Here is a 112,552-nt window from a genome sequence, read left to right on the forward strand (position 1 = left end):
CGAGAAGGTCGGCATGCGCCGTTGGATCGCGACCGCGATCGGCCTGACCGGCGTGCTGATCATCCTGCGCCCGGGCTCCAGCGCGTTTCACGCCGCCGCCTTCTTCCCGATCGTCTCGGCGTTCTGCTGGGCCGCGGCGCTGATCCTGACGCGCATGATGAGCGGGCGTGAAGCCGTCCTCACCACGATGGCCTATTCGGCGCTGACGGGCGTTGCGATCCTCTCCCTGATGGTACCGTTCGTCTGGGTCACGCCGACCTGGACGGCGATCGGGCTTGGCATCGTGATCGGCGTCGCCTCCACCGTCGGCCAGTGGATCATCGTGCTGGCCTATCGCTACGGCGATGCCTCGGTACTGGCGCCGTTCTCCTACACGCAGTTGCTGTGGGTGAGCATCCTCGGCTTCTTCCTGTTCGGCGAAGTGCCTGATGTCTGGACCGTCACCGGTGCGGCCTTCATCGTCGCCAGCGGCCTCTACATCGCCCATCGCGAGCGCATCCGCCGCGCCCAGCTCCTGATCCTGGAAGAGCGTTCCCCGAACCCCTGACGCAAGATCGCGCGTCCGCTTCGTGCTATCGACGGCTCCAACAAGACGGGAGGAGCCGGATGCGCGCTGCGATTTTCAGGAACGGTGAGATTGTCGTCGACCGGATGGCCGAGCCAAAGCCCGGCCCCGGCCAGGTGCTGGTCAAGACGCTCGCCTGCGGCATCTGCGGCTCCGATCTGCACGCGCGCCAGCACGCCCACCGCATGGTGGAGATGGCGCGAAAGACCGGCCGCAAGCCGATGGATCTCGCCCGCGACGTCGTGTTCGGCCACGAGTTCTGCTGCGAGATCGTCGACTTCGGCCCGGGGACCGTGCGCAAGCTCAAGTCGTGCACGCGCGTCTGCTCGCTGCCAGCCCTCGTAACGCCGCAGGGCATCGAAGGCATCGGTTACTCCAACGACAATATTGGCGGCTATGCCGAGGCGATGCTGCTGAGCGAAGCGCTGCTGCTCGAGGTGCCCAACGGTCTCGCGCCGGAGCATGCCGCGCTCACCGAACCGCTCGCGGTCGGCGTTCACGCGGTCGCCAAGGCCAACATCCGAGGCGGCGAAGTGCCGCTCGTGATCGGCTGCGGCCCGGTCGGGCTCGCGGTGATTGCGGCGCTGAAGCTCAAGGGCCTGCATCCGATCGTCGCCGCCGACTATTCGCCGGCGCGGCGCGCGCTTGCGGCAAAGCTCGGCGCCGATGTCGTCGTGGATCCACGGGTGTCGCAGCCCTATCTGACCTGGGCCGAGCATGCGCAGATGTCGGAGGCGGAGAAGGCCGCGCGGCCGCCGTTGCTGCCCGCGCTCAAACCCGCGATCATCTTCGAATGCGATGGCGTGCCCGGTCTCTTGCAGCAGGTGTTCGAGGGCGCTCCGCGCGATGCGAGGATCGTCGTGGTCGGTGTGTGCATGGAGACCGACAGGAGCGAGCCCATGCTCGGCATCATGAAAGAGCTCAACGTCCAGTATGTGCTCGGCTACACGCCGGACGAATTCGCGGCGTCACTGCGCCTGATCGCGGAGGGGCAGGTGGATGCGGCGGCAATGGTGACGGCGGAAGTCGGCATCGACGGCGTTGCAAAGGCTTTCGCCGATCTCGCCAATCCTGAGGCTCACACCAAGATCATCGTGCAGCCGTGGCCGTGATGCCTTACACCGGCAGCGCGATCGAATATTTCACCTGGCTGAGCGCAAAGCTGGACTCGATCGAGGCGATGCCGTCGAGCCGGGTCAGCTTGGTCTTCAGGAAAGTCTCGTAGGAGGCCAGGTCGGCGGCGACCACGCGCAAGAGATAGTCGCGATTGCCGGTCATCAGATAGCATTCCAGCACCTCGTCCCATTTCGAGATCGCGCGCGCGAAGCGGTTGAGGTCCTCCTCCTTCTGCCGCGCCAGCTTGATCGAGATGAAGACGCTGACATGCAGCCCCAGCGCCTTCTGGTCCACGGTCGCGATGTAGCGCGAGATGACGCCGCGTTCCTCGAGCAGCTTGACCCGGCGATGGCATGGCGACACCGACAGCCCGACCTTGTCGGCCAGTTCCTGCATGGTCAGGCGGCTGTCGTTCTGGAGCAGAGCGAGGATTTTTCGGTCAATGGCGTCGAGGTCGGGCATTGGGATGAACCTGTCGTTTTTGTCGGCTGATTGGTAAGCTATCCCAATATTGGCTGGTAGCGCGCGAAAAATTGAGAAGTTTGGCGCTTCCTGCAGGGGTATCATCGGGCACCTGTTTTCCGGGAGCATTGCCATGCCCGTTGATACCGCCCGCCTCGACACCTTGACCGCGCTGGCCCGCAAGACGCTGTGGCTGTCGTCATGGACCATCCATCACGCCAACCACATCCGCCCGAATGCGGACGGCCTGAAAGTCGGGGGACATCAGGCCTCGTCGGCCTCGCTCGCCACCATCATGTCGGCGCTGTATTTCCACGTGCTGAAGCCCGAAGATCGCGTCGCGGTGAAGCCGCATGCGAGCCCGGTGTTCCACGCCATCCAGTATCTGTTCGGCCGGCAGAGCCGCGAGAAGCTGGAGAATTTTCGTGGCTTCAAGGGCGCGCAGTCCTATCCCTCGCGCACCAAGGACGTCGACGACGTCGATTTCTCCACCGGCTCGGTCGGCCTTGGCGTGGCGCAAACGCTGTTCGCCTCGCTGGTGCAGGACTACGTCAAGGCACATGGCTGGATGAAGGATCGCCGCGAAGGGCGGATGATCGCTCTGGTCGGCGATGCCGAGATGGACGAGGGCAACATCTTCGAGGCGCTGGCGGAGGGCTGGAAGCACGGCCTGCGCAACACCTGGTGGGTGGTCGACTACAACAGGCAGTCGCTCGACGCCGTCGTCCGCGAAGGCCTCTGGGAGAAGTTCGAGACCGTGTTCCGCAATTTCGGCTGGGACGTGGTGATCGTGAAATATGGCCGCCTGATGCGCGAGGCCTTTGCGGAAGCTGGCGGCGAGGCGCTGAAGCGCTGGATCGACAATTGTCCGAACGCACTCTACGCCGCATTGTGTTTTCAGGGCGGCGCGGCGTTCCGCAAGCATTTGCACGACGAGATCGGCGATCAGGGCCCCATCACCAAGCTGATCGACAGGCGCAGCGACGACGAGCTGCTGGCGCTGATGTCGAACCTCGGCGGCCATGACATGGCGAGCATGCTGGACGCCTTCGAATCCATCGACCACGACCGCCCGGTCTGCTTCATCGCCTACACCATCAAGGGCGTCGGCCTGCCGTTCCAGGGCCACAAGGACAATCATGCCGGCCTAATGACGGTCGCGCAGATGGAGAAATATCGCGACAGCCAGAACATCCGGCCCGGACACGAATGGGACAGATACGAGGGTCTCGCGCAAAGTGCCGCCGAGCTCGACGCCTTCCTCGCGGGCGTGCCGTTCAACCAGGACGGCCGCCGGCTCACCGCGCCTGTTATCGAGGTGCCGTCGCAGCTTGCCTTCAAGCCGGCGCCGCAGATGTCGACCCAGCAGGGTTTTGGGCTGGTGCTGAACGAGATCGCGCGCGGCGACAGCGAGCTCGCCAAGCGCATCGTGACGACATCGCCTGACGTCACCGTCTCGACCAATCTCGGTCCGTGGGTGAACCGGCGCGGCCTGTTTGCGCGCGGCGAGAAGGCGGACTTATTCCGCAGCGAGAAAATTCCATCCACCTTCAACTGGGACTTCTCGCCCAAGGGCCAGCATCTCGAACTCGGCATCGCCGAGATGAACCTGTTCATCATGCTCTCGGCGCTCGGCCTGTCGCACCAGATCAACGGCGAGCGGCTGCTGCCGGTCGGCACGCTCTACGATCCCTTCATCGAGCGCGGTCTCGATGCGCTGAACTATGCCTGTTACCAGGATGCGCGCTTCATGGTGGCGGCGACCCCCTCAGGTATCACGCTCGCGCCCGAAGGCGGCGCGCATCAGTCGATCGCAACCCCTTTGATCGGCATGGCGCAGGATGGCCTTGCCTCGTTCGAGCCGGCCTTTGTCGACGAGCTCGCCGTGATCATGGGGTGGGGCTTCAATCACATGCAGCGCGATCCGGGTGAGGGCGGCTCGGTCTATCTGCGGCTCTCGACGCGCTCGATCGAGCAGGCGCAGCGGATCATGACGCCCGAGCTTGCACAGGGCATCACCGACGGCGCGTATTGGTTGCGCAAGCCGGGGCCCAATGCCGAAGCCGTCATCGCCTATACCGGCGCCGTGGCGCCAGAAGCGATCGAAGCGACCGGCTTCATTGGCGAGAGCCGGCGCGACATCGGCCTGCTCGCGATCACGTCCGCGGATCGTCTGCATGCGGGATGGACGGCCGCACGGAAGTTGCGCCGTGATCGGCGCGGCGTGCAGCATCTCAGCCACATCGAAAAACTGCTCGCACCGCTGCCGCGCGACTGCGGCATCGTGACGGTGATCGACGGCCATCCGGCGGCGCTCGGCTGGCTCGGCAGCATCCGCGGCCATCGCGTCGAGGCGCTCGGCGTCGAGCAGTTCGGCCAGACCGGCACCATCGCAGACCTCTACCGCCACCACGGCATTGACGCCAACGCCATCATCGATGCGGCCGAAAGCCTCACCACCGGCGCGCCGGTGTTGCATCGGAAGATGGCGGTGTAGTTCTCCGTCGTGGTCCTGGCCCCCGTGCGCAATTGCGCACTGGGCCAGGACGACGGCAATCGAGACCTTGCCACCCCTCCGCCATCGGCTCATATAACCTCGGTCCGCCGCAATGCTGGCCCCGCATATGGCGGGTTCAATTGCCGGCGCTTTCGTGCAAGGATGCCTGCCGAAACGCCCCCCAAGCCCCCAAGAAGAGGTTCACTATGGTCAATCGCATGCAGTTCTACATCGACGGCGCCTGGGTCGATCCCGCCGTCAAGAAGTCCACCGCCGTGGTCAATCCGGCGACGGAAGAGGCGATGTACGAGGTTGCGCTGGGCTCCAAGGCCGACGTTGACAAAGCCGTCGCCGCCGCCAAGCGCGCGTTCGTGACGTTCTCCCAGACCAGCCGTGACGAGCGCGTCGCGCTGCTCACCAAGGTCATCGAGATCTACAAGGGCCGTCTCAAGGAGATCGGCGCCGCCGTCTCCGACGAAATGGGTGCGCCGCTGCCGATGGCGGAGAAGCTGCAGGCCGGCGCCGGTCTTGGCCACCTCATGACCACGCTCGACGTGCTCAAGAACTATCATTTCGAGGAACCGGTCGGCACCGCCATGGTGCTGCGCGAGCCGGTCGGCGTGGTCGGCATGATCACGCCCTGGAACTGGCCGCTCAACCAGATCGCCTGCAAGGTCGCGCCCGCACTCGCCGCTGGCTGCACCATGATCCTGAAGCCATCGGAGTTCACCCCGACCTCGGCGCTGATCTTCGCGGAAATCCTCCATGAAGCCGGCGTGCCGAAGGGCGTGTTCAACCTCGTCAACGGTCTCGGTCCCGAGGTCGGCGCCGCCATGAGCGAGCACCCCGATATCGACATGATCTCCTTCACCGGCTCGACCCGCGCCGGCATCGACGTGGCCAAGCGTGCGGCACCGACCGTGAAGCGCGTCAGCCAGGAGCTCGGCGGCAAGTCGCCGAACGTCATCCTCGAAGGCGCCGACCTCACGAAGGCGGTGACCGGCGGCGTGATGCACATGTTCAACAACTCCGGCCAGTCCTGCAACGCGCCCTCGCGCATGATCGTGCCGGCCTCGAAGATGAAGGAAGTCGCCGCGATCGCGAAGGCCGTCGCCGACAAGACCAAGGCGGGCGATCCGCGCGCCGAAGGCACCACCATCGGTCCCGTGGTCAACCGCGGCCAGTGGGACAAGATCCAGGGCCTGATCAAGAAGGGCATCGACGAGGGCGCAACGCTCGTCTCGGGCGGCCCGGGCCTGCCCGAGGGCGTCAACAAAGGCTTCTATGTCCGTCCGACCATCTTCGCCGACGTCACCCCCGACATGACGATTGCGCGTGAAGAGATCTTCGGACCGGTGCTGACGATCATCGGCGCCAAGGACGAAGCCGAGGCCGTGCACATCGCCAACGACACGCCCTATGGGCTTGCCGGCTACGTCACGGGCGCTTCCGTCGAGGACGCCAAGCGCGTCGGCCGGCAGATCCGCGCCGGCAACGTCAACCTGCAGGGCGTACCCAACGACCGCTCCGCGCCGTTCGGCGGCTACAAGCAATCCGGCAACGGCCGCGAGTGGGGCAAATATGGCCTCGAGGACTTCCTCGAAGTGAAGGCCGTCGCCGGCTTCAACGCGGCGTAGGCGTTACTGCCTGGGTGAACATGACGCCGGAGCGGGAAACCGCTCCGGCGTTTTTGTTCTATCTTTCGTCATTGCGAGGAGCGAAGCGACGAAGCAATCCAGGCTGCCTCCGCGGAAAGATTCTGGATTGCTTCGCTCCGCTCGCAATGACGAGAGGCGTGACGGAGGAAAAACTATCCCCCGACCGCGCCCTGCGTGTTCACATACAATGCGTAGATCGACTGGCTCGCGGCCATGAACAGGCGGTTGCGCTTGACGCCGCCGAAGCAGAGATTGGCGCAGCGTTCGGGCAGCGCGATGCGGCCGATCATGACGCCGTCGGGCGCGAACACCACGACGCCGTCGAGCTCGGGATCGCCCATGCCCCAGCCGCACCAGAGATTGCCGTCGATGTCGCAGCGCATGCCGTCCGGCGTGCCCGGGCCGGCGTCGATGTGGACGCGCTTGTTGGAGATGGTGGCGCCGTCAGGCGAGACGTCATAGGCGAGGATTTTCCGGTTCGGCACGCCGCGTGATTCCACGACGTAGAGGATTGTCTCGTCCGGCGAGAAGCACAGCCCGTTGGGCCCGAGCACGCCTTCGGCAACGATGGTCGCCTTGCCGGTCGCGGGATCGAGCCTGTAGACGTTCGGCTCGATCTCGGGCTCGGCCTTGTAGCCCTCGTAATTGCCGAGTAGGCCGAAAGTGGGATCGGTGAACCAAACCGCGCCGTCGGACTTCACCACGACGTCGTTCGGCGAGTTGAGCTTCTTGCCGCCGAACGAGTCCATCAGCACGGTGATGCTGCCGTCATATTCGGTGCGGGTGACGCGTCGCCCGCCATGCTCGCATGTGACGAGCCGGCCCTGGCGATCCCTGGTGTGGCCGTTGGCGAAATTGGAGGGCTTGCGGAACACCGAGACCGCGCCGGTCTCCTCTTCCCATTTGACGATGCGCTGGTTCGGAATGTCGCTGCACAGGAGATAGCGCCCGTCGCCGAACCACACCGGACCCTCGGCCCAGCGCAGGCCGGTCGTCAGCCGCTCCACCGCCGAGAGTTTCAGCCAGTATTTTTCGAAGCGGGGATCGAGTGCCTTTATCGCCGGATCGGGATAGTAGCTCGCCGGCCGCCAGCCTGGCCGCTCCTGGGGATGGGACGATGCCTCATTCATGTCGGTTCTCTCGTTTCGTTCCCTCTGGACAATCCTGCTATCATTAGAGACATGTGACTGCAAATTGGTTGCCAAAGGCGAGGAAAGACATGGCGCGCATCTTGATGACGGGAGCTTCGGGCGGGATAGGAACGCGTCTGCGAAAACTGTTGCCGCCGATCTATCCGGACCTGTTGCTCAGCGACATCCGCCCGCCCGCCGATCTCGGCCCCAACGAACAATTCAAGGCGGCGGACCTCTCTGACCTGGCGCAGTGCGAGGCGATCTGCGAGGGCGTCGACGGCATCATCCATTTCGGCGGCTATTCGGTCGAAGGTCCCTGGAACGACATCCTCCAGGCCAACATCATCGGCGGCTACAATCTGTTCGAGGCCGCGTATCGCAAGGGCGTCAAGCGTGTGGTGTTCGCCTCCTCGAACCATGCCGTCGGATTCTATCCCCGCCACCACAAGATCGGCACCGACGTGACCCCGCGCCCCGACGGCCGCTATGGCGTCAGCAAGGTATTCGGCGAAGCGGTCGGCGCGCTCTATGCCGACAAGCATGGCCTGAAGGTGACTTGCCTTCGCATTGGCAATTTCGGCGACGTGCCGCTGGACCATCGCCGGATCTCGATCTGGCTGAAGCCGGAAGATCTGGTGCAGCTCTGCCGGATCGGGCTCGAGCATCCCGACATTCATTTCGAGATCTTCTACGGCGTGTCCCTGAACGAGCGTGCCTGGTGGGACAACCACCGCGCCTACGAGTTCGGTTACCGTCCGACGGGGCGCTCCGAGGATCATGTGGCACATGCGATGGCCGAGCAGGCCAAGCTGAAGCCCGATCCGGTCGGCGATCACTATCAGGGCGGCGCGTTCTGCAGCAACGAGTTCGACGGCGACACAAGTCGCATCATCGATTGGACCAAGCGGTAGGAGCGCATTCGCAAATCCAGGGCGTCGGAATCGACGCGCTAAACAACGCGTTTGCCGGCCTGGGCCGCGATGGGCCTCTGTACAAAGTACATCAGGATCAGGGAAATCACCGCCGTCGTCACGACGACGTATCCCAGCCGGTCGAAATGCCGGAGCGTACCGTCGGCGTCCTGCGCGATGAGTGCGGCGGCGAGCACGGAGCCGAGCCCGCCGGAGAGCTGTTGCAGCGACGCGCCGACCGCGCTGAAGGAGCCGCGTTGCGCCGGCTCGGGGATTGCCGAAATCAACGCCTGCGAAGGAATCATGCGGGAGAAGATGCCGACGAACATCAGGACGTTGACCAGGATCGCGACCGTCAGGCTCACCTCGCCGAGATGGGTGTAGATCAGCACCATCACGATGGACATGGCGCTGCCGAAGACGAAGGTGGGGTATTTGCCGAAGGCATCGCTCGCGCGTCCCACCAGCGGGCCGATGACAATGCTGAACAGGCCGGAGACGAGATAGATCGTCGGCAGATGCACGATGTCGATGCCGAGATTGTGCACGGTGTAGGCGCTGCCGAACGGCATCAGCATGTAGCCGCCGGTCGCCAGCAGGGTCGTTACCGAAAACGCCATCCAATAACGCGGCTGCGAGACCGTGGCGATCAGATGCCGGAACGGATTTCGATCCTGCTTCAGCCCGAGATGGCCGTTCACCGGCTTCATCAGGAGCATCACTGCGGTCATCCCGATCACCGACAGTCCGACCAGCGCGCCGAACGCGACGTGCCAGTTCCACTGGTTGGCGAGGAAAAGACCGGCCGGGATGCCCAGCACCTGGCTTGCCGCGAAGGCGGTTTGCACGAAACCCATGACGCGGCCGCGCAATTGCAGCGTGAACAAATCGGTGACGATGGCGAGCACGACCGAGCCGATCACGCCGCCGAACAGGCCGGTCACGATCCGCCCCAGCAGCAACAGATGATAGTTGGGCGCGATCGCGCACAGCATCGTGCCAAGGGTGAAGCCGGCGTAGAAGAACAACAGCAGCCGCTTGCGATCAAACCGGTCGGCAAAGCCGGCCGCCAGGATACCGGAAATCCCCGCGCTGAACGCATAGGCCGAGACCGCCACGCCGAACTGAGCGGCCGAAATATCGAGCGCCGGCATCATGATGGCGCCGAGCGGCGACATGATCATGAAATCGATGATGATCGTGAACTGGACCAGCGCCAGCAGCGCAACGAGGATCGCCTGGTAGCGCGAAAAGCCTCGGGATGGCGCTTGCCGCTCGGCGATCGGCTCCGTCAGGGTTTGTTCGGTCATGGCATTTCATTTGGGAGGGAGTGGAGGAGGACGCGCGACGTGGCGCCGGAGCCCGGCCCATATTTATTTCCGGCTCTGCGAAATTTCGATGGCTTGACAAACAGTTTTAGTGTCCGTCCCAGCGCGGTGCCTCGATTCACACGGGGCGAGCGACGCAAAGGCCTGAGCCTCGCTTTGGCCGTTCCGGCCATTGATCCAGATCAACGTTGCTCTGGCCGTCTGGCTCTCGATTTTGCGAGACCGCAATTCGGCAATCGGTGCCTCGATCACGGCTCAACGGCGGCAGCGCGAGTCAGGACAATGAAAATCGAATTGCCAGCCGCCGTACTGCTCACGCTGTTCATGTCGGGACCGGCGCGAGCCGCGATGCTCGGCGACGCCGAGGCGACGTTTCTCGACCAGCTCGTCACCGCATCCGCGGTGCTCGAACAACGATGTGTCGGCTACGAGGTCAATGGTGCCGGCAGTGTACAGCTCGGCGCCCGACTTCTCGGCAGCACGGATGCCGCGATGGCGATGATCGACGCCTATGCTGCAGCCATCAAGGCCCGCGATGGCGAGAGCTCCGATCCCGGTAAATTCCGCCCCGAAGTGTCCGACGCTGCCGGCAAAACGTTCAGGCGCGTCCGGACCGATCTGATCAGAAACCCGAAGAGAGCCTGCGCCGACTATGGCGATGCCAGCGTGGATCGCGGTCTGCTGAGGCGGTACTGAACCGGGACTTGAGGGATTCAGATCTGCGCAAACGAAAGGGCCGTCTCGAAAGACGGCCCTTGGTTGTTATTCGACGATCTCAACGATCCGGTGGGTTCGCGGTTCGACCAGAACCGTGCGACCGTTCACCACCGTGTAACGATACTCACGGGCGCCGTACTCGGGCGGCACCTCGTAATAGGTCACGCCCTCTTCCGGAAGAACCGCCCCGACTCTCACATCTTCGCGGTACTGATATGAGGGCCGCCGCTGTTCGACGACGTAGGAGTGAAAGCGAGGACGTTGATCGACACCAAGGACTCCCGCCACGCCGCCAACGACGCCGCCGACGACGCCACCCACAACTGCACCGACAGGCCCTGCCGCTCGCTCACCATCCCGCGCACCGCGTTCGACGCCTCCGGGAACGCCCTGGGCCTGGGTCGTTACGGGAAGCAGGACGGCGACGGCAACAGCGGCGGCTCCGACTAAACGGCAAATCATGGCAGCTCCTATGGTGGGGGATTGGTGCAAGACCAAGTACCAAGCCGACCATAGGTTCCCCAGAAGTTGTGGACTGCGGGCGTTATTGCCCGAAATGGGCTCGTGCGGCCTGCAATTGCGGGCAATCCAGCGCGCCCGTATCGCGTGAACTGCACCACCGCGCGAAGCGAACGTCTCCCATCTATGAACGCGGGCCCTGCTGTTCGGCTTGCTCACCCCCAATCCGCGCCAGATAGTCCGACTTGCTGAACTGCATATGATCGACGCACAGCTGGGCCAGCGCCCAGCTGTCACGGCCTTTCAATAGCTCGATCATCAGCTCGTGCTGGCGCCTTGATTGCGCGAGGCCGTCTCGGTCGGCGAGGTTCTTGGCGCGCATCGGCAGCGTCAGGTTCATGTAGTCCTGCAGCGAGCGCACCAGATAGGGATTGCCGCAGGCCGAGAACAGCGCGAGGTGGAAGGCGTCGTTGGCCTCGTGGATACCGCGCAGGTCCTGCAAATCCGCTCTCGCGCAATATTGCCGCTGCAATGCAGAGAGCTCGTCGATCAGGCCTTGCTGTGCGGGCAGGGGGATCATCAGCGCCGCCTGCCGGGTCAGCATCTCCCGGACCTCGTAGATCTGCCGGACCTCTTCGGCCGAATAGAACCGCACGGTGGCGCCGACATTCTTCTCGCGGCGGACGATGCCCCGGCGCTCCGCATCCACCAAGGCCTGCCGCACGAAATGGCGCGAAGTGCCGTAAGCCGACATCAGCGCGTCCTCTGTGAGGCGCGCGCCTGGCGCAAGTCGGCCGAAGATGATGTCCTCTTCGAGCCGCGCGACGATGTCGTCCGGATCGTCGCGCCGGACCATCGTGGCGTCTGCGATGTGAATGTCGGACATGCCCTCGGCCTCCCGGCGCTTGGCCGGTTCGTCCTGTGGAGCAGGGAAGGCCCTGATTGTCAATAATCTGGTCTCCCACCAGCGCGCAACTCGGGTAAATGGCAGGTTTGACGTCTGTCTTATTGACAATCAAGGGGCAGTCTGTAGGACAATGACCCGGTAATGGGAGTGGTATGATGACGAGTGGGTTGCGCAAAGGGCTGACGAGCTATGGCGATGCCGGCTTCTCGCTGTTCCTGCGCAAGGCGTTCATCAAGGCCATGGGCTATTCCGACGACGCGCTGGAGCGTCCGATCGTCGGCATCACCAACACCTATAGCGACTACAATCCCTGCCACGGCAACGTCCCGCAGATCATCGAGGCCGCCAAGCGCGGCGTGATGCTGTCGGGCGCGATGCCGTTCGTGTTCCCGACGATCTCGATCGCGGAGAGTTTTGCGCATCCGACCTCGATGTATCTGCGCAATCTGATGGCGATGGACACCGAGGAGATGATCCGCGCGCAGCCGATGGATTCGGTGATCGTCATCGGCGGCTGCGACAAGACTCTTCCTGCGCAGGTGATGGCGGCGATCAGCGCCGACCTGCCGACGGTGGTCATCCCCGTTGGCCCCATGGTGGTTGGTCATCACAAGGGCGAGGTGCTGGGCGCCTGCACCGATTGCCGTCGCCTCTGGGGCAAGTATCGCGCCGGCGAAATGGATGATGTCGAGATCGAGGCGGTGAACGGCCGCCTTGCGCCGTCGGTCGGCACCTGCATGGTGATGGGCACCGCCTCCACCATGGCCTGCATGATCGAGGCCATGGGCCTGTCGCTGCCGATGAGCGCGACGATTCCCGCCCCGCATGCGGAGCGCTTTCGCCTTGCCGAGGCGAGCGGCAGGGTGGCCGCCGAGATGGCCAAGACCAAAGGTCCGAAGCCGAGCGAGGTGCTGACGCCGGCATCTTTTAAGAATGCCCAGGTCGTGCTCCAGGCGATCGGCGGCTCGACCAACGGCCTGATCCATTTGACCGCGATGGCACATCGTTCGCCACACCGGCTCGACCTCGGGGTGTTCGACCAGATCGGCCGCGAGGTGCCGGTGCTGGTCGATCTCAAGCCGTCCGGCGAGCATTACATGGAGCATTTCCATCACGCCGGCGGCGTGCCGAAACTGCTGGCGCAACTCGGCGATCTCGTCGATCTCGATGCCAAGACGATCACCGGCCAGACGCTGCGCGATATCGCGGCGAACGCGGAAGACGTGCCCGGCCAGGACGCGATCCGTCCGCGGGACAATCCGATCAAGAAGGAAGGTGGCCTCGCCGTGCTGCACGGTAATCTCGCGCCGCGCGGCGCGGTTATCAAGCAATCCGCCGCGAGCCCAAAGCTGCTGCAACACACGGGCCGTGCGGTGGTGTTCGAATCGGTCGAGGATATGACGCTGCGGGTGGACGATCCCGATCTCGACGTCACGGCCGATGACGTGCTGGTGCTGCGCAACGCCGGTCCTAAGGGCGCGCCCGGCATGCCGGAGGCGGGCTATCTGCCGATCCCGAAGAAGCTCGCGCGCGCTGGGACCAAGGACATGGTGCGCATTTCGGATGCGCGCATGAGCGGCACCGCATTCGGCACCATCGTGCTGCACATCACTCCGGAATCCGCCGTCGGCGGCCCGCTGGCGCTGGTGAAGAACGGCGACATGATCCGACTCGACGTCGCCAAGCGCAGCATCGAGCTTCTGGTGGATGCTACCGAGCTGGAACGGCGGCGTACGGCATTGAAGCCCGCGGCTGCGCCGGATGAGGCGCGGCGCGGCTATGCGTGGCTGTTCAACGAGACCATCATGCAGGCCGACGAGGGCTGCGATTTCGATTTCATGCAGAGGACTGGGAAGAAGACTGAGCAGAAAACTAAGAGAGGGTGACCAACCACCCGGAAGCGTAGCCCAGACCGCTAAAGCGGCGGGCGTTAAAACAGGGGGAAACGATGATCGCACGATCCATGCCAAGATTCTTACATCGGCTGGCGGCAACGGCCGCAATCCTGTTCGTCACGGGCGCATCTGCGCAGGAGGTGAAGCATTATCGCTTCGCCTACGACCAGCCGCGCAATACCGGCTACTCTATCGCGGGCGACCTCTTTGCCGAAAAGCTCAAGGAATTGAGCAAAGGCACCATGATCATCGATCAATATCCGGGCGCGCAGCTCGGGCAAGAGCCGCAGGTGCTCCAGCTCGTGAAGGCGGGCGACGTCGAGTTCTCGATCATCTCCTCGGCGAACACCGCGACGATCTCGCCGCAAGCGGGCGTGATGTCGTTGCACTTCCTGTTCCGCGACGAGAACCACGTGGTCAAGGGTCTGGCCGATCCAAAAGTGTTCGAGGCGCTCAAGACCATGATCGACGAGACCACGCAGGGCCTGCATGTGATCGCGACGGGGTCGCAGGGCGTGCGCCACATGTACTCCAAGAAGGAGATCCACAATGTCGGCGACATCAAGGGCCTGAAAATCCGGGTGCAGGCGACTGCGACCGAGGACACCATGTTCCCGGCCTACGGCGCCCAGACCGTGCACATGCCGTTCGGCAGCGTCTACACGAGCCTGCAGACCGGCGTCGTCGACGTCGCCGAGAACAGCATCAACGTCTACCTCGTCAACAAGCACTACGAGGTCGCGCCGGTCCTGAACATCACCGAGCACGAAGCCAACAACGCGCTGGTGTTCATCTCGGACAAGCTCTGGCAGAGCCTGTCGGCCGAGCAGAAGAGATGGGTCCAGGCGGCGGGGAACGAGGTCAGCTCCAAGGAGCCGCAGAAGGCCTTCGACCTCGAACGCACCGCGGCAGAGAAGCTGAAGAAGATGGGCGTGAAGATCGTCGACAACGTCGACAAGAAGACCTTCACGGCGATCGCCGATCCCTATCTCGACAAGCTCGCCAAGGAGCTCGGCCCGCACGCCGAGAAGATCAAGGATTTGATCCGCTCGATCAACTAGGCCGCGTACCGTTGCCTCCGCGTCGTCCCGGCGAAAGCCGGGACCCATACGTCGCGGCGGCGCTTGGGGCAGGATAGCCGCCAGCTTGCTTTGGCCACACGCAGCTGGGGGTATGGGTCCCGGCTTTCGCCGGGACGACGGGGATAGTGATGACCATCGCCGACAAACTGCTGGTGGAACGCCAACGTCACCTCAAATGGCGCGGGCTGGACTGGCTCGAGCTCGCCTTGATGATCCTCTGCGGCGTGCTCTGCTTCGGCTTCTCGCTGTCGGTGACCGCCGACATCGTCACCCGTACCATCGGCCATCCCTGGCTCTGGCTCCAGGAAGTGACCTCGACGCTGTTCATCTATGCGATTTTCGTCGGCACCGCGGCCGCGACCCGGCGCAACGACCACCTCTATCTCACCGCGATCTCCGAGGCGATGCACGGCACGCCGCGTCTGATCGTCGAAGTCATCATCCGGATCGTGGTGCTCGGCGTCGCCTTCTGCCTGATCTTGTACGGATATCAGAACTATCTCCGCGGCTTCGGCAGTTTCCGCCTGCCGTCGGGCACGCCGATCGCCTCGCTCTACGCGATCATCCCTCTGTCGGGCGTGCTGATCGGCCTGTTCACCATCGAGCAGCTCGTCAACGGTCTGCGCAACGGCTTTGACCACCCCGAGCCACCCGAAGAGGATGACGGGGCGCCTGTTATCACCGACGCGCAGATGAGGGCGCAGCCGTGAGCGCACCCCTTGTTCTGGCGTTGATGACGGTCTGCTTCCTGTCGTTCGGCTATCTCGGCGTGCCCGTGCCGTTCTCGCTGATGGCCGGCGTCTTCATCGGCGCGCTGCTGTCGGACGTCTCGCTCGCCGCGATCATCCAAAAAGTCTTCGACGGCGTCGATTCCGAGGCGCTGCTGGCGATCCCGTTCTTCCTGCTGGTCGGCGAGCTCATGAGCTCGGCCAATGTGGTGGTTCGAATAGCCAACCTCTCGGTGTCCCTCGTTGGCCACATCAGAGGCGGCCTGTCGCAGGTCGTGGTCGTCTTCAGTATGTTCTTCTCGGAAATGTCGGGCTCGACCACGGCCGACGTCGCTGTGATGAGCCGCGCTCTGGGCGGCCCGATGAAGCGCGAGGGTTACGAGCCCGCCTTCATCGCCGCGATCATCGCATCCGCATCGACCATCGCGGCGCTGGTGCCGCCGAGCATCACCGCGGTGGTCTATGGCGCCGTCGGCAATGTCTCGATCGCCGGCCTGTTCATGGCAGGCGTCGTGCCGGGCCTGATGATCGGCTTCGGGTTGATGATCTATTGCTATTTCTTCGGCCCGTCCGGCCTGCGCAAGCCGCGCGCGCCGCTGCGGCAGGTGGTGTTCGCGGCCGGCGATGCGGCGCTGCCGCTGATGATTCCGGTGATCCTGTTGGGGGGCATCCTGACCGGCTGGTTCACGCCGACGGAAGCCGGTGTCGTCGCCGTGGTCTGGATTGTCGTCGTCGTGATCCCAGCGCTCAACCGCGGGCATATCAGGAAGATTCCGTACGATTTCTGTCTCGCCGGCCTGATCTTCTCGCTGCCGCTGATCACGATCGGCGCCGCCAATGCGTTCGGCTGGATGCTCGCCTATTTGCGCGGTGCAAGCTACATCGCCGAAGTCATCACCTCGCTCGCCGGCAACGACCCGCATCTGATCATGCTGCTGATGGTGCTGCTGTTCACGGTCGTCGGCGATTTCATCGAGCCGGTGCCGACCATCATCATTTTCATGCCGCTGGTCAACACACTGACGGAAGCCGGCGACATCAACGCCGTGCACATGGGCGTGGTGCTGATCGCCACGCTCGCCTTCGGCCTGATCACGCCGCCTTACGGCTTGGTGCTGCTGATGGCCTCGAAATTCGTCGGCGTCAGTTTCGCAAAGGCGCTACGCGCCGCTTTGCCGATCTATCTGGTGTTCCTCGGGACGATCGCGTTTGCGATCTATTTCCCGAGTGTGGTGCTGTGGCTGCCGCAGAAAGTGCTGCCGGAATCGGTCGGATGCTTCAAGTCGCCGGCGGGCACGGGCTATATCTGTCCCAAGTAAGCCTGCTCGAGTGAACGCTACTTGCTCTTGCTGGTGAATTTCTTCACGGCGGTTCGAAACTCCGCAGTGTTCATCGCCATGATGATCTTGTGCTCCTCGGCGTCGAGCTGCTGCTTCACCGGGGTCGTGGCGGCCTGGTAGACCAGCGACTTGGTGCCGGCAATCGCGGCGAGCGGGTTCTGCGCCAGCCGCTCGGCGAGGGTTCGCGTTGCCGCCTTCAACTCGGCGGCGGGAACGAGCTTCGCAACCAGACCCCATTCATGGGCCTGCTGCGCGGTAAAATTATCCTCGGCCAGGAAAATCTGCAGCGCGCGGCGGGAGCCGACCGTGTTGACGATGCCGACCGTAGATCCGCCATCCGGCGAGACGCCGATCTTGGCATAGGCCGGCGTGAATTTGGCATCCTCGGCGGCGATGCAGAGATCGGTGACGAAGGCGAGGCCCATGCCGGCGCCGGCCGCCGAGCCGTGCACGCTGGACAGCGAGACCTTCGGCATGCGCCGGAGGATCTCGATGAAGGCGTGATAGTGCTTCAACAGCTCGCCGACGACCGGCGTCACCGTGCCCGCTTCGGCGGCGGCGCCGATCGTCTGCAGATCGCCGCCAGCCGAGAAGGCGCGGCCTTCGCCTTCGAGGACCACGACCCTGATGTCGTCGGCGCCCTCAATGTAAGCCGCGAGCTGTTCGAGCTGTTGTGCAATCGCCAGATTGATCGAGTTGAACGCGGCGGGCCGGTTGAGCGTGATGGTCGCGATCGGCCCGTCGATCCGCAGCAAGGCGGGATCGTCGGGCTGGGAGACGGGAGCTGGCATCTTGAAATCCCCGGCATGAGGTCGTTCGTGCGACTAAATCGCAGAAGGCGAGGGGTGACAATCCCCGGCAGGCGCCCTTGCGCAAGCCGGAACGATAGGTTCAAATGGACCTGCCTTCGTCAGGGACGGACACGAGCGCCGGCTCCTCCTGGGCAAGCAAGCCAAAATCAGCGCGAGAGGAGACGACATGGGTGACGCTCGTGTCTTGCGGAAATGGGCTGTCCAATGACGGACGGTCCGGTGGTCATTATCGGTGCCGGCCATGGCGGCTACCAGGTGGCGGCATCGCTGCGTCAGGCGGGATTTTCCGCTGCTATCTGCCTGATCAACGACGAGGCGCATCTGCCCTATCAGCGGCCGCCTTTGTCCAAGGCTTACATCAAGGGGACCGCCGGGCCGGAGAGCCTGATGTTCCGGCCGGGGAAATTCTACCAGGACCAGAGCATCGAGCTGGTCGCGGGCCGCGCCGTGTCGATCGACCGCGCGGGGCGCAAGGTGCTGCTCGCCTCGGGCAGGCCGCTGCCCTACGGCCACCTCGTGCTGGCGACCGGCGCCCGCAACCGGCTGCTCGATCTGCCCAATGCGAACCTTCCCGACGTGAAATATCTGCGCATCCTCGACGACAGCGAGGCGCTGCGGCAGATCATGCCGTCAAAGACGCGGGTCGTGGTGATCGGCGCCGGCTTCATCGGCCTCGAATTCGCGGCCACCGCGCGCATCAAGGGGCTAGAGGTCGACGTGCTCGAACTCGCCCCGCGCGTGATGGCGCGCGCGGTGACGGCTGAGGTGTCGGAGTATTTTCAGGCGCGGCATCGCGAGGCCGGCATCCGCATCCACCTCGGCGTGCAAGCAACCGCGATCGAGGCGGAGGACGGCAAGGTCACCGGCGTCTCCTTGAGCGACGGAAGGCATTTGCCGGCGGATCTTGTCGTGGTCGGCGTCGGCGTGCTGCCGAACATCGAGCTTGCGGCGGAGGCGGGGCTGCCGGTCGCGGCCGGGATCATCGTCGACGAATATCTCTCGACGGCCGATCCTGATATCTCGGCGATCGGCGATTGCGCGCTGTTCAACAGCCCGCGCTTCGGCGGATCGCAGCGGCTGGAATCGGTGCAGAATGCCACCGATCACGCGCGCTGCCTCGCGGCGCGGCTGACCGGCGACCGCAAGGCCTATGACAGCCATCCCTGGTTCTGGAGCGACCAGGGCGAGGACAAGCTCCAGATCGCGGGCCTCACCACCGGCTACGACCGCGTCGTCCTGCGCGGCGATCCCACCAGGAAGGCATTCTCGGCGTTCTGCTACAAGGGCGACAATCTGCTCGGCATCGAATCGATCAACCGTGCCGGCGACCACATGTTCGGCCGCCGCCTGTTCGGCCTGGATGGCTCGATCACGCCGGAGCATGCCGCCGACGAAAGTTTCGACCTGAAGGGCGCGCTGGCGTGATCAGTTCGCATTGAGGACGGCGGCGACTTCCGCGGCCGTCGGCATCGACGGCCCCGCGCCCATGCGCTGCACGGAGATCGAGGCGGCGGCATTGGCGAAGGCGAGTGCTGCGCGCAAGTCGACGCCGTCGGCGAGTTGCGCCGCGAGTGCTCCCACAAAACAATCGCCTGCGCCCGTGGTGTCGACCGCCTTCACCACGCGGCCTTGCACCGAAATCTCCTCGCGTCCCGCGAGCGCCAGCACGCCGCGCTTGCCGAGGGTCACGCAGATGGTCTGGTCCTCGCGCGCCTGAAGTTTTCGTGCGACGTCGAGGATGCGCGCGGCCTCGTCACTGTCGGACAACTCCACGCCGGCGAGGAGGCCGAGCTCGGTCTCGTTCAGCACGAGGATGTCGATCAGCGCGAGCAATTCGCTCGACATGGTTTGTGCCGGAGCCGGATTGAGCAGCGTCGTGGCGCCAATGTCGCGAGCCCGCCGGAAGAACGCGGCGATCGTCGGCAGCGGGATCTCGAATTGGCTGACCGCGACGTCGCCCTTGGCTAGCGGGACGGCCGCGACGTCATCGACGCCGACAAGCGCATTGCTGCCGGGAATGACGACGATGGTGTTGTCGGCCTCCGCCACCGTGATGATGGCCGTGCCTGTGTGCGCCTCGGCCGTCTCTCGGATCGCGCCGAGATCGATGCCTTGCGCGCCGAGGAACGTCCTCAGCTCACCGCCGAACGAATCCTTGCCCAGCCGGCCGATCAGCGTGGTCGGCGCGCCAAGCCGCGACGCCGCCACCGCCTGGTTGGCGCCCTTGCCGCCCGGAAAATACAGCACCTGCTTGCCGGCGACGGTCTCGCCGACCCTGGGATGGCGATCGGCTGTCGCCACCACATCCATGTTGATGCTGCCGGCGACGAAGACGCGCCCCATGAGAGACCCCTGCGAGCGCTAGACCCTAACCTCGAACTCGTGCCTGACCTTGGCGATGTCGACAAGAGTCGGCAGGCCAGCTTCGTTGCCAAGACGCTGGATCTTGAAGGTCGAGGCTGCCCGGGCAAAATCGAAATGCTCGCGCCAGCTTTTGCCGGGATGGGCGAGATAGGAATAGACATAGGCGCCATGGAAGACGTCGCCGGCGCCGTTGGTGTCGATCACGCGCTCGCGCGGAATCGGCATCGCCGGCATCACCTGCACCGTTCCGGTCTCGTCGTACCAGAGCAGGCCCTTCTCGCCCATGGTGATGCCGCCGATCTTGCAGCCGCGGCTCTTGAGATAGTCCAGCATCTTTTCCGGCGTGAGATCCATCTGCTCGCACAGGCGCTCGGCGACGATCGCGACGTCGATGAATTCCAATAGCTCATGCGTGTTGGTGCGCAGGCCGCCACCGTCGAGCGAGGTCAAGATGCCGGCCTCGCGGCAGACTTTTGCGTAGTGGATCGCGGCATCGGGCTGATGGCCGTCGACATGCAGCGCGCGGCAGCCGCCGAGATTGAGCATCGGGAAGGGATGGATGTGGTCGTCGTCGCGGCAGCGGACGATGGCGCGCTTGCCGTCCTTGGGCATGATGAAGGACAGCGAGGACTGATTGACCTTCCGCCCATGGAGCGAAATCGCATATTTCGCGCACATGTCCATGAACATGCGGCCGAGCCAGTCATTGGCCGCGGTGGCGATCAGATCGGGCACGATGCCGAGCTTGGCGCAGCAGAACGCCGCGGTCACCGCATTGCCGCCGAAGGAAACCGCGTAGTCGGAGGCCACGTGCTTCTCGTCGCCGGTCGGCATGTGGTCGGTGATGAAGACGACGTCGATATAGGTCTGTCCGATGAAGAGAGCCTGCATTGCTTGTCCGTGATGCGCTTTGTGGTCCCGGCCGGCGTGCTTACTGTAGCACCGGTTCCGTCGCGGGACCGCTGAAATTATTCGCAAAACCGCCGCTGGGAGTGCTTGAGGTCGGCATGCGGCCGGAATACGACCATCACCGGGTAATGCCAAGCCCGGACAAACGCCGTCTCTCGGTCCACGGTTCCGGGCCGCTCAACAGGGGGAAGCATGATCACCGGCCTCGATCACGTCGTCGCACTGGTCAGGGATATCGGTGCGGCCAAGGCGGCCTATCAGACGCTGCTCGGGCGCGCGCCGGCCTGGCAGAACTCGGGCGAGGGCGCCGACCGGGTGTTGTTCACTCTTGCGAACATGACGATCGAATTGATGGCGCCGAACGGCTTCAGCGTGGCCGCCGACCGCATGCGCGCGCTGCTCGATGACCAGGAAGGCGTGCTCGCCAGCCTGTGCTTTCGTGTCGCGGACATGAGAAAAATGCACCGGCGGCTGGAGCGGGTGGCGCTCAAGCCGGATCCGGTCGCCGAGGTCGAAAGCAGCGATGCGGAGAGCGGTGCGGTCCTGCACTGGAAGCGGACGCGCGCCGCCACGGAGCTCACGCGCGGCGTGCGCATGTTCTTCCTCGAACTGGCTGATGAGCGTCCGCTTTCGCCGGCGACCGATATCGCGCCGATCGATGCGCTCGACCACGTCGTGATCACGACCGAAGACTCCGATCGCGCCGCCGCGCTCTATGGCGCGCGGCTCGGGCTCGATCTGGCGCTTGACCGCTCGCACCAGGATTGGGGCCAGCTGATGTTCTTCCGCTGCGCCGATCTCGTCGTCGAGGTGGTGCGCCGCCCCGTTGCGGGCGGCGATTCCCTGCATGACCGCCTCTGGGGCCTGAGCTGGCGGGTGGCCGATATCGACGCCACGCGCGCCCGCCTGATTGCCGCCGGCCTCGACGTCAGCGACGTGCGCAACGGCCGCAAGCCGGGCACGCGGGTGATGACGGTGCGGACCGGCACCTGCGGCACCCAGACGGTCCTGCTGGAGCGCTCGTCGAAGCCGGTGGATTGAGGTTCAGTCCTCCCCTCGTCATTGCGAGGAGCTCTTGCGACGAAGCAACCCAGACTGCCTCCGTGGTGGCAGTCTGGATTGGGTCGCTACGCTCGCAATGACGAAACTATGCGGCGGGCCGAGCGCGTGTTACACGGCATCCTGATAGCACCCAGCGAGCAACCGGTTTGGCGAAAGCAGCGGCAAAGCGAACTCTGAAATGGCAGCGCGATCCCGAGGGGATGCGGCTGCGCATTCTCGAAGCCGCCAAGCAGGAATTCTCGGCGCACGGGCTTGCCGGTGCGCGCGTCGACCGCATCGCGGCCAACGCCGGCGCCAACAAGCGGATGCTGTATTATCACGTCGGCAACAAGGACGAGCTCTATCTCGCGGTGCTCGAAGGCGCCTATGACAAGATCCGCAGCGAGGAGCGCGGGCTCGATCTCGAACATCTCGATCCGCCCGAGGCCATCCGCCGCCTGATTGAGTTCACCTGGAATTATTTCCTGCGCAATCCCGAATTCCTGTCGCTGCTCCAGACCGAGAATCTCGCGCGCGCAAAGCATCTCAAGAAATCGACCAAGGTGAAGTCGATGCACTCGCCCTTCGTCGAGATGATCGGCACCGTGGTGCGGCGCGGTGTGTCCGGCGGCGACTTCAAGGTCGCGGTCGATCCTGTCCAGCTCTACATCTCGATCGCGGGACTCTGCTTCTTCTATCTGTCGAACTCGGCGACGCTTAGCGTGATCTTCGGTCGCGATTTGCTGGCCAAGGACGCCAAGGACGAGCGGCTGGACCACATGGTCGGCCTCGTGCTGGCAGCGCTGACGGGGCAGTCGGCCGCACTGTTAGCTATGACGAAGGCGCCGAAGTCGCGCGCCGCGGTGGCGCAGACGGTTTAGCGGTGTAACTCGCTACAGCTCGATGGATTATCGGCGCTTCTCCGAACTCAGCCGTCATCGTCCGGCTTGACCGGACGATCCAGTACTCCGAGACGGTTTTGGTTGAGCCGACGGGTCGCGGCGTACTGGATTCCCCGCCTTCGCGGGGAATGACACCGAAGACGTGGCGCTGCCGACGCGTCCCTCAAGCCACCCGGAACCCGCCCAAAACGTCGCAGGAAAACCGCTGGACAGTATTTACCCAACGGGTTAATTTCTCGCCCAACGAACAAGACTGCCGGGAGTGAGACGTGGCTGAGCTGAAGCCGCAGAGTGCGGTGTCCAAGATGCTGAATGCGGCCTGGATTCGGCCGTTTTTGTTCCTGGTGTTCATCGTCGTGGCCTGGGATCTCGCCATCCGGCTGTTCAAGATTCCCGCCTACCAGATCCCGTCGCCGGGCGATGTCATTGCGGTGCTGCGCACCGATTGGCCGGAACTGTTGCGCCAGTCCTGGCCGACGACTTATGCCACCGTCTGCGGTTTCGCGCTCTCGGCGTTGTTTGGCATCCCCATCGCGATGCTGATCGCGGGCTCCAAGACCGTGGAGAGCTACGTCTATCCGCTGCTGGTGTTCTCGCAATCCGTGCCGAAGATCGCGATCGCGCCGCTGTTCGTGGTCTGGTTTGGCTTCGGCATCATTCCGAAAGTGATCTCGGCGTTCCTGCTCGGCTTCTTTCCGGTGGTGGTCTCCGCCGTGCAGGGCTTCAAATCGGTCGATCCAGATATGGTCGATCTCGCCCGCGCCATGCAGGGCAGCCGCTTCCAGGTGTTTTGCGCGGTGAACTTGCCGCATGCGCTGCCCGCGATCTTCTCCGGCCTCAAAGTGTCGGTGACGCTCGCCGTGGTCGGCGCCGTCGTCGGCGAGTTCGTCGGCTCCAATTCCGGCATCGGCTATGTGATGCAGCGCTCGATCGGCACCTTCGACCTGCCCACGATGTTCGCAGCGCTCGTGATCCTCGCGCTGCTCGGCGTCATCCTGTTCTGGATCGTGGACCGGATCGAGAAGCTGGTCATTCCCTGGCATGTCAGCCAGCGCGAGGACGTGATTTTCGCCTCTTAACAGCAACCAAAGCAACGAACGGCCGCCAAAGGCCGGCGCAAACAACGATAAGGGAGAGTGACGATGAAGCGGTGGATAGGAGCTGTCTCGGCGGCGCTGATGGTGTTCGCGGCCATGCCGGCGCAAGCGGCCGACAAGGTCGTGCTGATGCTCAACTGGTACGTCTATGGCGAGCACGCGCCGTTTTATTACGGCAAGGCCAAGGGCATCTACGCCGCCGAAGGCATCGACCTCGAGATCCAGGAAGGCCGCGGCTCGGCCGCGACCACGCAGGCGGTGGCCGCCAAGACCGCCGATTTCGGCTATGTCGACGTGCCCACCATGATGCGTGCCGCGATCAAGGGCGCGCCGGTGGTCGCGACCGGCGTGCTGCTCCAGACCAGCCCGATGTCCGCGATGGGTTTCGCCGACAAGAACATCAGGAAGCCGGAGGATATCAAGGGCAAGACAGTCGCGATCACGCCGGCCGATTCCATGACCCAGATCTGGCCGTTGTTCCTGAAGAAGACCGGCCTGAAGGAAAGTGACTTCCAGACGGTTGCCGGCGACGGCCAGACCAAGCTCAACGCGGTCATCAACGGCCAGGCTGATCTCTTGCTCGGCTATGTCATGGACCAGTCCATGAAGATCAAGGACGCCACCGGCAAGGACGTCTATCCGATCAAGTTCGCCGACTACGGCATCAACATGGTCTCCTCGGGCATCATCGCCAACACTGATTATGTGAAGGCCAATGCCGATCTCGTCCGCCGCTTCATGTCGGCGACGACCAAGGCGGTCGAGGCCGCCGAGAAGGAGCCGAAGGCCGCGGCGCAGTCGATCCTCGATGCCAACCCAAAGGGCGGCAAGGTCGACACGCTGACGCAGGGTTTTGAGCTAACCATTCCGCTCTACCGGACTGCTGAGACCAAGAGCAAGCGGCCGTTCCAGGTCACCGACCAGAACATGACCGACAGCGTCAACCTGATGGTCGAATATGGCGGGCTCGATGCCAAGGCCAAGGAGAACCCGAAGGCGTTCTATACCAACGACTATCTGCCGAAGAGCGGTTCGTGAAACCCGCGACAGCCATGAGTGAAACCCTGCAACCGGCCGCGCATCTGAGACTGGTGAGCGACCGGGCTGCGGGCGATGCGTCGGGCATCAAACTGTCCGGCGTGTCGAAGACCTATAGGACGCGCGACGGCGATGTGCCGTCGTTGCGGCCGCTCGACTTTCACATCAATGACGGCGAGTTCTTCGTCGTGGTCGGCCCATCCGGCTGCGGCAAGTCCACGCTGCTCAAGCTGATCTCGGGACTGCTGCCGCCGACGACGGGCGAGATCCTGGTCGAGGGTGAGAAGGTGACGACGCCGCACGGCAATGTCGGCATCGTGTTCCAGAACGCGCTGCTGCTGCCATGGCGCAACATCCTGTCCAACGTGATGCTGCCGATCGACATGAAGCGGCTGCCGCGCCAGACATATCTCGACCGCGCCAAGGCGCTGTTGAAGCTGGTCGGGCTCGAAGGCTTCGAGAAGAAGCTGCCGTGGCAGCTCTCCGGGGGCATGCAGCAGCGCGCCTCGATCTGCCGCGCGCTGGTGCATGATCCCAGGATCATGCTGATGGACGAGCCGTTCGGCGCCCTCGACGCGTTGACGCGCGAGCGCATGAATGTCGAGCTGATGCGGATCCAGCGCGAGACCAGAAAGACGGTGCTGCTGATCACGCATTCGATCCCCGAGGCCGTGTTCCTCGCCGATCGCGTGCTGGTCATGACCGAGCGGCCCGGCGCGGTCGCCGCGATCTACGACGTCCCGCTGCCGCGCCCGCGCTCGCTCGACGTGATGGCCGACCCTGTGTTCACCGAACTCGTCCAGCGCATACGCAAGCATTTCTTCTCGCAAGGTTCGCTGGACTAAAGCCATGGCGCCGCGTCTGAAGCTGCGAGATATCGCGTTCTTCGAACGTCCCGTGCAGTTCGCGCGGCCGTTCCGCTTCGGCGCGATCACGATCAACGCGACGCCGCAGCTGTTCGTGCGGGTCGAGATCGAGGTGGAGGGCCGGGGAAGCGCGGTCGGTGCCAGCGCCGAGCTGCTGGTGCCGAAATGGTTCGACAAGCGGCCGGAACTGTCGCCGGCGCAGACTGTCGATGATTTGCGCCGCGCGCTGGAGATCGCGCGGGGGCTTTATCTCGCGCGAACCGGGTTTTTGACGGCATTCGATCTGCATGCCTCGTGCATCGGTGCCCAGGTCGCGACATGTGCGAAAAAGAACATTCCGGCGCTTGCGGCGGCTTACGGCCCCGCCGAAATCGACAAAGCGATCCTCGATGCGCTGCTCCGCGCTGCCGAGACCAATTTTTTCGACGGCATGGCCGGCAACATCGCCGGCATCGACGCGCGGCTTTCGCCCGACCTGAAGGAGACGGATCTCACGACGTTTCTATCCGGCCGGAAGCCGCTGCCGCGTGTTGCCATCAGGCATACCGTCGGCCTCGACGACACCGTTGAAGGCGAGGGCGGGGTTGCCGATGCCCGCGAGAACTCCGGGGCAAGATACTTCAAGCTGAAGCTGTCGGGGGACCCCGTCGCCGATGCAGCGCGGCTGGCGCGCATCGGCAAGGAGCTCGATGCGCTGGACCGTGACTACAACCTGACGCTCGATGCCAACGAGCAATATGCCGATCTCGCAGCCTTGCATGAACTCATCGGCCGGCTCGACCATGACACTGCGCTGCGATCGATTTCATCCAGGCTGCTCTATATCGAGCAGCCAATGCCGCGCGATGTCACGAGGCTGTCGCCGCTCGGCTCTCTCGCTGCGCGCGGTTTCATCATCGACGAAGCCGACGATTCCTACGATACGTTTCCTGCGGCACGGGCGCTTGGCTATCACGGCATCTCGTCGAAATCGTGCAAAGGGCTTTACAAGTCCATCGTCAACGCGACGCGCGCGGCGAAATGGAGCGTGGCCGGCGAAAGATTCTTCGTGACCGGCGAGGACCTGACCTGCCAGGCGGGCGTCGCCGTGCAGCAGGACCTTGCGCTCGGTGCCTTCATCGGCATCACCCATGCCGAACGTAACGGCCATCATTATGTGGATGGCTTCGGTGATACGCCTGCCGCAGAGACCCAAGCGTTCGCCGCCGCTCACCCCGATCTCTACGCCGATGCCGGGCAGGGTATCCGTCTCTCCATTCACGACGGCGATCTCCTGACGGGATCGCTTCGCACAACGGGTTTTGCGACGTCGGTCCATCCGGACTGGTCGGCGCTACGCCCGCTCGAACAGCCCAAATCACCTAGGGAGCAATCGGCATGACCACCCAACGCCTCGGCCTCATCATGAACGGCGTCACCGGCCGCATGGGGCTCAACCAGCATCTGATCCGCTCGATCGTCGCGATCCGCGAGCAGGGCGGCGTCCGCTTGAAGAACGGCGACCGCGTGATGCCGGACCCGATCCTGGTCGGCCGCAGCGCCGAGAAGGTCGAGGCCCTTGCCAAGCGCTACAACGTCACGCGCTGGACCACCGATCTCGATGCCGCCCTCGCCGACAAGAACGACACCATGTTCTTCGATGCCGCGACCACACAGGCACGGCCGGGCCTTCTGACCCAGGCCATCAATGCCGGCAAGCACGTTTATTGCGAGAAGCCGATCGCGACGAACTTCGAGGCGGCGCTCGAGGTCGTCAAGCTCGCCAATTCCAAGGGCATCAAGCACGGCACGGTGCAGGACAAGCTGTTCCTGCCCGGCCTGAAGAAGATCGCCTTCCTGCGCGACTCCGGCTTCTTCGGCCGTATTCTCTCGGTGCGCGGCGAGTTCGGCTATTGGGTGTTCGAAGGCGGCTGGCAGGAGGCGCAGCGGCCGTCATGGAATTACCGCGACGAGGATGGCGGCGGCATCATCCTCGACATGGTTTGCCACTGGCGCTACGTGCTCGACAATCTCTTTGGCGAGGTCGAGAGCGTGAGCTGCATCGGCAACACCGACATCCCCGAGCGTTTCGACGAGCAGGGCAAGAAGTACAAGGCGACCGCCGACGACTCCGCCTATGCCACGTTCCAGCTCAAGGGCGGCGCCATCGCCCACATCAACATGTCCTGGGTGACGCGCGTCTATCGCGACGATCTCGTCACCTTCCAGGTCGACGGCACGCTGGGCTCGGCCGTCGCCGGCCTTTCCGACTGCATGATCCAGGCGCGGCAGGCGACGCCCCGGCCGGTATGGAATCCCGACGAGAAGCGGCTGCACGATTTCTACGGCGACTGGCAGAAGCTGCCTGACAACGTCACCTACGACAACGGCTTCAAGGAGCAGTGGGAGATGTTCATCCGCCACGTCTACGAGGATGCGCCCTACAAGTTCACGCTGCTCGAAGGCGTCAAGGGCGTGCAGCTCGCCGAATGCGCGCTGAAGAGCTGGAAGGAGCGGCGCTGGATCGACGTCGCGCCGATTAAGGTCTGAGGAGGGAATAATGAACAAGCCCGTCCAGCCCAAGCCCGTTCCGTCAACGTCGTCCCTGTCGCTCAAGCTGCCGAAAGCCGATCGCTCGATCGAGACCTACCGGCTCGCGGCCTCGCGAACGTTTCCGGCAAAGCTCGAGGGGCCGCTGAGCCGCATCGCGTTCTCGGCCGTCCATACCGTGACCGATCCCTTTGCCGACAACGACCCGTGGCTCTCCGCCGCTGTCGACTGGGACAAGACTATCGCCTTCCGCGAGCACGTCTGGGACCTCGGGCTTGGCGTTGCGGAAGCCATGGACACCGCGCAACGCGGCATGGGGCTGGACTGGCCGACCTCGCTGGAGCTGATCACGCGCTCGGTGTCTGCCGCCAAGCGTCGCAACGCGCTGGTGTTTTCCGGAGCGGGCACCGACCATCTCGCGGTGGAGGACGCCAGAAATATGGACGACGTGATCCGCGCCTATGAGGAGCAGACATCGGCGGTCGAGAAGGTCGGCGGCCGCATCATCTTGATGGCGTCGCGCGCGCTGGCGAAGCTTGGCCGTAATGCCGACGATTACGCAAAGGTCTATGATCGCGTGCTGTCGCAGGTTCGCGAGCCCGTGATCATCCACTGGCTCGGCGACATGTTCGATCCGGCGCTGACGGGATATTGGGGCACCAACGATCTCGACAAGGCGATGGATATTGCGGTCGCCATCATCAACGGCAACGCCGCCAAGGTCGACGGTGTCAAGGTATCGCTGCTCGACAAGCAGCGCGAGATCGACATGCGCCGTCGTCTCGACAAGCGCATCAAGATGTATACGGGCGACGATTTCAATTATGCGGAGCTGATCGCCGGCGACGTCGAAGGCTTTTCGCACGCGCTGCTCGGCATTTTTGACGCGATCGCGCCGGCGGCGTCCTACGCCTTGTCGCGCCTGGCAGCGGGTGACGAAGCCGGCTTCCACGACGTGCTGGGGCCGACGGTGCCGCTGTCGCGGCACATCTTCAAGGCGCCGACGCGGTTCTACAAGACCGGCGTGGTTTTCATGGCCTATCTCAACGGCCACCAGGACCACTTCACCATGGTCGGCGGGCAGGAGAGCACGCGCTCGACGCTGCATCTGGCCGAACTGTTCCGGCTGGCCGACAAGGCCGGACTGCTCGCCGATCCGGAGCTGGCGACGCGGCGGATGCAGGCGGTGCTCTCAACGCACGGAATCGAATCCTGATGCGTGATTTCTCGTCCGACCATCGTTGGCTGTCGCTCAACACGGCGACAATCCGGAAACAGGGTGATCTCGTCGAGATCATCGACGCCTGTGCCAGGCACGGTATCCGCGCCATCGACCCCTGGCGCGACCAGGTCGCAACCGTCGGCCTCGATCGTGCCGCGCGTGCGGTGCGCGATGCCGGTCTCGACCTATCGGGCTATTGCCGTGGCGGCATGTTCACCTCCGACGCAGCGCGCCGCGGCGAGGTGCGAGACGACAACCGGCGCTGCGTCGATGAAGCCAAGGCACTGGGCGCCCCCTGCGTCGTGCTCGTCGTCGGCGGCCTGCCGCAATATTCGCGGCCGGGCAGCGAGGCGTCGAAGGACATCGCCGGCGCGCGGACGCAGGTCGAGGAAGCGCTCGCCGAAATGCTCGACTACGCCAAACAGGCCAAGCTGCCGCTGGCGATCGAGCCGCTGCATCCGGCCTATGCGGCCGACCGCGCCTGCGTCAACACGACGAAGCAGGCGCTCGACATCTGCGACCGGCTCGACCCTGATCGCAGCGGCATGCTCGGCGTCGCGCTGGACGTCTATCACATCTGGTGGGATCCGGAGCTGATGGGGCAGATCGCGCGCGCCGGCCGAGATCGCCTGCTCGCCTTCCATGTCTGCGACTGGCTGGTGCCGACCAGGGACATTCTCAACGACCGCGGCATGATGGGCGACGGCGTGATCGACATCAAATCGGTGCGCGCAGCGGTCGAAGCACAGGGCTTTGCCGGCTATTCGGAGATCGAAATCTTCTCCAACGACTGGTGGGGTAAACCGTTGGACGAGGTGCTGCAAACCTGCATCGCGCGGCACAAGACGGTGGTTTAGGCCTTCCGGCAATTGTTGCGCGCGGCGGCGCTGATGGCCTGAGATGTCAAATGGTTGCGCGGAATCGCTGGCCCATCCCGCGCCGGTAACCTTCTACTGTGCATGGGGTTGTTTTCGCGTTTTTTCGTTTGAGGCCTCAGCCGATCGCGCAGGGCACGCTCAAAAAGCCGCGGAACCGCACCCGTCCACCCCTGACCGGCTGTCCGCTCACGGCATAGTTCGGGAAGCGCGCCAAGAAGCGTGAGACCGCGATGGCGCCTTCCAATCGTGCCAGCGCCATGCCGGCGCATTGATGCGCGCCGGTGGCGAAGGCGAGATGCCGGTTCGGCGTGCGCGCGATGTCGAATCTCTCCGGGTCCGGAAACTGTGCGGGGTCACGGTTGGCAGCGCCGATACAGAGCGTGATGGATGTGCCGGCTTCGAGCATGACGCCGCCGAGTTCGACCCGCTCCGTGGTCATGCGGTTGCCGAGCTGGTTCGAGCTCTCGTAGCGCAGCATCTCTTCGACCGCAGTCTTGATCAGCTCAGGATTGTCGATCAGCCGCCGCTTCTGATCCGGGTTCCGGTCGAGCGCCACGAGGCCGTTGCCGATCAGGTTGGTGGTGGTCTCGTGGCCGGCATTGAGCAGGAAGATGCAGTTGTGCAGCAGCTCCTTCTCGGTCAGCCGCTCGCCGTTGTCTTCACCCTGTATCAGGCGCGTCAGCACGTCGCGCTCGGGGGTGCCGGGCCTTTCGCGCCGGCGCGCGACCAGCGTTCGGAGGTAGGCGAGGAAGTCCGTCACCGCCTTGTTGCCGCGGGCAGCCACTTCAGGCGACACCACCGGTTCGAGGGCGCCCAGGATCGCCAGCGACCAGTCGCGCAGCGGCGCGCGCTCGTCATGGGGCACGTCAAGCAGATTGCCGATCACCTCGATCGGGATCGAGGCGGCGAAGTCCTCGATCAGCTCGCAATCACCTTTGGCGGCAATGGCGTCAAGCAAGCCGTCGACCAGCTTGATGATGTCAGGCTCCATCCCCGCGATCGCGCGCGGCGACAGCGCGCCCATGATCAGACGCCGCACGCGGGTATGCGCCGGCGGATCGTTGAAGACGAGGCTCGTGGTGTGGTGCTCGTAGAGCGGGGTGTCGCCGTATTTCGGCGCGAACTCGCGCTTCTTGTCCGAGCTGAACGATTTTGTGTTCTTGTAGGTCGTAACGAGGTCGTCATAGCGGGTCAGGAACACGGTGCCGTTGCGCAGGCGCTTGACCGGCTCGTTCTCCCGCAGTGCACGATAGGTCGGGTAGGGATTGTGGTAGAATTCCGCCGTCAGCTGTTCCAGATCGAAACTGGCCGCCAGTTCATTCGCACTTGCGTTCATGCCGCCATACTCGCCGGTTGAGTCCGATATGCTGTATTCGCTCTTTTGAGCGGCTCGGTTCACCGTCTACAGTCGAGCCGCGATTTGCAAGCCGACCGGACAGGAAAATGCACGCCCGCGCTGACGCTGCCGACACGGCCGCCGAGTCCAGCACTCATTGGCCCGACGATATTTTCGCGACCTTGCAACGCTTCGACGTTCGGCAGGTGCCCTACGTGCCCGACGCCGGCCATTCAAAGCTGATCCAGCGCGTGCTGGCATCGTCCACGATGCGCGGCATTCCGCTCACGACGGAGGAGGAGGGCGTGGCGCTTCTCGCCGGCGCCTGGACGGGGGGCCAGCGCGGCGTGCTGTTGATGCAGTCGAGCGGGGTCGGCAATTGCATTAACATGCTCTCGCTGATCCCGATCCTGCGCTTTCCCTTCCTCACGCTGGTGACGATGCGTGGCGAGTGGGGCGAGTTCAATCCATGGCAGGTGCCGATGGGATCGACCACGCAGGGCGTGTTCGAGCTCTCGGGTGTCAAGGTGCTGCGGGCGTCTAACGCAGCCGAGGTGCCGGCCGTGTTAGAGGCGGCGGCCGCGCAGGCCTATAACGCGCTCACACCCACCGCCGTCCTGCTGTCGCAGCGCCTGATCGGCGCCAAGGTTTTCACCAAATGAGCAAGGCCAATCTCCTCGACCGCCGTCAGGTGGTGTCCACGCTTCTCGCGGACCGCAAGGACGTGGTTGCGATCGGCGGCCTCGGCGCCTCCACCAACGACATGTGCGCGGCCGGCGATCATGCGCGCAATTTCTACCTCTGGGGCGGCATGGGCGGGGCGGCGATGATCGGGTTGGGCCTCGCTCTGGCGCAGCCAAAATTGCCGGTGCTGGTCATCACCGGCGACGGCGAGATGCTGATGGGCATGGGCAGCCTTGCCACTATCGGTCTGCAAAAGCCGTCCAATCTCTCGATCGCGGTGCTCGACAACGAGGCCTATGGTGAGACCGGCGGTCAGACCAGCCACACTTCCGTGGCCGCCGACCTCGTCGGCATCGCCAGAGCCTGCGGCATCGGAGACAGCCGGTCTGTGACGACCATGGCCGAGGTCGAGGCCTTCGCCAAATCCGTCCACGACGTCACGGCCGGGCCGCGCTTTGCCAATGTGAAGATCGACAGCGCCAATCTGGAGCGCATTTTGCCCAGCCGGGATGGGACTTACATTCTCAACCGGATCCGCGGCGACCTCGGCTTCCGCCCGATTTAGAACTTGGGATACCTCTAAGAGACGATTCTTGTAGGTTGCATCGCACCATTCGGCTTGACTTTTGCGTGGGTGAGTGCTTACTCACTAGCATGAGCTCATTGCGTATGACGAGCGACCTGAGGCGTCAATTGATCCTCGGCGCCGCAAAGCGTTGCTTTGCCCGACACGGCTATACCGGCACCACGACCAAGAGCGTGGCGGCCGCCGCTGCCATTTCCGAAGCGCTGCTGTTCAAGCATTTCCCGTCCAAGGCCGCGCTTTACGCCGAAATTCTCAGCGATGAATGCGAGGCGGACCCGGCGCTCATGGAGCTGCTCGAACGTGAGCCGTCGACCGCTACGTTGGTCGAAGTGATCCGCGGCATGGTCGGGCATTTCATGCACATCGCCGATGGCCCCGACCAGGAAGAGGCCCAGCGCCTGCGACTGATGACCACGAGTCATTTGGAGGATGGCGAATTTGCCCGGTTGCTATATGCCAAGATCGAGGCGCTGATCGGGGCGGCCTTCGTCGCCTCGCTCGAGCGTGCGGTTGCCGCGGGGGACGCGCGGCCATACAACGGCGAACCGCTCAACCTGTTCTGGTTTGCGCATCACACCGTGATGACGGCTGCGCTGACCAGGCTGCCGGCCACGCCGTGTCTCGCTTACGGCAAGGCGAACGACCTCGAGCGGCAGCTCTGTGAGTTTCTCCTGAGGGGTATCGGACTTAACGACGCCGCAATTGTTTCGCATTTGGGCCGCGATCAGGCCAGTTGTGCGGGCAAGACGGCGATTGCAGAAAGTGCATGACATGAACATCGTGACCGAACACAAGATTTCGGGCGAACCGATCGACAACAAGGCTCCCAAGCGTCCGGTCCGGCCGGTGCTCTGGTTCATCGTCGTCGGCACGCTTCTGGCCGTGCTCGTCGGTGGCCTCGTCTGGTTCAATTATTTCCGCGGCCAGATGATCAAGCAGTTCTTCGCCAACAACAAGCCGCCGCCGGTCGCGGTCAGCGCCGCCGAGGCGAAGTCCGAGGTGGTGCCGAACCTGTTGACCGCCGTCGGTGGTCTCGCCGCCGTGCACCAGGTCGACGTCAGCGCCGACGTCAACGGCCGTGTCACCGAGATCAAGTTCGAGCCGGGCACGCATGTCGAGGCCGGCACACCGCTCGTGCAGATGTTCGACGCGCCGGAGCAGGGCGACCTCGCCAATTACAAGGCGCAGGCCACCGTCGCACAGCTGTCGCTCGATCGCGCCAAGCAACTGGCGTCGCGCCAGTTCGGGCCGCAGGCAACCGTCGACACCGCGCAGGCCGCGTACGATCAGGCGCAGGCGGGTATCGCCAAGACCGAAGCGTTGATCTCGCAGAAGCTGGTCCGCGCGCCGTTTTCCGGCGATCTCGGCGTCCGCAAGGTCGAGGTCGGCCAGTATCTGACCGCCGGCACGGCCATCGTTTCGCTGACGGATCTGTCGGAGCTGTGGGCCAACTTCACGGTGACGGAAAAGGACTCGGGCAGCCTCAAGGTCGGTCAACCGGTCCGGCTGAAGGTCGACGCCTATCCCGGCCGCACCTTCGACGCCAAAATCACCACGATCGAGCCGCAGATCTCGACCGACACCCGTAACATCCGCGTGCAGGCGACCATCGCTAATCCGGAGAAGATCCTGAAGCCCGGCATGTTCGTGACCACCACGGTGGTGCTGCCGGACAAGCCGGCCGTAGTCACCGTGCCGGAGACGGCGGTCGACTACACGCTGTACGGCGACTCGGTGTTCGTGATCACCGAGAAGAAGGAAGCCGACGGCAAGACCAGCCTGAGCGCGGTGCGCACTTTCGTGCAGACCGGCAACCGGGTCGAAGGCCGCGTCGAAATCGTCAAGGGCGTGAAGCCGGGCGACAAGGTCGTCGCCGTCGGCCAGCTCAAGCTGCAATCGGGCGCGGCGGTGTCGATTTCGACCGACCCGGCTCCGCAGATCCCGGCGCAGCCGCCGCGCTACTGACATCGTACACGTTGCAGCATGATCCGGCACGGCCGGGTCACGCGCTTTGCAAGTCAAAGAAATCGAGATCGCCGCGATGCGCTTTACTGATATTTTCATCAAACGCCCAGTCCTGTCGGTCGTCGTCAGCCTGCTGATCCTGCTGATCGGCCTGCGCGCGGCGACGACGCTGCCGATCCGGCAATATCCGAAGCTGTCGAACACGGTCATCAACATCACGACCGTCTATCCGGGCGCGTCCGCGGACCTGATCCAGGGCTTCATCACCACGCCGATCGAGCAGGCGGTCGCCTCCGCCGAAGGTGTCGATTACATCACCTCGTCCTCGGTGCTCGGCACCTCGACGATCCAGGTCTACATCAAGCTGAACTTCGATCCGAACCAGGCGCTGACCGAGGTTCTGGCCAAGACGAACTCGGTCAAATACCTGATTCCGAAGGAATCCAACGATCCCATCGTCACCAAGACCACGGGCCAGACCACGGCCGTGATGTATCTCGGATTCTCGTCCGAAGAGCTGTCGGGCTCGGCGATCTCCGACTACCTGACGCGCGTTGTGCAACCGGTGCTGTCGACCGTCGACGGCGTCGCCTCCGCCGACATTCTCGGCGGCCAGACCTTTGCGATGCGGCTGTGGCTTGATCCTCTCAAGATGGCCGGCCGCAACGTGTCGCCTGCGGATGTCGCGACCGCGATCACTGCCAACAACTTCCAGTCAGCGGCGGGGCAGACCAAGGGTTATCTCATCGTCTCGAACGTATCGACGAATACGGGCCTGACCGACGTCAACCAGTTCAAGAAGATGATCGTCAAGGCCAAGGACGGCGGCTTCGTGCGGATGGAGGACATCGCCACCGTCGAACTTGCGGCCCAAAGCACGGACGCGAGCGTCGCCTTCAACGGCGAGCACGCCATCTTCATCGGTGTGCAGGCGACGCCGCAGGGCAACCCGCTGACGCTGGTCAAGGGCGTGCGGGCGCTATTCCCCGAGCTGGAGCGCAATCTGCCACCGTCGATGAAGATGAAGGTCGCCTACGATTCGACCAAGTTCATCCAATCCTCGATCGACGAGGTCGAGAAGACACTGGGTGAAGCCGTGATCATCGTGATCGTGGTGATCTTCCTGTTCCTGGCGTCGTTCCGTTCGGTCATCATTCCCGTTGTCACCATCCCGTTGTCGATGATCGGCGTCTGCACGCTGATGCTGGCGCTGGGCTTCAGCTTCAACCTGTTGACCCTGCTCGCGATGGTGCTGGCGATCGGCCTCGTGGTCGACGACGCCATCGTCGTGGTGGAAAACATCCATCGTCATCTGGAGGAAGGGAAAACGCCGGTCCAGGCGTCGCTGGAAGGCGCGCGCGAAATCGTGGGTCCCGTCGTCTCGATGACCATCACGCTCGCAGCCGTGTACGCGCCGATCGGTTTCCTCGGCGGTCTGACCGGCTCGCTGTTCCGCGAATTCGCCTTCACACTTGCGGGCTCGGTGATCGTGTCCGGCGTGATCGCGCTGACGCTCTCGCCGATGATGTGCTCGGTGCTGCTGAAGAACACGGAAGAGGGGCGCTTCGCCAAGTTCGTCAACAAGGTGTTTGGCGCGCTGACGCGGTGGTACGGGCGCAGGCTCGACCGCTCGCTCGACTACAAGGCCATCACCGGCCTGTTTGCGGTGACCATCCTCGGGCTCGTCGGCTTCCTTTACATGCACACGTCGAAGGAGCTGGCGCCTGAGGAAGACCAGGGTATCGTGTTCGCGGTGACCAAGGCGCCGAAATACGCCAATATCGACTACGTCGATTTTTACGGCGAGAAGCTCGACAAGGAATTCCAGAAATTCCCCGAGACCGATCTGCGCTTCGTGCTGAACGGCATCAACGGCCCGCAGGGCGGTATCGCCGGCATGCTGCTCAAGCCCTGGGAGGAGCGCAAGCGCTCGTCGATCCAGCTGAAGTCGCTGGTGCAGGCCGAGCTTTCCAAGATCGAGGGCGTGCAGGCGTTCGCTTTCAACCTGCCGCCGCTGCCGGGCGGTCCGGGCGGCCTCCCGGTGCAGATGGTGATCAACTCCACCGCCAGCTTCCAGACTGTCTACGAACAGATGGAGAAGCTGAAGGCCGCCGCCCGCAAGAGCGGAATGTTCATCGTCTCCGACAGTGATCTTGCCTACAACCAGCCGAACGTGAAGGTGACGATCAACCGCACCAAGGCGCAGGATCTCGGCGTCAACATGCAGAACCTCGGCAGCACGCTCGCGGTGCTGCTCGGCGGCAACTACATCAACCGCTTCAACCTCGAGGGCCGTTCCTATCAAGTTATCCCGCAGGTGCCGCGCGGCCAGCGGCTCTCGCCGGAATCGCTCGCCGGCTACTACGTGACCACCAATACCGGCCAGCAGCTTCCGCTCTCGACGGTTGTTTCGATCGAGACCAAGACCGAGCCGAATTCGCTGACACATTACAATCAGCTCAATTCAGCGACCTTCTCGGCCGTGCCGATGCCCGGCGTGACCGTCGGTGCGGCGGTCGACTTCCTCGAGAGCGAGGCCAAAAACCTGCCGCAAGGCTTCAGCCATGCTTATCTGGCTGACAGCAGACAGTATGTGCAGGAAGGCAACCAGCTCGCGATCACCTTCGGCTTCGCGCTGATCATCATCTTCCTGGTGCTGGCGGCGCAGTTCGAGAGCTTGCGCGATCCGCTGGTCATCATGATCTCGGTGCCAATGGCGATCGTTGGCGCACTGATCCCGCTGTTCTTCGGCGTGGCGACCATGAACATCTACACCCAGGTCGGCCTGCTGACCTTGGTGGGCCTGATCACCAAGCACGGCATCCTGATGGTGGAGTTCGCCAACGAGCTCCAGATCAACGAGCGGCTCGATCGCCGCTCCGCCATCGAAATGTCGGCCCGTATTCGTCTGCGGCCGATCCTCATGACCACGGCCGCGATGGTGACGGGCCTGATCCCGCTCCTGACCGCGACCGGCGCAGGGGCCGCCAGCCGCTTCTCGATCGGTCTGGTGGTCGTGGCCGGCATGTCGATCGGCACGTTGTTCACGCTGTTCGTGTTGCCGGCGGTCTACGTGGTGCTGGCGACCGACCATCGCGCGGCGGCCGATTCCGAGCGGAACAAGCAGGTCAACGACCTCGACCTCAACGCCAAGGCGCTGCGGCCGACCTGAGGCCACCGATAAAGCGAACCCGAGGGCGGCAGCGGCCAATCCGCTGCCGCCCTTTTCTATTTGCCTCGGGGGCCCGGCTGCCATCAGGCTTTCCCGCGCTCGCGAGAGACAAGGTCCGGTCTTCTTGCTAGGTTCAGCGGGATGAGCCTTCCCCTCCATCCCGACACCCCGCAAGCACGGACGCTGCCGAGCGCCGCGGGGGATGGCGTCGCGTCCGGTACGATGCCGGGGCAGGGGATCAGGACGCGGCTGTTCGCCAAATATGTCGCGTTGTTCGTGGCCGTCGTCGCGATCGCGCTGCTGGCCAACGGCCTGTTCGAGGTCGTCTTTTATTATGGCGAGCACAAGGCCGCGCTGATCCGGGTTCAGCATGAACAGGCCGAGGCGGCCGCTGCCAAGATCGGTCAGTTCGTCAAGGAGATCGAGAGCCAGCTCGGCTGGACCACGCAGCTGCCCTGGTCGGTGGGGTCGCTCGAGCAGCGCCGCTTCGATGCGCTGCGGCTGCTGCGCCAGGTCCCTGCGGTCACCGAGCTCGCGCAGGTCGATGCGACCGGCAAGGAGCGGCTGCGGGTCTCGCGGCTTGCCATGGACGCGACCGACAGCGGGATCGACCTGTCGGAGGATCCGAAGTTTACCGAGGCGGTCGCGCACAAGGTCTATTACGGTCCGGTCTATTTCCGCAGGGAGTCCGAGCCGTATATGACCCTGGCGCAGGCTGGGTCGCGCAAGGATGCCGGCGTCACTATCGCGGAGGTCAATCTCAAGCTGATCTGGGACGTCGTGTCCCAGATCAAGGTCGGCGAGCACGGACACGCCTACGTGGTGGGTCCGGAGGGACGCCTGATCGCGCACCCCGATATCAGCCTGGTCCTGCGCAACACCGACATGTCTGGTCTCACCCAGGTGCGCGCCGCGCTTGCCGGAGGCAGCGCCGCGTTCGACCCGCTTTCCGAAGCGCGCAATCTCCAGGGACAGACGGTGCTGACCGCGTCGGCCCCGATCGCGCCGCTGCACTGGACCATGTTCGTCGAGCTCCCGGTCGAGGAGGCCTATGCGACGCTCTATGCCGCGTTGGAACGGCTTGCATTCGTGCTGCTCGCGGCGTCGATCTTCGCGGTGCTTGCCGGGATATTCCTCGCGCGCCGCATGGTCGGGCCGATCCAGGCGCTGCGCAGCGGTGCCGAGCGCATCGGCAGTGGCGATTTCTCCCAGCGCATCTCGATCCGAACCGGAGACGAACTGGAGGGGCTCGCGGACCAGTTCAATGACATGGGCGAGCGCCTGCAGGAATCCTATGCGGACCTGGAGAAGAAGGTCGAGGTGAGAACCGCCGAGTTGACCGAGTCGCTCGAGCAGCAGACGGCGACGTCGGAAGTGTTGCAGGTCATCAGTTCGTCTCCGGGCGAACTCGCACCGGTGTTCCACAAGATGCTCGAGAATGCCACACGAGTCTGTGGCGCGAGTTTCGGCGTCATGAATTTGTGGGATGGAGAGAATTTCACAATTGCTGCGGACTACAATGTGCCGCCTGCGTTCGCGGCTTCGCGGAAAGATATGGCGATCCGTCCCCATCCGGAGAGCGCGCTTGCCGTGGTCGTCAGAACACGTCAAGTCGTCCACGTTCACGATGTGCAACAAACTCCGGCCTATCTTGCCGGAGGTCCGACCATTCGTGGAATCTCAGACGTCGCCGGCGCCCGTACGATCGTAATCGTGCCCATGATGAGGGAAAGCGAGCTGATCGGAACCGTCGCGGTTTATCGCAAGGAGGTCCGGCCGTTCACCGACAAGCAAATCGCGTTGGTTGAGAACTTCACGAAGCAAGCCGTCATCGCCATCGAGAATACGCGACTGCTGAACGAATTGCGCAAGCGCACGACGGAGCTGTCGCAATCCCTCGACGATCTTCGCACCGCGCAGGACCGCCTGGTCCAGACCGAGAAGCTCGCGTCGCTCGGCCAGCTCACGGCGGGAATCGCGCACGAGATCAAGAACCCACTCAATTTCGTCAACAATTTCTCGGCGGTGTCGACCGAGTTGATCGACGAGCTCAACGAGGCGCTGCAGGCGGCCTCGCTCGACGGCAAGACGAAGGCGGAGGTCGACGAGCTGACTGGCATGCTCAGGAGCAACCTCGAAAAGGTGGTGCAGCACGGCAAGCGCGCCGATTCCATCGTCAGGAACATGCTCCTGCATTCGCGCGAGGGCTCCGGCGAGCGCCGTCCGGCGGACATCAATGCCATCGTCGAGGAAAGCCTCAACCTCGCCTATCACGGCGCGCGAGCCGAGAAGCCTGGCTTCAACGTCACGATAGAGCGCGGCTTCGACCCCGCCGCAGGCATGGTCGATATCTATCCGCAGGAAATTACGCGAGTCGTCCTCAATCTGATCTCGAATGGCTTCTACGCCACTGCCCAGCGCAAGGAGAGCGCCGCAGACGCCTTCGAGCCCACCCTGCGCGCAGCAACCAGAACGCTCGGCGACAGGGTCGAAATCCGCATTCGCGACAACGGCACCGGGATCCCGTCCGAGGTGAAGGAGAAGATGTTCAATCCCTTCTTCACCACCAAGCCGGCCGGCGAGGGCACCGGGCTCGGCCTTTCCATGAGCCATGACATCGTGGTGAAACAGCACGGCGGCACGATCGACGTGAACACCGCACCAGGCGTATTCACCGAATTCATCATCACCCTGCCGCGCGTAATGGCGGCGGACGGCACTTCCGGAGGCAAGACTTGAACGTTTACATCCTGGTCGTCGATGACGAGCCCGACGTCGAGGCGCTGTTCCGGCAGCAGTTTCGGCGCGATTTGCGCGCCGGCCGCTTCCAGATGGAATTCGCGTCGTCGGCACCCGATGCGCTGAAGCTCGCCGCCGAGGTGCGCGATCCCTCGTTGATCCTGATTTTGTCCGACATCAACATGCCCGGCATGAGCGGGCTCGACATGCTGCCGAAGGTGCGTCTTGCGCATCCGGACGTTCCCGTCATCATGATCACCGCCTATGGCGACGCCGAGACGCGCCGGAAGGCGATCGAGCGCGGCGCGGTCGCACTCCTCACCAAGCCGATCGATTTCGCGCTGCTGCGGCAGGAAATCGACACAAGGCTCGAGAAAGCCGCATGACCGCGACCATCCTCTTCGTCGACGACGAGCCGGATCTCGAGGCGTTGGTCCTGCAAAAATTCCGCAAGCAGATTCGCGATGGGTCGGTGACCATCATGTTCGCGCGAGACGGCGTCGAGGCGTTGCAATCGCTCGAGCAGAATCCGCATGTCGACATGGTGGTCTCCGACATCAACATGCCAAGGATGGATGGGTTGTCGCTGCTGGCGAAGCTCCAGGAAGCGGACGACAAGAAGTCCACCATCATCTTGTCGGCCTATGGCGATATGAGCAACATTCGCACTGCGATGAACCGCGGCGCGTTCGACTTTCTGACCAAACCGATCGATTTCGCCGACCTGGAGATGACGATCGAGAAGACCATCCGCCATATCGAGATGCTGCGGGAGGTGCGGCGCCGCCAGACGGAAGCCGAGCGCGCTCACGCCGCGCTCTCGCGTCATTTCTCGCCCGAGCTCGCCAAGCGTCTGGCGGCCGGCGGTGAGAGCGAGGGAATCGAAGTGCAGTGGCGCGATATCGCGACCATCTTCACGGATATAACGGGCTTCACCTCGCTGGTCGAGAGTGCGCCGCCGGAGACGCTGGGCGCGCTTCTCAACGAATATGTCGGCGGCATGACCGAAATCGTCTTCACGCATGAGGGGACGGTTGCCAAGATCATCGGCGATGCAATCCAGGTGCTCTTCAATGCGCCCGGAGATCAGCCCGATTATGCGACGCGTGCGGTTGCCTGCGCGCACGAGCTCGACGCCTGGGCGGAGGATTTTTCCGCGCGCTGGAAGCCGAGAGGGGTGAATTTCGGCACCACCCGCATCGGCATTCACGCCGGGCCGGCACTGGTCGGAAATTTCGGCGGCAACCGGTTTTTCGACTACACCGCGTATGGCGACTCCATCAACATCGCGGCGCGACTGGAAGCCGCGAACAAGCATCTGGGCACGCGGATTTGCGTCAGTGCCGGCATCGCCGAGGCGGCTGAGAATTTTCGAGGTCGTCCCGTCGGGGAGCTAATGCTGCGCGGACGCAGCGAAGCGTTGCGCGCGTTCGAGCCGCTGACGCCGGCCCAATTCGCTGCGCCGGAAACGGCGCTGTATTCCGAAGCTTTTGCCAAGATGGAAGCCGGGGATGCCGCCGCCATGCCGGCTTTCGCGGCGCTGGTCGGCATGCATGCCGGCGATTCCCTGGCCGGCTTTCACCTGAAGCGCCTGCTTAACGGCGACAAGGGCATTCGCATGCAACTGGAATAGGAGTCCGACATGATTGGTGAATTCTCCGCCGGCAACTATCGTTTCATTCCGTCCGTATTCCAGTATTCGGCCGGTGCGGCCGCGGACGACGGCTATGAGATCGAGCGCGTCCGCTTCGACCGGCTGGTGCCGCTCGCCGAAGGCTTTGCGCTTGCCGCGAAGCATATCCAGGAGGCGGGGCGGCCGCTGACGGCCTTCTGCGCTTGCGAACTGCGGTCGCCCGCGGCCTTCAGCGAAGAAGGTTTTCGCGCGTTCAACCTGCACTATGTGAAGACGTTGTCCGAATGGGGCATCTTCGACGGCACCACCAATCCGGTGGCGCGCAGCAATGTCTGTCCAGAGATCGATCCACCGGCCGAGCCGTCGTTCTACGCGTTCTCCTTCACGCGGCCGACAAGCTCGAAGACGCCGAGCTTCGTGATTTCCGGCGGCGCCGAGGCGCGCGAGGGCGGCGGGACCTATGTCGAGCGCACCGTGCGCTACCGCGACCTCAGCCCGGAAGGCCTTCGCGAGAAGGTGCGCTTCACGACGACGTCCCAGATGGAGAACAGGATGACGGCCTTCGGCTTCGGCTGGAAGGACACGACCGGCGTGCAGGCCTATTCCGTGCACGACTTCCACCACGCGCTGGTCGACGAACTCGTCCGCCGCGGGGCGTTGCGGTCCGGCCTGACTTGGCACTATGCCCGGCCGCCGGTGGTCGATCTCGAATACGAGATGGATTGCCGCCGCGTGATGCGCGAGGTCGTGATCTAGCGCTGGCGTGGATCGAGCGCGTCGCGCAGGCCGTCGCCGAGCAGGTTCAGCGACAGCACCACGAGGAAAATCGCAAGCCCCGGCCAGATCGCCATCCACGGCGCCTGGGTCAGGAAGCGCTGCGCTGCGTTGAGCATGCTGCCCCAGGATGGCGCCGGCGGCTGCTGGCCGAGGCCAAGGAAGGACAGCGCGGCTTCGGCGATAATGGCGGCCGCAATCGACAGCGTCGCCTGCACCAGCAGCGCCGGCAGGATGTTCGGCAGGATGTGCGAGAACGCGATCCGCCACGGCGGATTGCCGAGCGCGCGCGCCGCCTCGACATAGTCCTCAGCCTTGACAACCAGCACCTGGCCGCGGGTCAGGCGGATGAAAATCGGGGTTGCCGAGATGCCGATCGCGATCATGGCGTTGCCAAGGCTCGGACCGAGGAATGCGGCGAGTGCGATCGCCAGGATCAGGAATGGGCAGGCCAGCATCGCGTCGGTCATCCGGCTGATCAGTGCATCGACGAAGCCGCCGCGATAGCCGGCAAGCAGGCCGAGCGGAACGCCGACGCCCAGAGCGATCGCCACCGAGGTGAGGCCGGCGAGCAGCGAGGCGCGAGCGCCGTAGAGGACGCGGCTCAGGATGTCGCGACCGAGCTCGTCGGTGCCGAACCAGTGCGCCGTCGTGGGCGGCTTGCGAACCAGGCTCCAGCTCGTCGCGATGGGATCGTAGGGAACGACGAGCGGCGCGAGAGCCGCGAAGCCGACGAACAAACTGATCATGACAAGTCCGAACACTGCGGCCTTGCGTTTGAACAGGCGCCGCCGGGCGCGACGCGCCGGGCTGTCCAGCTCGTCAGCTTGCGCGATGGGAGCAGCGGGCAGGGCGGCATCGGTCATGAGTCTAGCCCCGTAGCCGCGGATTGACGAGGATGTAGGCGACATCGGCAACCAGGTTCAGTGTGATGTAGACCGTCGCCGTCACCAGCACGACGCCCTGTACCACCGCGTAGTCGCGGTTGAACACGGCGTCCACGATCAGTTTGCCGAAGCCCGGAATGGAGAAGATCTGCTCAGTCAGAACCGCGCCCGACAAGAGCGTGCCGAGCTCGAGCGCGCCGAGCGTAATGATTGGCGTGAGTGCGTTGCGCATGGCGTGCTTGAGGATGACCGAGCGTTCGGACAATCCCTTGGCGCGCGCGGTGCGGACATAGTCGCTTTCCAGCACCTGCAGCATGGCGCTCCGGGTGTGCCGCATTAGGACCGCGGAAATTGCGTTGCCGAGCACGAAGGCCGGCATGATGGTGGCGGCGAGGCTCGCGCGCCAGTTCTCAGTCAACGGCACGTAGCCGGACGCCGGCAGCCAGCCGAGTTCGATCGAGAACAGGAAGATCAGCATGATGCCGAGCCAGAAATTCGGCGTCGAGATGCCCCACAGCGCGAACAAATTGGCACCATAATCCCAGACGGTGCCCCTTTTCACGGCGGAGACGATGCCGGCGGGAATGCCGATCAAGAGCGCGATCAACATTGCCATCGAGCCGAGCTGGAGCGTCACCGGCAGCTTCTGCGCGATCAGCTCGCGCACCGGCATCTTGTTGCGCAGCGATTCACCGAAATTGCCTGATAGAACGCCCTTGAGCCAATAAACGTACTGCACGGGGATCGGCTGATCGAGCCGGTATTGCTGGCGGATCTGCTCGATCACGGCGGGATCGCGCTCCTCACCGGCCATCACCAGCGCTGGATCACCTGGCAACAATTGCTGGAGCGAGAAGATCAGCACCGACACGAAGAACAGTGTCGGCACGATCTGCGCGATGCGGCGGGCGAGGAAGTTCAGCATGGCGCCGGCCGCGTGTCAGGCGAGGCCACGCTCACTTGAACTTCAGCCCGACCACGCGCACGAGGCCATCTGGCATCTGCTTATAGCCCTGGAGCTTGGTCGTGTGCGCAATCAGAAGCGTGCGGTGGTAGATGTAGATGATCGGCAAATCGTTGAGCACGATCCCGGTCAGCTTTTCGTAGATCGCCTTGCGCTCATCGAATTTGGCGGTCAGCCGGCCGTCTTCCATCAGCTTGTCGGCTTCCGGGTTCGAATAGACGCCATCGTTCTGCGGTGCCTTGCTGCGCATGAAGATGTAGGAGTTGCCGTCGGGATCGATGCGGCCGCTCCAGTTGATCTGGAAGATCTGGAACTCGCCGGCCTGGGCCTGCTTGAAGGTGGTCGCGAATTCGACCGCGCGGATCTTGATGTCGAAGCCCGCTTCCGCCGCCATCGACTGGATCACCTGGGCAACCGCTTCGTTCTCCGCGCCCTTGGGGATCATGTAGTCGACGGTCACCGGCGAGGTGATGCCCGCTTCCTTCAGCAGCGCCTTGGCCTTCGCGACGTCGCGGCCGTGGACCGGGAACGCCTTCTGGTAATAGGGATGTGTCGGGCTGACCCATTGATTGCCTGGGGTGAACTCGCCGTTAAAGACAACTTGGTTGAGAGCTTCGCGATCGATCGACAGATCGAGCGCTTGGCGTACTTTCGCCGACTGGCTGAGCGGCCCCTTTGCTTTGTCGTTGCCGATATTGACGGTCAGGCCGTAATAGCCGAGCTCCGGTGCCGTCGACAGCACGAGCCGCGAATCCGCACGCACGTCCTTGATGTCGGTGGCGAGCACGCGCTCGATCAGATCGAGTCCGCCGGACTTCAGGTTGGCAAGGCGCACCGTGGCGTCAACGATCGGCAGGAAGACCACCCGGTCGATATGGATGTTGTCCTTGTTCCAATAGTCGGCGAATTTTTCGAAGACCATGCGGTCCTGCTGCACGCGCTCGACGAACTTGTAGGGACCGGCGCAGACCGGATGCAGGCCGAACTTGTCGCCGGCCTCCTTGGCAGCCTTCGGCGACACCATCATGCCGGAGCGGTCGGTCAGCTGGGCGATCAGCGGGGAGTAAGGTGTCTTAAGCACCAGCTTGATGGTCAGAGGGTCTACGATTTCGACATGGTCGACGCTGGCGAGCTCAGACTTGCGGAACGAGGTCGGCAGCGTCATGTGACGCTCGATCGAGAACTTTGCGGCTTCCGCGTCGAGCGGCTCGCCGTCGTGGAATTTCACGTTGGGCCGGAGCTTGATAGTCATCTCCTTGCCGTCGGGCGAGGTCTCATGCGACAGCGCGAGCTGCGGCACGATGTTGAGCTTCTCGTCGATGTCGAACAGCTTGTCGCAGAAGGCGGAGAACACGATGCGGCCGACATAGGTGCGGCCGATGCTGGGATCGAGGATGTCAGGATCCTCGGCGATGCCGATGCGAAGTGTGGTCTGGGCTTGGGCCGCGCCTACGAGCGACGTCAGCAATGCCGACGCCAGGAGTGCCAAACGCATAGGACTCATCGCTCTCAACCTCTGTTTTACGGCTATGCCGGGTTCGTCCCCAATGAACTAACCCCGCTGCCGCGGACTGCTTCCGGGCCGCCGCTGAAGGCGGCGACCAATTTTTCGAGAACCGGGGAGAAGCCGCCGTCCGTTGGGACGATCGCCTCGGACGACGGCAGTTCCGACGTTCGGTGGCATGCCGTTGCATGTCCGATGCCATCCTGCACGAGCTGAGGCATTTCGTTGCGGCAACGGTCGACCACGTAGGGGCAGCGGGTGTGGAAGCGGCATCCCGGCGGCGGATTGAGCGCGCTGGGGATTTCGCCCTGCAGCACAATGCGGCTGCGCTTTGCCCGCGGTTTAGGCACGGGAATCGCGGACAATAGAGCCCGGCTGTAGGGATGACGCGGTGCGGCAAACAGCGCGTCCGCCGCCGCCGTCTCGACGATCTGGCCGAGATTCATCACCGCCACGTGGTCGGCGATGTGCTTGACCACCGCGAGGTCGTGCGAGACGAAAATGTAGGCCAGCCCGAGCCGGTCCTGCAGCTTGCGCAGCAGATTGAGGATCTGCGAGCGGATCGAGACGTCGAGCGCCGAGACCGGCTCATCGCAGATGATCAGTTTCGGCTCGACCGCGAGCGCGCGGGCGATGGCGATACGCTGGCGCTGGCCGCCGGAAAACTCGTGCGGGTAACGACGCGCCAGCCGCGGCTCCAGCCCGACCAGCCGCAGGATCTCCTCGACGCGTTCGCGCCGCCGGGCGGGCGGCACCAGATTGTGCAGCGCCAGCGGCTCGGTCAGGATCTGGCCGACGGTCATGCGCGGATTGAGCGAGGCGTAGGGGTCCTGGAAGATGATCTGCGCCTCGCGGCGAAAGGCGCGCAGTGCGCCGGCGTCGAGCGAGAGCAGATCGCGGCCTTCGAAACGGATCGTGCCTGCATCCGGCTCGATCAGCCGCAGCACCAGGCGGCTAACGGTGGATTTGCCGCAGCCGGATTCACCGACCAGCGCTAGCGTCTTGCCGGCATCGAGCGAGAAGGAAACGCCATCGACGGCTTTGACATGCGCCAGCGCCCGGCCGAACAGCGAACGCTCGGCGACGAAATGCTTGAGCAGACCCTGAACCTCGAGCAGAGCCATCACGACACCAGACGTTCGAGCGGGGCGCGCAGGCAGCGCGAGAGGTGGCCGGGGCTGACTTCGAGCAGCGGGGGCGGCGCCTTGGTGCAGGCGTCCAGCACGAAGGGGCAGCGTGCGGCGAAGCGGCATCCCGCGGGCGGCTGCATCATGTTCGGGACCATGCCCTCGATCGTGGCGAGCTGGTCGGCGCGATGGTCAAGCCGCGGGATCGAGCCGAGCAGGCCGACGGTGTAGGGATGCTGCGGCGCTGAGAACAGCTCGTCCACCGGCGCGCGCTCGACGATCTCGCCGGCATACATCACCGCGACCTCGTCGCAGACTTCGGCGACGACGCCGAGATCGTGGGTGATCAGGATGATGGCAGCGCCGCTCGCCGCCTTCAATTCGCGCATCAGCTCCAGGATCTGCGCCTGCAGCGTGACATCGAGCGCGGTGGTCGGCTCGTCCGCGATCAGCAGCCGCGGGTCGCAGGCGAGCGCCATCGCGATCATGACGCGCTGGCGCATGCCGCCGGAGAGCTTGTGCGGATATTCGTCGATCCGCCGCTCGGGCGAGGGGATGTGGACGCGACGCAGCAGATCGATCGCCCGCTCGCGCGCACTCCTGCGCGAACCGCCGCGGTGGCGCAAAATCGTCTCGATGATCTGGTCGCCGATGGTGAAGCTCGGATTGAGCGAGGTCATCGGCTCCTGAAAGATCATCGCGAGCCGGTTGCCGCGGAGGTCCCGCAGCGTCTGGTCCGACGTCTTAAGCAGGTCGAAACCGTCGAAGCGGATCGCGCCGGAGATCTCCGCGCTCTGCTTCGGCAGCAGGCCCATGATCGCCAGCGACGTCACGCTCTTGCCGCAGCCGGATTCGCCGACGAGGCCGAGCGTCGCGCCATTGGCGACGCTGAGATCGACGCTGTCGACCGTATGGGTGACGCGGCCGTCGTCGCCGTGAAAACGAATGCGCAGATCGCTGATCTCGATGAGGGGGCTCGGGTTCATGAGCGTATTGCGCGCGCTGCGGCGATGCTGGCGTCGATGACGCTGCGATCGGTGTTGCCGGCAGGGTTCTGCCGGGTTGGCATGGAAACGCGGAAGTGGACCCAGAGTTCGTGGCTGACGCGCTCGAGCCGCTCGAGCTCGCCGAGCGGATCGGGATGATCGTCGGCGCGCAGGTCCAGCGCCGGCCATTCCTCCTCGCCGTGGATCAGGAGCGCGGCGGACTGCTTGCCGCGCTTGTCGCCGCCAGCGGCCTCGCCCGCGCGCAGCGCGGCAAGCAGGCGGCGCGGGAAGGGCAGGCTGTCATTGGCGATATAGGTTTTTGCGGTCTCGTCGAGCACGTCGGCGCCCGCGAGCATGTTGCCGGCGATCGAGAAGCCGCTGCCCGCAATGTGCCCGCACCAATCCACGCAGTCGCGCCCGGTATGCGCGGCAATCGCGCCGCTGGCGTCCATGATGTGAATCTGGCGGCTCTCGCGGCCGTCGTCGGTCGCGAGCAGGGCGGCCAGCACGTCGTGCGCGTTGAGGCCCTCACGCAGCAGCTTGACGCCGTCGATACCGTAATAAGGATTGACGAAAGCCTGCGTCGCGATGGCGCCAAGGCCCGCCGCGATGTAGGGGACACGCGCGCCGACGGCGAAGAAGCGCGTGGCAACGGCGATGCCAAACTGGCCGGTAGCAGAATCGCGCGCGATGATCGACCAGGTCATGTGCTGCCTTTAGCGTCCTGCGGCGTAGCCCTGCATGCCGCGCGGATTGGCGGCGGCGCGGCGGCGCGGACCGACGCGCGAGGCCGCGGTGAGGCGGCCTTCGGACCAGTCCGGACCGACCTCGACGATATGTCCGCGCTCACGCAGGTTCTCGATCGTCGCCTTCGGCACGCGGTTCTCGATCACGAGCACGCCGGGGCGCGCGGTGCGGGGCCAGAACGAGATCGGGAAATGCTCGGAATGCCAGGCCGGCGCGTCGATCGACTCCTGGAGATTGAGATTGCAGTGGACGTGTCGGAGGAAAAACTGCGTGATCCACTGGTCCTGCTGGTCGCCGCCGGGCGAGCCCCAGGCGAGATAAGGCTCGCCGTCGCGCAGTGCCATGGTCGGCGACAGCGTGGTGCGGGGCCGTTTGCCCGGCGCGAGCGAGCTCGGTTGGTTCTCCTCCAAATCGAACATTTGTGCGCGGCTGCCGAGGCAGAAACCCAGCTCGGGAATGACAGGCGAGGATTGCAGCCAGCCTCCCGACGGCGTCGAGGACACCATGTTGCCGACCTTGTCAATGATGTCGAAATGCACGGTGTCGCCGCGCACCTCGCCGAAGCGCCCCACGGTTGGCTCGCCGGCGCCGAGCGCGCCGACGGCCTCGCGCTGGCCCTCAGCTCGGCGCAGCTTGACCACGCCGCCAAGGCCCTCGACCGTGCCGGGCCGGAGATCGAGCGAAGCTTTCTCGGTAACCAACTTACGACGTTCGTCGTTATAGGCATCTGACAGCAGCGTTGCGATCGGGATTTCGCTGAACTTGGGGTCGCCGTAGAATTTTTCGCGATCGGCAAAGGCGAGTTTTGCGCATTCGATCTGGAGATGGATGAACTCCGGTCCGGTCGGATCGAGCCCATCGAGGGCAAAGCCCTTCAGCAGCGCGAGTTGCTGCAGCGTCACGGGACCCTGGCTCCAGACCCCGGCCTTGCAGACCGTGTAGCGGCCATAATAGTAGGTGAGCGGAGCCTCGACCGTCGGCTGCCAGCGCGCCATGTCGTCGGCCGACAGCACACCGCGATGCGGCGAGCCGCTGACGTCCATCACGTCCTGCGTCCGGCAGAATTTGTCGATGGCTTCCGCGACGAAGCCCTGCGACCAAGCCTTGCGTGCGCGCTCGATCTCGGCATCGCGGCCGCCGCCGCCGCTTTCGGCCTCGCTCAGGATTCGCGCATAGGTCGCCGCAAGTGTCTTGTTGGTGAAGAGCGTGCCGGGCTTTGGCACTTCGCCGTTCGGGAGATAGACGGCGGCCGATGTCGGCCAGTGCGTGCGGAATAATTGCTCGACGGTCTGGATCGTGGCGCAGGCGCGCTCGACCAGCGGATAGCCGTCGCGCGCATAGGAGATCGCGGGCTCCAGCACATCGCGCACGCGCATCGTGCCGTAGTCACGGAGCAGCATCATCCAGGATTCGAAGGTGCCGGGGACGCAGGCCGCGAGCAGGCCGGTGCCGGGCACCATGTCGAGGCCTTCGCTCTTGTAATGCGCGATGGTGGCGCGGGCCGGTGCCGGGCCCTGGCCGCAGATCACCTCGGTGCGGCCGCGCTTCACGTCGTGCACGATGATCGGAACGTCGCCGCCGGGGCCGTTCAGATGCGGCTCGACCACCTGGAGCGTGAAAGCGGTGGCGACGCCGGCGTCAAAGGCATTGCCGCCCTTTTCCAGAATGGCCATCCCGATAGCGGTCGCGATCCAGTGCGTGGTCGCAACGACCCCGAAGGTGCCTTCGATCTCGGGGCGTGTCGTGAAGGGATCGGGATTGACGATGCTGGCCATGGACTACCTCATTTGCGGCGCGCGCAATTGATCACAGGGCCAGGCCGCCGCCAAATGCGCAAGGCTGCATGGCACGCGCGCGTCACGCCGGTACCGGCGCGGTGTTGACCGCGTGGCAGGCGACGCCGTCGATCAATTCAGGTGCTTCCCTACGGCAGAGATCGAACGCCAGCGGGCAGCGCGGATTAAAGGCGCACCCGGACGGCGGGTTGATCGGGTTCGGGATCTCGCCCTTCAGGGGGATGCGCTGGCGGCCGCTCATGGCAAGATCAGGCACGGCGCCAAGCAGCATCTTGGTATAGGGCATGCGCGGATGGGCAAACAGCTCGCGCCCTTCCGCGATCTCGACGATGCGGCCGAGATACATCACACCGACGCGGCTCGCCATGTGGCGGACGACGGCGAGGTTGTGGCTGATGAACATGTAGGTCAAGCCGAACTTGTCCTGGAGGTCGCGCATCAGGTTCAGGATCTGCGCCTGCACGGAGACGTCAAGCGCGGAGGTCGGCTCGTCGCAGACGATAAACTCCGCGTCGGAGGCGAGCGCGCGCGCGATCGCGATGCGCTGACGCTGGCCGCCCGAGAATTCGTGCGGAAATTTCAACCTGTCGTCGGGATGCAGGCCGACGAGGGTGAGAAGCTCTCCGACCCGCGCCTGGATGTCGCGCTCGCCCTCGATCAGGTCGAACGCGCGGATTGGCTCGGAGATGATGGCGTCGACTCGGAAGCGTGGGTTCAGGCTCGCATAGGGATCCTGAAAGATCATCTGGATGCGGCGGCGCAGTTTCCGCCGCGCCTGGGCCTGCCGCGGATCGGTCATTGAGATGCCGTCGATCAAGACGTTGCCGGAGCTTGGCGGCAGCAAGCCGACGACCATCCGCGCCACCGTGGTCTTGCCCGAGCCGGATTCGCCGACCAGTGCAAAGGTCTCGCCCTTCCTGATGTCGAAGGTGACGCCATCGACGGCCTTGAGATATTCGAGCTGCCCGCCTTCGAGCATGCGGTTGAGCCAGGGTTTCGAGACGTCGAAGACGCGGCGCAGATTCGTGGCCTGGATGAAGGGAGCGCTCATGCCGCGCTCTCCGCCGGCACGCCGTCATAGAGATGGCAGGCGACGGCTTGCGTGCCGCGCGGCAGCGGCTCCGGCCTCTCCACGCGGCATCGGTCGAATGCGAATGCGCAGCGCGGATTGAACGAACAGCCGCGCGGGATCGCCGACAGGCGCGGCATGGAGCCGGGGATCTGCACCAGACGCTTGTCGTCGCCGGCAAGCGTCGGGATCGCTCCCATCAGGCCCTTGGCGTAGGGGTGCAGCGGGTTCCTGACCACGTCCTGCACCGGACCGATCTCGGCGACGCGGCCGGCATACATCACCGCGACCCGGTCGGAGGTCTCGGCGATCACGCCCATGTCGTGGGTCACCAGCATCACCGCAGTGCCGTGATCGCGGCCGAGACGCTTGATCAGCGAGATGATCTGCGCCTGCACGGAAACGTCGAGCGCGGTGGTCGGCTCGTCGGCGATGATCAGCTCCGGTTCGGCGCAGATCGCGAGCGCAATCACCACGCGCTGGCGCATGCCACCGGAGAATTCGTGCGGATAGCCGTCGATGCGCTTTTCCGGAGCCGGGATTCCAACTTCGGCGAGCAGGTCGATGGCTCGGCGGCGGGCGGCGGTCTCGGACAGGTTCAGATGCGTTCTGATCGTCTCGATAAGCTGGTCGCCGACGCGGTAGAGCGGATTGAGCGAGGTGAGGGGGTCCTGGAAGATCATGCCGATCCGTTTTCCCCGGATACGGCGCAGCTCCTCTGCCGGCAAATTGTCGATGCGCAGGCCCGCAAGGCGAATCTCGCCGCCGGCGATGCGGCCCGGCGGATCGATCAGGCCGATCACAGCCAAGCCCGTGACGGACTTGCCGGCGCCGGATTCGCCGACCACGCCGAGTACCTCGCCCTTGGCGATGTCGAAGGAGACGCCATCGATGGCGCGTAGCGTGCCGCGGCGGGAGGCGAACTCGACCTGAAGATTACGCACGGAGAGGATGGGGTCGGTCATGAGCGAGACGCTCTCATCCAGGTTTTGCTCATCCGAATCATGCTCATCCAAGTCTCGCTCATCCGAGTCTTGCTCATCGAAATGTCGTTCATCGGAGCTTCGGGTTGAGCGCGTCGCGCAGCCAGTCGCCGAGCAGGTTGATCGACAGGATCAGGGCAGCGAGCGCGATACCAGGGAAGGCCACAATCCACCATTCGCCCGCGAACAGGTAGTTGTTGCCGATGCGGATCAACGTGCCGAGCGAGGGCATTGTGTCGGGCAGGCCGACGCCAAGGAAGGACAGCGTTGCCTCGGTGATGATGGCGAGCGCAAGGTTAATCGTGGCGATGACCAGGATCGGACCCATCGTGTTTGGCAGCACATGGCGGAACATGATCTTTGGTGCGGGAAGGCCGATCAATTGCGCGGCCGCCACGTAATCCTTGTTCTTCTCGACCATCACGGAACCGCGCACCGTGCGGGCATACCCGACCCAGAAACTCAGGCCAATCGAGATCACCAGCACCACCAGCATGCTGGTTGCATCCAGCCGGTTGCCGAGGATCGATTTGGCGATGCCGTTGACCAGCAGCGCGATCAGGATGGCGGGAAAAGTGAGTTGCACGTCGGCGATCCGCATGATCACGCCGTCCACCGCGCCCCCGAAATAGCCGGCGACCAGGCCAAGCGCGATGCCGAGCGCGCCGGCGAAGATCACGCCGGCCACGCCGACGGCGAGCGAGATGCGCAGCCCGTAGAGAATGGCGGAGAACACGTCGCGGCCCTGCTCGTCGGTGCCGAGCAGGAACGGGCTCTGCCCCTCGGCGGTCCAGAGCGGTGAGATCCGGGAATTCATCAATTGGAGCTGTGCCGGATCGAACGGGTCCTGCACCGCGAGCGCGGAGGCAAAGATCGCGAGCAGGAAGAACAGCACGGTAATGACTGCCGCCACCATGGTCAGCTTGGATCGGCGAAACGAATAGAAGATGTCGCTGTTGAGTGCGCGACTGAACCAGCTGCGGGCGGCATGCGTCGGCAGCGTGCTCGGCTTGTCAGGATTTGAGGCGACCACTTCGGACATACAGGCTGCCTTATGTGGCGCGGCCGACGGCCGCGCGCAGGCGCGGATCGACGACGGTGTAGAGGATGTCGACCACCAGATTGATGGTGACGAAAATCAATGAGACCATCAGCAAGTAGGCGGCCATAATCGGGATATCGACGTTTTGCACGGCCTGCACGAACAGAAGTCCCATGCCGGGCCATTGGAACACGGTTTCGGTGATGATCGAAAATGCAATAACCGAGCCAAACTGCAGGCCGGCTACCGTGATCACGGGAATCAGCGTGTTCTTCAGCGCGTGGCCGAAATGAATGGCACGGGTTGTCAGCCCGCGGGCGCGGGCAAAGCGGATATAATCGGTCCGAAGCACTTCCAGCATCTCCGCGCGCACCAGCCGCATGATCAGGGTCATCTGGAACAGGCCGAGCGTGATCGAGGGCATGATCAGCGCCTTCAGGCCCGACAATGTGAACAGGCCCGTGGTCCACCAACCCAGCTTGACGACTTCGCCCCGGCCGAACGAGGGCAACCAGCCCAACGTCACTGCGAACAGGTAGATCAGAAGGATGCCGATCAGGAAAGTCGGCAGCGAGATGCCAATCAGCGAAACGGCCTGGAATAATTTGGCGAGCAGGGTGTCGCGCCTGAGCGCCGAATAGACGCCCATCAGGATGCCGGAGACCATTGCAAATACGGTCGCGCAGATCGCAAGTTCCAGCGTTGCCGGCATACGCTCCATCAACAGCGTCGAGACCGGCTGGCGGAACTGATAGGAGACGCCGAACTTGAATTGCGCCGCATCGGCGAAATAGCGCACGAACTGCACCGGCACGGGATCATCGAGGCCCAGCGACTTGCGCACGGCGGCGCGTTCGGCCGCCGGCGTATCAAGCGAGACGATCTGGTTGATGGGGTCGCCGGCGAAGCGGAACATCGAGAACGCGATGATGCCGACGGCGAACATGACGCCGATGGCCTGAACGGCCCGGCGAAGAGTGAAAGCGAGCATGCCTTCCACTTTCCTTGAGTGTGCGTCTGGCCGACGTCTTTGTCAGCCGAAAAAGGAAAGGTCCCGATAGCCTGACGCTGCCGGGACCTTGTGTTCAACTGACGCTATTCCTTCTTGGTCGCCCAGTGGAACATGACCAGATTGTCGGCGCGCTGCGGCAGGTTGACCTTTTTCGATACGCCCCAGGCCAGCGCCTGCTGGTGCAGCGGAATATAAGCCCAGTCCTTGATGCTGATCTCATACGCTTGCTTGATCAGCTGGTTGCGCTTTGTGGTCTCGGTTTCGACCAGCACCTTGTCGGTGATGGCGTCGAATTCCTTGTTGCAATAGCCGCCGAGATTGGCCTCGCCGCGCGATGATTTCGCATCGTCGCGACAGCCCATGATGTCGTAGAGCACGTTATGGGAGTCCATCGTGCTCGGCGTCCAGCCCAGCATGTAGAACGAGGTCTGATAGCCGCCCTGCTTCAACACCTTGGCGAAGTATTGCGCCTTGGGCTGCGCCAGCAGATTGATCTTGACGCCGATGCGGGCAAGCATGCCCACGACGGCCTGGCAGATCGCCGCGTCGTTGACGTACCGATCGTTCGGGCAATCCATGGTGACCTCGAAGCCTTCGGGGTACCCGGCCTCGGCCAGGAGCTTCTTGGCACCATCTGGATCGAACTTCGGCCGGGTGAACTCCTTAGACAGCACGAACAATTCCGGAGCGATCATCAGCGCCGAGGGCGTCGACAGCCCGCGCATCACCCGCGTCTTGATCAGCTCGATGTCGATCGCTTTGTAGAAGGCTTCGCGGACCTTGACGTCCTTGAACGGGTTCTTGCCCTTGATGTTGGAGTAGAGCAGCTCGTCACGCGTCTGATCGAATCCGATGAAGATGGTGCGCAACTCAGGGGCCTTCAGCACCTGGGCATTCGGGCTCGCATCGACGCGGGAGATGTCCTGGATCGGCACCGGCTCGATCACGTCCACTTCACCCGAGAGCAGCGCGGCGACGCGGGTGGCATCGGACGAGATCGGGGTGAAGATAATCTCCTTCAGATTACCTTCCATCTTGCCCCAGTAGTTGGGATTGGCCTTGAACACGGTCTTCACACCGGGCTGATGGCTTTCGATGATGAAGGGACCGGTGCCGTTCTCGTGAAGCGAGGCATAGCTCGGAGAGGTCGCGGACACCGGCGTCGGCTCGACCGCTTTGTTCTCCTCAGCCCATTTCTTGTCCATGATGTACCAGACATCCCACGACGAATTTAGGATGGGATTGGGCGAGGGCAGGACGAAATCGACTGTGTAGTCGTCGACCTTGACGACCTTGACGTTGGGCGCCAGCCGGGTCTGCATGTTCGAGTTCTTGTTGCGGACGCGATCGGCGGAGAACAGCACGTCGTCGGCGGTGAAGGGGTCGCCGTTATGAAATTTGACGCCCTTGCGCAAATGGAAGCGCCAGCGGGTCGGCTCCGGTGTCTCCCAGCTCTCAGCCAGCGCCGGGATGATCTTCAGGTCCTTGTCGCGCGCGGTGAGGCCTTGATAGACGTGACCGAGATGAGCGTGCGTGGTGGACTCGTTCAGCGAATACGGATCAAGCGACTTGAGATCGCCCTGGTTGGCGTAGCGCAGCGTCTGGCTCGACGCCGGCGAGACCGCCAACGCAAGCATACTGGCGAGCGTCGCCGCAAACAGACTTCGTCCGACTGACATTCTTGACCTCTCCACTCGCCCGCACCGTCATTTTTGATTGTTCGGCGGGGCTGATCGAACCATGTTGCCCAGAGTTCTCGACCCGTGCAAGCGCCATTCCAGCAAGGAACGCGCCAAGTTGCACCGCTGTGCAGCAATGCTGACCGGCATGACGGGAGGACGGGCGCGGCCGCGGCCGATTTTGATTGACCATATCCGCCGATCGGGGAAGCCGGAGCGCCGCCACCGGCTTCAGGTCGCTTGCGTTGTACACCGCCTCGCGGCGATACTGCAGTAGGCCGCTCGAATCTCATCTGGAGGGGACATGAAAGTTAACATCGAAATCGACTGTACCCCCCTCGAAGCCCGTCAGTTCATCGGATTGCCCGACCTGGCACCAATGCAGACGGCGGTCATGGACAAGCTGCAGCAGCAGGTTCTGAGCAACATCGACAAGGTCTCGCCGGAATCGCTGATCCAGAGCTGGTTCACCTTCGATCCAAAGCTTGCCGAGCGATTTCAGGACATGTTCGTCACCATGGCCGGCCTCGGCGGCACGCGCAGCGGCGATAAGAAGAAATAATGCCGCCCGGTCCGGACGGGCCGCAGACCTCAGGCCGGCTTCGTCCGCCGGGCCTTGCTTTGCTGCTCGCCGAAGCCCGTGGGTTGCTCGAACTCAACGCCAGCCTGCTGCTGTCGCCGGTCCTGATGCGGGCGCCAAAAGGCGACGGCCATCCGGTGCTGGCGCTGCCTGGCTTCCTCGCCAGCGATCTCTCGATGGCGCCGATGCGGCGCTATCTCAGCGAGCTTGGCTATGAGGCACATGCCTGGCGGATGGGCCGAAATTTCGGCGGGTTCGGACGGATGCGGGATTCGTTGCGCGCCCGTCTAGCCGAAATCCATGCTGCGAGCGGCCGCAAGGTCAGCCTGGTCGGATGGAGTCTCGGCGGCGTCTATGCGCGCGATCTCGCGCTCCAGGCGCCCGACATGGTCCGCAATGCCATCACGCTCGGCAGCCCTTTTGCCAATGACATACGGGCGACCAATGCGACGCGGCTCTACGAGATGATGTCCGGCGAGCGTGTCGAGGATTTCGCCGAGCTGCGCGTGGCGATCGCCGGCGATCTTCCGGTGCCGGCGACGTCGATCTATTCGCGCGCCGACGGGATTGTGAACTGGCGGACCTGCTTGCTGCGTCCCTCCGACCGTGCCGAGAACATCGAGGTGCACCTGGCGAGCCATATCGGGCTTGGGGTGAATCCCGCGGCGCTGTGGGCCGTGGCGGACCGCCTTGCGCAACCGGAGGGAGAGTTCTGGCCATTTGACAGGGCAGGGCCGTTTGCCATTGCATATGCCCCGCCGGAACAGGCAGTATCGGCCTGACGAGAAGCGCCGCCTAAGGCGCCCGTCAAATACTCGGGAGGGAACTATGGCTGACGGTAAGAAGCTGTCGTCGCTGGACGCGTCGTTTCTCTATCTGGAAACGCCGGAAATGCCGATGCATGTCGGGAGCATGGCGATCTTTCGTCTGCCGGACGACTACAAGGGCGACTTCTTCGAAGATTTCAAGGCGATGATCGTCTCGCGCCTGCACATCGCTTCGATCCTCAAAGCGCGGCTGGAGAAGGCGCCGCTCGATATCGATCATCCCTCCTGGATCGAGGACGATCAGTTCGACATTGACCGTCACATCTTCCGCGCCAGCCTGCCGCAGCCGCGCGACCGCGCTACGCTCGAACGCATCGTGGGCTGGATGCACGCCAAGCTCTTGAACCGTGCCCGCCCGCTCTGGGAGTTCTACGTGTTCGAGGGCATGAAGGACAACGAGGTCGGGCTCTATTCCAAGATGCATCATGCCGCCATCGACGGCGGCGCCGGTGCGGCGCTGACCAACATGATCTACGACATCTCGCCGATCCCGCGGAAGGTCGATCCGCCGACCGCGGGAGCGAAGCCCGGGCAGGAGCCGCGCGACATCGCAGCGAACCTGGTCGATTCCTACCAGCAGCTTTTCACCCAGCCGCTCGATGCATCGGCGGCCGCGAAGAATCTGCAGCTGCCACGCACCGGCAAGAGCGATATCGGTTCGATCCTGTTCGACAATGCGATGTACCAGATCGAGAGTGCGGTGCGCTTTGCCGGCAACATCCCAACCATGGTCAAGAGCGTCTCGGACGTGCTCGGCAAGATATCCGATCCAAAATCGCGCGAGAGCCTCGCCAGCATGGTCTCGCCGCCGACCATGCTCAACAAATCGATCTCGTCCGAGCGCAGCTTCGCCGGTGTCTCGATTTCGCTGTCGCGATCCAAGGCGCTGGCCAAGCAGGCCGGCGGCAAACTCAACGACGTCGTGCTGGCGCTCGCTTCCGGGGTGGTCCGGCGCTACCTGCAGCAACATGGAACGCTGCCGGCGAAGTCCTTGACCGCTGCCGTACCGATCTCGCTGCGCGAGGAGGGCAACACCGACGCCAACAACCAGGTGTTCGGCATGATCTGCTCGATCGCAACCAACATCGACGATCCCAAGGCACGCCTGGAAGCCATTATCGCGCAATCGACCAAGTCCAAGGAGATGTCGCATCCACTACGGGCTCTGATGCCGCAGATCTCCAATATCTCGATGCTGGGCGCGCCGATTGTCGTGCAGATCATGGCGCTGCTCTACAGCCGCTCCGACTTGTCGAATGTGTTGCCGCCGGCTGCGAACATTACGGTGTCCAACGTGCCGGGGCCGCGGCAGACGCTCTACGCCGCGGGCGCGGAGCTGTTGCACATCTTCCCGGTATCGATCTCGACGCACGGACAGGCGCTCAACATCACCGTGCAGAGCTATCGCGACCAGCTCGATTTCGGCTTCATCGTCGGCGCCAACATCATTCCGCACGTGCAGGTGATGTGCGACATGCTGCCGGAAGAATTCGCCGCGCTCGAGGCTGCCTATGCTTCGCCCGCGGCGGACATCAAGGGCGCCGCTGAGTAGGAATGTTCCGATGATTGAAATGCCACCGCTCAAGTTCGTACAGACGAACGGAATCCGCATGGGCTATTACGAGGCGGGCCCGGTTACAGACAAGCCGCCGATGGTGCTGTGCCATGGCTGGCCCGAACTCGCATTTTCCTGGCGCCACCAGATCAAGGCGCTGAGCGAGGCCGGCATCCGCGTGATCGCGCCGGACCAGCGCGGCTACGGCGCGACCGACCGGCCAGAGCCGGTCGAGGACTACGACATCGAGCACCTGACCGGCGATCTGATCGGCCTGCTCGACCATCTTCAGATCGATAAGGCGATCTTCGTCGGCCATGACTGGGGCGGTTTTATCGTCTGGCAGATGCCACTCCGGCACATCGACCGGGTCGCCGGCGTGGTCGGCATCAATACGCCTCATACCAACCGCGCCTGGGCCGATCCGATCGAGCTCCTGCGCGCGCGCTTCGGCGAAAAGATGTATATCGTGCAGTTCCAGGATCCCGCGCGTGAGCCCGACAAGATCTTTGGCAGTCGCGTCGAGCAGACCTTCGATGCCTTCATGCGCAAGCCCGTAGCGCGCCCGGCAGATGCTCCGGCGGAGGAAGTCGTCGCGGGTGTCGGTGCCTCCCCGCGACTGAACCTGGCATTTCCGCAGATGATCGCGGGCTACGATGCGAAGCACGATCCTCGCACGCCGATCCTGTCGCCGGAAGAGAAAAAGGTGTTCGTGGACAATTTCACCAGGACGGGCTTCACCGGCGGCATCAACTGGTACCGCAATATGTCCCGCAACTGGATGCGCGCCGAAGGGCTCGATCATACGGTGCGCGTGCCGTCGCTGATGATCATGGCCGAGAACGATGCGGTGTTGCCGCCGTCTTCCGCCGATGGCATGGACAAGCTGATCCCCGATCTGGAAAAATATCTGGTCCGCGACAGCGGCCATTGGACGCAGCAGGAGAAGCCGGAGGAAGTCAGCGCCAAGCTGATCGAATGGCGTAGAAGGCGGTTTGGCTAGCTCGCAACGACGGCGTTGAATACCGAGGCAGGGGAAGCACTTTTAATGTCATCGAAGAACCGTCTGGACCCGATCCCGCAGCCGCCGACCAAGCCGGTGGTCGGCAACATGCTGTCGCTGGATTCGGCCGCACCGGTGCAGCATCTGACCCGGCTTGCCAAGGAGCTGGGGCCGATCTTCTGGCTCGACATGATGGGCTCGCCGATCGTGGTCGTCTCCGGCCACGATCTCGTCGACGAGCTCTCCGACGAGAAGCGTTTCGACAAGACGGTGCGCGGTGCCCTGCGGCGGGTGCGCGCGGTCGGCGGCGACGGCTTGTTCACGGCCGACACCAGGGAGCCGAACTGGAGCAAGGCGCACAACATCCTGCTCCAGCCTTTCGGCAACCGCGCCATGCAGTCCTATCACCCGAGCATGGTCGACATCGCGGAGCAGCTCGTCGGCAAATGGGAACGGCTCAACGCCGACGACGAGATCGACGTCGTCCACGACATGACGGCGCTGACGCTGGATACGATCGGCCTGTGCGGCTTCGACTACCGCTTCAATTCGTTCTACCGGCGCGATTACCACCCCTTCGTCGAGTCGCTGGTGCGCTCGCTCGAAACCATCATGATGACGCGCGGCCTGCCGTTCGAGCAGCTCTGGATGCAGAAGCGCCGCAAGACCATGGCTGAAGATGTCGACTTCATGAACAGGATGGTCGACGAGATCATTGCGGAGCGCCGCAAGGGAGGCGAGGCGACCGACGACAAGAAGGATATGCTTGCGGCGATGATGACGGGCGTCGATCGCTCGACCGGCGAGCAGCTCGACGACGTCAACATCCGCTACCAGATCAACACGTTCCTGATCGCAGGCCACGAGACCACCAGCGGCCTGTTGTCCTGCGCGCTCTATGCGTTGCTCAAGCACCCCGACATTCTCAAAAAAGCCTATGACGAGGTCGACCGCGTCCTCGGTCCCAATGTCGACGTGCGTCCGACCTATCAACAGGTCACGCAGCTCACCTACATCACGCAGATCCTCAAGGAGGCGCTGCGGCTATGGCCGCCGGCGCCGGCCTATGGCATCTCCCCACTGAACGACGAGGCTATCGGCGGCGGCAAGTACAAGCTCAGGAAGGGCACGTTCACCACCATCCTGGTGACCGCGCTGCATCGCGATCCCTCTGTCTGGGGTCCCAACCCGGATGCGTTCGATCCGGAGAATTTCAGCCGGGAGGCGGAAGCCAAACGGCCGATCAATGCCTGGAAGCCGTTCGGCAACGGCCAGCGCGCCTGCATCGGCCGCGGCTTCGCCATGCACGAGGCCGCGCTCGCGCTCGGCATGATCCTCCAGCGCTTCAAGCTGGTCGACCACCAGCGCTACCAGATGCATCTGAAGGAAACGCTCACGATGAAGCCGGAAGGCTTCAAGATCAAGGTCCGTCCGCGCGCCGATCGCGAGCGCGGCGCCTATGGTGGACCTGTAGCGGTGTCGTCGGCGCCGAAGGCACCGCGCCAGCCCACCGCGCGCCCCGGCCACAACACGCCGATGCTCGTACTTTACGGCTCCAATCTCGGCACCGCCGAAGAGCTGGCGACGCGGATGGCCGACCTTGCCGAGATCAACGGCTTTGCCGTGCATTTGGGGCCGCTCGACGATTACGTCGGCAAGCTGCCGCGGGAGGGCGGCGTCCTGATCATCTGCGCCTCCTATAACGGCGCGCCGCCGGACAATGCGACACAATTTGTCAAATGGCTCGGCGACGAGCTGCCGAAGGATGCGTTTGCCGATGTGCGCTACGCCGTGTTCGGCTGCGGCAACAGCGACTGGGCCGCGACCTATCAATCGGTACCGCGCTTCATCGATGAACAATTATCGGCGCATGGTGCGCGCGCGGTCTATCCGCGTGGCGAAGGCGATGCGCGCAGCGATCTCGACGGCCAGTTTCAGAAATGGTTCCCGGCGGCCGCCCAGGTCGCGACCAAGGAATTCGGCATCGACTGGAATTTCACCCGTACCGCGGAGGATGATCCGCTCTACGCGATCGAGCCGGTCGCGGTGACCGCCGTCAACACCATCGTCGCCCAGGGCGGCGCGGTGGCCATGAAGGTGCTGGTCAATGACGAGCTTCAGAACAAGGCCGGTTCCAATCCGTCGGAGCGCTCGACGCGCCACATCGAGGTGCAGCTGCCGTCCAACATCACGTACCGCGTCGGCGATCATCTGAGTGTGGTCCCGCGCAACGATCCGACGCTGGTGGATTCGGTTGCCCGTCGCTTCGGCTTCCTGCCGGCCGACCAGATCAGGCTTCAGGTCGCCGAAGGCCGCCGCGCGCAATTGCCGGTCGGCGATGCCGTGTCAGTGGGCCGCCTGCTCAGCGAGTTCGTCGAGCTCCAGCAAGTGGCGACACGAAAGCAGATTCAGATCATGACCGAGCATACGCGTTGTCCGGTCACGAAACCAAAACTGCTGGCCTTCGTTGGCGAGGAGCCTGAAACACTCGAGCGTTATCGCAGCGAGATTCTGGCCAGGCGAAAATCGGTGTTCGATCTGCTGCTCGAATATCCGGCCTGCGAATTGCCGTTCCACGTCTATCTGGAAATGCTCTCGCTGCTGGCGCCGCGCTATTACTCGATCTCGTCTTCGCCGTCGGTCGACCCGGTTCGTTGCAGCGTCACGGTCGGCGTGGTTGAAGGACCGGCCGCCTCCGGCCGCGGCACCTACAAGGGTATCTGCTCGAACTATCTCGCCAATCGACGCGCGGGCGACGTGATCCATGCAACCGTGCGTGAGACCAAGGCCGGCTTCCGGCTCCCGGACGATCCATCCGTGCCGATCGTCATGATCGGCCCGGGCACGGGACTGGCGCCGTTCCGCGGCTTCCTCCAGGAGCGCGCCGCGCGCAAGGTCAAGGGCGCCGCGCTCGGTCCGGCCATGCTGTTTTTCGGCTGCCGTCATCCCGATCAGGATTTTCTCTACGCGGACGAGCTGAAGGCGCTGGCGGCGAGCGGCATCACCGAGCTGTTCACGGCGTTCTCGCGCGCGGAGGGGCCAAAGACCTATGTGCAGCACGTCCTCGCTGCGCAGAAGGACAAGATCTGGCCGCTGATCGAGCAGGGCGCGATCGTCTATGTCTGTGGCGACGGCAGCAAGATGGAGCCCGACGTGAAGGCGGGGCTGGTCGCGATCCATCGCGAGAAGAGCGGCAGCGATGCCGCCACGGCTGCCCGCTGGATCGAGGAGATGGGTGCGAAGAACCGGTATGTGCTGGACGTATGGGCGGGTGGATAACCCGGCAGCCGGACGTGCTAAAGCTCTCGCATGATTCCCTGGGAAAAGATCGACACCGCCAAAATCCCCGGCTCCGATGAAGAGCTTCGCCTGATGCGGCGAGGCAAGGAGTTCTCCATCAAGCTCGGCACCAACGAGCTGATGAACAACCGCCTGTCGGGCTCGGAGGCCGCGCTCGCCACGCTCGCGGCGAAGCAGATCGAGACGGTCGCAAAACCTGTCGTCCTCATCGGGGGCCTGGGCATGGGTTTTACGCTGCGTGCGGCGCTGACCGTGCTCGGAAGCAAGGCGAAGATCGTTGTCTCCGAGCTCGTGCCGGCGGTGGTCGCCTGGGCGCGGGGTCCGATGGCGCAGGTGTTCGGCGACAGTCTCGATGACTCCAGGGTGGGCATCCGGGAAACCGACGTTGGCGAAATCATCCGGGCGCAGCGGTCGGCATTCGATGCCATCCTCCTCGACGTCGATAACGGGCCGGAAGGGCTGACCCGGAAGGGCAATGATGCGCTCTACAATGCGAGCGGGTTGAAGGCGGCGAAGACGGCGCTGCGGACGGGCGGCGTGCTCGCGGTCTGGTCCTCGGGGCCCAACCCGGCCTTCACCAAGCGGCTCGGGAGCGCCGGATTCGACGTCAACGAAGTCAATATCCGCGCCACCGGAAGAGGCGGTGGCGCACGTCACGTGATCTGGATGGCGAGGAAGAGCTAGGCCGCTTGCCCAGCAACCGGTTCGATCGTCAGAACATCGTGTTGTTGTTCGCCGGATTTTCCGGGATCGGTTGCACGACGTCCCAGTGTTCGACAACCTTGCCGTTCTCCAGCTTGAAGATGTCGACGATCGCATTGCCCCTGCTGCCGGGCTCGCGTACCGCGTGAACGTGCAGGATGACGTAGTCGCCATCCACGAAGCTGCGCTTGATCTCGCTGTGCGAGTTCGGGAATTTATCCCGGAGGAAGCCGATGAACTTTCGGAATCCGTCCGGACCATCGGCCGCGTTTGGATTGTGCTGGACGTAGCGGTCGCCGACATAGGCGAGGGCTGCATCGGCGTCCTTTTGGTTGAGCCCCTTCTCGTAGAACGCAAGGACAGTTTTGCGATTGGCTTCTTCTTGCGCGCCACCCGCCATCGCGGCGCCGCTGGCGAGGGACAGCGTGAGGACTGAAGCAGCGACGATTGCGGCCGACCGGACGATGAGATGCATGTGAACTCCGAGAGGCCGCGGCCTCTTTGTTGGCGATTGAGGTTCTCAGCGATTGAAGGAGGCCTGTATAGCTTTCGCACCGGCACGCGTTAAGAGAGTAACCGGCAGCTCACATGGTCACCGTGAGGAGACTGTCTGCGTCGGTCAATCTACGCCGCCTGCACCTCCGCGCCATGGGCGTGCTTGGCGATGGCGTCGATGATGTCCGGCCAGAACCGCATCGGCAGCGCGTGGCCCATGCCGTCGATCATCAGCAGCTTGGCCCCCGGAATTGACTCTGCCGTGTCCCTGCCGCCCTGGGGGCGGACCAGCGGATCGACGGTGCCGTGGATGACGAGTGTCGGCGTCTTGACGCCATGCAGCCGCTCCTTGCGGCTACCCGAGGCGAGCACCGCGCGGAGCTGCCGGCCGACACCGGCCGGATTGAGCCCGCGCGCGAACACGCGCTCGGCACGACCGGGATCGAGCGCCTCTTCCTCCGGGAAGGACCCGGCCCGCAACACGTTCCAGGTCTGGCCGTAGCGGACGATGAACTCCTCCTTGCTGCGCGGCGGCGGCGCCATCAGCATCGCGGCGGCCTCGCGTGTCGGGGGCGGCAGGCGCGGATTGCCGGTCGTCGACATGATCGAGGTGAGCGAGCGCACCCGCTCGGGAAACGACAACGTCACTTCCTGCGCAATCATGCCGCCCATGGACGCCCCGACCAGGTGCGCCGACTTGACGCCGAGCGCATCCATCAGCCCGACAGTGTCTTTTGCCATGTCGATCAGCTTGTAGGTTGCGGCCACGGGAATCCTGAGAAACCGGAGCTTCAACAGCTCGAGCGGCGTCAGACGCTTGCCGCCTGTGAGATGGCTCGACTTGCCGATGTCGCGATTGTCGAACCGGATGACGCGAAAGCCGTGCGCGGCGAGCTGCTCACAGAACGCATCGTCCCAGTGGATCATCTGGGCGCCTAACCCCATGATCAGAAGCAGCGGCTCGGCACTGTCGTTGCCGAAAGTCTCGTAACAGATGTCGATGCCGTTGGCGTGGACGGTTTGCGGCGGATGATAGGCGTTCACGGGTGCGTTCCCTCGGCTTTTGATTAATGCTGTATCGCACGGTTTCCCCTCGCAATGAAGCCGCGTCCGCGACACCGGACCCGCTGCTTGCTGGTTGACCGGCACCGCGCAACGGTGTGGTATGGCGAAAAAGGAAGGGCATCGAAGCTCTCGCTTTCAGGAGGACGCCGATGACCGACAAAAGCAACGACCCCATTGCCATGTGGCAGAAGATGGTTGGCGAGATGGAGAAGGGGTTCAACTCCTTCGCCAATCAGGCCATGTCGTCGCCCGAGTTTTCGCAAGCCGTGAACCGGGCCGGCGGCGTTGCTGCAGGTGCTCAGAAGCAGCTCGGCGACCTCATGGAGAAATATCTGGTCTCCATGAATCTGCCGAGCCGGGACCAGGTCACCGGCCTTGCGGAACGGCTACAGTCCATCGAAGGACAGATCGGTGAGATCAAGTCGATGCTGAGCCAGATGGCGGCAAGTTCCGGAATTTCTCAGGGCTCCGATACTGCATTGCGCCCGCCGCGCACCAAGCGCCCGCCGTCTGAAGGCGGAGAGAAGACATGAATGCACCCGCCGGATCAGACCTCGCAGGGATCCCGGAGCGCATCCAGTCCGAGGTGCAACGCGCCATCCAGAGAAGCATCAAGGGCGTCGAATATTTCTCGACGTCCGGCCCCACGCTCGGGTCGACGCCGAAGGACGTGCTGCATTCACGCGGCACGATGAGCCTCTACCACTATCGACCGATGTCCGACGAGATCTATCGAATTCCGATTTTGATCGTGATGGCGACCACCAATCGCGGTTACATTCTCGACCTCGTGCCCGGCCAGAGTTTCATCGAGTTCCTGTTGAAGCGCGGCTACGACGTCTACATGCTCGACTGGAGCGCGCCACGGCCGGAGGAGAAGAGCCTCCGCATGGAGGATTATGTCCTCGACTTCATCCCGGACTGCATCCGCCGCGTGCAGCAGGATTCCGGCGAACAGGACGTCTCCGTCATCGGCTATTGCTTCGGCGGCGTGCTGTCGCTGCTCTACGGCTCGATCCACAAGGATGGGCCGATGAAGAATTTGATCTGCTTCACCACGCCGATCGACTTTCGCGAGATGAAGCTGTTCTCGAACTTCTCCGACCGTCGCTATTTCGACGTCGATCGCCTCGTCGACAGCGTCGGCAACGTGCCGCCCGAGATGATCCTGTCGTCGTTCGAGATGCTGCGCCCGGCCTCCCGCACCGTCAGCCAGATCCAGCTCTGGGAAAACATCTGGAACGACGAGTTCGTCAAATCCTACCGGATGTTCGACCGCTGGGCGACCGACACGCTGCCGCTGGCCGGCGAATATTTCCGCACCATCACCAAGGACCTGATGTGGGACAACAAGCTGTTCAACGACACCATGTCGGTCGGCGGCCGTGCGGCGAAGCTCGAGGACATCAAGGTGCCGTTCCTGCATGCGGTCGCCGAGCATGACCACATCGTGCCGTATGAGGCGGCAAAGCACCTGATCGCCAAGATCGGATCGGAGGACAAGGAGGAGGTGATGCTGAAGGGCGGTCACGTCTCGCTGGTCGCCGGCGCCAATGCGGTGAAGCGGCTGTGGCCGAAACTGGATTCCTGGCTGGGGAAGAGATCGACATGAGTGAGCAGCGTTCCTATCCGCGCCATGTGAAGACGGACGCGGGCGATATCGAGATCCGCCTGATGTCCCCGGCGGACGAAGCCGCGGTGCTCGCCTTCGGCAAGGGCCTGCCGACCCACGACCTGTTGTTCCTGCCGCGCAACATCAGTGAGCCGAAGGTGCTCTCCGCCTGGGTCAAGGAGATCGCGCGCGGCGCGATCACGAGCCTGCTCGCGGTCAGGGACGGCACGGTCGTCGGCTGCGGCACGCTGGTGCGCGATCCGCACTCCTGGTCGCCTCATGTCGGCGAGATCCGGATGGTGGTTTCGCTCGACGTGCGCGGGAAGGGGGTGGGAAGGACGCTGTCGCAGGAGACCTTCGCCCTCGCGCTCGGGCCCGGCCTCGAGAAGCTCTCGGTCCAAATGACGGTCGATCAGCAGGCGGCGATCACCCTGTTCGAGAGCCTTGGCTTCAAGGCCGAGGCACTGCTGCGCGACCATGTTCGCGACGTCGACGGCAAGACCCACGATATCGTCGTGCTCGGGCACAACATCGCGCAGGTCCAGGCCCAGATGGAGGCCTATGGGCTGCTTGGCGCCGTCCAGCATTGAGAACCGCTGGACGGTGTTCGGGAACCCGGATGGTCAGGGAGGCGCCAGATGCCTCTCAACATGGCTATTCACGGTTTCGTGATATCGCACTGCAATATGGATATTGCGTCGCACAATTAACTATGGCATATAAGCCGTGCCCCGGGCCAAAACCGGACGGGGTGAGCCCATAGCTCAACCAATGAGGATGGAGAGACCCCCAATGACCACCGAAACCAACACCGTTTTCGAAGGCTTCAAGGACGCGTTCAAGAACATCCAGAACCTGGAAGTTCCCGAGGCCGCCCGCGAGTTCGTCAAGAAGTCCGCCAACACTGCCAAGGATCGTGCTGCCGAGGTGTTCGCTGGCTCCGAGCGCGTGACCGCCGCCGTCGAAAACGCGGTGACCGAGACCGTCACCGAAGCCGGCAAGATCAGCCGCAACATCCAGCAGGCGATCTACGAGGACGCCGAGGCATTCTTCGCGGGCATCGACAAGCTCGCGTCCGCCAAGTCGTTCAGCGAAGCTGTCGAGATCCAGTCCGGCCTGCTCCGCGCCCGCGGCGAAGCGTTCGTCTCGCGCGCCAAGGCGACCACCGACTATTTCGGCAAGCTCGCCGCTAACGGTGCGAAGTCCGCTCAGGACAATTTTGCCAAGGTCTACAACAAGACCGCCTGATACGGCCCCCTGAGTAAAAACTGAATTTGAGGCCCGCTTCGGCGGGCCTTTTGTTATTCCGCCGTAGCTGTCATTGCGAGCGAAGCGAAGCAATCCAGTCTGCCTCCTTGGAAAGACTCTGGATTGCTTCGCTTCGTTCGCAATGACGGATAGGGTGATGCTGTGATGACTCCATCAGGCGCCTTCTCTTTCGACACTCCCGGCGATGCCGAACGCGCAGCCGAATTGCGCCGCGTGAAAGCGCTGGCGACGCTGGTGCTGGGCTCGACGCTTGTCCTGTTCGTCGTTGCGAAATGGCTGCTGCCCGTACATCCCGTGTTCGGATTCATCGCGGCCTTCGCCGAAGCCGCGACCATCGGCGGGCTCGCCGACTGGTATGCGGTGGTCGCGCTGTTCAAGCGTCCACTCGGCCTGCCGATCCCACACACCGCGATCATCCAGAGCAACCAGGCCCGTATCGCCGACAAGCTCGGCGAGTTCATCCAGGTGCATTTCCTCGAGGCCGCTCCCGTCGAGGCCAAGCTGAAGGAGATCGATTTCGGCTCCTTCGTCGCCGACTGGCTGCGCGATCGCAAGCGCAGCGATGACCTCGCGCGCTTTGCGCTGCGCCTGCTGCCGGAGGCTGTCTCCGCGACCGAGAGCTCCGGTCTGATGACCTTCATCATCCGCCGCATGTCCTCGCAGCTCCAGGCCGTCGATCTGGCGCCGCTCGCGGCCGGCACGTTGCGCGGCTTCGTCGCGGAAGGGCGGCACCAGATCCTGTTCGACGATCTTCTGCGCGTGATGCACGAGACGCTGAACCAGACCGAGACGATGGCGATCATCCGCGAGAAGGTGCGCGCGGAATTGCCGACCTTGCTCAGGCTCTATCGCGCCGACAAGTTTCTGGTGAACAAGATCGTGGCCTCCGCCACCGCGTTCTTCAATGAAGTGCGCAGCGATCCCAAACATCCTTTTCGCGGCGAGTTCGATCGCATGGTGCTGAGCTTCGTCGACCGGCTCGGCACCGACCAGGCCTATATCGACCGCATCGACGGCTTGAAGCGCGATCTGCTCGCGCGTCCCGAGCTTGCCGATCTCGCCCGCACCGTCTGGGCCAATACGCGGTCCTTCATCGAACGTAGTGCAAGCGGCGAGACGCAGGTGCTGCAGCATCATCTCGCGGGCATGTGTGTCGCGGCGGGCGAAGCGCTTGCGGGCGATGCCGAGCTGCGCGGCGAGATCAACAAGGGGCTGGTCGCGGTGCTGCGCAGTTTCGTCGCGGACCAGAAGAGCGGCGTCTCGACCTTCATCTCCGACCAGGTCAAATCGTGGGATATGGCGCAGCTGATTTCGCTGATCGAAATCAACATTGGCCGCGACCTGCAATACATCCGCTTCAACGGCTCGCTGATCGGCGGGCTGGCGGGTCTTGCGCTTTACTCCGTAGAATTCCTGCTTCGATTGTTGTGACTTTTGCGTCACGGACGTCAGCATTAACGCGCGGGCCTATTGTGGCCCGGAGTGTCTCCCGCTTGAATGTCGGGAACCCGCTGCCTAGCTGATTCATGTTGCGTTGCGGAACGATCAAGAAGCCGGCGTGTTGGAATCCCATACCCATTTGCCGGCAAACAACCGGTGGCCTTTTCAGCAATTTTCCCAAGGGGACCATTGATGACCGCTACTGCCCAGACGCTGAGCCCGCCGTCTCGCACCCTGATGTTCCTGGAAGGGCGAGCGATCCACGAGTTCGGCGCCTTCCTCGGCGCGCTGCCGCTGCTCAGCCTCGCGCCGCGCGGCGATGGGCATCCGGTGCTGGTTCTGCCGGGCCTCGTGGCCTCCGACGGGTCCACGCGTGCACTGCGCACCTTTCTGTCCGGCAAGGGCTATGCGGTGAGCGGCTGGCGCCAAGGCCGCAACTATGGCCTGCGCGAGGGCGTGCAGCACGCGATGGTGGATCTGGTTCAGGAGCTCAGCGACAGGCACGGCCGCAAGATCAGCCTGGTCGGCTGGAGCCTCGGCGGTCTCTATGCGCGCCAGCTCGCCAAGATGATGCCCGACCGCGTACGCCAGGTGATCACGCTCGGCAGCCCCTTTGCCGGCGATCCGCATTCGACCAATGCCTGGCGAGTCTATGAATGGGCGAGCGGCCGGAAGTCCAACGAGGTCGACCCGCAGTTCGGCGGCGATCTCGCCGTTCCGCCGCCGGTGCCGACCACGGCGATCTTCAGCCGCACCGACGGCGTCTGCGCCTGGCAGGGCTGCATGGAGAAGACGGGCGCGCAGACCGAGAGCATCGAGATCGAGAGCAGCCATTGCGGCATGGGCCATCATCCCGCCGCTGTCTTCGCGGTGGCTGATCGCCTTGCGCAGAAGGAAGGCAGCTGGCGGCCCTTCGACCGCAGCGGCTGGCGCAGCGTGGTCTATCCCGATCCGCATCGGTAATTCTTTGCCTCTCTCCGTAAGAACGGGGCAAGGGAGAAGAGCGTCGCACCCGTCCATTGTCGTGCCCGCACCAAACGCGCTATGCCTCGCGCATGGCGCATCCGTTGTCCCGCATCATCGATCAGCTCAAGCGCGAGCCGTCGCGCACCGGCTCTATCGTCATCACGGTATTCGGTGATGCCATCGTGCCGCGTGGCGGTTCGGTATGGCTCGGCACGCTGCTGGAATTCTTCGAGACCCTGGACATCGACAGCGGCGTGGTGCGTACCGCGATGTCGCGGCTTGCTGCCGATGGCTGGCTGACGCGCGAAAAGGTCGGCCGCAATAGTTTTTACCGCTTGGCCGACAAGGGCCGCCAGATCTTCGAGGCCGCGACACGCCATATCTACGATCCGCCGCCATCCGACTGGACCGGGCGCTTCGAGCTGCTTCTGATCGGCAATGGCGAGGATCGCGATGCCTCGCGCGAGGCGCTCCGCAATGCCGGCTTCGGCAGCCCGCTGCCGGGCGTGTGGGTCGCCCCGTCAGGCGTGCCAGTGCCCGGCGAGGCCGCGGGCGCCATCCGTCTGGAGGTCTCGGCCGAGGATGACAGTGGTCGCCGGCTGCTCAGTGCGAGCTGGCCACTGGATCGCACCGCGGACGCCTATCTCAAGTTCATGAAGACGTTCGAGCCGCTGCGCGCCGCGATCGCGCGCGGCAGCGACTTGTCCGAGGCCGACGCCTTCACGGCGCGCATCCTCCTGATCCACCATTATCGCCGAGTCGTGCTGCGCGATCCGCTGCTGCCCGAAAGCCTGCTTCCGGCGAACTGGCCAGGCAAGGCCGCCCGTGCGTTGTGCGGCGACATCTATCGCGCGCTGCTTGTCCCATCGGAACAATGGCTTGATGGTCGTGGGACCAATGAAAAGGGGCCATTGCCGCTGGCGCGGAAACTCCTGGAGAGGAGATTCGAGACTTGATTGTTATGTTACAGAAATATCTTGCGTGATCTGATTCTTGTTATATATTGCTCAATAAAATGGGAGGATGCGCATGTATACCCAGGCGCTGAACACGGCCGAGACCGATGATCGCGGCCTCGAGGATGCGGCCAAGGCTGCGCAGTTCCAGACGCGCATCGATGCCGAGGAGCGCATCGAGCCGAACGACTGGATGCCGGCGGCTTATCGCAAGACGCTGACCCGCCAGATCTCCCAGCACGCTCATTCCGAAATCGTCGGCATGCTGCCCGAAGGCAACTGGATCACCCGCGCGCCGTCCTTGCGCCGCAAGGCCGCGCTGCTCGCCAAGGTGCAGGACGAGTGCGGCCACGGGCTCTATCTCTATGCCGCGGCCGAGACGCTCGGCACTTCGCGCGAAGAGCTGGTCGACGCCATGCTCGCGGGCAAGGCCAAATATTCCTCGATCTTCAACTACCCGACCCTCACCTGGGCCGACATCGGCACCATCGGCTGGCTGGTCGACGGCGCCGCGATCATGAACCAGATTCCGCTGTGTCGCTGCTCCTATGGTCCTTACGCGCGCGCGATGATCCGCGTCTGCAAGGAGGAGTCGTTCCATCAGCGCCAGGGCTATGAGATCATGCTGACGCTGTGCCGTGGCTCGGACGAGCAGAAGGCGATGGCGCAGGATGCCTTGAATAGGTGGTGGTGGCCGGTGCTGATGATGTTTGGCCCGCCCGATGCCACCAGCCAGCACAGCGACACCTCGACGAAGTGGAAGATCAAGCGCTTCTCCAATGACGAGCTGCGGCAGAAGTTCGTCGACGCCACCGTGCCGCAGGCGCAATATCTCGGCCTGACCATTCCCGATCCCGGCATGATTCAGGACGCCGATGGGCACTGGCGCTACAGCGAGATCGACTGGACCGAGTTCAAGCAGGTGCTCGCCGGCAACGGCCCATGCAACCGGGATCGCATCGCGGCACGCCGCAAGGCGCACGATGAGGGCGCCTGGGTGCGCGAGGCGGCAGCTAGCTATGCCGCAAAGCGCACGCAGCGTCGAACTGCACAAGCGGCAGAGTAGGGAGATTGCGATGGCCACGCCGAACACGCCGCTGTGGGAAGTCTTCATTCGCAGCCGCAACGGGCTCGCGCACAAGCATGTCGGCTCGCTGCATGCGAGCGACGCCACGATGGCCTTGCAAGCCGCCCGCGATATCTACACGCGTCGCGGTGAGGGCCTTTCGATCTGGGTGGTGCCGTCGACGGCGATCACCGCAAGCGATCCCGCCGAGAAGGGCATGATGTTCGAGCCGGCGGAATCAAAGATCTACCGCCACCCGACGTTTTACGAGGTGCCTGAGGAAGTAGGACACATGTGATGGCGAACATCGAGGTCTCCGAAACACCGCTGGTGCTCTACGCATTACGCCGCGCCGACGACGCGCTGATCCTCGGCCACCGCCTGTCGGAATGGTGCGGGCATGCGCCGATGATGGAAGAGGACATGGCGCTCTCCAACATCGCGCTCGACCTCATCGGCCAGGCCCGCGAGCTCTACACCTACGCAGCCAAAGCCGAAGGCAAGGACAACGACGAAGACAAGCTCGCCTACCTTCGCGATGTCAGGCAGTATCGCAATCTGCTGCTCCTCGAGCAGCCGAACGGCGACTTTGCCCAGACGATGGTGCGGCAGTTCTTCTATTCCGCCTTCGCCGATCTCTACTGGCGCGCCATGATGACCTCGCGCGATACGACGCTCGCTGCGATTGCCGCGAAGTCGGAGAAGGAGAGTGCCTATCATTTGCGGCATTCCTCGGAGTGGATGATCCGGCTCGGCGACGGCACCGACGAGAGCCATGCCCGCGCGCAAGCTGCGATCGATCATCTCTGGGCGTTCACCGGCGAGATGTTTGCCGTCGACGACGGCGAGCGCGCCTTGATCCATGCCGGTATCGCCGTAGACCCAGGGACCTTGCGGGGTCGCTGGCTGACGACACTTTCGGATGTGATCGGCGAAGCAACGCTCAAGCTGCCGCAGAACGACTGGATGCAGCAGGGCGGTCGCGTGGGCCGGCACAGCGAGCATCTCGGCCATCTCCTCTCAGAGCTGCAATCGATACAGCGTACCTTCCCGGGGCAGACATGGTGACGGTGCTGGAGCCCCATAGCGACCTGCGCCGACGGGCCTGGGATGCCGCGGCGAGCGTGGTCGATCCCGAAATCCCGGTTTTGACCATCGCCGATCTCGGGGTGCTGCGTGATGTCGTCCTCGACGGCGATCAGGTCGAGGTCGCGATCACCCCGACCTATTCGGGCTGTCCGGCCATGAACATGATCGCGCTGGAAATCGAGGTCGCGCTGGAGCGCGCCGGTTTCCGCAGTCCAAAGGTCCGCACCGTGCTGTCGCCGGCCTGGACCACCGACTGGATGAGCGAAGAGGGCCGCCGGAAGCTTCATGCCTACGGCATCGCACCGCCGCAGGCCTCGAATTCACGCCGCGCGCTGTTCGGCGAGCAAGCCGTTGTGTGCCCGCAATGCGGCTCGGCGAATACCGAGCTGCTGTCCGAATTCGGCTCCACCTCCTGCAAGGCACTCTGGCGCTGCAGGGCGTGCCGCGAACCCTTCGACTACTTCAAGTGTCATTGACCATGTCAGCAGTCGCACCACGCTTTCATCGCCTGGCCGTCAACGACCTCCGCCGCGAGGCGTCGGACGCCATATCGCTGACATTCGCCATCCCGACGGAGCTTGCGACCGACTACGCTTTCATGCCCGGCCAATACCTCACACTCCGCACCATGCTGGATGGCGAGGAAGTGCGCCGCTCCTATTCGATCTGCTCCGGCCCCGACGACGGCGAGATACGGATCGCCGTCAAGAAGGTTGATGGAGGCGCGTTTTCGAGCTGGGCAGCGGACGATTTGAAGTGTGGCGACGCGCTGGACGTGATGACGCCCACGGGACGCTTCGGCGTGATCCCGCCGGCCGGCGGCGGCCGCATCCATGTCGGCTTTGCCGCTGGGTCCGGCATCACGCCGATCCTGTCGATCGTCAAGGGCGTCCTCGCGCGCGAAGCCGACAGCCGCTTCTTCCTGTTCTACGGCAATCGCACGACCGACAACATCATGTTCCTCGAGGCGCTCGAAGAGCTCAAGGATCGCTTCATCGACCGCCTCTCGATCTTCCACGTCATCTCGGGCGAGGAACAGGACATTCCGATCCTGCACGGCCGGCTCGACGGCGACAAGGTGAGGGTGCTGCTGCGCTCGCTGGTACCGGCGGAAAGCGTCGATCACGTCTTCATCTGCGGTCCGTCCGGCATGAGCGAGGACATCGAGGCGACCTGTCGCGATCTCGGCATCGCGGAGGAGCGTATCCATGTCGAGCGGTTTGTCTCGGAGTTCGGTGGCAAGCCGCGGCCGAAGAAGATCGTTGCGCCGGACGCGCCGCCGAAAGCGATCGCGTCGCTGATCATCGACGGCAAGCGCCGCGACGTGCCGGTGGCAGAGGACGAGGCGATCCTCGATGCCGCGCTACGCGCCGGTGTCGATCTGCCCTTCGCCTGTAAGGGCGGCATGTGCTCGACCTGCCGTGCCAAACTGGTGGAGGGCGAGGCGCCGATGGACATCAACTACTCGCTGGAACCCTGGGAGCTGAAGGCCGGCTTTGTCCTGACCTGTCAGGCCAAGCCATCGTCGGAGCGGGTCGTGGTCGACTACGACCACGTTTGACAGTTTTAGCCAGGCAGCAGAACATCGTGTCCAAACAATCGGACGGGAGAAGCGCGTGAACGTCAAAGCCGCCTTGTCGCCCGAGGATATTGCCCGCGCCTGCGCCGATGCGATGTGGGCGGAGGACGATGCCTCCAAAGGACTCGGCATGGAGATCGTCGAGATCGGCCCGGGGTTCGCGACGCTGGCGATGAATGTGCGGCCGGATATGGTCAACGGTCAGCGCATCGTCCATGGCGGCTTCATCTTCACGCTGGCCGATTCCGCCTTCGCTTTCGCGTGCAACTCGCACAACGACCGCGTCGTGGCGGCGCAGGGACAGATCACCTTCATCAAGCCGGGCAAGCTCGGCGATCGCCTCGTCGCAAAGGCCCGCGAGGTCACGCGTGGCGGCCGCTCCGGCATCTATGACGTGCGCGTCACCGCCGGCGATACAGTCATCGCCGAATTCCGCGGGCATTCGCGGGTCATTCCCGGAAACTGGCTGCCGGCGCAGGATCAATAAAGGAAAGCAATGATACGGGGAAACGAGGATGGCTCTGACGAGGCTCAAGGAAGGTGGCAACACCTATAAGGCCGAGCTGGATGCGCACGAGCGTGCATCGCGCGACGAGATCATGGCACTCCAGGTGCAGCGGCTGGCCTGGTCGCTGAAGCACGCTTACCACAACGTCGCGCACTATCGCAAGGCCTTCGACGCGGCCGGCGTGCACCCGTCCGACTTTCGCGAGCTCTCGGATCTTGCGAAATTTCCGTTCACCGTAAAAACGGACCTGCGCGACAATTATCCCTTCAACATGTTTGCCGTGCCCCGTGAGAAACTGGTGCGCGTGCATGCGTCCTCCGGCACGACGGGCAAGCCGATCGTGGTGGGCTATACGCAACGCGACATCGACACCTGGTCGGACGTGATGGCACGCTCGATCCGCGCCGCGGGCGGCCGCACCGGCATGATCATCCACAATGCTTATGGCTACGGTCTTTTCACAGGCGGGCTTGGCGTGCACTACGGCGCCGAAAAACTCGGCTGCACTGTGGTGCCGATCTCCGGGGGCATGACCGAGCGGCAGGTGCAGCTCATCAACGATTTTCGGCCCGACATCATTACGGTGACGCCGAGCTATATGCTGGCGATCCTCGACGAGTTCAAGCGTCAGAAGCTCGATCCGCGCCAATGCTCGCTCAAGGTCGGCATCTTCGGCGCGGAGCCGTGGACCAATGCGATGCGCGGCGAGATCGAAGATGCCTTCGACATGGATGCGACCGACATCTACGGTCTCTCCGAGGTGATCGGCCCCGGCGTCGCGCAGGAATGCATCGAGACCAAGGACGGCCTGCATATCTGGGAGGATCATTTCTATCCCGAAGTGATCGATCCCGACACCGGTGCGGTGCTGCCCGACGGGGAGAAGGGCGAACTGGTGTTTACATCGCTCACCAAGGAAGCCTTTCCGGTGATCCGCTATCGCACCCGCGACCTGACGCGGCTTCTGCCGGGCACGGCGCGGCCCGGCATGCGGCGGATGGAGAAGGTCACGGGGCGCTCGGACGACATGATCATCCTGCGCGGCGTCAACCTGTTCCCGACCCAGATCGAGGAGGTTCTGCTCGCCACCGACTGGTGCGGCGGGCATTTCATTCTGGAATTGACTCGGGAAGGACGCATGGACGAGTTGACCATCATCGCCGAGGCGCGGCCGGAGAGTTGGGATGGCCGGGGTCTCCTCGACCATGCCGATCGGATCTCAACCCATATCAAGAACACGATCGGGATCAGCTCCAACGTGCGGGTGGTTGCGCCTGCGACGCTGGAACGCTCGCTCGGCAAGGCGAAGCGGCTCTACGACAAGCGGCCGAAGGATTAAGTTGACGGGATTGACTTGACGGATTGACTTGACTGCCCTCAGAGGCGACAAGGCCCGCGAGAAATCGCGGATCTTTTCCATGTCGTCAGCCAATCCCAAAGCCGTCGAGGCGCGCTGCGTCCGCGTCAATGCCAAGGCCGAGAACGCCGCTGGGATTGCACCTCGCGTCGAGCCTCATACGCTCGCGCGCGGTCCGAACGATCTCCTGATCGAGATCAAGGCCGCCGCCGTCAATCCGTCCGACGTCAAGGCCGCGACTGGGCTAATGGCCTATGCCATCTTCCCGCGCACGCCGGGGCGCGATTACGCCGGCGTGGTGATCGACGGGCCGGCCGGTACGATGGGCCGCGAGGTGTTCGGCTCCTCCGGCGATCTCGGCATCCGCCGCGACGGCACTCACGCCAGCCATCTCGTCGTTGAATCCGACGCGGTGGTGGAGAAGCCGAAGACCGTGTCTTGGGAGGAGGCCGCCGGCATCGGCGTGCCCTTTGTCACCGCCATGGAGGGTTTTCGCCGCGCCGGCATTCCAAAGCCCGGGGAAACGGTGCTGGTGTTCGGCGCCAACGGCAAGGTTGGTCAAGCGGCGGTGCAGATCGCGACGTGGCAGGGTGCGCATGTCATCGGCGTGGTGCGCAAGGCGGAACCTTATGAGGGCCACACCAATGCATCCATCGAGGTGATCGACGCTTCCGCGACCGACGTCGCCACACGCGTGCGCGAGTTGACCGATGGCAAAGGCGCCGACATCGTCTTCAACACGGTCGGCGATCCCTATTTCCAGGCGGCGCACAAGTCGCTCGCGCTTCGCGGCCGCCAGATCCTGATCGCCGCCATCGACCGCATCGTGCAGTTCAACATTCTCGAATTCTACCGCGGGCAACACACCTATGTCGGCGTCGACACGCTCGGCCTGTCGTCGATCGCGACAGGCGCTGTGCTGCGTGACCTCGGCCCGGGCTTCGCGAGCGGGCACCTGAAACCGTTTCCGATCAAGGCGAACGCCGTCTATCCGCTCGAACGCGCGAAGGAGGCCTATGTCGCCGTTGCAGGCTCCTCGCGGGATCGCGTGATCCTGAAACCTTGATCATGGATTCGTCTCCACAACTCATCATCCTCGCCGGCCTCGTCGTCGGCCTGGTCTACGGCGCTGTCGGCCTGCTCAGCGGCTTCTGCCTGATGAGCAGCATGCGCGGCTGGTTGTCGGAGGGGGATGGGCGGTTGGTCCGAACCTATGCGCTGGCGATCGCGGTTGCGACCACAGCGAGCCAGTTCCTCGCCGGCACCGGCATGGTCAATCTCGGCAAGTCGATTTACCTGCAACAGTCCTTCTCGATGCCGGTGCTGTTTCTCGGCGGACTTCTGTTCGGATACGGCATGGTACTGTCCAACGGCTGCGGTTCGCGCGCGCTGGTGCTGCTCGGTCGTGGCAATCTCCGCTCCTTCGTCGTGGTGGTCGTGCTCGCCATCGCCGCGCAGATGACGCTCAAGGGCCTGATCGCGCCGGCGCGCATCGCCGTGGTCCAGGCCTCGCAAACCACGGTCAACGTGAATTCGCTGCCGTCATTGTTCGCCATGTTCGGTCCGGCTGAAGCGCTTTCGCGCGCAATGGCTGCTGCTGTCGTTGTCGTCACGCTGATCCTGTTTGCTTTCGCGCACCCAGCGTTCCGACGTTCGCCCGGCCAGATTGCAGCCGGTGTCGTCGTCGGTCTCCTCGTCGCCGGCGGCTGGTTCGTCACCGGCTATCTCGGCGCGGATGATTTCAACCCCGTCCCCGTGACCTCGCTTACCTTCGTCGCGCCGATCGCGGACAGCCTGCAATATGCCATGCTCTCGACGGGCCTGACGCTGAATTTCGGCATCGCGACGGTTGCAGGTGTCTTCGCCGGCAGTCTGGTCACCGCGCTTGCGACGGGCCGTTTCCATCTCGAAGGCTATTCCTCGCCACGCCATATGCTGCGATCGGCGGCTGGCGCCGCACTGATGGGCATCGGCGGCGTGATGGCGTTCGGCTGTTCGATCGGCCAAGGGCTCACCGGCGTGTCGACGCTCGCGCTCGGCTCATTCGTCGCCGTCGCCGGCATCCTGCTCGGCACGACGGCGGGATTGCGCGGGATGCTGCGCGTTCAGCCCTTCGCGGTAGCCTGACCACGCAGCAGGCGATCGCCGAGCGTTGCGAGACCGATGCCGGTGATGATCAGCGCGGCCGCTGTCACCAGACTCATGTCGATCGGCTCGCCCAGCAGGATCGCGGCGCTGGCGATGCCGACGAGCGGCGTTGCGGTGGTGCCGAGCGAGGTCGTCAGGGCCGAGATGCTCTTATTCACCATCGACATCGCCCAATAGGCGAGCACCGTCCCGATCAGCCCGGAATACAGGAACAGCAACACGAGTCTCCACGACCACTCCACATGCGGCAGGCCATCCGCGATGGTCGCGCTCACCGATAGCACGATGGTTGCCACGAGCACTTGCCAGATCAGAAGCTGGAGCGGCGAGGCAATCCAGCGATGGGCGCGGATATAGATAATGTTCGCGGCCCATGAGATCGCGGCCAGGATCACCATGCCGGCGCCGAGCACGACATTGGTGTTGGTCCAGTCGATCGAGGCCGGGTTCAGGATGACGATCAGGCCGATCAGGCCCAGCAGCGCGCCGGCGAGCTTCGGCGCCGTCAAAGTGTCCTTCCCGAGTAGCGGCGCGGCGATCGCGACCCAGAGTGGCGTGGTGTAGCCGAGCACAACGGCCTTGCTCGCGGGTAGGAAGCGCACACCGGCCGCAACCAGGACCGAGAACACGGTCATGTGCAGCAGTGCAACGCTCAGGACCACCGGGATGTCGCGACGCTCCGGAATCATCAGATTGTTGCTGAGCCCGAGGATCACGAACAATCCAGCCAGCGCGATCCAACTCCGGATCGCTGAAGCCCACAGTGGTGGAAGGAATTGGACGAGTTGCTTCGTCACCGACCAGTTTATGCCCCAAGCCAGCACGACGATGAGAAACAGGCCAACGGCTGCGCGGGGGGATAGGGAGTTCATTTCGGAGGTCCTTGAAGCAGTCCAGTCCAGCGGATAGCATCTCGTCTGGCACCTGAAACAGTGCCAGATCGGAAAGGAATAGGGTGCCAGTTCCGGACAGCATGATCTCCGCCCTGATCGACCTGAACCGGGCCGACGACGAGGGGCTGGTGGCTCAACTGACGAGCCAGCTCCGAAGCTTGATCGCGACCGGGCGTCTCGTCAAAGGCCGCACGCTGCCGTCGAGCCGTGGGCTTGCGAGCGATCTCGGCGTCTCGCGCAACACCGTCAGCTATGCGTTCGAGCAACTCGCCGCCGAGGGATATCTCGAAGCCTCGCACGGCCGCCGTCCGATGGTTGCGGTCGACGGCGGCGAGCGCGTCACAGAGGCTGGCGCCGTCGCATCTCGCATACGCCCTGGCAAGCCGCGGCTTTCGCCCTGGGCGTCGAGCCTCACGCAGACCGACTGGCCGATGTCTTATCAGGCGCGACTGAGACCCTTGCGTCCCGGACATGGCGATTTCAGGGAGTTTCCCAACGAGGTCTGGGCGCGCTGCCTGCGCCGCAGCGCTGTGCGCGCGGCGAGGCGCGAGCTCGGACCGGTCAATCGGCCGCGCCTGCGCGAGGCACTGGCGCATTATCTTGCGACCAGCAGGGGCGTGCGCGCGACGGCGGATCAGATCCTGATTCTGCCGAGCGCGCAGGCTGCGCTGACCCTGATCGCGGCCGCCGTCATCACCCCCGGCGACGATGTCTGGGTCGAGGATCCCGGCTATCCCGGCGCCGCGGCCGCCTTCCGCGCATCCGGTGCGCGCGTGATCGGGATGAGTTTGGACGAGCAGGGCATGCAGCGGATTCGTGGCTTGGCGGCCCCGACCTTGATCTTCATGACGCCGTCGCATCAGCACCCGACCGGCCGCCTGATGTCGCTCTCGCGCCGCACGGAGTTTCTTGGCCTGAGCAGGCCCGGCAAGACCTGGATCGTGGAGGACGATTACGACGGCGAATTCCACTATGATAGCCGGCCGGTGCCGGCCTTGCAGGGACTCGATGCCCACGGCCGCGTGTTCTATGTCGGCACGTTCTCCAAGGTCATGACCTCGGATATCCGGCTTGGCTACCTCGTCGTACCGCCGGCCATGGTCGGTACTCTCGAGATCGTACAGCGGCACATCGGACTGATCGCCGCGAGCCACATCCAGGAGGCGCTGGCCGAGTTCATTGCCGACGGGCATTTCCTGGCGCATCTGCGCCGGGTGCGCCGGATCTATCACGCCCGCCGCGATCACCTCGTGGAGGGATTGGAGCGCCATTTGGGCGATGTGCTCTCTGCCGAAGTGCCCCCCGGTGGCATTCAGCTCGTCGCGCGTCTCAAGCGCGGTCGCGCTGATCAGGTGGCGGTCAAGCGGCTGGTCGAAGCGGGCGTTGAAACGCGTGCCCTGTCCGGCTTGGCACTGGGCAGGCCGCGCGACCACGGCCTGCTGCTCGGCTTCGCGGCCTGGCGCGAGAGCGAGATCACCGCGGCGGTGCGAACAATGGCGTCGTGCTTCTAGCGCAGTCGCGCTAATCCACGGCCTTGGTCACGATGCGGATTTCCGACGTCAGCGTCCGGTGCACCGGGCACTTGTCGGCGATCTCCATCAATTTCTTGCGCTGCTCGGGATCGAGCGCGCCGTCCATCGCGATGTCGCGCTCGATCTGGTCGAGCATGCCATCGCGCGTCTCGCATTCCGCGCAGTCTTTTGCATAGATCTTGGAATGCTTCAGTGAGACGGTGACACGATCGAGCGGCAACGACTTGCGGTTGGCATAGAGGCGCATGGTCATCGAGGTACAGGCCCCGAGGCCAGCGAGCAGGAGATCGTAAGGACCAGGGCCGGCATCCTCGCCGCCGGCGGCGACCGGCTCGTCCGCGACGAGCTGATGCGGACCGACGGAGATGGTCTGGTTGAACTTGCTCTTGCGGGTCTCCTGCACCACGACCCGGCGCGGCGCCTCGGGGAGATCCATCGCCTTCGCAGGTTTGGCCGCGTCGATGTACCGGCTCGCCCAGGCCGCGATCACGTCGGCTGCATAGAGCGCGTCGGCCGGCTTGGTCAGGAGATGATCGGCATGGTCGAGCGAGACGAAGCTCTTGGGATGCCTGGCGGAGACGAAGAGCTTCGTCGCATTGTCGATACCGACGGTATCGTCGACCGGAGAATGCATCACCAACAGCGCCTTGTGCAGGCCGGCGACGTCTTTCATCAGCTCGTGCTCGGCGACGTCGTCGAGGAATTCGCGCTTGATCCGGAACGGGCGTCCCGCAAGCGAGACTTCGACCTCACCTTGCGTGCGAATGTCGCCGAGATGCTCTTTGAAAAGGCCGGTGACGTGGGCGGGATCGGATGGTGCCGCAATGGTCACAACCGCCTTGGCTTCCGGGATTCGTCCTGCTGCCGCAAGGATCGCGGCGCCGCCGAGGCTGTGACCGATCAGAATCGACGGCGCCTTGCGGACGCTACGCAGATGATCGGCGGCGCGCACGAGATCGGCAACGTTGGAGGAAAACGTCGAATTGGCAAAATCCCCCTCGCTGGAGCCGAGCCCGGTGAAGTCGAAGCGCAGCACCGCGATGCCCTTGGCGGCCAGCGCGACCGAGATGCGTTTGGCGGCCAGCGTGTCCTTGCCGCAGGTGAAGCAATGCGCGAACAGCGCGAAGGCCCCGGGCTCGCCGTCGGGTAGCTCCAGCGCGGCCGAAAGCTGATGGCCGCCTTCGCCGGTGAATTGAAAGCGCTCTGTCGGCATGGGTTTCCCCCGTTCCTTGCTGAACCTAGTCGCCGGAATAGCGTTGCTCTGCCCAGGGATCGCCGCGGTTATGGTAGCCACGGACTTCCCAGAAGCCCGGCGCGTCCTCGGTCAGGAATTCGATCGACTGAACCCATTTGGCGCTCTTCCAGAAATACAGATGCGGCACGACCAGCCGTACCGGGCCGCCATGTTCGGCCGACAATGGCTCACCGGACCAGCTATGGGCGAGCAATGCGTCCTCGGCGGCAAAGTCGTCCAGCGCGAGGTTGGTGGTGTAGCCATCATGGGAATGCAACACGACGAAGCGCGCGTCCGGGCGCGGCTGGCAGGCCGCGAGCAGCTCGCGCGTGGCGAGCCCCTCCCACTCATTGTCGTAGCGCGACCAGGTGGTGACGCAGTGGATGTCGGAGATGAACTGCGCCTGCTTCTGGGCGGCGAACTCGGCAAAGGTCCAGAACACGGGGTTCTCGATCGCGCCGTAGACGTCGAGCCGCCAGTGCTCGCGCGAAATCGGCGGTACGACTCCGAGATCGAGCACCGGCCAGTCCTTTGTCAGATGCTGACCGGGCGGCAGGCGCTGATCTTCCGGGCGCGTGATCTTGCCTGTCAAAAAGCGGCCCTCGCGCGCCCATTTTTCCTTGGTGCGCGTCAGCTTGCTGTCGGGCGGCTCGTTGTCTTCGGCCATCGGCTACTCGTGGCGGTGCAAGTCCGGCCTCTCCGTATCACTGTTTGGAGAGGTCTACATCGCCTTTCCAAGCAAAAATGGCAACTGGCGGGGGCCTCTGACGGTTCCTTGGGACCAGGTCACCGTGCCTGCCGGATCGAGGGCGAAGTCCGGAATGCGCTTCAGCCATTCCTCCAGCGCAACCTGCATCTCCATGCGCGCAAGGTTCGAGCCGACGCAGCGGTGGATGCCGAGGCCGAAGGCGGCGTGGCGGTTCTCGCGGCGGTCAATTACGACCTTGTCAGCATCCGGAAACATTTTCGGATCCCGGTTGGCGGCCGGGAAGGACAGCAGCACCATGTTGCCTGCCTTGACCGGGCAGCCCGAAATCGTGGTCTCCTTGACCACTTCGCGCGCCATCGTCACCGGCGAATAGGCGCGCAGCAGCTCCTCCACCGCGGTCGGGATCAGCTCGGGCTCTGCAACCAGGCGCTCGCGGTCGGCGGGCGTCCGGACAAGGTGCCAGAGCGAGGAGCCGATCGCGCTCCAGGTGGTGTCGATGCCGGCAATCAGGAGCAGGCGCAACGAGCCCAGCACATGCGAATCCTCGAGCGGATTGCCGTCCTTGTCCCTGGCATTCATCAGGTAGGAAATCAGATCGTCGGTTGGCTTGTTCTTGCGCGCTTCGATATGGGCGCTGAAATAGGCGCTCATCTCGTGCACCGCCTGGAGCAACGTGTTTTCGTCCTTGATGCCAAGTTCCAGGATCATGTGGATCCATCGGATGAAGAGATCGCTGTCCGTCTCGGGGATGCCGAGCATGTGTGCGATCGCGCGAACCGGAATGTGCTTGGTGTAGCGCTCTGCCGCGTCAAGTCGGCCTTCAGTGATGAAGCCGTCGATCAACTCGTTGCAGATCGCGCGCACCCGCGGCTCCAGCTTCTTCATCGCGTCCGGCGTGAACGGCGGCAGCAGCAATTGCTTGGCTGGCTTGTGCACCGGCGGATCGGACGTGATCGGCGGGGCGGAGTTTCTGCTGGTGATCTCCGGCCGAACGTCCCGGACGATGATGCGGCGCGAGGAGAAATGCTCGCTGTCGTTGGCGATCTCGCGCACTGCCTCATAGGTCGTCGGCATGTAACAGCCGAGGAAGCGTTCGGTATGCACGACCGGGCTTGCGGCGCGCAGCTCGTCCCAAATCGGGAAGGGATCTTCCGTCCATTGCGGATCGGTGTGGTCGAAATCATGGACCCAGTCGGTCACGGGCGGATGGGCGGTGGGCTGGCTGATGTCGGACATCTCGAAATCCCTTGAAATCCCTTGGGGGCTCGTGGTCGCGGAAGGCACGCGGGCAGAAGCGGGCGCGCTACTCCTCGATCACGTCGATCGCGATTTCCGGGCAATTGGACTTGGCGAGCCAGGCCTTGTCTTCGAGGCCGGGCGGGACCGTGCCGTCGCCGGCTTCGTGGGCGTTGCCGTATTCGTCCAGCTCGAACAGCTCCGGCGCCAGCGCCTTGCAGCGCGCGTGCCCCTGGCATTTGTCGGGATCAACGTGAACCCTCAGTCGCTCTGTCATGGCGGCTTCCTCGATCGTGTGCACTCCGGCCCGAAGGCGGCGCGCGCTCCCATTTGAGTTTTTGTTCAAGTTATAGGCTATTACATTCGCCGGCAGGCTTCCCCTGTCAAGCGCAAACTTATAGGCTCTGCGCAACATGCGTTCACAACTTGCCCGCAAGCCCGAGAATACCTACCACCACGGCGATCTCCGCGACGCCTTGATCAAGGCCGCGCTGCGCGAAGCCGAGCAGGGCGGGACGGAGGCGATCAGCATCAAGGCGCTGGCAAAGCAGCTGGGTGTTTCGCAGCCGGCGCCCTACCGGCATTTCGCCGATCGCGAGGCGCTGCTTGCGGCGGTGACGGCGGAGGCGTTCCGGCAGCTCAACGGGATATTGCGGGCGGCGATGGCAAAGCCGTCGAAGCGGTCGAAGCTGTCGCTGCTGGCGCAGGCGACGCTGGATTTCGGCTTACGCCGCAATGGCATCTACCGCTTGATGTTCGCCTCGCGCACGGTGTCGTGTGCGGCGAAAGGCAGCGAGCTGCACGAAGCGACCCGCGAAACCTTTGCGCTCGTGGTCGACGCATTGGAAGCCCCGGCCGTTGATTATCTGCGCGAGCGGCAGGCGCTCAAGATCTGGGCGGCGGTGCACGGCGTGGTGATGCTGGCTGAGCAGGGACTGTTCACCGGCGAGGCGGCCCATGCCACGCGCGAAGACCTGGTCGAGGATTTTGTCAGTGAAACCAAGGCCGCGCTTGCGGCGGCGATCAAAGGCGCGCGGCGCCGGAAACAGGCTGGCGCTTAAGCCCTCGCCGCCAACAGCTTCATCAGCTTCTCGACGGCGCTGTCGGGCGTGGTCACGACAGGGCGGCCGGTGGCTTCTGCCACGAGAGGCGCGGTTGCCGCGATGCTGAACTGCGCGAGCGCGACGACGTCGCAATCGCGCAAATCGCGTGCGGCTTCCACGATCAGCCGGTCATGCGTAGCGCGGTCGCCACGGTCGAGCGCGGCCAGCGCGCCTTCGGCGAGTTTCGGCACGATCTGGACGGAGGCCGGAAATTCCGGCGGCATCGAAGCCAGCGTCGGCGGGAAGGTCGAGAGCAGGCCGATCCGCCGGCCCATCGTCATCGCGCGCTCGATCATGGCTTCGTTCGGCTTGAGCACCGGCATCGGCGCATGTGCGCGCGCAACCGCCTCGATGCAGGAACCGAAGGCCGAGCAGGTGAACAGGATCGCGTCCGCGCCTGTCGCCGCGGCGTAGTGGCCGAGCGCAAGAAAGCGTTCGGTCATGGCATCGTTGAGCTTGCCGTCACGCGCCAGATCCGACGACAGGCTGTCGTCGAGCAGGTTCATCAGCCGCGCTTCCGGCCACACCTTCGCGAACGCAGCTTCGATCGGGGCGATGGAATGCTTGAGGGCGTGGATCAGCGCGATGCGAGGAGACTTCGTCATTGAACGTTACCTGATGGAAGGTCGCGAGCCCCGGACGCAACGCGTCCGGGACACGCAAAACGTTTACTTGAACGGCACCGCGTACATCAAGCCGCCCTTGCTCCAGAGACCGTTGAGGCCGCGCTCGAGCTTGAGCGGGCTCGCCTTGCCGACATTGCGCTCGTAGATCTCGCCGTAATTGCCGGTGGCCTTGATGGCCGTGACCAGCCATTTGTTGTCGAGCCCGAGCCGCGAGCCGAGATCGCCGGAGGCACCGAGCAGGCGTTGGATCGCGGGCGTCTGCGACTTCGCCATCTCATCGACATTGCCTTGTGTGACGCCGAGCTCTTCGGCCTCGATCAAGCCGTAGTGCAGCCAGGTGATGATGTCGCTCCAGACCTCGTCGCCATTGCGGGTGAAGGGGCCGAGCGGCTCCTTGCTGATGGTCTGCGGCAGCACGACGTAGTCGGCCGCGTTCGGCGCCGCGGTCGTCACGGCGCCAGCAAGCGCGGAAGCGTCCTGGGTCATGGCATCGCAGCGGCCGCCGAAGAAGGTCTGGTACATGGTGTCGACGCGGTCGAACACCAACGGCTTCCAATCGATGCCGTTGGCGCGGCCGTAATCGCCGAGCGTGACCTCATGCGTGGTACCCTGCGCGACGCAGACGGTGGCGCCCTTGAGGTCCTTGATCTCCTTCACGCCGAGGTCTTTCTTCACGACAAAGCCCTGACCGTCGTAGAAGTTGATTGGACCTTGCCGCAGGCCCAGCGTGACACCGCGCAGATAGGTCTGCGTCGAGTTGCGGTAGAGCACGTCGATCTCGCCGGACTGGAGCGCGGTGAAGCGGTTCTGCGCGGTCAGCGAGACGTAACGCACCTTGCTGGCATCGCCGAGCACGCCGGCGGCGAGCGCGCGGCAATAATCGACGTCGAGACCCTTGTAGTTGCCTTGCGAATCCGGTGCGGAGAAGCCGGCGAAACCGGCGCTGACGCCGCATATCAGCGTGCCGCGGCTCTTCACCGTGTCGAGCGTTGCCGCCGACGCCACCACCGTCGACGCCGCGAGCACGCCGGCTATGATAACCACTTTCCTCATCATGCTTTTCTCCCCTCAGTGATTGACACGACGCAATACGCTGTCGACGGCCGTGCCGAGCTTGTCGACGATCAGATCGATCTCCTCCGCGGAGGTGATATAGGGCGGCGCCAGCAGCACGTGGTCGCCACGGATGCCGTCTGCGGTGCCGCCGCCGGGATAGCAGCCGAGGCCGTTGGCGAAGGCCTCCGCCTTGATCTTCTGATTCAGCTTCAGCGCGGGATCAAACGAGGTTCGGCTGGCGCGATCGGCGACGAGCTCGATGGCCCAGAACAGGCCGCGGCCCCTGATGTCGCCGATATGGCGGTGATTGCCGAAGCGCTCGGTGAGCCGCTGCTCGAGCTGCTTGCCGCGCTCCTTGACCCGGTCGAGCAGGCCGTCCTCGCGGATCACGTCCTGCACCGCGAGCGCGGCGGCGCAAGCGAGAGGGTGCGCCAGATACGTGTGGCCGTGCAGGAAGGCGCCCGAACCTGAGCGGATTGTGTCGATGATCCTGCCGCTCGCGAGCATTGCACCGATCGGCTGGTAGCCGCCGCCGAGACCCTTGGCGATCGCCTGGATGTCGGGTGCCACGCCTTCCTGCTCCCAGGCGTGCGTGGTGCCGGTGCGGCCCATGCCGCTCATGACCTCGTCGAGAATGAGCAGCGCGCCGTGTCGGTCGCAGATCTCGCGCACCGCCCTGAAGTAGCCGTCCGGCGCCGTGACGGCACCTGCGGTGGCGCCGACGACGGGCTCTGCGAGGAACGCGGCGACGGTGTCGGGGCCAAGCCGCTGAAACTCGGCTTCGAGTTCGGCGGCGAGCCGCGCCACGAACTGCGCGTCCGATTCACCATCGTGCTTCTCGTGATAAGCGAAGGCCGGGGTCACATGGCTGAAGGCGTCGGAGAGCAGCGGCGCATAGGGCGCACGCCGCCAGGCATTGCCGCCGGCGGCCAGTGCGCCAAGCGTGTTGCCGTGATAGCTCTGGCGCCGAGCGATGAAATGCTGCCGCTGCGGCTCGCCGCGTTCGATGAAAAATTGCCGCGCGAGCTTGATGCTGGCCTCGATCGCTTCCGATCCGCCGCTGACGAAATAGGCGTAGGCGAGGCCACCGGGCTCGTGGCCGACCAGCGTCTCGGCAAGCGCCTCCGCCGGCTCCGACGAGAAGAAGGCTGTGTGGGCATAAGCGAGGGTCGAAGCCTGCTTCGTGATCGCTGCGATCACGCGTGGATGCTGGTGGCCGAGGCAAGAGACCGCCGCGCCGCCGGAGGCGTCGATCACGCGGCGTCCGTCCTCGGCAAAGAGATAGACGCCTTCGCCGCCGATTGCCTTGGGCGGCGTTTCGCGCAGCGAGCGATGCAGCACGCGGCTGGTGCGGGCGGCCATGGGTCAACCTTTCTCTGATACGTAAGTTGAAGCCGCGGCCAGCCGGGCCTCGGTATTCTCCAGGCGCTTTTTCGCGGCCGTGCCGCCGAGCGAAAACGTCACGGCGGCGAGCGATTGCGCGATCGCGATGGCGCCGGTGAGGCTCGGGAAAAAGCCGGGAGAGGAGGCCGCCTCGAACAGCAGCACGTGGTCGGCACCTTCAGCCATCGGCGCCGATGGGCTATCGGCGATCGCGATCAGGGCCGCGCCGGCGCGATAGGCGGCCTGCGCGACCCGGACGCTCGCGTGGGTGTAGGGCATGAAGCCGATGACGATGACGGCCTCGCCGGGCCGGAACGCGCCCATATCGAGATCGTCGGGGCCGGACGCGCCGACGAGCTGCACCTGTTCGGGACGAAACAGCCGGAGCTCGTAGTTCAGCAATTCCGCGACGCTGCGGCAGCTTCGGTAGCCGGTGATCCAGATCCGCTTGGCGTGGTGGAGTGCGCGCGCCGCCTCCGCGATCGGCCGGGCCGGGATGCGCGGAAGGCCGGCGGCCTCGGCCTCCAGCTTGTCGGTGATGAGCGCGACATCGGCGTTCGGGCCGTGGCAGCGGCCCTTGGCGCGGCCGGAGAAAGGCGCTAGCTGCGAGGGCCGCCGCGCCTCCGTCAACGCCGCGCGCAATTCATCCCAACCCGAATAGCCGATCGCCTTGGCAAGCCGCGTGAACGCGGCGGGATCGGCGCCGGCAACCGCTGCGAGATCGCGCATCGAACGCGTGGTGGCGTCGTAATCGTTGGCTGCGACGAAACGCCCGACCTCCTGCAACCGCATCGGAAGCGATGGCAATGCAATGCGCAGTTCGCTCAGTGGCGAGGATTTCGCGGGCTCGGCCATGAAACATTTGTTGCACGAAGCTGAGTTTGGTGCAACAGTTGACGTGCGCTGCCGGAAATCGCCGTCTTGAGAAGGATTTTTGTGCTGTGACGTCAGACGGTCCGAGACCGCCGCCGCGCCGTCGCTTCTTCGGCGCCTTCGGGCAGCGCGAGCTGAAAGGCCTGTTCTGGCAGGTTCTGGTGGTGGGGATCGTAGTCGCGGTCATCGTGTTCCTCTGGTCCAACACGGTCACCAATCTCTCCGTGCGCCGCATCACGACCGGTTTTGCCTTCCTCGGCCGTGAGGCCGGCATGCCCATCGCCGACAGCCTGCTCGCCTACAATCCGAGGGACTCATATCTCTGGGCCTTTGTCGTCGGCATCGCCAATACCCTGCGCGTCGCCGTGATCGGAATCGTGCTTGCAACGATCCTGGGCACGGTGATCGGCATCTCGCGGCTGTCGGCCAATTGGCTGCTGTCGCGGCTCGCCGCGGTGTACGTCGAGACGCTCCGCGACATCCCGCTGCTGCTCCAGCTCCTGTTCTGGTACGTGCTGATGCAGGCGCTCCCGGCCGCGCGCGCGGCATGGCGGCCGATTGAGGGCGTGTTCCTGTCCAATCGCGGGTTGATCCTGCCGGCGATTCCCATCGGGACGCCGCAGCTTTGGGTGCTCGGCACGGCAGTGCTCGGACTTGTCGTGTTCTATGTGATCCGGCGGCGGCTCATCGCGCAGCAAATGCGCGACGGCAAGCCGCGGCCGGCCTGGCCTTTTGCACTCGGCTTGCTCGTTGTGCTGCCTGCGGCGGTGTCCGTGCTGCTGGGCGTGGCCTGGACGATCGAATGGCCTGAGTTGCGCGGCTTCAACTTCGTCGGCGGACTGACGCTCGCGCCGGAATATTTCGCGCTGCTGATCGCGCTCGTCACCTACACCTCGGCCTTCATCGCCGAGATTGTGCGCAGCGGCATCCAGTCGGTGCCGCGCGGCCAGTGGGATGCCGCCAACGCGCTGGGACTGCGCCGCAGCTTCATGCTGCGGCAGATCATCCTGCCACAGGCGCTACGCGTCATCGTGCCGCCAATGACGAGCCAGTACCTCAATCTGACCAAGAACTCTTCGCTCGCGGTGGCGATCGGCTATCAGGACGTGGTCTCGATCGCCAACACGACATTGAACCAGACCGGGCAGGCGATCGAGGCCATTGCCTTGATCATGGCGGTGTTTCTCACCATCAGCCTCGGCATCAGCTTTTTCATGAACTGGTACAATTCGCGCATCGCGCTGGTGGAGCGCTGACCATGACGGCGATCGCCGACATTCCGGAAGCACCGCGCGCCGCCCGCCGCCCGCAGATTGGTAACCCGGTGCTGCGCTGGCTGCGCACCAATCTGTTCTCGTCGATCCCGAACGGCATCCTCTCGGTTGTGTTGCTGGCGGTGCTCGCAAAGGGCCTTTTCAGCTTCGTGCAATGGGGTATCGCCAATGCGGTCTGGGTCACCCCGGCGAACGATTCCAGCGCCTGCCGCGCGGTACGCGGACTCGGTGCATGCTGGGCAATCATCCCCGAAAAATACCGCTTCATCCTGTTTGGCACCTATCCGTTCGACGAGCAGTGGCGGCCGGCACTGGCGGTGCTGCTGTTCATCGCCCTGTTCTATCTCTCCAGCCGCCGCGCCTTATGGCGACGCGAACTGGCCTATCTCTGGATCGGAGCGCTCGCGCTGATCAGTATGCTGATGTGGGGTGGCATACTCGGTCTGTCGTTCGTCTCGCAGGACCGTTGGGGTGGTTTGCCGGTGACGCTGATCCTGGCGACCTTTGGTCTGGCCTTCGGCTTCCCGCTCGGCATCCTCGTCGCACTAGGCCGGCGCTCAAAACTGCCGGCGATCCGCTCGCTCAGCGTGCTCTATGTCGAGCTGATCCGCGGCGTGCCGCTGGTCAGTCTGCTGTTCATGGCGAGCGTGATGTTTCCGCTGTTCATGCCGAACGGATTCAACATCGACAAGCTCTTGCGCGCGCAGGTCGCGATCATCCTGTTCGCGGGTGCCTATCTTGCCGAAGTCATCCGCGGCGGCCTCCAGGCCGTGCCCCGCGGGCAATACGAGGCCGCCGAGGCGCTCGGCCTGTCCTACTGGCGCAAGAACCGGCTGATCGTCCTGCCGCAGGCGATCCGTCACGTCATCCCGCCGCTGGTCAACACCTTCATCGCCTTCTTCAAGGACACCAGCCTCGTTCTGATCATCGGTATCTTCGACCTGCTCACCACGGCCAAGACCGCGATCATCGATCCGGCGTGGCAGCAATTCTCCGTCGAAGTCTACATCTTCGTCGCCGTGATCTATTTTGTCTTCTGCTTCGCGATGTCGCGGTATAGCCGGAGCCTGGAGGCGACGAGCGGAAGGTGAAGGCCGCGCGTGTTCCGGACAAGGTGCGGCGCAAAGCGCTGCACCGCAGAGCCGGGACCCAGGGATACACGGGAAGTCCTGGAGACTTGGGCCCCGGCTCTGCAGCGCACCGCCGAAGAGGCGCTGCGCCGCGTGCGGGGCACGAGAGCGGGAACCTAGTTCTTCACCCGCGGATCAATCGGCGTCGTGCCACGCACGCCCAAAATATCCTCCAGCGTCTTCGCGCCGGCGATCACCTGCGCATCCGCGCGCGGAGCCCCGACGACCTGCAGGCCGACCGGAAGTCCCGATGCGGTGAAGCCGCACGGCAACGACAGCGCGGGACAGCAGGCGAGCGTGATGGCATAGACGATGCCGAGCCACTCGACGTAATTGTCGAACTTCTTGCCGGCGCATTCGGCGACATAACGGTGCTCGATCGGGAAGGGCGGCACGATCGTGGTCGGTACCAGCAGCAGATCGTAGCGCTTGAAGAACTCGATCGCACGCGCTGTCATGCCGACGCGCTGCGCCTCGGCGCGTTCGAGCTGCTCGGTCGTGAGCTTGAGGCCTTCCTCGATGTTCCAGATCACCTCGGGCTTGAGCAGGTCGCGCTTGGTGCGCAGCAGCTGCGCCTTGCTGATCGCGAAGTCGAACGCGCGCAGCACGTGGAAGCACTCATGCGCATCGCGCCAATCCGGATGCGCCTCCTCGACGATGGCGCCGGCTTCGGCAAAGCGTTCCGCCGCTTTCCGCGTGATCGCTTTGACTTCGGGATCGACCGGTGTGATGCCGAGATCCGCCGAATAGGCGATGCGCTTCGGTTTGCTGCCTGACTGCGCCGCCGAGAGAAACGACGTCAAGGGCGTCGGCAGCGACAGCGGGTCGGCGGCATAGTCGCCGCTCATGGCGTCGAGCAGCAGCGCGAGATCCTCGACGTTGCGTGCCATCGGACCGACGACGCCGAGGTTACGATCGATGGCCGCTTTCGGCGTGTGCGCGACGCGGCCGATGCTCGGCCGCATGCCCACGACGCCGCAGAAAGCTGCCGGACTGCGCAGACTGCCGCCCATGTCGGAGCCTTGCGCGAGCCAGGCCATGCCGGTGGCGAGCGCAACGGCCGCGCCGCCTGACGAGCCGGCTGCCGATTTGGACGTATCCCAGGGATTGAGGGTTGCACCGAACACCTCGTTGAAGGTGTTGGCGCCCGCACCGAATTCCGGCGTGTTCGACTTGGCATAGACGACCGCGCCGTTGGCCTCGAGATTTTCGACCAGGATGTCGGACGTCGCCGGGATGTTGTCCTTGAAGATCGGCGAGCCCTGTGTGTTCAGCACACCTGCAACATCGGTCAGATCCTTGATCGGCACCGGCAGGCCTGCGAGCAATCCGCGCGCACCGGCCGGCTTCCGCATCAGCGCCTTTGCGCTATCCCGCGCGCGATCGAAGCACAGCGTCGGCAGCGCGTTGACCTTGCCATCGACTTCGGTGATGCGCTTCTCCAGCACATCCAAGAGCTCCAGCGGCGAGACGTCGCCGGAGCGCAGCTTGTCGACGACGGCGCAAGCGGATTCGCGGATCAGGTCCTGAGACAACTATTCTACTCCTGTGCTTATTTTAGGCGTTATTGCGAGGAGCGAAGCGACGAAACAATCCAGACTTTTGCCGCAGATACATTCCTGGATTGCTTCCGCCTTCGCTAAAGCTTCGGCGGACAAGTCGCTGCGCTCGCAATGACGAGGATAAGTTAACCCCATCCTGCGCTGATTCCGCCATCCACCGTATAGATGACCCCCGACGTATAGCCCGCGCGATCCGACGCCAGGAACGCCATGAGATCGCCGATCTCGCGCGCATGCGCAGGCCTGCCGAGCGGCAGGCTCTTCTGGAATTCCTTGTAGCGGCTCTCGTCGCCGAACTGGTGGTTTGCCCGCATCTTCAGCAGGGTGACGTGACGGTCAGTGCCAACCGGGCCGGGATTGATGCCGACCACACGGATGTTGTCGGCGAGGCTCTTGCCCCCGAGCGCGCGGGTGAAGGCCATCAGCGCGGCATTGCCGGCGCTGCCGCAGATGTAGTTGGCGTCGAATTTCTCGCCGGCGGCGCCGATGTCGTTGACGATCACGCCGCCGCCCTTCGCCTTCATCTGCGCATAGATCATACGCGTGAGGTTGATGTAGCCGAACACTTTCAATTCCCAAGCGTGCCGCCAGGTGGCCTCGTCGATCTTGTCAATGGAGCCGGCGGGAATGTCGCCGGCATTGTTGACGAGCACGTCGATGTCGGCGGCTTCCTTGGCGAGCCGCGTCAAATCCTCGCTCCTGCGCAAATCCACAATGCTCGTGGCGGCATCGATCTGGTGCGCCGAGCGCAAGCGCTCGGCCAAAGCCTTGAGCTGATCGCCATTGCGGGCGGCGAGGAGGAGATGACAGCCTTCCTCGGCAAAGGCCTCGGCGGCGGCTGCGCCGATACCCTTGGACGCGCCCGTGATCAGGACGCGCTTGCCACGCAGGTGCAGATCCATGGGAGTTACTCGCAGGAGAGGAACGGGAATAAAATCAGTAGGCGGTCGGCCGCGCCATGGTCAACATTGCAGTGCAGCGTTGCACTGCCGTCGCGTTTGGTCCATTGCAGTGCGGTCAAAAAGACGGCGGCTGCCGGACCAATCAAGGACGTTCTCGATGAGCAAGAAACAATACCGGATCGCGGTCATTCCCGGCGACGGCATCGGCAAGGAAGTGATGCCCGAGGGCCTGCGCGTTCTGGAGACCGCGGCGAAGAAGCACGGCGTGTCCCTTCATTTCGATCATTTCGACTTCTCGTCGTGGGACTATTACGAGAAGCACGGCCAGATGATGCCGGACGATTGGAAGGATCAGATCGGCAAGCACGATGCGATCTATTTCGGCGCGGTCGGCTGGCCGGCCAAGATTCCGGATCACGTCTCGCTCTGGGGTTCACTGATCAAATTCCGCCGCGAGTTCGACCAATATGTGAATTTGCGCCCGGTGCGGCTGATGCCGGGCGTGCCGTCGCCGCTGGCCAACCGCAAGCCCGGCGACATTGATTTCTGGGTCGTGCGCGAGAACACCGAAGGCGAATATTCCTCCGTCGGCGGCCGCATGTTCCCGGACACCGACCGTGAATTCGTGACGCAGCAGACGGTGATGACCCGCATCGGCGTCGATCGCATCCTGAAGTTCGCATTCGAGCTCGCGCAGTCGCGGCCGAAGAAGCACCTGACCTCGGCGACCAAGTCGAACGGCATCTCCATCACCATGCCCTATTGGGACGAGCGCGTGGAGGCGATGGCGAAGAAGTATCCAAGCGTGAAGTGGGACAAGTATCACATCGACATCCTGACCGCGAACTTCGTGCTGCATCCGGATTGGTTCGACGTCGTGGTCGGCTCCAATTTGTTCGGTGACATCCTGTCGGATCTCGGCCCGGCCTGCACCGGCACCATCGGCATCGCGCCGTCCGGCAACATCAACCCCGACGGCAATTTCCCGTCGGTGTTCGAGCCGGTGCACGGCTCGGCGCCCGACATCGCGGGGCAGGGCATCGCCAATCCGATCGGCGCAATCTGGTCCGGCTCGATGATGCTCGAGCATCTCGGCGAGAAGAAAGCCGGCAAGTCGATCGTCGATGCGATCGAGCGCACGCTGGCAGAGCGCACGCTCCGCACCAAGGATCTCGGCGGCAATGCCGACACTACGGCTTGCGGCAAGGCGGTCGCGGATATGGTGGATTAGAGCGCTGCTTTCCCTCCCCCCTTGTGGGGGAGGGTGGCTTCGATGCGAAGCATCGAAGACGGGTGAGGGGTTGTCTCCGCGGAGACAGACCTCTCAATTGTGCATTTCCCTTCGCGGACAGAACCCCTCATCCGGCGCTTCGCGCCACCTTCTCCCACAAGGGGAGAAGGGAAGAGCACCGTGCTCCGCCTCACTACCCCGCGATCTTCTCGATCGCCGCCTGATCCAGCCCGAACTTCTTTCCGGCCTCCAGAATCTCCTGCCAGGTGGTCGGATCGACAGGGATGCCTTCCGCGAGCCGCTTCTTCTTCGTCGCGCGCTCGGGCTCACCCGCGATCTTCACCTTGTCGACGCCTGGGGCCGGAGGTGAGCCGGTGTGCCAGGCGACGAAGCTCTCGACTTCGCGCGCGAGATTCTCCGCGGTGCCGAGCTTGCCGGGGTCGATGATGATCGAGAGCATGCCGTTGAGGACGTTGTGCTTGCCATCGGACGGACCCTTGACCACCTGCCCGCCGGAGAGCGCGCCGCCGAGGATTTCGCAAACCAGCGCGAGCCCTGAACCCTTGTGCTCGCCGAACGGCAGGATGGCGCCGTATGGCGGGATCACGGTGTAGCGCGGGTTGGTGGTCGGCTTGCCCTCATTGTCGATGATCGTGCCGGGCTCCAGCTCGACGCCCTTGTTGTGGGCGACGCGGGTCTTGCCCTGCGCGATCCTGCTGGTGGCGAAGTCGAGCACGATGGGGTCCTTGCCCGCGCGCGGGATGCCGACGCAGAACGGGTTGGTGCCGTGGCGCGCATCGCTGCCGCCCCAGGGCGCCACGATGGGACGCGAGATCACGTTGACGAAGTGGATCGAGACCAGCCCATGGTCGATGCACTGCTCGGCCCAGTGGCCGATGCGGCCGATATGGTGCGAGTTTGAGAGGCCGACGAGACACACGCCGTTGCGCTTGGCGCGCTCGGCTGCCAGCTCCATCGCTTCATGGCCGATCACTTGGCCGTAGCCGGTGAGCCCGTCGAGGGTGAGAAGCGGACCGGTGTCGAGCACGACCTTGACGTGCTGGTTCACGGCGAGGCCGCCCGTGGTGACGCTCTGGACATAGCGCGGGATCATGCCGACGCCGTGCGAATCGTGTCCCTTGAGGTTGGCCTCGACCAGATTGGTGGACACGAGCTCGGCCTCGCGGTCCGTAGACCCGCCGGCCTTGACGATGGCGCTGATAGCTTCGATGAGCGGCTGTGCCTTGATGGTGCGGTAATCGGCCATTGTTGTTGCTCTTATTCCTTCACGATCCGGCGGCAGTGCTCCCATGCCGCGCCAATCAGGTTCTCGCTCGCCTCCGGGGTCCGGAACGCCGAATGCGCCGACAACGTCACGTTCGGCAGTTTTGTCAGCGGATGATCGCCGGGCAATGGCTCGATATTGAACACGTCGAGGCCGGCATGGCGGATGTGGCCCGACTTCAGGGCATCGATCATGGCGGCCTCGTCGACGACGGCGGCGCGGGCGGTGTTGATGAGGATGACGCCCGGCTTCATCTTCGCGATCATCTCGCGGGTGATCATGCCGCGCGTCTCGTCGTTGAGCAGCAGATGCAGCGATACGACGTCTGCTCTCGCCAACACCGTGTCGAGATCGGCGAATTCCACGCCCGGATAGCTCTTCGGCGAGCGGTTCCAGGCGATCACCTTCATGCCGCTGCCCAAGGCAATGCGCGCGACCTCCGCGGCAATACCGCCGAAGCCGATCAGGCCGAGCGTCTTGCCAGTGAGTTGCATGCCGTCTTCGCGGAGCCAGTTTCCGCCGCGCATCTCGCGGTCCATCATCGCGATGACGCGGGCCGAAGCCCACATCAGCGTGATCGCGCATTCCGCGACCGCCGTGTCGCCATAGCCCTTGATCAGGTGCACGGAGATGCCGAGCTCAGCGAGCTCCTCCGGGTTCATGTAGCTGCGCGCGCCGGTGCCGAGGAACACGACATGCTTCAACCCTGTGCACTTCTTTGCGACGTCGGTAGGCAGCGCGGTGTGGTCGACGATCGCGATCTCGGCGCCGTCGAGGATTTCAGGATATTGTTCGGGTTTGATGTCGGGATCCCTGTGGATCCGCACCTTGGGATCGCCGGGCTGCTCCAGCCGCTCCATGATCACGGCGAGAGTTTCATTGGCGTCGACGAAAACTCCGCGCATGGTTCTCTCCGGTCAGGATGCGACGCCGGCGATCGCCAGCACCGTGTGCATGAGGACGTTGGTGCCCGCGGCGCAATCGGGCTGCGTGGCGTCTTCCAGCTCGTTGTGGCTGATGCCGTCCTTGCAGGGCACGAACACCATTGCGGCCGGCATGATTGTGTTGAGATTGCAGGCGTCGTGGCCGGCGCCGGAGGTGATGCGGCGAGAGGAGTAGCCGAGCGTCTTCGCCGCGTTCTCGACTGCGGCAATCAATTTGGGATCGAAATGCGTCGGCGGCTTGCGCCAGACCAGGTCGATCTTCACCTCGACCTTGCGGCGTGCGGCGATCTCGGCAATCGCGCTGCGCAGATCGCGATCTAGCGCATCCATGATCGCGCCATCCGCACTGCGGCAATCCATCGTGAAGGCGATCTCGCCGGGAATGACGTTGCGCGAGGGGTTTGCGATCACGGCCTCGCCGATGGTACCGACGGCCTTCGGCCCGTACTTCCTCGCAATGGCCTCCATCGCCAGCACGATCTCGGACAGCGTCGCCAACGCGTCGCGCCGCAGCGGCATCGGCGTCGATCCGGCATGGCTCTCGAAGCCGGAAATCTTGCCGTCGTACCAAAGCACGCCCTGGCCGGAATCGACCACGCCGATGGTCTTGCCTTCGGCCTCCAGGATCGGGCCCTGCTCGATGTGCAATTCGACGAAGGAACCGAGCTTCTGGAACCCGACCGGCTTGTCGCCGCGATAACCGATGCCATCGAGCGCCTGGCCGACGGTGGTGCCATCAGCGTCCTTGCGCGACAAGATGTCATCGGTGGTGAAGTCGCCGACATAGGCAGCGGAGGCCATCATCGCGGGAGCGAAGCGCGAACCCTCTTCGTTGGTCCAGTTGACGACGCAGATCGGCGCCTCGGTTTCGATCCCGGCATCGTTCAGCGTGCGGATCACTTCGAGCGCACCGAGCGTTCCCAGAATGCCGTCATACTTGCCGCCGGTCGGTTGCGTGTCGAGATGCGAGCCGATGCCGACGGGCGGCTTCGACATGTCGCGTCCCTTGCGCAGCCCGAACTGCGAGCCGAGCGCATCGGTGTGCACCTCCAAGCCGGCGTCCTCGCAGGCCTTGCGGAACCAGTCGCGTACCAGCTTGTCCTCCGCGCTCAGCGTCAGCCGCCGCACGCCGCCCTTGGCCGTCGCGCCGAACTGCGCGGTCTCGTGGATGGAGCCCCAGAGGCGGGCGGAATCGATTTGCAAATTGGTGGCGGCTCGGCTCATGCGGTCAGTCTCTCAATTGTCCGGCGCCTGTTTCAATGACGCGCCGGCGCGGGCGCGTCAACTGCGAGGCTGCTCTGCGCAATCTGACATGCAAGCTCTGCGACCCGCTCCACCGCCACGACATCGGGCGAGGCGAGCCAGCTCGCGGTGAATGTCAGCGGCGCGATTTTGAGATCGGTGTCGAGCAGTTGCAACCGCCCGTCTGCGAGCTCGTTCTCGACGATGGCGTCGGGGATCACGGCGATGCCGAGGCCCTCGACCGCCATGTGGATGACGGTCGCAAGCGAGGCGGAGGCGTGCAGCCGGATCGGAGGCAGCTCCGGCCGGTCGAACACTTCGCGCACGACCTCGTAGGGACGCGTCTTCCGCGGGAAGGTAATGATCGGAAACCGCGCGAGCTCAGCCCGCGTCACCGGTCCATCGCCGAGGCCGAGCGAGGGGCTGGCGAGAAAACCGATCGGATAGTCGGCGAGGACGCGATTGTGCACCCCGGAGGCCGAGAGCGGACCGACGACGAAGGCAAGCTCGATCTCCTGCGCAAGCAGGCGCGCGGTCAGGTTCGGCGTGATGTCGACCTCGATCTCCAGCGACAGGTTTGGGTAGACCTCGTTCATGCTCTTCACCAGCCGCGGCAGCCAAGTGTGCACGATGGTTTCGGCGACGCCGAGTCGCATCACGCCGCGCATCGCCGAGCGGTCGCCGATCTCGGCGATCATCGCGGCGCGCAGGCCGATCAGCTTCTCCGCATAGACCATCATCTGTCGGCCGCTCGGTGTCGGCGAGGCCACGCGGTGGTCGCGATTTAGGAGCTTCACCCCCATCTCGCGCTCGAGCTGGGCGATGCGCTGGGAGATCGCCGGCTGAGTCGTGTTGAGGCGTGCTGCGGCGCCGCGAAAGCTGCCGAGCTTCACAACCCAAAGGAACGTCTCGATCGATCTGAAGTCCAGCATTGGAAGGATTTTCCCGTCCGATAAATGAAATTTATCGATATTGATTAGAAAGGAAGATTAGACTTTATAGCACGCGTGGTGTTGGCTTGTCTTTGTCGAGTTTATAGGCAGGTCGATCCCATGACTGTTTTGGTGGCAGTGCAGCAAACTGAAACGCCCGACACGCTCCCGAGCCGCAAGGCGCGGCTTGCCTACCGCGAGGGGCTGGTCGCCTCCACCGCCGGCGTTGCCCCCGGCTTCGTCCAGGGCAATCTGGCAATCTTGCCGGCGGAATATGCCGGGGCGTTCCATCGCTTCTGCCAGCTCAATCCCAAGCCGTGCCCGATCATCGGCATGTCCGATGTGGGCAGTCCGCACATCCCGGCGCTGGGCGCCGATCTCGACATTCGCACCGACGTGCCGCGCTATCGCGTCTGGCGCGACGGCGAAGTCGTGGACGAGCCGACCGATGTCACCAAATACTGGCGCGACGATCTCGTGACCTTCGTGCTCGGCTGCTCGTTCTCGTTCGAAGAGGCGCTGCTCGACGAGGGCATGCCGATCCGCCACATCGAGCACAATGTGCGCGTGCCGATGTATCGCACCAACATCGCTTGCGGCGAGTCCGGTCCCTTTGCCGGTCCCATGGTGGTGTCGATGCGTCCGTTCAAGCCGGCGGATGCGATCCGTGCGGTGCAGATCACCTCGCGCTATCCGGCCGTGCACGGCGCGCCCGTGCATCTCGGCCATCCGCACCTGATCGGCATCAAGGACATCGCCAAGCCCGATTACGGCGATCCGGTGCCGGTCGCCGACGACGAGATCCCGGTGTTCTGGGCCTGCGGCGTGACACCGCAATCGGTCATCAACGCTGCCAAGCTGCCGTTTGCGATCACGCATTCGCCCAGCCTGATGCTGGTGACGGATCTCAAGAACAGGACCATGGCCGTGATTTAGTGGGCAGCGTTTGCTGCTTCTTCGAGCTTTACCGCATCCATCAATCGCTTCATTCGATCGGCTGAAATTCAGTAACAGGGGACTTTGCCATGACGATCACTCGCCGCGACGTATTGTTGGGAGCCACCGCTACGGCCGCGCTAGTGCCGCTGGCAGCGCGCGCACAGACTTCGGAAGTCGTGATCGGCGTGATCTATCCGTTCTCCGGCGGCAGCGCACAGCAGGGCGTCGACGCGCAGAAGGCCTATGAAACCGCGCTCGAGGTCATCAACAAGGACACCGATTTCGACCTGCCACTGGCGAAGGGCGAGGGCCTGCCGGGTCTCGGCGGCGCAAAGGTCCGCCTCGTTTTCGCCGACCACCAGGCCGATCCGCAGAAGGGCCGCGCCGAGGCCGAGCGCCTGATCACGCAGGAGAAGGTCTCCGCCATCATCGGCACCTATCAGAGCGCGGTCGCCGTCACCGTCAGCCAGATCTGCGAGCGCTACCAGATCCCGTTCGTCTCGGCCGACAACTCCTCGCCCAGCCTGCATCGCCGTGGCCTGAAATATTACTTCCGCGCCGCGCCGCATGACGAGATGTACTCGGCCGCCATGTTCGACTTCTTCGATGCCTTGAAGAAGAAGGGCACCAAGATCGAGACGCTATCGCTGTTCCACGAGGACACCATCTTCGGCACCGATTCCGGCAACGCCCAGGCCAAGATCGCCGGCGAGCGCGGCTACAAGATCGTCTCCGACATCAAGTATCGCGCCAACTCGCCCTCGCTCTCGGCCGAGGTGCAGCAGCTCAAGAGCGCCAACGCCGACGTGCTGATGCCCTCGAGCTACACCACTGATGGCATCTTGCTGGTGAAGACCATGGGCGAGCTTGGTTACAAGCCGAACGCGATCGTGGCGCAGGACGCCGGTTTCTCCGAGAAGGCGCTCTACGACGCTGTCGGCGACAAGCTGGAAGGCGTGATCTCGCGCGGCACCTTCTCGCTCGACCTCGCGCAGAAGCGTCCGATGGTTGGCAAGATCAACGAGATGTTCAAGACGCGGTCGGGCAAGGATTTCAACGACCTCACCTCGCGTCAGTTCATGGGCCTGATCATCCTCGCCGACGCCATCAGCCGCGCCAAGTCGACTGACGGCGAGAAGATCCGCGACGCGCTGGCCGCCACCGACATCCCGGGCGAGCAGACCATCATGCCCTGGAAGCGTGTCAAGTTCGACGAGATGGGCCAGAACAACGACGCCGACCCGGTGCTGCTGCAATATGTCGGCGGCAAGTTCGTCACCATCTTCCCGCCGCAGGCCGCGATCGCCGAGGCGATCTGGCCGATGAAGTAAGACACGGCGAGCGGGAGCACAGATCGTAGCTCCCGCCCTCATCCTGAGGAGCGGGCGCAGCCCGCGTCTCGAAGGACGAGGGCTGGGCCATCCTTCGAGACGCGCGGTGCGCGCTCCTCAGGATGAGGACGTAGTTCGGGGGACAGACTTTTGACAGCCCAAACCATTATCCAAAGTCTCGCGAGCGGCCTCCTCATGGGCCTGCTCTACGGACTGATCGCCGTCGGCCTCGCGCTGATCTTCGGCCTGATGGACGTCGTGAACTTCGCTCACGGGGAGTTCCTGATGATCGCGATGTATGTGAGCTTCTTCCTGTTCACGTTCTTCGCCATCGACCCCTTGCTGTCGGCGCCGCTCGTGGCCGCCGCGCTGTTCGTATTCGGAGCGGTCGTCTATCTGTTGATCGTGCGCTTCGCCATGCGGGCCAAGGCCAACGCGGGCATGGTGCAGATCTTCTCCACCTTTGGCCTCGCCATCGTGATGCGCGGCCTCGCGCAGTTCTTCTTCACGCCTGACTATCGCAGCGTTCCGCAGTCCTGGCTCGGCGGCAAGACGATCTCGATCGCCGGCGTCTTCCTGCCGGAGCCGCAGCTCATGGGTGCGCTGGTTTCGATCCTGGCCTTTGCTGGCCTCTACTTCTTCATCCATCGCACCGATTTCGGTCGCGCGCTGGAGGCCACCCGTGAAGATCCCGGCGCGGTGGCCCTCGTCGGCATCGACAAGAACCGCGTGTTCGCGCTCGGCTGGGGGCTTGGTGCCGCGCTGGTCGGCCTCGCCGGAGCGATCATGGCAAGCTTCTTCTATATCTATCCCGACGTCGGCGCGTCCTTTGCGCTGATCGCCTACGTCACGGTCGCGCTCGGCGGCTTCGGCAGCGTGTTCGGCGCGTTCGCCGGCGGGATCATCGTGGGCCTCGTCGAGGCCACCACCGCGCTGGTGCTGCCGCCGTCGCTGAAATCGGTCGGCATCTACGCCGTCTACCTGCTGGTCGTCTTCATCCGGCCGCGTGGCCTGTTCGGATCGATGTGATGGACAAGGATTTTGCCGCGCGGCGCCGCCGCGACCTCATCATCGCCGCGGTGCTGACCGCCCTGGCGGCGCTCGCTCCGCTGTTCATCAAGGACGTCTACGTCCAGAACATCCTGATCCTGACCTTGATGTATGCGGCGCTGTCGCAGAGCTGGAACATTCTCTCTGGCTATTGCGGGCAGATCTCGCTGGGACATGCGCTCTATTTCGGCATCGGCGCCTACACCACCGAACTCCTGTTCACCAAGTTCGGCGTGCTGCCATGGTTCGGTATGCTCGCCGGCGGCGCGGTCGCGGCCGCGATTGCGATGGGGCTCGGCTATCCCTTCTTTCGGTTGCGCGGCCATTACTTCGTGATCGCGACCATCGTTATCGCCGAGATCGGGCTGCTGTTGTTCCAGAATTGGGAATGGGCGGGGGCTGCGATGGGAATCACCATTCCGGTGCGCGGCGACAGCTGGCTGAAGTTCCAGTTCATGCGCAGCAAGCTGCCTTACTTTTATTTCGCGCTGGTGCTGTGCAGCCTCGCCTGGTTCGTCACCTGGTGGCTGGAGGACTCCAAATGGGGCTTCTGGTGGCGCGCGGTAAAGGACAATGCGGAAGCGGCCGAGAGCCTCGGTGTCGTCGTGTTCAACTCCAAGATGGGCGCGGCCGCCGTCTCCGCTTTCCTCGTCGCCATCGGCGGCGCCTTCTATGCCCAGTTTCTCGCCTATATCGATCCTGAAAGCGTGATGGGCTTCCAGTTCTCGCTGCTGATGGCGTTGCCCGCCGTGCTTGGCGGCATCGGCACCCTGTGGGGACCCGTGTTAGGGGCGGCCATCCTGATCCCGATGACGGAGCTGACGCGCTCCTATATCGGCGGCTCCGGCCGCGGCGTCGACCTCATTGTCTACGGCACGCTGATCGTGCTGATTTCGCTCGCCCTGCCGCAGGGTCTGGTGAGCCTGTTCTCTCGTGCGAAGCGGAAGGGAGCCACGCGATGACCCCGCTGCTTGAAACCCGCGGCGTCTGGCAGCGTTTCGGCGGCCTCGTCGCCAACAGCGACGTCTCGATCTCTGTGGGTCGCGGCGAGATCGTCGGCCTGATCGGCCCGAATGGTGCCGGCAAGTCGACGCTGTTCAATCTCATCGCCGGCGTGCTGCCGCCGACGCAAGGCTCGATCTGGTTCGACGGCGAGGATGTCACCAGCATGCCGGCCGCCGAGCGCTGCCAGCGCGGCATCGGGCGCACCTTCCAGGTCGTCAAGAGCTTCGAGACGATGACGGTGATCGACAACGTCATCGTCGGTGCGCTGGTGCGCAACACCGTGATGCGCGAGGCACGCCGCAAGGCGCATGAGGTGCTCGAATTCACCGGCCTTGCTGCGCGCGCCAACGTGCTCGCGAGCGACCTCGTGCCGGCCGAAAAGCGCCGCCTCGAAGTCGCGCGCGCGCTTGCGACTGAACCAAAGCTGCTGCTGCTCGACGAAGTCCTCACTGGTCTTACGCCGACCGAGGCGCAGACCGGTGTCGCGCTGGTGCGCAAGGTGCGTGACGCCGGCATCACCGTGCTGATGGTCGAGCACGTCATGGAGATCGTGATGCCGCTGGTCGATCGTGCCATCGTGCTCGACCTCGGCAAGGTGCTGGTCGAGGGCAAGCCCACTGAAATCGTCCGCGATCCCAAGGTGATCAGCGCATATCTGGGAGATCGTCATGCTGTCGGTGCGTGAAGTCACGACCGCCTATCAGGGCCTGGTCGCGATCTTCGCGGTCAGCATCGAAGTCGCCAAGGGCGAGATCGTCTGCGTCGCCGGCGCCAACGGCGCGGGCAAGTCGACGCTGCTGAAATCCATCGCCGGCGCCGAGCGCCCGCGCTCGGGCACGGTGACGTTCGACGGCAAGCGCCTCGACGGCATGGCGCAGCACCACATCACGGCGACCGGCATCGCCTATGTGCCGGAGAACCGACGCTTGTTTCCGCGCCTCTCCGTGCGCGACAATCTGCGCCTCGGCAGCTATCTCTACCGCGGCGAGGCCGACCGCGAGAGCCCGCTCGATCTCGTGTTCCAGCTATTTCCGCGCCTCTCCGAACGCCTCGAGCAGCGCGCCGAGACGCTAAGCGGCGGCGAGCAGCAGATGCTCGCGATCGGCCGTGCGCTGATGACGCGCCCGCGGCTGTTGATGCTGGACGAGCCCTCGCAGGGCATCATGCCGAAGCTGGTCGACGAGATCTTCCAGGCCGTCAAGCGCATCCGCGACGCCGGCATGACCGTGCTGATCGTGGAGCAACGCATGGCGGAGTGCCTGGAGATCGCCGACCGCGCCTACATCCTGCAAACCGGCCGCGTGCTGATGCAGGGCGCCGCAAGCGAGATCAAGGGCAATCCCGACGTGCGCAAGGCGTATCTGGGGCTGTAGCCGCGAAGCGTTGGGCACGTCGCGCAACACACTCGGCGTCATCGCCCGCGAAGGCGGGCGATCCAGTATTCCAGAAGCCGCTGTGATTGAGCCGAGAAGCCGCGGCGTCTGGATTCCCCGCCTTCGCGGGGAATGACAGCGGTGAGTAGGGCGGTGTTAGTTCGCCCACGGCTGCACGAGGCTCAATGCCCATGCTCCGGCAGCGATACCCCAAACACCTTCACCAGATCATTCACCTGCGCCGGCGACAGGTAGCGCGGGTTCATCCCGCGCAGCAGCAGGTACAGCCTCGCCGTCTCCTCCAACTCCTCGGTCGCGAACACCGCTGCTTCCAGCGTGTCGCCAGCGACGACCGGGCCGTGATTGGCGAGCAGCACGGATGAGTATTTTCCCGCCAGCCCTTTGATCGCATCGGCGACCGCGGGATCGCCGGGGCGATAATAGGGGACGAGCGCGGTGGCGCCGCATTTCATCAGATAATAGGCCGTCATCGGCGGCAGCGCTGCGCGCGGGTCGATCTCCGGGAGCATCGACAGCGCGACCGAATGGGTGGAATGCAGGTGCACGATCGCCCTTGCGCTCCCGCGCGTGGCGTAGAGTGCATTGTGCAGCGGAACTTCCTTGGTCGGCGCATCGCCCGAAACCAGTCGGCCCTGATCGTCCAGCCGCGAAAGTTTTGCGGGATCGAGGAAGCCGAGCGAGGCATTGGTCGGCGTCACCAGCCAGCCGCCGCCGTCCAGCCTGGCGCTGATATTGCCGGAGGAGCCGGGCGTCAGCCCACGCTCGAACAGGGACCGTCCGAAGCGGCAAATGTCTTCGCGCAGCAATGTCTCGTTGCTCATGGCCGTCATGTCCGTTTGTCTCACGCTTTGGCAGCGCGGCCAAGCCGTGTTATTCGGTTGCCAAGCTGCCGCAAAAGGCGGCCGTCCGGGAAACGTTGCAAGGATCAGTTGTATGTCCGCCTCCACGTCAAAGAATCAGCGCATCGCCGTCATCGGGCTCGGCTCGATGGGGTTCGGCATGGCGAGCTCGCTGAAGCGCGCCGGTCATGTCGTCACCGGCTGCGACGTCTCGGCTGATGCGGTCGCGCGCTTCGTGACGGAGGGCGGCGCCGGCGCCAAGACGCCGGCCGAAGCTGCCAAGGGCGCCGACATCGTCGTCAGCGTCGTCGTCAATGCCGCGCAGACCGAGACGATCCTGTTCGGCAAGGATGGCGTCGCCGAAACCATGGCGAAGGACAGCGTCTTCCTGTCGTCGGCGACTATGGATCCCGACGTGGCGCGGCGTCTCGCCAAGCAGCTGGAGGCGACCGGCCGGCACTATCTGGATGCACCGATCTCCGGCGGGGCGCAGCGCGCAGCGCAGGGCGAGCTGACGATCCTCGCCTCCGGCAGTCCGGCTGCGTTTGAGAAAGCGCGGCCCGCGCTCGATGCCATGGCCGCAAAGCTCTACGAACTCGGCGATGCCGCAGGCCAGGGCGCCGCCTTCAAGATGATCAACCAGCTGCTCGCCGGCGTGCATATCGCCGCTGCCAGCGAGGCGATCGCGTTCGCGGCCAAGCAGGGTCTCGACATCCGCAAGGTCTATGAGGTGATCACGGCGTCCGCCGGAAACTCCTGGATGTTCGAGAACCGCATGCCGCACGTGCTCGACGGCGATTACACGCCGCGCAGTGCGGTCGAGATCTTCGTCAAGGATCTCGGCATCATCCAGGATATGGCGCGCAGTGCCAGATTCCCGGTTCCGGTCTCCGCCGCAGCACTTCAGATGTTCTTGATGACGTCAGCCGCCGGCATGGGCCGCGACGACGATGCGTCGGTGGCGCGGATGTATGCGCAGGTCACCGGCGTCAAGCTGCCCGGCGACAAGTAGACAAGAGGATTCCAATGCCCCGTTTTGCCGCTAATCTCTCGATGATGTTCACCGAGGTGCCGTTCCTCGATCGCTTCGACGCCGCTGCGGCAGCCGGCTTCACCGCCGTCGAGTTTCTCTTTCCCTATGAGCATCCAGCCGACGCGGTTGGCGAGCGGCTCAAGCGCAACGGCTTGACCCAGGCGCTGTTCAACCTGCCGCCGGGCGACTGGAATGCCGGCGAGAAGGGCTTTGCGGCGCTCCCGTCGCGATTCCCCGAGCTGAAGGCGAGCCTGGAAACTGCGCTGCCCTACGCCAAGGCGACCGGCGTCAAGCGGCTGCATTTGATGGCGGGCATCGCCAACCGTGGCGAGCGCGTCGCGATCGAGGCGTTCTACAAATCAGTGGCGTGGGCGGCCGAGTTCTTTGCGCCGCACGGCATCGACATCGTGCTCGAGCCGATCAATGCGCGCAACGTGCCCGGTTATTTCCTCAATGATTTCGGCTTCGCGCGCGACCTGATCCAGGAGCTGCGGCTTCCGAACCTGAAACTCCAGTTCGACATTTATCACTGCCAGATCATCCATGGCGACGTTACGATGCGGCTGCGCGAGATGATGCCGGTGATCGGTCACATCCAGATCGCCAGCATTCCCTCGCGCAACGAGCCTGACGGCGAGGAGCTGAACTATCCGTTCCTGTTCGACGAACTCGACCGGCTCGGTTACGCCGGCTTCGTCGGCTGCGAATATAATCCGCGAGGCAAGACCACCGACGGCCTCGCCTGGTTCAGGCCTTATGCGGGAGTGAAGCCGTGACATTTGCAGCGAAAATATCTCTTGGCTGCATTGCCGACGACTACACCGGCGCCTCCGACCTCGCCAACACGCTGACGCGCGCCGGCCTGCGCACGGTGCAGACTATCGGCGTGCCCGCGGACGATCTCGCGCTGCCCGAGGTCGACGCCGTCGTGGCGTCCTTGAAGAGCCGTTCGATCGACGCCGGTCTTGCCGTATCGCGCTCGCGCGCGGCGGACAAATGGCTGCGCAGCCGTGGCGCCGGCCACGTGCTGTTCAAGATCTGCTCGACCTTCGATTCCACCGATGCCGGCAATATCGGCCCGGTGATGGACGCGCTGCGCGCCGATTGCGGCGAGACGGCCGTGCTGGTGACGCCGGCCTTTCCGGAGACCGGCCGCACCGTCTACCAGGGCAATCTGTTCGTCGGCGCCGTGCCGCTGAACGAGAGCCCGCTGAAGGACCATCCGCTCAACCCGATGCACGATTCCAACCTGGTCCGCGTGCTGGCGCGCCAGAGCAAGGCGCAAATCGGCCTGGTCGACCTCGCCATCGTCACGCGCGGCGCGGATGCCGTGCGGGCGCGGCTGGCCGAACTCGCGGGCAAGGGCATTGGCGCGGCGATCATCGACGCCGTGTTCGATCGCGACCTCGAGACCATCGGCCTCGTCGCTGCCCAGCATCGGCTGTCGGTCGGTGCCTCCGGCATGGGTCTTGGGCTGGCGCGGGCACTGGTCTCAACAGGCAAGGTCACATCGACAGCGGCGAGCAGCGCCGCGGGAGCCGCCGTCGGCGGACCGGCGGCGTGCCTTGCCGGAAGCTGCTCGCAGGCGACGCTTCAGCAGATCGCCAATGCCGAGCGCGTCATGCCGGTGCTGCATCTCGACCCGGACCGTATTACTACGGGCGAGGACGAGGCGCAGCGCGCGCTGGCCTGGGCAAAGCCGCGGCTGGCGGACGGTCCGGTCCTGATCGCATCGAGCTCGACGCCCGATCAGGTCGCCGCCCTCCAGGCGCGCCACGGCCGCGACGCGGCCGGCCACGCCATCGAGCAGGCGATGGCCGACATCGCCGAGGGTCTGGTGCGGGCCGGCGTGAAGCGCCTGGTCGTCGCCGGCGGGGAGACATCCGGCGCCGTGGTCGACCGGTTGAAGATTCCCGGATTTCTCGTGGGAGCAGAGATCGCCGCGGGCGTTCCGGTGCTGCGCGCGGTCGGTGCTGAAAAAGGCGACATGTTGCTCGCCTTGAAGTCCGGAAATTTCGGCGGCGCGGAGTTTTTCTCCGACGCGCTTGGGCTCATGCGCTGAGCGCAGGGCATTTTTAGCTGCCTGTTCATTTCTTTCAGGCTTCCGTACTCGTATGGAGTCGTCGTTAACATCTGCTCAGGTGCTTTGGTGTTTGATGTCGGTACTGCTCCCTTAGGTTGATTCGTAAAACTTCCGGACGCGCCGCCGCGCCAACGCAAAGAGACCGATTATGCTCGCGACCATTTCCATCCGTGCCAAGATCATCAGTGTCGTGGCGTTCCTGCTGGTCGCGATGGCCGGCATGGGCCTGCTCGCCGTCATGAAGATGCGCGCGATGAACGCCAATACCACCGAGATCACCACGAGCTGGATGCCGAGCGTGAGGGTGCTGGGCGAGCTTCGGGCATCAGTCATCACCTATCGCAACGTGGTTCGTCAGCACATGCTGTCGGAAACCCTTGAAGACAAGCTCGCAAACGAGAAGACGGGCGCCACGGTAATCGAGGCGCTCGCCAAGGCCCGCAAGGCCTACGAGCCGATGATCACCTCTCCGGAGGAACGGAAGCTCTACAACGATTGGGCCAAGCTCTGGGAGGACTACAAGAAGGGCACCGAAGATGTCATGGCGCTCTCGCGTAAGGAGGCCGGCAAGGTTCCGCATGAGGCCCAGGAGCTGAACACCAAGACGGTCAACAAGATCGGCCTTGAGGCCGACGCGATCCTGACCAAGGACATCGAGCTCAACACCAAGGGCGGAGACCAGGCCGCGCAGGATGCCGCCGACAGCTACTACTATGCCTTCATGCTGGTCTCGATCATCCTCGGCGCGGCCGTCGTCGTCGGCATCGGCGTCGGCTTCTACCTCGTCCAGGACGTCTCCAGCGGCATCAATTCGATCATCGAGCCGATGCAGGCGCTGGGCAAGGGCGAGCTTTCCGCCGAAGTCCCTCATCGCGGCGAGAAGACCGAGATCGGCGCCATGGCCGACGTGCTCCAGATCTTCAAGGAAGCGCTGATCGCTAAAAAGGCCGCCGACGAGGCTGCCGCCGCCGATGCCAAAGCCAAGATTGAGCGCGGCCGCCGCGTCGACAACATTACCCGCGAATTCGAAACGATGATCGGCGAGATCGTCCAGACCGTGTCGTCGGCCTCGA

The 112,552-nt window shown here is 64.1% G+C and carries 105 protein-coding genes (2 of these 105 cut by a window edge); 66 read left to right on the forward strand and 39 right to left on the reverse strand.

From position 1 onward, the window contains the following. Together AC0L3B_RS00770 and AC0L3B_RS00775 are read left to right on the forward strand one after the other, a co-directional pair. Positions 1-547, forward strand: partial view of a DMT family transporter gene (locus tag AC0L3B_RS00770; RefSeq protein WP_018457082.1) — the 3' portion only. Its footprint begins 395 nt before the window's first position; the window shows 547 of its 942 coding nt (coding positions 396-942); the start codon falls outside the window, past its left edge; its stop codon occupies positions 545-547. A gap of 59 nt (positions 548-606) precedes the next feature. Continuing rightward, on the forward strand, positions 607-1,677 hold the full coding sequence (locus AC0L3B_RS00775) for a zinc-binding dehydrogenase (RefSeq protein ID WP_473379900.1): 1,071 nt from the start codon (positions 607-609) through the stop codon (positions 1,675-1,677). A 4-nt stretch (positions 1,678-1,681) separates the two neighbouring features. Here the strand turns inward: AC0L3B_RS00775 and AC0L3B_RS00780 are convergent, their stop codons facing one another. Then, the gene (locus tag AC0L3B_RS00780) at positions 1,682-2,143 is read right to left on the reverse strand and encodes an Lrp/AsnC family transcriptional regulator (protein WP_014497003.1); all 462 of its coding nucleotides are present in this window, start codon (positions 2,141-2,143) and stop codon (positions 1,682-1,684) included. 133 nt (positions 2,144-2,276) lie between these two features. On the opposite strand from AC0L3B_RS00780, the gene AC0L3B_RS00785 reads away from it, so the two are divergent. After that, the gene (locus tag AC0L3B_RS00785) at positions 2,277-4,640 is read left to right on the forward strand and encodes a transketolase (protein WP_085352130.1); all 2,364 of its coding nucleotides are present in this window, start codon (positions 2,277-2,279) and stop codon (positions 4,638-4,640) included. A gap of 206 nt (positions 4,641-4,846) precedes the next feature. After that, entirely contained in the window at positions 4,847-6,277 is a 1,431-nt protein-coding gene (locus tag AC0L3B_RS00790; RefSeq protein WP_018457078.1) for an aldehyde dehydrogenase family protein, read from the forward strand. Positions 6,278-6,450: 173 nt separating this feature from the next. Here the strand turns inward: AC0L3B_RS00790 and AC0L3B_RS00795 are convergent, their stop codons facing one another. Then, positions 6,451-7,428: an SMP-30/gluconolactonase/LRE family protein gene (locus tag AC0L3B_RS00795; protein WP_085352132.1), complete on the reverse strand. Its 978-nt coding sequence runs from the start codon at positions 7,426-7,428 to the stop codon at positions 6,451-6,453. Positions 7,429-7,517: 89 nt separating this feature from the next. On the opposite strand from AC0L3B_RS00795, the gene AC0L3B_RS00800 reads away from it, so the two are divergent. Beyond that, the gene (locus AC0L3B_RS00800; protein WP_085362272.1) at positions 7,518-8,342 is read left to right on the forward strand and encodes an NAD-dependent epimerase/dehydratase family protein; all 825 of its coding nucleotides are present in this window, start codon (positions 7,518-7,520) and stop codon (positions 8,340-8,342) included. 38 nt (positions 8,343-8,380) lie between these two features. Here AC0L3B_RS00800 and AC0L3B_RS00805 read toward each other — a convergent pair whose 3' ends face one another. Then, complete coding sequence (locus AC0L3B_RS00805; RefSeq protein ID WP_085362273.1) at positions 8,381-9,652, reverse strand: MFS transporter; 1,272 nt, start codon at positions 9,650-9,652, stop codon at positions 8,381-8,383. A 300-nt stretch (positions 9,653-9,952) separates the two neighbouring features. Between AC0L3B_RS00805 and AC0L3B_RS00810 the strand changes: the two genes are divergently transcribed. Next, positions 9,953-10,366, forward strand: a complete 414-nt coding sequence (locus AC0L3B_RS00810; protein WP_018457074.1) for a hypothetical protein — start codon at positions 9,953-9,955, stop codon at positions 10,364-10,366. Positions 10,367-10,432: 66 nt separating this feature from the next. Here the strand turns inward: AC0L3B_RS00810 and AC0L3B_RS00815 are convergent, their stop codons facing one another. Both AC0L3B_RS00815 and AC0L3B_RS00820 read right to left on the reverse strand, forming a co-directional pair. Then, positions 10,433-10,849, reverse strand: coding sequence for a DUF1236 domain-containing protein (locus AC0L3B_RS00815; protein WP_026233295.1), 417 nt, complete (start codon positions 10,847-10,849; stop codon positions 10,433-10,435). 181 nt (positions 10,850-11,030) lie between these two features. After that, positions 11,031-11,732 (reverse strand): GntR family transcriptional regulator, encoded by a 702-nt coding sequence (locus AC0L3B_RS00820; protein ID WP_085352224.1) that lies wholly within the window; start codon positions 11,730-11,732, stop codon positions 11,031-11,033. Positions 11,733-11,908: 176 nt separating this feature from the next. On the opposite strand from AC0L3B_RS00820, the gene AC0L3B_RS00825 reads away from it, so the two are divergent. From AC0L3B_RS00825 to AC0L3B_RS00840, 4 genes are all read left to right on the forward strand, one after another. Further along, positions 11,909-13,639 carry an IlvD/Edd family dehydratase gene (locus tag AC0L3B_RS00825; protein WP_247394460.1) on the forward strand — a complete coding sequence of 577 codons (1,731 nt, stop codon included), beginning with the start codon at positions 11,909-11,911 and terminating at the stop codon, positions 13,637-13,639. A 62-nt stretch (positions 13,640-13,701) separates the two neighbouring features. Further along, on the forward strand, positions 13,702-14,709 hold the full coding sequence (locus AC0L3B_RS00830) for a TRAP transporter substrate-binding protein (protein ID WP_473379901.1): 1,008 nt from the start codon (positions 13,702-13,704) through the stop codon (positions 14,707-14,709). 149 nt (positions 14,710-14,858) lie between these two features. Continuing rightward, on the forward strand, positions 14,859-15,440 hold the full coding sequence (locus AC0L3B_RS00835; RefSeq protein WP_473379902.1) for a TRAP transporter small permease: 582 nt from the start codon (positions 14,859-14,861) through the stop codon (positions 15,438-15,440). Next, on the forward strand, positions 15,437-16,777 hold the full coding sequence (locus AC0L3B_RS00840) for a TRAP transporter large permease (RefSeq protein WP_354263554.1): 1,341 nt from the start codon (positions 15,437-15,439) through the stop codon (positions 16,775-16,777). Before AC0L3B_RS00835 ends, AC0L3B_RS00840 begins: the two co-directional genes overlap by 4 nt. A 17-nt stretch (positions 16,778-16,794) precedes the next feature. Here the strand turns inward: AC0L3B_RS00840 and AC0L3B_RS00845 are convergent, their stop codons facing one another. After that, positions 16,795-17,589 (reverse strand): enoyl-CoA hydratase/isomerase family protein, encoded by a 795-nt coding sequence (locus AC0L3B_RS00845; protein ID WP_018457067.1) that lies wholly within the window; start codon positions 17,587-17,589, stop codon positions 16,795-16,797. 225 nt (positions 17,590-17,814) lie between these two features. Between AC0L3B_RS00845 and AC0L3B_RS00850 the strand changes: the two genes are divergently transcribed. After that, positions 17,815-19,035, forward strand: coding sequence for an NAD(P)/FAD-dependent oxidoreductase (locus AC0L3B_RS00850; RefSeq protein WP_473379903.1), 1,221 nt, complete (start codon positions 17,815-17,817; stop codon positions 19,033-19,035). Here AC0L3B_RS00850 and AC0L3B_RS00855 read toward each other — a convergent pair whose 3' ends face one another. After that, complete coding sequence (locus AC0L3B_RS00855) at positions 19,036-19,953, reverse strand: ribokinase (protein ID WP_473379904.1); 918 nt, start codon at positions 19,951-19,953, stop codon at positions 19,036-19,038. An 18-nt stretch (positions 19,954-19,971) separates the two neighbouring features. Then, positions 19,972-20,865, reverse strand: coding sequence for a sugar kinase (locus AC0L3B_RS00860; protein WP_007593904.1), 894 nt, complete (start codon positions 20,863-20,865; stop codon positions 19,972-19,974). Between the two features lie 210 nt (positions 20,866-21,075). Here AC0L3B_RS00860 and AC0L3B_RS00865 point away from each other — a divergent pair, with 210 nt between their 5' ends. The 9 genes from AC0L3B_RS00865 to AC0L3B_RS00905 all read left to right on the forward strand — a co-directional run bounded on the left by AC0L3B_RS00865 (position 21,076) and on the right by AC0L3B_RS00905 (position 30,435). Continuing rightward, complete coding sequence (locus tag AC0L3B_RS00865) at positions 21,076-21,924, forward strand: VOC family protein (protein WP_473379905.1); 849 nt, start codon at positions 21,076-21,078, stop codon at positions 21,922-21,924. 221 nt (positions 21,925-22,145) lie between these two features. Continuing rightward, entirely contained in the window at positions 22,146-22,805 is a 660-nt protein-coding gene (locus AC0L3B_RS00870) for a TetR/AcrR family transcriptional regulator (protein ID WP_018457063.1), read from the forward strand. A 290-nt stretch (positions 22,806-23,095) separates the two neighbouring features. Continuing rightward, positions 23,096-23,905, forward strand: coding sequence for an ABC transporter permease (locus tag AC0L3B_RS00875; RefSeq protein ID WP_007593901.1), 810 nt, complete (start codon positions 23,096-23,098; stop codon positions 23,903-23,905). Between the two features lie 63 nt (positions 23,906-23,968). Continuing rightward, a complete protein-coding gene (locus AC0L3B_RS00880) occupies positions 23,969-24,961 on the forward strand; it encodes an ABC transporter substrate-binding protein (RefSeq protein ID WP_247300253.1) in 993 nt (330 codons plus the stop codon). Positions 24,962-24,975: 14 nt separating this feature from the next. After that, positions 24,976-25,806, forward strand: a complete 831-nt coding sequence (locus AC0L3B_RS00885; RefSeq protein WP_210350960.1) for an ABC transporter ATP-binding protein — start codon at positions 24,976-24,978, stop codon at positions 25,804-25,806. A 4-nt stretch (positions 25,807-25,810) separates the two neighbouring features. Continuing rightward, complete coding sequence (locus AC0L3B_RS00890) at positions 25,811-27,208, forward strand: hypothetical protein (protein WP_085362284.1); 1,398 nt, start codon at positions 25,811-25,813, stop codon at positions 27,206-27,208. Further along, positions 27,205-28,356 carry a Gfo/Idh/MocA family protein gene (locus AC0L3B_RS00895; RefSeq protein ID WP_204510600.1) on the forward strand — a complete coding sequence of 384 codons (1,152 nt, stop codon included), beginning with the start codon at positions 27,205-27,207 and terminating at the stop codon, positions 28,354-28,356. The genes AC0L3B_RS00890 and AC0L3B_RS00895 overlap by 4 nt, the downstream gene beginning before the upstream one ends. A 10-nt stretch (positions 28,357-28,366) precedes the next feature. Further along, positions 28,367-29,572, forward strand: a complete 1,206-nt coding sequence (locus AC0L3B_RS00900) for a dihydrodipicolinate synthase family protein (RefSeq protein WP_018457057.1) — start codon at positions 28,367-28,369, stop codon at positions 29,570-29,572. Next, positions 29,572-30,435 (forward strand): sugar phosphate isomerase/epimerase family protein, encoded by an 864-nt coding sequence (locus AC0L3B_RS00905; RefSeq protein WP_018457056.1) that lies wholly within the window; start codon positions 29,572-29,574, stop codon positions 30,433-30,435. Before AC0L3B_RS00900 ends, AC0L3B_RS00905 begins: the two co-directional genes overlap by 1 nt. A 136-nt stretch (positions 30,436-30,571) precedes the next feature. Here the strand turns inward: AC0L3B_RS00905 and AC0L3B_RS00910 are convergent, their stop codons facing one another. Continuing rightward, positions 30,572-31,792, reverse strand: a complete 1,221-nt coding sequence (locus tag AC0L3B_RS00910; protein ID WP_018457055.1) for a cytochrome P450 — start codon at positions 31,790-31,792, stop codon at positions 30,572-30,574. A 107-nt stretch (positions 31,793-31,899) separates the two neighbouring features. Here AC0L3B_RS00910 and AC0L3B_RS00915 point away from each other — a divergent pair, with 107 nt between their 5' ends. From AC0L3B_RS00915 to cnbZ, 9 genes are all read left to right on the forward strand, one after another. Continuing rightward, entirely contained in the window at positions 31,900-32,454 is a 555-nt protein-coding gene (locus AC0L3B_RS00915; protein ID WP_018457054.1) for a sulfopyruvate decarboxylase, read from the forward strand. Then, on the forward strand, positions 32,451-33,041 hold the full coding sequence (locus AC0L3B_RS00920) for a thiamine pyrophosphate-dependent enzyme (protein WP_085362286.1): 591 nt from the start codon (positions 32,451-32,453) through the stop codon (positions 33,039-33,041). Before AC0L3B_RS00915 ends, AC0L3B_RS00920 begins: the two co-directional genes overlap by 4 nt. An 89-nt stretch (positions 33,042-33,130) precedes the next feature. Then, the gene (locus tag AC0L3B_RS00925; protein WP_085352143.1) at positions 33,131-33,832 is read left to right on the forward strand and encodes a TetR/AcrR family transcriptional regulator; all 702 of its coding nucleotides are present in this window, start codon (positions 33,131-33,133) and stop codon (positions 33,830-33,832) included. A 1-nt stretch (position 33,833) separates the two neighbouring features. Further along, on the forward strand, positions 33,834-35,027 hold the full coding sequence (locus AC0L3B_RS00930; RefSeq protein WP_018457051.1) for an efflux RND transporter periplasmic adaptor subunit: 1,194 nt from the start codon (positions 33,834-33,836) through the stop codon (positions 35,025-35,027). A gap of 76 nt (positions 35,028-35,103) precedes the next feature. Continuing rightward, positions 35,104-38,199 (forward strand): MexW/MexI family multidrug efflux RND transporter permease subunit, encoded by a 3,096-nt coding sequence (locus tag AC0L3B_RS00935; RefSeq protein WP_026233289.1) that lies wholly within the window; start codon positions 35,104-35,106, stop codon positions 38,197-38,199. Between the two features lie 141 nt (positions 38,200-38,340). Then, positions 38,341-40,938, forward strand: a complete 2,598-nt coding sequence (locus AC0L3B_RS00940) for an ATP-binding protein (RefSeq protein WP_247300240.1) — start codon at positions 38,341-38,343, stop codon at positions 40,936-40,938. Beyond that, complete coding sequence (locus AC0L3B_RS00945; RefSeq protein WP_018457048.1) at positions 40,935-41,324, forward strand: response regulator; 390 nt, start codon at positions 40,935-40,937, stop codon at positions 41,322-41,324. Before AC0L3B_RS00940 ends, AC0L3B_RS00945 begins: the two co-directional genes overlap by 4 nt. Continuing rightward, positions 41,321-42,571 carry an adenylate/guanylate cyclase domain-containing protein gene (locus AC0L3B_RS00950; protein WP_018457047.1) on the forward strand — a complete coding sequence of 417 codons (1,251 nt, stop codon included), beginning with the start codon at positions 41,321-41,323 and terminating at the stop codon, positions 42,569-42,571. The genes AC0L3B_RS00945 and AC0L3B_RS00950 overlap by 4 nt, the downstream gene beginning before the upstream one ends. Positions 42,572-42,580: 9 nt before the next feature. Continuing rightward, entirely contained in the window at positions 42,581-43,327 is a 747-nt protein-coding gene (gene cnbZ, locus AC0L3B_RS00955; RefSeq protein ID WP_085352145.1) for a 2-amino-5-chloromuconate deaminase CnbZ, read from the forward strand. Here the strand turns inward: cnbZ and AC0L3B_RS00960 are convergent. The 12 genes from AC0L3B_RS00960 to AC0L3B_RS01015 form a co-directional block, all read right to left on the reverse strand. Continuing rightward, on the reverse strand, positions 43,324-44,211 hold the full coding sequence (locus tag AC0L3B_RS00960; RefSeq protein WP_247300237.1) for an ABC transporter permease: 888 nt from the start codon (positions 44,209-44,211) through the stop codon (positions 43,324-43,326). The genes cnbZ and AC0L3B_RS00960 overlap by 4 nt on opposite strands. A 4-nt stretch (positions 44,212-44,215) precedes the next feature. Further along, positions 44,216-45,157, reverse strand: a complete 942-nt coding sequence (locus AC0L3B_RS00965; protein WP_018457044.1) for an ABC transporter permease — start codon at positions 45,155-45,157, stop codon at positions 44,216-44,218. Between the two features lie 31 nt (positions 45,158-45,188). Beyond that, entirely contained in the window at positions 45,189-46,700 is a 1,512-nt protein-coding gene (locus AC0L3B_RS00970; protein ID WP_026233287.1) for an ABC transporter substrate-binding protein, read from the reverse strand. A 23-nt stretch (positions 46,701-46,723) separates the two neighbouring features. Beyond that, positions 46,724-47,824, reverse strand: coding sequence for an ABC transporter ATP-binding protein (locus AC0L3B_RS00975; protein ID WP_473379906.1), 1,101 nt, complete (start codon positions 47,822-47,824; stop codon positions 46,724-46,726). Then, positions 47,824-48,813 carry an ABC transporter ATP-binding protein gene (locus AC0L3B_RS00980; protein WP_473379907.1) on the reverse strand — a complete coding sequence of 330 codons (990 nt, stop codon included), beginning with the start codon at positions 48,811-48,813 and terminating at the stop codon, positions 47,824-47,826. Before AC0L3B_RS00980 ends, AC0L3B_RS00975 begins: the two co-directional genes overlap by 1 nt. Continuing rightward, a complete protein-coding gene (locus tag AC0L3B_RS00985) occupies positions 48,810-49,520 on the reverse strand; it encodes a DUF1028 domain-containing protein (RefSeq protein WP_085362288.1) in 711 nt (236 codons plus the stop codon). The genes AC0L3B_RS00980 and AC0L3B_RS00985 overlap by 4 nt, the downstream gene beginning before the upstream one ends. Positions 49,521-49,529: 9 nt before the next feature. Beyond that, positions 49,530-51,335 (reverse strand): gamma-glutamyltransferase family protein, encoded by a 1,806-nt coding sequence (locus AC0L3B_RS00990; RefSeq protein ID WP_473379908.1) that lies wholly within the window; start codon positions 51,333-51,335, stop codon positions 49,530-49,532. 82 nt (positions 51,336-51,417) lie between these two features. After that, positions 51,418-52,407, reverse strand: coding sequence for an ABC transporter ATP-binding protein (locus tag AC0L3B_RS00995; protein WP_473379909.1), 990 nt, complete (start codon positions 52,405-52,407; stop codon positions 51,418-51,420). Next, positions 52,404-53,390: an ABC transporter ATP-binding protein gene (locus tag AC0L3B_RS01000; RefSeq protein WP_085352225.1), complete on the reverse strand. Its 987-nt coding sequence runs from the start codon at positions 53,388-53,390 to the stop codon at positions 52,404-52,406. Before AC0L3B_RS01000 ends, AC0L3B_RS00995 begins: the two co-directional genes overlap by 4 nt. An 88-nt stretch (positions 53,391-53,478) precedes the next feature. Then, positions 53,479-54,450, reverse strand: a complete 972-nt coding sequence (locus tag AC0L3B_RS01005; protein ID WP_473379910.1) for an ABC transporter permease — start codon at positions 54,448-54,450, stop codon at positions 53,479-53,481. A 10-nt stretch (positions 54,451-54,460) separates the two neighbouring features. Further along, positions 54,461-55,441, reverse strand: coding sequence for an ABC transporter permease (locus AC0L3B_RS01010; protein ID WP_473379911.1), 981 nt, complete (start codon positions 55,439-55,441; stop codon positions 54,461-54,463). Between the two features lie 104 nt (positions 55,442-55,545). Next, on the reverse strand, positions 55,546-57,141 hold the full coding sequence (locus AC0L3B_RS01015) for an ABC transporter substrate-binding protein (protein WP_085362291.1): 1,596 nt from the start codon (positions 57,139-57,141) through the stop codon (positions 55,546-55,548). 304 nt (positions 57,142-57,445) lie between these two features. Between AC0L3B_RS01015 and AC0L3B_RS01020 the strand changes: the two genes are divergently transcribed. The 6 genes from AC0L3B_RS01020 to AC0L3B_RS01045 are packed head-to-tail and all read left to right on the forward strand — an operon-like array spanning position 57,446 to position 65,090. Continuing rightward, complete coding sequence (locus tag AC0L3B_RS01020; protein ID WP_007593837.1) at positions 57,446-57,703, forward strand: DUF6489 family protein; 258 nt, start codon at positions 57,446-57,448, stop codon at positions 57,701-57,703. Beyond that, positions 57,703-58,503 carry an esterase/lipase family protein gene (locus tag AC0L3B_RS01025; RefSeq protein ID WP_018457034.1) on the forward strand — a complete coding sequence of 267 codons (801 nt, stop codon included), beginning with the start codon at positions 57,703-57,705 and terminating at the stop codon, positions 58,501-58,503. The genes AC0L3B_RS01020 and AC0L3B_RS01025 overlap by 1 nt, the downstream gene beginning before the upstream one ends. A 46-nt stretch (positions 58,504-58,549) precedes the next feature. Beyond that, positions 58,550-60,100: a wax ester/triacylglycerol synthase family O-acyltransferase gene (locus AC0L3B_RS01030; protein WP_473379912.1), complete on the forward strand. Its 1,551-nt coding sequence runs from the start codon at positions 58,550-58,552 to the stop codon at positions 60,098-60,100. Between the two features lie 10 nt (positions 60,101-60,110). Further along, the gene (locus tag AC0L3B_RS01035) at positions 60,111-61,106 is read left to right on the forward strand and encodes an alpha/beta fold hydrolase (protein WP_085385882.1); all 996 of its coding nucleotides are present in this window, start codon (positions 60,111-60,113) and stop codon (positions 61,104-61,106) included. 45 nt (positions 61,107-61,151) lie between these two features. Next, positions 61,152-64,385, forward strand: a complete 3,234-nt coding sequence (locus tag AC0L3B_RS01040; protein WP_473379913.1) for a bifunctional cytochrome P450/NADPH--P450 reductase — start codon at positions 61,152-61,154, stop codon at positions 64,383-64,385. Between the two features lie 30 nt (positions 64,386-64,415). After that, positions 64,416-65,090, forward strand: a complete 675-nt coding sequence (locus AC0L3B_RS01045; RefSeq protein WP_473379914.1) for a polyamine aminopropyltransferase — start codon at positions 64,416-64,418, stop codon at positions 65,088-65,090. A gap of 28 nt (positions 65,091-65,118) precedes the next feature. Here AC0L3B_RS01045 and AC0L3B_RS01050 read toward each other — a convergent pair whose 3' ends face one another. Both AC0L3B_RS01050 and AC0L3B_RS01055 read right to left on the reverse strand, forming a co-directional pair. Beyond that, the gene (locus tag AC0L3B_RS01050; RefSeq protein WP_018457029.1) at positions 65,119-65,583 is read right to left on the reverse strand and encodes a nuclear transport factor 2 family protein; all 465 of its coding nucleotides are present in this window, start codon (positions 65,581-65,583) and stop codon (positions 65,119-65,121) included. Between the two features lie 149 nt (positions 65,584-65,732). Further along, a complete protein-coding gene (locus AC0L3B_RS01055) occupies positions 65,733-66,647 on the reverse strand; it encodes an alpha/beta fold hydrolase (protein ID WP_018457028.1) in 915 nt (304 codons plus the stop codon). 170 nt (positions 66,648-66,817) lie between these two features. Between AC0L3B_RS01055 and AC0L3B_RS01060 the strand changes: the two genes are divergently transcribed. The 16 genes from AC0L3B_RS01060 (at position 66,818) to AC0L3B_RS01135 (ending at position 80,637) form a co-directional block, all read left to right on the forward strand. Next, positions 66,818-67,201 (forward strand): hypothetical protein, encoded by a 384-nt coding sequence (locus AC0L3B_RS01060; protein WP_018457027.1) that lies wholly within the window; start codon positions 66,818-66,820, stop codon positions 67,199-67,201. Further along, entirely contained in the window at positions 67,198-68,280 is a 1,083-nt protein-coding gene (locus AC0L3B_RS01065) for a PHA/PHB synthase family protein (RefSeq protein WP_473379915.1), read from the forward strand. Before AC0L3B_RS01060 ends, AC0L3B_RS01065 begins: the two co-directional genes overlap by 4 nt. Continuing rightward, the gene (locus AC0L3B_RS01070; protein ID WP_473379916.1) at positions 68,277-68,870 is read left to right on the forward strand and encodes a GNAT family N-acetyltransferase; all 594 of its coding nucleotides are present in this window, start codon (positions 68,277-68,279) and stop codon (positions 68,868-68,870) included. Before AC0L3B_RS01065 ends, AC0L3B_RS01070 begins: the two co-directional genes overlap by 4 nt. Positions 68,871-69,072: 202 nt before the next feature. Then, on the forward strand, positions 69,073-69,528 hold the full coding sequence (locus AC0L3B_RS01075) for a phasin (protein ID WP_018457024.1): 456 nt from the start codon (positions 69,073-69,075) through the stop codon (positions 69,526-69,528). 165 nt (positions 69,529-69,693) lie between these two features. After that, positions 69,694-70,980 (forward strand): DUF445 domain-containing protein, encoded by a 1,287-nt coding sequence (locus tag AC0L3B_RS01080; protein ID WP_018457023.1) that lies wholly within the window; start codon positions 69,694-69,696, stop codon positions 70,978-70,980. A 201-nt stretch (positions 70,981-71,181) separates the two neighbouring features. Then, a complete protein-coding gene (locus AC0L3B_RS01085) occupies positions 71,182-71,952 on the forward strand; it encodes an esterase/lipase family protein (protein ID WP_018457022.1) in 771 nt (256 codons plus the stop codon). A 92-nt stretch (positions 71,953-72,044) separates the two neighbouring features. Then, positions 72,045-72,911, forward strand: a complete 867-nt coding sequence (paaX, locus tag AC0L3B_RS01090) for a phenylacetic acid degradation operon negative regulatory protein PaaX (RefSeq protein WP_018457021.1) — start codon at positions 72,045-72,047, stop codon at positions 72,909-72,911. A 73-nt stretch (positions 72,912-72,984) separates the two neighbouring features. Beyond that, entirely contained in the window at positions 72,985-73,977 is a 993-nt protein-coding gene (paaA, locus tag AC0L3B_RS01095) for a 1,2-phenylacetyl-CoA epoxidase subunit PaaA (protein ID WP_026233283.1), read from the forward strand. 10 nt (positions 73,978-73,987) lie between these two features. Then, the gene (paaB, locus tag AC0L3B_RS01100; protein ID WP_008136594.1) at positions 73,988-74,275 is read left to right on the forward strand and encodes a 1,2-phenylacetyl-CoA epoxidase subunit PaaB; all 288 of its coding nucleotides are present in this window, start codon (positions 73,988-73,990) and stop codon (positions 74,273-74,275) included. Then, the gene (gene paaC / locus AC0L3B_RS01105; protein WP_018457019.1) at positions 74,275-75,045 is read left to right on the forward strand and encodes a 1,2-phenylacetyl-CoA epoxidase subunit PaaC; all 771 of its coding nucleotides are present in this window, start codon (positions 74,275-74,277) and stop codon (positions 75,043-75,045) included. Before paaB ends, paaC begins: the two co-directional genes overlap by 1 nt. Further along, entirely contained in the window at positions 75,039-75,542 is a 504-nt protein-coding gene (gene paaD, locus AC0L3B_RS01110) for a 1,2-phenylacetyl-CoA epoxidase subunit PaaD (RefSeq protein WP_018457018.1), read from the forward strand. The genes paaC and paaD overlap by 7 nt, the downstream gene beginning before the upstream one ends. A gap of 2 nt (positions 75,543-75,544) precedes the next feature. After that, positions 75,545-76,627: a 1,2-phenylacetyl-CoA epoxidase subunit PaaE gene (gene paaE, locus AC0L3B_RS01115; RefSeq protein ID WP_018457017.1), complete on the forward strand. Its 1,083-nt coding sequence runs from the start codon at positions 75,545-75,547 to the stop codon at positions 76,625-76,627. A gap of 55 nt (positions 76,628-76,682) precedes the next feature. Continuing rightward, the gene (gene paaI, locus AC0L3B_RS01120) at positions 76,683-77,132 is read left to right on the forward strand and encodes a hydroxyphenylacetyl-CoA thioesterase PaaI (protein WP_018457016.1); all 450 of its coding nucleotides are present in this window, start codon (positions 76,683-76,685) and stop codon (positions 77,130-77,132) included. 28 nt (positions 77,133-77,160) lie between these two features. After that, positions 77,161-78,492, forward strand: a complete 1,332-nt coding sequence (gene paaK / locus AC0L3B_RS01125) for a phenylacetate--CoA ligase PaaK (protein WP_018457015.1) — start codon at positions 77,161-77,163, stop codon at positions 78,490-78,492. 79 nt (positions 78,493-78,571) lie between these two features. Next, the gene (locus tag AC0L3B_RS01130) at positions 78,572-79,576 is read left to right on the forward strand and encodes a quinone oxidoreductase family protein (protein WP_026233282.1); all 1,005 of its coding nucleotides are present in this window, start codon (positions 78,572-78,574) and stop codon (positions 79,574-79,576) included. Positions 79,577-79,578: 2 nt separating this feature from the next. Continuing rightward, positions 79,579-80,637: a YeeE/YedE family protein gene (locus tag AC0L3B_RS01135; protein ID WP_026233281.1), complete on the forward strand. Its 1,059-nt coding sequence runs from the start codon at positions 79,579-79,581 to the stop codon at positions 80,635-80,637. Here the strand turns inward: AC0L3B_RS01135 and AC0L3B_RS01140 are convergent. Then, the gene (locus tag AC0L3B_RS01140) at positions 80,616-81,530 is read right to left on the reverse strand and encodes a DMT family transporter (protein WP_026233280.1); all 915 of its coding nucleotides are present in this window, start codon (positions 81,528-81,530) and stop codon (positions 80,616-80,618) included. The two genes, AC0L3B_RS01135 and AC0L3B_RS01140, sit on opposite strands and share 22 nt — an antisense overlap. Positions 81,531-81,631: 101 nt before the next feature. On the opposite strand from AC0L3B_RS01140, the gene pdxR reads away from it, so the two are divergent. Next, positions 81,632-83,062, forward strand: coding sequence for a MocR-like pyridoxine biosynthesis transcription factor PdxR (pdxR, locus tag AC0L3B_RS01145; protein ID WP_018457011.1), 1,431 nt, complete (start codon positions 81,632-81,634; stop codon positions 83,060-83,062). Between the two features lie 10 nt (positions 83,063-83,072). Here pdxR and AC0L3B_RS01150 read toward each other — a convergent pair whose 3' ends face one another. From AC0L3B_RS01150 to AC0L3B_RS01165, 4 genes are all read right to left on the reverse strand, one after another. Next, positions 83,073-84,296, reverse strand: a complete 1,224-nt coding sequence (locus AC0L3B_RS01150) for a bifunctional alpha/beta hydrolase/OsmC family protein (protein WP_204510620.1) — start codon at positions 84,294-84,296, stop codon at positions 83,073-83,075. A gap of 25 nt (positions 84,297-84,321) precedes the next feature. Next, complete coding sequence (locus tag AC0L3B_RS01155) at positions 84,322-84,984, reverse strand: sulfite oxidase-like oxidoreductase (RefSeq protein WP_018457009.1); 663 nt, start codon at positions 84,982-84,984, stop codon at positions 84,322-84,324. 54 nt (positions 84,985-85,038) lie between these two features. Further along, the gene (locus tag AC0L3B_RS01160; RefSeq protein ID WP_473379917.1) at positions 85,039-86,262 is read right to left on the reverse strand and encodes a cytochrome P450; all 1,224 of its coding nucleotides are present in this window, start codon (positions 86,260-86,262) and stop codon (positions 85,039-85,041) included. A 67-nt stretch (positions 86,263-86,329) separates the two neighbouring features. Continuing rightward, a complete protein-coding gene (locus AC0L3B_RS01165) occupies positions 86,330-86,539 on the reverse strand; it encodes a ferredoxin (RefSeq protein ID WP_007607931.1) in 210 nt (69 codons plus the stop codon). A gap of 136 nt (positions 86,540-86,675) precedes the next feature. Here AC0L3B_RS01165 and AC0L3B_RS01170 point away from each other — a divergent pair, with 136 nt between their 5' ends. Further along, complete coding sequence (locus AC0L3B_RS01170) at positions 86,676-87,323, forward strand: TetR/AcrR family transcriptional regulator (RefSeq protein WP_018457006.1); 648 nt, start codon at positions 86,676-86,678, stop codon at positions 87,321-87,323. On the opposite strand, the gene AC0L3B_RS01175 is transcribed toward AC0L3B_RS01170, so the two are convergent. The 4 genes from AC0L3B_RS01175 to AC0L3B_RS01190 all read right to left on the reverse strand — a co-directional run bounded on the left by AC0L3B_RS01175 (position 87,320) and on the right by AC0L3B_RS01190 (position 91,285). Continuing rightward, positions 87,320-87,970, reverse strand: coding sequence for an aspartate/glutamate racemase family protein (locus AC0L3B_RS01175; protein ID WP_018457005.1), 651 nt, complete (start codon positions 87,968-87,970; stop codon positions 87,320-87,322). The genes AC0L3B_RS01170 and AC0L3B_RS01175 overlap by 4 nt on opposite strands. 63 nt (positions 87,971-88,033) lie before the next feature. Next, a complete protein-coding gene (locus AC0L3B_RS01180) occupies positions 88,034-89,047 on the reverse strand; it encodes an amino acid ABC transporter substrate-binding protein (protein ID WP_085352170.1) in 1,014 nt (337 codons plus the stop codon). Between the two features lie 12 nt (positions 89,048-89,059). Then, positions 89,060-90,409, reverse strand: coding sequence for an aspartate aminotransferase family protein (locus tag AC0L3B_RS01185; protein ID WP_018457003.1), 1,350 nt, complete (start codon positions 90,407-90,409; stop codon positions 89,060-89,062). Between the two features lie 3 nt (positions 90,410-90,412). Beyond that, entirely contained in the window at positions 90,413-91,285 is an 873-nt protein-coding gene (locus tag AC0L3B_RS01190) for a MurR/RpiR family transcriptional regulator (RefSeq protein ID WP_018457002.1), read from the reverse strand. Positions 91,286-91,371: 86 nt separating this feature from the next. Between AC0L3B_RS01190 and AC0L3B_RS01195 the strand changes: the two genes are divergently transcribed. Together AC0L3B_RS01195 and AC0L3B_RS01200 are read left to right on the forward strand one after the other, a co-directional pair. Beyond that, on the forward strand, positions 91,372-92,559 hold the full coding sequence (locus AC0L3B_RS01195) for an amino acid ABC transporter permease (RefSeq protein ID WP_018457001.1): 1,188 nt from the start codon (positions 91,372-91,374) through the stop codon (positions 92,557-92,559). A gap of 2 nt (positions 92,560-92,561) precedes the next feature. Beyond that, positions 92,562-93,668, forward strand: a complete 1,107-nt coding sequence (locus AC0L3B_RS01200) for an amino acid ABC transporter permease (RefSeq protein ID WP_018457000.1) — start codon at positions 92,562-92,564, stop codon at positions 93,666-93,668. A gap of 155 nt (positions 93,669-93,823) precedes the next feature. Here the strand turns inward: AC0L3B_RS01200 and AC0L3B_RS01205 are convergent, their stop codons facing one another. Continuing rightward, positions 93,824-95,242: an amidase gene (locus tag AC0L3B_RS01205; RefSeq protein WP_018456999.1), complete on the reverse strand. Its 1,419-nt coding sequence runs from the start codon at positions 95,240-95,242 to the stop codon at positions 93,824-93,826. A gap of 152 nt (positions 95,243-95,394) precedes the next feature. Then, positions 95,395-96,171, reverse strand: coding sequence for an SDR family oxidoreductase (locus tag AC0L3B_RS01210; protein WP_018456998.1), 777 nt, complete (start codon positions 96,169-96,171; stop codon positions 95,395-95,397). A 157-nt stretch (positions 96,172-96,328) separates the two neighbouring features. Here AC0L3B_RS01210 and AC0L3B_RS01215 point away from each other — a divergent pair, with 157 nt between their 5' ends. Then, the gene (locus tag AC0L3B_RS01215) at positions 96,329-97,402 is read left to right on the forward strand and encodes a tartrate dehydrogenase (protein WP_018456997.1); all 1,074 of its coding nucleotides are present in this window, start codon (positions 96,329-96,331) and stop codon (positions 97,400-97,402) included. A 193-nt stretch (positions 97,403-97,595) separates the two neighbouring features. Here AC0L3B_RS01215 and AC0L3B_RS01220 read toward each other — a convergent pair whose 3' ends face one another. Genes AC0L3B_RS01220 through AC0L3B_RS01235 form a run of 4 tightly spaced genes read right to left on the reverse strand, consistent with a single transcriptional unit; the run spans position 97,596 to position 101,805 of the window. Further along, positions 97,596-98,669: a malate/lactate/ureidoglycolate dehydrogenase gene (locus AC0L3B_RS01220; protein ID WP_018456996.1), complete on the reverse strand. Its 1,074-nt coding sequence runs from the start codon at positions 98,667-98,669 to the stop codon at positions 97,596-97,598. A gap of 11 nt (positions 98,670-98,680) precedes the next feature. Then, entirely contained in the window at positions 98,681-99,592 is a 912-nt protein-coding gene (locus AC0L3B_RS01225; protein WP_018456995.1) for an NAD(P)-dependent oxidoreductase, read from the reverse strand. A 12-nt stretch (positions 99,593-99,604) separates the two neighbouring features. Next, the gene (locus AC0L3B_RS01230) at positions 99,605-100,855 is read right to left on the reverse strand and encodes a Zn-dependent hydrolase (protein WP_018456994.1); all 1,251 of its coding nucleotides are present in this window, start codon (positions 100,853-100,855) and stop codon (positions 99,605-99,607) included. A 32-nt stretch (positions 100,856-100,887) separates the two neighbouring features. Next, on the reverse strand, positions 100,888-101,805 hold the full coding sequence (locus AC0L3B_RS01235) for a LysR family transcriptional regulator (RefSeq protein WP_018456993.1): 918 nt from the start codon (positions 101,803-101,805) through the stop codon (positions 100,888-100,890). A gap of 120 nt (positions 101,806-101,925) precedes the next feature. Between AC0L3B_RS01235 and AC0L3B_RS01240 the strand changes: the two genes are divergently transcribed. The 6 genes from AC0L3B_RS01240 to AC0L3B_RS01265 all read left to right on the forward strand — a co-directional run bounded on the left by AC0L3B_RS01240 (position 101,926) and on the right by AC0L3B_RS01265 (position 107,503). Then, on the forward strand, positions 101,926-102,741 hold the full coding sequence (locus AC0L3B_RS01240; protein ID WP_473379918.1) for a putative hydro-lyase: 816 nt from the start codon (positions 101,926-101,928) through the stop codon (positions 102,739-102,741). A gap of 89 nt (positions 102,742-102,830) precedes the next feature. After that, complete coding sequence (locus AC0L3B_RS01245) at positions 102,831-104,075, forward strand: ABC transporter substrate-binding protein (RefSeq protein WP_018456991.1); 1,245 nt, start codon at positions 102,831-102,833, stop codon at positions 104,073-104,075. Between the two features lie 150 nt (positions 104,076-104,225). Next, complete coding sequence (locus AC0L3B_RS01250) at positions 104,226-105,104, forward strand: branched-chain amino acid ABC transporter permease (RefSeq protein WP_026233279.1); 879 nt, start codon at positions 104,226-104,228, stop codon at positions 105,102-105,104. Next, on the forward strand, positions 105,104-106,087 hold the full coding sequence (locus AC0L3B_RS01255; protein ID WP_018456989.1) for a branched-chain amino acid ABC transporter permease: 984 nt from the start codon (positions 105,104-105,106) through the stop codon (positions 106,085-106,087). Before AC0L3B_RS01250 ends, AC0L3B_RS01255 begins: the two co-directional genes overlap by 1 nt. Continuing rightward, positions 106,084-106,815: an ABC transporter ATP-binding protein gene (locus AC0L3B_RS01260; protein ID WP_018456988.1), complete on the forward strand. Its 732-nt coding sequence runs from the start codon at positions 106,084-106,086 to the stop codon at positions 106,813-106,815. The genes AC0L3B_RS01255 and AC0L3B_RS01260 overlap by 4 nt, the downstream gene beginning before the upstream one ends. After that, entirely contained in the window at positions 106,799-107,503 is a 705-nt protein-coding gene (locus tag AC0L3B_RS01265) for an ABC transporter ATP-binding protein (protein ID WP_018456987.1), read from the forward strand. The genes AC0L3B_RS01260 and AC0L3B_RS01265 overlap by 17 nt, the downstream gene beginning before the upstream one ends. 182 nt (positions 107,504-107,685) lie before the next feature. Here the strand turns inward: AC0L3B_RS01265 and otnC are convergent, their stop codons facing one another. Further along, positions 107,686-108,354 carry a 3-oxo-tetronate 4-phosphate decarboxylase gene (gene otnC, locus AC0L3B_RS01270; RefSeq protein WP_026233278.1) on the reverse strand — a complete coding sequence of 223 codons (669 nt, stop codon included), beginning with the start codon at positions 108,352-108,354 and terminating at the stop codon, positions 107,686-107,688. Positions 108,355-108,457: 103 nt separating this feature from the next. Between otnC and ltnD the strand changes: the two genes are divergently transcribed. The 4 genes from ltnD to AC0L3B_RS01290 form a co-directional block, all read left to right on the forward strand. After that, a complete protein-coding gene (gene ltnD, locus AC0L3B_RS01275; RefSeq protein WP_473379919.1) occupies positions 108,458-109,375 on the forward strand; it encodes an L-threonate dehydrogenase in 918 nt (305 codons plus the stop codon). Positions 109,376-109,389: 14 nt separating this feature from the next. Further along, positions 109,390-110,172: a 2-oxo-tetronate isomerase gene (otnI, locus tag AC0L3B_RS01280; RefSeq protein ID WP_377827680.1), complete on the forward strand. Its 783-nt coding sequence runs from the start codon at positions 109,390-109,392 to the stop codon at positions 110,170-110,172. After that, positions 110,169-111,458 (forward strand): 3-oxo-tetronate kinase, encoded by a 1,290-nt coding sequence (gene otnK / locus AC0L3B_RS01285; protein ID WP_473379920.1) that lies wholly within the window; start codon positions 110,169-110,171, stop codon positions 111,456-111,458. The genes otnI and otnK overlap by 4 nt, the downstream gene beginning before the upstream one ends. Before the next feature lie 169 nt (positions 111,459-111,627). After that, positions 111,628-112,552, forward strand: partial view of a methyl-accepting chemotaxis protein gene (locus AC0L3B_RS01290; protein WP_473379921.1) — the 5' portion only. Its footprint extends 767 nt past the window's final position; 925 of the gene's 1,692 nt are visible here — the first part of the coding sequence; its start codon is at positions 111,628-111,630; its stop codon lies beyond the right edge, outside the window.

The sequence above is a fragment of the Bradyrhizobium sp. Kon56 genome, assembly GCF_055807635.1.

What these genes read in the sequence shown, in the direction of transcription:
- AC0L3B_RS00775 (WP_473379900.1), top strand. Translation starts at nt 607, where the DNA reads ATGCGCGCTGCGATTTTCAGGAACGGTGAGATTGTCGTCGACCGGATG.
- AC0L3B_RS00780 (WP_014497003.1), bottom strand. Translation starts at nt 2,143, where the DNA reads ATGCCCGACCTCGACGCCATTGACCGAAAAATCCTCGCTCTGCTCCAG.
- AC0L3B_RS00785 (WP_085352130.1), top strand. Translation starts at nt 2,277, where the DNA reads ATGCCCGTTGATACCGCCCGCCTCGACACCTTGACCGCGCTGGCCCGC.
- AC0L3B_RS00790 (WP_018457078.1), top strand. Translation starts at nt 4,847, where the DNA reads ATGGTCAATCGCATGCAGTTCTACATCGACGGCGCCTGGGTCGATCCC.
- AC0L3B_RS00795 (WP_085352132.1), bottom strand. Translation starts at nt 7,428, where the DNA reads ATGAATGAGGCATCGTCCCATCCCCAGGAGCGGCCAGGCTGGCGGCCG.
- AC0L3B_RS00800 (WP_085362272.1), top strand. Translation starts at nt 7,518, where the DNA reads ATGGCGCGCATCTTGATGACGGGAGCTTCGGGCGGGATAGGAACGCGT.
- AC0L3B_RS00805 (WP_085362273.1), bottom strand. Translation starts at nt 9,652, where the DNA reads ATGACCGAACAAACCCTGACGGAGCCGATCGCCGAGCGGCAAGCGCCA.
- AC0L3B_RS00810 (WP_018457074.1), top strand. Translation starts at nt 9,953, where the DNA reads ATGAAAATCGAATTGCCAGCCGCCGTACTGCTCACGCTGTTCATGTCG.
- AC0L3B_RS00815 (WP_026233295.1), bottom strand. Translation starts at nt 10,849, where the DNA reads ATGATTTGCCGTTTAGTCGGAGCCGCCGCTGTTGCCGTCGCCGTCCTG.
- AC0L3B_RS00820 (WP_085352224.1), bottom strand. Translation starts at nt 11,732, where the DNA reads ATGTCCGACATTCACATCGCAGACGCCACGATGGTCCGGCGCGACGAT.
- AC0L3B_RS00825 (WP_247394460.1), top strand. Translation starts at nt 11,909, where the DNA reads ATGACGAGTGGGTTGCGCAAAGGGCTGACGAGCTATGGCGATGCCGGC.
- AC0L3B_RS00830 (WP_473379901.1), top strand. Translation starts at nt 13,702, where the DNA reads ATGATCGCACGATCCATGCCAAGATTCTTACATCGGCTGGCGGCAACG.
- AC0L3B_RS00835 (WP_473379902.1), top strand. Translation starts at nt 14,859, where the DNA reads ATGACCATCGCCGACAAACTGCTGGTGGAACGCCAACGTCACCTCAAA.
- AC0L3B_RS00845 (WP_018457067.1), bottom strand. Translation starts at nt 17,589, where the DNA reads ATGCCAGCTCCCGTCTCCCAGCCCGACGATCCCGCCTTGCTGCGGATC.
- AC0L3B_RS00850 (WP_473379903.1), top strand. Translation starts at nt 17,815, where the DNA reads ATGACGGACGGTCCGGTGGTCATTATCGGTGCCGGCCATGGCGGCTAC.
- AC0L3B_RS00855 (WP_473379904.1), bottom strand. Translation starts at nt 19,953, where the DNA reads ATGGGGCGCGTCTTCGTCGCCGGCAGCATCAACATGGATGTGGTGGCG.
- AC0L3B_RS00860 (WP_007593904.1), bottom strand. Translation starts at nt 20,865, where the DNA reads ATGCAGGCTCTCTTCATCGGACAGACCTATATCGACGTCGTCTTCATC.
- AC0L3B_RS00865 (WP_473379905.1), top strand. Translation starts at nt 21,076, where the DNA reads ATGATCACCGGCCTCGATCACGTCGTCGCACTGGTCAGGGATATCGGT.
- AC0L3B_RS00870 (WP_018457063.1), top strand. Translation starts at nt 22,146, where the DNA reads ATGCGGCTGCGCATTCTCGAAGCCGCCAAGCAGGAATTCTCGGCGCAC.
- AC0L3B_RS00880 (WP_247300253.1), top strand. Translation starts at nt 23,969, where the DNA reads ATGAAGCGGTGGATAGGAGCTGTCTCGGCGGCGCTGATGGTGTTCGCG.
- AC0L3B_RS00885 (WP_210350960.1), top strand. Translation starts at nt 24,976, where the DNA reads ATGAGTGAAACCCTGCAACCGGCCGCGCATCTGAGACTGGTGAGCGAC.
- AC0L3B_RS00890 (WP_085362284.1), top strand. Translation starts at nt 25,811, where the DNA reads ATGGCGCCGCGTCTGAAGCTGCGAGATATCGCGTTCTTCGAACGTCCC.
- AC0L3B_RS00895 (WP_204510600.1), top strand. Translation starts at nt 27,205, where the DNA reads ATGACCACCCAACGCCTCGGCCTCATCATGAACGGCGTCACCGGCCGC.
- AC0L3B_RS00900 (WP_018457057.1), top strand. Translation starts at nt 28,367, where the DNA reads ATGAACAAGCCCGTCCAGCCCAAGCCCGTTCCGTCAACGTCGTCCCTG.
- AC0L3B_RS00905 (WP_018457056.1), top strand. Translation starts at nt 29,572, where the DNA reads ATGCGTGATTTCTCGTCCGACCATCGTTGGCTGTCGCTCAACACGGCG.
- AC0L3B_RS00910 (WP_018457055.1), bottom strand. Translation starts at nt 31,792, where the DNA reads ATGAACGCAAGTGCGAATGAACTGGCGGCCAGTTTCGATCTGGAACAG.
- AC0L3B_RS00915 (WP_018457054.1), top strand. Translation starts at nt 31,900, where the DNA reads ATGCACGCCCGCGCTGACGCTGCCGACACGGCCGCCGAGTCCAGCACT.
- AC0L3B_RS00920 (WP_085362286.1), top strand. Translation starts at nt 32,451, where the DNA reads ATGAGCAAGGCCAATCTCCTCGACCGCCGTCAGGTGGTGTCCACGCTT.
- AC0L3B_RS00925 (WP_085352143.1), top strand. Translation starts at nt 33,131, where the DNA reads ATGAGCTCATTGCGTATGACGAGCGACCTGAGGCGTCAATTGATCCTC.
- AC0L3B_RS00930 (WP_018457051.1), top strand. Translation starts at nt 33,834, where the DNA reads ATGAACATCGTGACCGAACACAAGATTTCGGGCGAACCGATCGACAAC.
- AC0L3B_RS00935 (WP_026233289.1), top strand. Translation starts at nt 35,104, where the DNA reads ATGCGCTTTACTGATATTTTCATCAAACGCCCAGTCCTGTCGGTCGTC.
- AC0L3B_RS00940 (WP_247300240.1), top strand. Translation starts at nt 38,341, where the DNA reads ATGAGCCTTCCCCTCCATCCCGACACCCCGCAAGCACGGACGCTGCCG.
- AC0L3B_RS00950 (WP_018457047.1), top strand. Translation starts at nt 41,321, where the DNA reads ATGACCGCGACCATCCTCTTCGTCGACGACGAGCCGGATCTCGAGGCG.
- cnbZ (WP_085352145.1), top strand. Translation starts at nt 42,581, where the DNA reads ATGATTGGTGAATTCTCCGCCGGCAACTATCGTTTCATTCCGTCCGTA.
- AC0L3B_RS00960 (WP_247300237.1), bottom strand. Translation starts at nt 44,211, where the DNA reads ATGACCGATGCCGCCCTGCCCGCTGCTCCCATCGCGCAAGCTGACGAG.
- AC0L3B_RS00965 (WP_018457044.1), bottom strand. Translation starts at nt 45,157, where the DNA reads ATGCTGAACTTCCTCGCCCGCCGCATCGCGCAGATCGTGCCGACACTG.
- AC0L3B_RS00970 (WP_026233287.1), bottom strand. Translation starts at nt 46,700, where the DNA reads ATGAGTCCTATGCGTTTGGCACTCCTGGCGTCGGCATTGCTGACGTCG.
- AC0L3B_RS00975 (WP_473379906.1), bottom strand. Translation starts at nt 47,824, where the DNA reads ATGGCTCTGCTCGAGGTTCAGGGTCTGCTCAAGCATTTCGTCGCCGAG.
- AC0L3B_RS00980 (WP_473379907.1), bottom strand. Translation starts at nt 48,813, where the DNA reads ATGAACCCGAGCCCCCTCATCGAGATCAGCGATCTGCGCATTCGTTTT.
- AC0L3B_RS00985 (WP_085362288.1), bottom strand. Translation starts at nt 49,520, where the DNA reads ATGACCTGGTCGATCATCGCGCGCGATTCTGCTACCGGCCAGTTTGGC.
- AC0L3B_RS00990 (WP_473379908.1), bottom strand. Translation starts at nt 51,335, where the DNA reads ATGGCCAGCATCGTCAATCCCGATCCCTTCACGACACGCCCCGAGATC.
- AC0L3B_RS00995 (WP_473379909.1), bottom strand. Translation starts at nt 52,407, where the DNA reads ATGAGCGCTCCCTTCATCCAGGCCACGAATCTGCGCCGCGTCTTCGAC.
- AC0L3B_RS01000 (WP_085352225.1), bottom strand. Translation starts at nt 53,390, where the DNA reads ATGACCGACCCCATCCTCTCCGTGCGTAATCTTCAGGTCGAGTTCGCC.
- AC0L3B_RS01005 (WP_473379910.1), bottom strand. Translation starts at nt 54,450, where the DNA reads ATGTCCGAAGTGGTCGCCTCAAATCCTGACAAGCCGAGCACGCTGCCG.
- AC0L3B_RS01010 (WP_473379911.1), bottom strand. Translation starts at nt 55,441, where the DNA reads ATGCTCGCTTTCACTCTTCGCCGGGCCGTTCAGGCCATCGGCGTCATG.
- AC0L3B_RS01015 (WP_085362291.1), bottom strand. Translation starts at nt 57,141, where the DNA reads ATGTCAGTCGGACGAAGTCTGTTTGCGGCGACGCTCGCCAGTATGCTT.
- AC0L3B_RS01020 (WP_007593837.1), top strand. Translation starts at nt 57,446, where the DNA reads ATGAAAGTTAACATCGAAATCGACTGTACCCCCCTCGAAGCCCGTCAG.
- AC0L3B_RS01025 (WP_018457034.1), top strand. Translation starts at nt 57,703, where the DNA reads ATGCCGCCCGGTCCGGACGGGCCGCAGACCTCAGGCCGGCTTCGTCCG.
- AC0L3B_RS01030 (WP_473379912.1), top strand. Translation starts at nt 58,550, where the DNA reads ATGGCTGACGGTAAGAAGCTGTCGTCGCTGGACGCGTCGTTTCTCTAT.
- AC0L3B_RS01035 (WP_085385882.1), top strand. Translation starts at nt 60,111, where the DNA reads ATGATTGAAATGCCACCGCTCAAGTTCGTACAGACGAACGGAATCCGC.
- AC0L3B_RS01040 (WP_473379913.1), top strand. Translation starts at nt 61,152, where the DNA reads ATGTCATCGAAGAACCGTCTGGACCCGATCCCGCAGCCGCCGACCAAG.
- AC0L3B_RS01045 (WP_473379914.1), top strand. Translation starts at nt 64,416, where the DNA reads ATGATTCCCTGGGAAAAGATCGACACCGCCAAAATCCCCGGCTCCGAT.
- AC0L3B_RS01050 (WP_018457029.1), bottom strand. Translation starts at nt 65,583, where the DNA reads ATGCATCTCATCGTCCGGTCGGCCGCAATCGTCGCTGCTTCAGTCCTC.
- AC0L3B_RS01060 (WP_018457027.1), top strand. Translation starts at nt 66,818, where the DNA reads ATGACCGACAAAAGCAACGACCCCATTGCCATGTGGCAGAAGATGGTT.
- AC0L3B_RS01065 (WP_473379915.1), top strand. Translation starts at nt 67,198, where the DNA reads ATGAATGCACCCGCCGGATCAGACCTCGCAGGGATCCCGGAGCGCATC.
- AC0L3B_RS01070 (WP_473379916.1), top strand. Translation starts at nt 68,277, where the DNA reads ATGAGTGAGCAGCGTTCCTATCCGCGCCATGTGAAGACGGACGCGGGC.
- AC0L3B_RS01075 (WP_018457024.1), top strand. Translation starts at nt 69,073, where the DNA reads ATGACCACCGAAACCAACACCGTTTTCGAAGGCTTCAAGGACGCGTTC.
- AC0L3B_RS01080 (WP_018457023.1), top strand. Translation starts at nt 69,694, where the DNA reads ATGACTCCATCAGGCGCCTTCTCTTTCGACACTCCCGGCGATGCCGAA.
- AC0L3B_RS01085 (WP_018457022.1), top strand. Translation starts at nt 71,182, where the DNA reads ATGACCGCTACTGCCCAGACGCTGAGCCCGCCGTCTCGCACCCTGATG.
- paaX (WP_018457021.1), top strand. Translation starts at nt 72,045, where the DNA reads ATGGCGCATCCGTTGTCCCGCATCATCGATCAGCTCAAGCGCGAGCCG.
- paaA (WP_026233283.1), top strand. Translation starts at nt 72,985, where the DNA reads ATGTATACCCAGGCGCTGAACACGGCCGAGACCGATGATCGCGGCCTC.
- paaB (WP_008136594.1), top strand. Translation starts at nt 73,988, where the DNA reads ATGGCCACGCCGAACACGCCGCTGTGGGAAGTCTTCATTCGCAGCCGC.
- paaC (WP_018457019.1), top strand. Translation starts at nt 74,275, where the DNA reads ATGGCGAACATCGAGGTCTCCGAAACACCGCTGGTGCTCTACGCATTA.
- paaD (WP_018457018.1), top strand. Translation starts at nt 75,039, where the DNA reads ATGGTGACGGTGCTGGAGCCCCATAGCGACCTGCGCCGACGGGCCTGG.
- paaE (WP_018457017.1), top strand. Translation starts at nt 75,545, where the DNA reads ATGTCAGCAGTCGCACCACGCTTTCATCGCCTGGCCGTCAACGACCTC.
- paaK (WP_018457015.1), top strand. Translation starts at nt 77,161, where the DNA reads ATGGCTCTGACGAGGCTCAAGGAAGGTGGCAACACCTATAAGGCCGAG.
- AC0L3B_RS01130 (WP_026233282.1), top strand. Translation starts at nt 78,572, where the DNA reads ATGTCGTCAGCCAATCCCAAAGCCGTCGAGGCGCGCTGCGTCCGCGTC.
- AC0L3B_RS01135 (WP_026233281.1), top strand. Translation starts at nt 79,579, where the DNA reads ATGGATTCGTCTCCACAACTCATCATCCTCGCCGGCCTCGTCGTCGGC.
- AC0L3B_RS01140 (WP_026233280.1), bottom strand. Translation starts at nt 81,530, where the DNA reads ATGAACTCCCTATCCCCCCGCGCAGCCGTTGGCCTGTTTCTCATCGTC.
- pdxR (WP_018457011.1), top strand. Translation starts at nt 81,632, where the DNA reads ATGATCTCCGCCCTGATCGACCTGAACCGGGCCGACGACGAGGGGCTG.
- AC0L3B_RS01150 (WP_204510620.1), bottom strand. Translation starts at nt 84,296, where the DNA reads ATGCCGACAGAGCGCTTTCAATTCACCGGCGAAGGCGGCCATCAGCTT.
- AC0L3B_RS01155 (WP_018457009.1), bottom strand. Translation starts at nt 84,984, where the DNA reads ATGGCCGAAGACAACGAGCCGCCCGACAGCAAGCTGACGCGCACCAAG.
- AC0L3B_RS01160 (WP_473379917.1), bottom strand. Translation starts at nt 86,262, where the DNA reads ATGTCCGACATCAGCCAGCCCACCGCCCATCCGCCCGTGACCGACTGG.
- AC0L3B_RS01165 (WP_007607931.1), bottom strand. Translation starts at nt 86,539, where the DNA reads ATGACAGAGCGACTGAGGGTTCACGTTGATCCCGACAAATGCCAGGGG.
- AC0L3B_RS01170 (WP_018457006.1), top strand. Translation starts at nt 86,676, where the DNA reads ATGCGTTCACAACTTGCCCGCAAGCCCGAGAATACCTACCACCACGGC.
- AC0L3B_RS01175 (WP_018457005.1), bottom strand. Translation starts at nt 87,970, where the DNA reads ATGACGAAGTCTCCTCGCATCGCGCTGATCCACGCCCTCAAGCATTCC.
- AC0L3B_RS01180 (WP_085352170.1), bottom strand. Translation starts at nt 89,047, where the DNA reads ATGATGAGGAAAGTGGTTATCATAGCCGGCGTGCTCGCGGCGTCGACG.
- AC0L3B_RS01185 (WP_018457003.1), bottom strand. Translation starts at nt 90,409, where the DNA reads ATGGCCGCCCGCACCAGCCGCGTGCTGCATCGCTCGCTGCGCGAAACG.
- AC0L3B_RS01190 (WP_018457002.1), bottom strand. Translation starts at nt 91,285, where the DNA reads ATGGCCGAGCCCGCGAAATCCTCGCCACTGAGCGAACTGCGCATTGCA.
- AC0L3B_RS01200 (WP_018457000.1), top strand. Translation starts at nt 92,562, where the DNA reads ATGACGGCGATCGCCGACATTCCGGAAGCACCGCGCGCCGCCCGCCGC.
- AC0L3B_RS01210 (WP_018456998.1), bottom strand. Translation starts at nt 96,171, where the DNA reads ATGGATCTGCACCTGCGTGGCAAGCGCGTCCTGATCACGGGCGCGTCC.
- AC0L3B_RS01215 (WP_018456997.1), top strand. Translation starts at nt 96,329, where the DNA reads ATGAGCAAGAAACAATACCGGATCGCGGTCATTCCCGGCGACGGCATC.
- AC0L3B_RS01220 (WP_018456996.1), bottom strand. Translation starts at nt 98,669, where the DNA reads ATGGCCGATTACCGCACCATCAAGGCACAGCCGCTCATCGAAGCTATC.
- AC0L3B_RS01225 (WP_018456995.1), bottom strand. Translation starts at nt 99,592, where the DNA reads ATGCGCGGAGTTTTCGTCGACGCCAATGAAACTCTCGCCGTGATCATG.
- AC0L3B_RS01230 (WP_018456994.1), bottom strand. Translation starts at nt 100,855, where the DNA reads ATGAGCCGAGCCGCCACCAATTTGCAAATCGATTCCGCCCGCCTCTGG.
- AC0L3B_RS01235 (WP_018456993.1), bottom strand. Translation starts at nt 101,805, where the DNA reads ATGCTGGACTTCAGATCGATCGAGACGTTCCTTTGGGTTGTGAAGCTC.
- AC0L3B_RS01240 (WP_473379918.1), top strand. Translation starts at nt 101,926, where the DNA reads ATGACTGTTTTGGTGGCAGTGCAGCAAACTGAAACGCCCGACACGCTC.
- AC0L3B_RS01245 (WP_018456991.1), top strand. Translation starts at nt 102,831, where the DNA reads ATGACGATCACTCGCCGCGACGTATTGTTGGGAGCCACCGCTACGGCC.
- AC0L3B_RS01255 (WP_018456989.1), top strand. Translation starts at nt 105,104, where the DNA reads ATGGACAAGGATTTTGCCGCGCGGCGCCGCCGCGACCTCATCATCGCC.
- AC0L3B_RS01260 (WP_018456988.1), top strand. Translation starts at nt 106,084, where the DNA reads ATGACCCCGCTGCTTGAAACCCGCGGCGTCTGGCAGCGTTTCGGCGGC.
- AC0L3B_RS01265 (WP_018456987.1), top strand. Translation starts at nt 106,799, where the DNA reads ATGCTGTCGGTGCGTGAAGTCACGACCGCCTATCAGGGCCTGGTCGCG.
- otnC (WP_026233278.1), bottom strand. Translation starts at nt 108,354, where the DNA reads ATGACGGCCATGAGCAACGAGACATTGCTGCGCGAAGACATTTGCCGC.
- ltnD (WP_473379919.1), top strand. Translation starts at nt 108,458, where the DNA reads ATGTCCGCCTCCACGTCAAAGAATCAGCGCATCGCCGTCATCGGGCTC.
- otnI (WP_377827680.1), top strand. Translation starts at nt 109,390, where the DNA reads ATGCCCCGTTTTGCCGCTAATCTCTCGATGATGTTCACCGAGGTGCCG.